Annotated in this window: 73 protein-coding genes (1 of these 73 cut by a window edge); 42 read left to right on the top strand and 31 right to left on the bottom strand. The window is 64.2% G+C overall.

What is annotated here, in order from left to right:
* The 7 genes from JAB8_RS23155 to JAB8_RS23185 form a co-directional block, all read left to right on the top strand.
* Positions 1 to 224, top strand: the final stretch of a protein-coding gene (locus JAB8_RS23155; protein ID WP_227741985.1) for a TolC family protein. It extends 1069 nt beyond the left edge of the window; only the last 224 of its 1293 coding nucleotides appear in the window; its start codon lies off the left edge, out of view; its stop codon occupies positions 222 to 224.
* Between the two features lie 105 nt (positions 225 to 329).
* A complete protein-coding gene (locus JAB8_RS23160; protein ID WP_070291587.1) occupies positions 330 to 1607 on the top strand; it encodes a lipoprotein-releasing ABC transporter permease subunit in 1278 nt (425 codons plus the stop codon).
* 102 nt (positions 1608 to 1709) lie between these two features.
* Entirely contained in the window at positions 1710 to 2975 is a 1266-nt protein-coding gene (locus tag JAB8_RS23165; protein ID WP_070291588.1) for a lipoprotein-releasing ABC transporter permease subunit, read from the top strand.
* 16 nt (positions 2976 to 2991) lie between these two features.
* Complete coding sequence (gene lolD, locus JAB8_RS23170; RefSeq protein WP_070220003.1) at positions 2992 to 3717, top strand: lipoprotein-releasing ABC transporter ATP-binding protein LolD; 726 nt, start codon at positions 2992 to 2994, stop codon at positions 3715 to 3717.
* 9 nt (positions 3718 to 3726) lie between these two features.
* Positions 3727 to 4524, top strand: coding sequence for a TatD family hydrolase (locus JAB8_RS23175; RefSeq protein ID WP_070291589.1), 798 nt, complete (start codon positions 3727 to 3729; stop codon positions 4522 to 4524).
* Positions 4525 to 4528: 4 nt separating this feature from the next.
* Complete coding sequence (locus JAB8_RS23180) at positions 4529 to 5767, top strand: PQQ-dependent sugar dehydrogenase (RefSeq protein ID WP_070291590.1); 1239 nt, start codon at positions 4529 to 4531, stop codon at positions 5765 to 5767.
* A gap of 242 nt (positions 5768 to 6009) precedes the next feature.
* The gene (locus tag JAB8_RS23185) at positions 6010 to 6483 is read left to right on the top strand and encodes a T6SS effector amidase Tae4 family protein (protein ID WP_070291591.1); all 474 of its coding nucleotides are present in this window, start codon (positions 6010 to 6012) and stop codon (positions 6481 to 6483) included.
* 3 nt (positions 6484 to 6486) lie between these two features.
* On the opposite strand, the gene JAB8_RS23190 is transcribed toward JAB8_RS23185, so the two are convergent.
* Entirely contained in the window at positions 6487 to 8472 is a 1986-nt protein-coding gene (locus JAB8_RS23190; RefSeq protein WP_070291592.1) for a helicase-related protein, read from the bottom strand.
* 447 nt (positions 8473 to 8919) lie between these two features.
* Here JAB8_RS23190 and JAB8_RS29255 point away from each other — a divergent pair, with 447 nt between their 5' ends.
* Positions 8920 to 9132 carry a hypothetical protein gene (locus JAB8_RS29255; RefSeq protein WP_139143154.1) on the top strand — a complete coding sequence of 71 codons (213 nt, stop codon included), beginning with the start codon at positions 8920 to 8922 and terminating at the stop codon, positions 9130 to 9132.
* 371 nt (positions 9133 to 9503) lie between these two features.
* On the opposite strand, the gene JAB8_RS29605 is transcribed toward JAB8_RS29255, so the two are convergent.
* Entirely contained in the window at positions 9504 to 9680 is a 177-nt protein-coding gene (locus tag JAB8_RS29605; protein WP_175445239.1) for a hypothetical protein, read from the bottom strand.
* Positions 9681 to 9820: 140 nt separating this feature from the next.
* On the opposite strand from JAB8_RS29605, the gene JAB8_RS23195 reads away from it, so the two are divergent.
* From JAB8_RS23195 to JAB8_RS23205, 3 genes are read left to right on the top strand one after another with little or no spacing between them, the layout of a single operon-like run.
* Positions 9821 to 12256, top strand: coding sequence for a DNA internalization-related competence protein ComEC/Rec2 (locus JAB8_RS23195; protein ID WP_070291593.1), 2436 nt, complete (start codon positions 9821 to 9823; stop codon positions 12254 to 12256).
* 39 nt (positions 12257 to 12295) lie between these two features.
* Positions 12296 to 13060 (top strand): hypothetical protein, encoded by a 765-nt coding sequence (locus tag JAB8_RS23200; protein ID WP_070291594.1) that lies wholly within the window; start codon positions 12296 to 12298, stop codon positions 13058 to 13060.
* Positions 13061 to 13119: 59 nt separating this feature from the next.
* Entirely contained in the window at positions 13120 to 13641 is a 522-nt protein-coding gene (locus JAB8_RS23205; protein ID WP_083287881.1) for an N-acetyltransferase, read from the top strand.
* Between the two features lie 3 nt (positions 13642 to 13644).
* Here JAB8_RS23205 and JAB8_RS23210 read toward each other — a convergent pair whose 3' ends face one another.
* Entirely contained in the window at positions 13645 to 14568 is a 924-nt protein-coding gene (locus JAB8_RS23210; protein WP_070291595.1) for a LysR family transcriptional regulator, read from the bottom strand.
* A gap of 151 nt (positions 14569 to 14719) precedes the next feature.
* Between JAB8_RS23210 and JAB8_RS23215 the strand changes: the two genes are divergently transcribed.
* The 4 genes from JAB8_RS23215 (at position 14720) to dcd (ending at position 17771) form a co-directional block, all read left to right on the top strand.
* Positions 14720 to 15481 (top strand): TSUP family transporter, encoded by a 762-nt coding sequence (locus tag JAB8_RS23215; RefSeq protein WP_034756294.1) that lies wholly within the window; start codon positions 14720 to 14722, stop codon positions 15479 to 15481.
* Between the two features lie 21 nt (positions 15482 to 15502).
* A complete protein-coding gene (locus tag JAB8_RS23220) occupies positions 15503 to 16210 on the top strand; it encodes an HAD family phosphatase (RefSeq protein WP_070291596.1) in 708 nt (235 codons plus the stop codon).
* 58 nt (positions 16211 to 16268) lie between these two features.
* The gene (locus JAB8_RS23225) at positions 16269 to 17069 is read left to right on the top strand and encodes an alpha/beta hydrolase (protein ID WP_070291597.1); all 801 of its coding nucleotides are present in this window, start codon (positions 16269 to 16271) and stop codon (positions 17067 to 17069) included.
* A gap of 132 nt (positions 17070 to 17201) precedes the next feature.
* Positions 17202 to 17771, top strand: coding sequence for a dCTP deaminase (dcd, locus tag JAB8_RS23230; RefSeq protein ID WP_034755486.1), 570 nt, complete (start codon positions 17202 to 17204; stop codon positions 17769 to 17771).
* A gap of 35 nt (positions 17772 to 17806) precedes the next feature.
* Here the strand turns inward: dcd and JAB8_RS23235 are convergent, their stop codons facing one another.
* Complete coding sequence (locus JAB8_RS23235; RefSeq protein ID WP_083287882.1) at positions 17807 to 19045, bottom strand: PrpF domain-containing protein; 1239 nt, start codon at positions 19043 to 19045, stop codon at positions 17807 to 17809.
* 168 nt (positions 19046 to 19213) lie between these two features.
* Here JAB8_RS23235 and JAB8_RS23240 point away from each other — a divergent pair, with 168 nt between their 5' ends.
* On the top strand, positions 19214 to 19564 hold the full coding sequence (locus JAB8_RS23240; RefSeq protein WP_070291598.1) for a FlxA-like family protein: 351 nt from the start codon (positions 19214 to 19216) through the stop codon (positions 19562 to 19564).
* Between the two features lie 32 nt (positions 19565 to 19596).
* Here the strand turns inward: JAB8_RS23240 and JAB8_RS23245 are convergent, their stop codons facing one another.
* Entirely contained in the window at positions 19597 to 21084 is a 1488-nt protein-coding gene (locus tag JAB8_RS23245; protein ID WP_070291599.1) for an ATP-binding protein, read from the bottom strand.
* A 2-nt stretch (positions 21085 to 21086) separates the two neighbouring features.
* A complete protein-coding gene (locus tag JAB8_RS23250; protein WP_070291600.1) occupies positions 21087 to 21776 on the bottom strand; it encodes a response regulator transcription factor in 690 nt (229 codons plus the stop codon).
* A gap of 193 nt (positions 21777 to 21969) precedes the next feature.
* On the opposite strand from JAB8_RS23250, the gene JAB8_RS23255 reads away from it, so the two are divergent.
* The 3 genes from JAB8_RS23255 to JAB8_RS23260 are packed head-to-tail and all read left to right on the top strand — an operon-like array spanning position 21970 to position 23474.
* Positions 21970 to 22473, top strand: a complete 504-nt coding sequence (locus tag JAB8_RS23255; protein ID WP_070291601.1) for a periplasmic heavy metal sensor — start codon at positions 21970 to 21972, stop codon at positions 22471 to 22473.
* 30 nt (positions 22474 to 22503) lie between these two features.
* Positions 22504 to 22674, top strand: a complete 171-nt coding sequence (locus tag JAB8_RS29610) for a hypothetical protein (RefSeq protein ID WP_162995707.1) — start codon at positions 22504 to 22506, stop codon at positions 22672 to 22674.
* Positions 22632 to 23474, top strand: a complete 843-nt coding sequence (locus JAB8_RS23260) for an intradiol ring-cleavage dioxygenase (RefSeq protein ID WP_070291602.1) — start codon at positions 22632 to 22634, stop codon at positions 23472 to 23474. The genes JAB8_RS29610 and JAB8_RS23260 overlap by 43 nt, the downstream gene beginning before the upstream one ends.
* Here JAB8_RS23260 and JAB8_RS23265 read toward each other — a convergent pair.
* The 3 genes from JAB8_RS23265 to JAB8_RS29260 form a co-directional block, all read right to left on the bottom strand.
* Positions 23471 to 24919, bottom strand: a complete 1449-nt coding sequence (locus JAB8_RS23265) for a DUF1501 domain-containing protein (protein WP_070291603.1) — start codon at positions 24917 to 24919, stop codon at positions 23471 to 23473. The two genes, JAB8_RS23260 and JAB8_RS23265, sit on opposite strands and share 4 nt — an antisense overlap.
* Positions 24920 to 24928: 9 nt before the next feature.
* Positions 24929 to 26704 (bottom strand): DUF1800 domain-containing protein, encoded by a 1776-nt coding sequence (locus JAB8_RS23270; RefSeq protein WP_070224460.1) that lies wholly within the window; start codon positions 26702 to 26704, stop codon positions 24929 to 24931.
* A 67-nt stretch (positions 26705 to 26771) separates the two neighbouring features.
* Positions 26772 to 27092: a hypothetical protein gene (locus JAB8_RS29260; protein ID WP_139143155.1), complete on the bottom strand. Its 321-nt coding sequence runs from the start codon at positions 27090 to 27092 to the stop codon at positions 26772 to 26774.
* A gap of 26 nt (positions 27093 to 27118) precedes the next feature.
* On the opposite strand from JAB8_RS29260, the gene JAB8_RS23275 reads away from it, so the two are divergent.
* The 8 genes from JAB8_RS23275 to JAB8_RS23310 all read left to right on the top strand — a co-directional run bounded on the left by JAB8_RS23275 (position 27119) and on the right by JAB8_RS23310 (position 35330).
* A complete protein-coding gene (locus JAB8_RS23275; RefSeq protein ID WP_070291604.1) occupies positions 27119 to 27685 on the top strand; it encodes a hypothetical protein in 567 nt (188 codons plus the stop codon).
* 63 nt (positions 27686 to 27748) lie between these two features.
* Positions 27749 to 28480, top strand: coding sequence for a hypothetical protein (locus tag JAB8_RS30020; protein ID WP_071654456.1), 732 nt, complete (start codon positions 27749 to 27751; stop codon positions 28478 to 28480).
* A 4-nt stretch (positions 28481 to 28484) separates the two neighbouring features.
* Positions 28485 to 29840 (top strand): hypothetical protein, encoded by a 1356-nt coding sequence (locus JAB8_RS29745; RefSeq protein WP_070291606.1) that lies wholly within the window; start codon positions 28485 to 28487, stop codon positions 29838 to 29840.
* Between the two features lie 10 nt (positions 29841 to 29850).
* Positions 29851 to 32001, top strand: a complete 2151-nt coding sequence (locus JAB8_RS23290) for a hypothetical protein (protein WP_070291607.1) — start codon at positions 29851 to 29853, stop codon at positions 31999 to 32001.
* A gap of 20 nt (positions 32002 to 32021) precedes the next feature.
* Positions 32022 to 33068 carry an aminotransferase class I/II-fold pyridoxal phosphate-dependent enzyme gene (locus JAB8_RS23295; protein WP_070224456.1) on the top strand — a complete coding sequence of 349 codons (1047 nt, stop codon included), beginning with the start codon at positions 32022 to 32024 and terminating at the stop codon, positions 33066 to 33068.
* Positions 33052 to 33882 (top strand): GIY-YIG nuclease family protein, encoded by an 831-nt coding sequence (locus JAB8_RS23300; protein ID WP_070224455.1) that lies wholly within the window; start codon positions 33052 to 33054, stop codon positions 33880 to 33882. Before JAB8_RS23295 ends, JAB8_RS23300 begins: the two co-directional genes overlap by 17 nt.
* A gap of 46 nt (positions 33883 to 33928) precedes the next feature.
* The gene (locus JAB8_RS23305) at positions 33929 to 34579 is read left to right on the top strand and encodes a hypothetical protein (protein ID WP_139143156.1); all 651 of its coding nucleotides are present in this window, start codon (positions 33929 to 33931) and stop codon (positions 34577 to 34579) included.
* A gap of 16 nt (positions 34580 to 34595) precedes the next feature.
* Complete coding sequence (locus JAB8_RS23310) at positions 34596 to 35330, top strand: amidohydrolase family protein (RefSeq protein WP_230506703.1); 735 nt, start codon at positions 34596 to 34598, stop codon at positions 35328 to 35330.
* Positions 35331 to 35336: 6 nt separating this feature from the next.
* Here the strand turns inward: JAB8_RS23310 and JAB8_RS23315 are convergent, their stop codons facing one another.
* The 4 genes from JAB8_RS23315 to JAB8_RS23330 form a co-directional block, all read right to left on the bottom strand.
* Positions 35337 to 36725, bottom strand: a complete 1389-nt coding sequence (locus tag JAB8_RS23315; protein ID WP_070291609.1) for a sigma 54-interacting transcriptional regulator — start codon at positions 36723 to 36725, stop codon at positions 35337 to 35339.
* A gap of 297 nt (positions 36726 to 37022) precedes the next feature.
* A complete protein-coding gene (locus JAB8_RS23320; RefSeq protein ID WP_070291610.1) occupies positions 37023 to 39275 on the bottom strand; it encodes an arginine/lysine/ornithine decarboxylase in 2253 nt (750 codons plus the stop codon).
* 238 nt (positions 39276 to 39513) lie between these two features.
* Positions 39514 to 39999 carry a dihydrofolate reductase gene (locus tag JAB8_RS23325; RefSeq protein ID WP_070291611.1) on the bottom strand — a complete coding sequence of 162 codons (486 nt, stop codon included), beginning with the start codon at positions 39997 to 39999 and terminating at the stop codon, positions 39514 to 39516.
* Between the two features lie 8 nt (positions 40000 to 40007).
* Entirely contained in the window at positions 40008 to 40793 is a 786-nt protein-coding gene (locus JAB8_RS23330) for an alpha/beta hydrolase (protein ID WP_070291612.1), read from the bottom strand.
* A gap of 204 nt (positions 40794 to 40997) precedes the next feature.
* Between JAB8_RS23330 and JAB8_RS23335 the strand changes: the two genes are divergently transcribed.
* The 4 genes from JAB8_RS23335 to JAB8_RS23350 all read left to right on the top strand — a co-directional run bounded on the left by JAB8_RS23335 (position 40998) and on the right by JAB8_RS23350 (position 46875).
* Positions 40998 to 41573: a TerD family protein gene (locus JAB8_RS23335; RefSeq protein WP_070291613.1), complete on the top strand. Its 576-nt coding sequence runs from the start codon at positions 40998 to 41000 to the stop codon at positions 41571 to 41573.
* 251 nt (positions 41574 to 41824) lie between these two features.
* Positions 41825 to 43075, top strand: coding sequence for a TerD family protein (locus tag JAB8_RS23340; RefSeq protein ID WP_070291614.1), 1251 nt, complete (start codon positions 41825 to 41827; stop codon positions 43073 to 43075).
* A gap of 9 nt (positions 43076 to 43084) precedes the next feature.
* Positions 43085 to 44428 (top strand): VWA domain-containing protein, encoded by a 1344-nt coding sequence (locus JAB8_RS23345; RefSeq protein WP_070291615.1) that lies wholly within the window; start codon positions 43085 to 43087, stop codon positions 44426 to 44428.
* A 185-nt stretch (positions 44429 to 44613) separates the two neighbouring features.
* Positions 44614 to 46875, top strand: a complete 2262-nt coding sequence (locus JAB8_RS23350; RefSeq protein ID WP_070291616.1) for an outer membrane beta-barrel family protein — start codon at positions 44614 to 44616, stop codon at positions 46873 to 46875.
* On the opposite strand, the gene JAB8_RS23355 is transcribed toward JAB8_RS23350, so the two are convergent.
* Positions 46872 to 47912, bottom strand: coding sequence for an SMI1/KNR4 family protein (locus tag JAB8_RS23355; RefSeq protein WP_070291617.1), 1041 nt, complete (start codon positions 47910 to 47912; stop codon positions 46872 to 46874). The genes JAB8_RS23350 and JAB8_RS23355 overlap by 4 nt on opposite strands.
* The gene (locus JAB8_RS23360; RefSeq protein ID WP_070291618.1) at positions 47912 to 48886 is read right to left on the bottom strand and encodes a thymidylate synthase; all 975 of its coding nucleotides are present in this window, start codon (positions 48884 to 48886) and stop codon (positions 47912 to 47914) included. Before JAB8_RS23360 ends, JAB8_RS23355 begins: the two co-directional genes overlap by 1 nt.
* Positions 48887 to 49091: 205 nt before the next feature.
* Between JAB8_RS23360 and JAB8_RS23365 the strand changes: the two genes are divergently transcribed.
* A complete protein-coding gene (locus tag JAB8_RS23365; protein ID WP_070291657.1) occupies positions 49092 to 51800 on the top strand; it encodes an EAL domain-containing protein in 2709 nt (902 codons plus the stop codon).
* Positions 51801 to 51998: 198 nt separating this feature from the next.
* A complete protein-coding gene (locus JAB8_RS23370) occupies positions 51999 to 53441 on the top strand; it encodes an OmpP1/FadL family transporter (RefSeq protein ID WP_070224443.1) in 1443 nt (480 codons plus the stop codon).
* Positions 53442 to 53657: 216 nt separating this feature from the next.
* Here JAB8_RS23370 and JAB8_RS23375 read toward each other — a convergent pair whose 3' ends face one another.
* The 9 genes from JAB8_RS23375 to wrbA all read right to left on the bottom strand — a co-directional run bounded on the left by JAB8_RS23375 (position 53658) and on the right by wrbA (position 63942).
* Complete coding sequence (locus JAB8_RS23375) at positions 53658 to 54758, bottom strand: beta-eliminating lyase-related protein (protein WP_070291619.1); 1101 nt, start codon at positions 54756 to 54758, stop codon at positions 53658 to 53660.
* A 10-nt stretch (positions 54759 to 54768) separates the two neighbouring features.
* Positions 54769 to 55443, bottom strand: coding sequence for a leucine efflux protein LeuE (gene leuE / locus JAB8_RS23380; protein ID WP_070291620.1), 675 nt, complete (start codon positions 55441 to 55443; stop codon positions 54769 to 54771).
* A gap of 2 nt (positions 55444 to 55445) precedes the next feature.
* Positions 55446 to 57326: an ABC transporter transmembrane domain-containing protein gene (locus tag JAB8_RS23385; protein WP_070291621.1), complete on the bottom strand. Its 1881-nt coding sequence runs from the start codon at positions 57324 to 57326 to the stop codon at positions 55446 to 55448.
* A gap of 78 nt (positions 57327 to 57404) precedes the next feature.
* A complete protein-coding gene (locus JAB8_RS23390; protein WP_070291622.1) occupies positions 57405 to 58481 on the bottom strand; it encodes a carotenoid 1,2-hydratase in 1077 nt (358 codons plus the stop codon).
* Positions 58481 to 61072, bottom strand: coding sequence for an FtsX-like permease family protein (locus JAB8_RS23395; protein WP_070291623.1), 2592 nt, complete (start codon positions 61070 to 61072; stop codon positions 58481 to 58483). The genes JAB8_RS23390 and JAB8_RS23395 overlap by 1 nt, the downstream gene beginning before the upstream one ends.
* The gene (locus JAB8_RS23400; RefSeq protein WP_083287885.1) at positions 61060 to 61488 is read right to left on the bottom strand and encodes a DUF4124 domain-containing protein; all 429 of its coding nucleotides are present in this window, start codon (positions 61486 to 61488) and stop codon (positions 61060 to 61062) included. The genes JAB8_RS23395 and JAB8_RS23400 overlap by 13 nt, the downstream gene beginning before the upstream one ends.
* Positions 61485 to 62927, bottom strand: a complete 1443-nt coding sequence (locus JAB8_RS23405; protein ID WP_070291624.1) for an FAD-binding oxidoreductase — start codon at positions 62925 to 62927, stop codon at positions 61485 to 61487. Before JAB8_RS23405 ends, JAB8_RS23400 begins: the two co-directional genes overlap by 4 nt.
* On the bottom strand, positions 62924 to 63334 hold the full coding sequence (locus JAB8_RS23410; protein ID WP_070224481.1) for a DUF2069 domain-containing protein: 411 nt from the start codon (positions 63332 to 63334) through the stop codon (positions 62924 to 62926). The genes JAB8_RS23405 and JAB8_RS23410 overlap by 4 nt, the downstream gene beginning before the upstream one ends.
* Positions 63334 to 63942 (bottom strand): NAD(P)H:quinone oxidoreductase, encoded by a 609-nt coding sequence (gene wrbA / locus JAB8_RS23415; RefSeq protein WP_070224480.1) that lies wholly within the window; start codon positions 63940 to 63942, stop codon positions 63334 to 63336. The genes JAB8_RS23410 and wrbA overlap by 1 nt, the downstream gene beginning before the upstream one ends.
* Before the next feature lie 67 nt (positions 63943 to 64009).
* Between wrbA and JAB8_RS23420 the strand changes: the two genes are divergently transcribed.
* The gene (locus tag JAB8_RS23420; protein ID WP_254679578.1) at positions 64010 to 65386 is read left to right on the top strand and encodes a YihY family inner membrane protein; all 1377 of its coding nucleotides are present in this window, start codon (positions 64010 to 64012) and stop codon (positions 65384 to 65386) included.
* Positions 65387 to 65505: 119 nt separating this feature from the next.
* Positions 65506 to 66903: an esterase-like activity of phytase family protein gene (locus JAB8_RS23425; RefSeq protein ID WP_070291625.1), complete on the top strand. Its 1398-nt coding sequence runs from the start codon at positions 65506 to 65508 to the stop codon at positions 66901 to 66903.
* 73 nt (positions 66904 to 66976) lie between these two features.
* On the opposite strand, the gene JAB8_RS23430 is transcribed toward JAB8_RS23425, so the two are convergent.
* From JAB8_RS23430 to JAB8_RS23445, 4 genes are read right to left on the bottom strand one after another with little or no spacing between them, the layout of a single operon-like run.
* The gene (locus tag JAB8_RS23430; RefSeq protein WP_070291626.1) at positions 66977 to 68968 is read right to left on the bottom strand and encodes a WG repeat-containing protein; all 1992 of its coding nucleotides are present in this window, start codon (positions 68966 to 68968) and stop codon (positions 66977 to 66979) included.
* A gap of 29 nt (positions 68969 to 68997) precedes the next feature.
* Positions 68998 to 70401: a PoNe immunity protein domain-containing protein gene (locus JAB8_RS23435; RefSeq protein WP_139143157.1), complete on the bottom strand. Its 1404-nt coding sequence runs from the start codon at positions 70399 to 70401 to the stop codon at positions 68998 to 69000.
* 24 nt (positions 70402 to 70425) lie between these two features.
* Positions 70426 to 71238 carry an alpha/beta hydrolase gene (locus JAB8_RS23440; RefSeq protein ID WP_070291628.1) on the bottom strand — a complete coding sequence of 271 codons (813 nt, stop codon included), beginning with the start codon at positions 71236 to 71238 and terminating at the stop codon, positions 70426 to 70428.
* A gap of 1 nt (position 71239) precedes the next feature.
* Complete coding sequence (locus JAB8_RS23445) at positions 71240 to 72550, bottom strand: O-acetylhomoserine aminocarboxypropyltransferase (protein ID WP_070291629.1); 1311 nt, start codon at positions 72548 to 72550, stop codon at positions 71240 to 71242.
* A gap of 375 nt (positions 72551 to 72925) precedes the next feature.
* Between JAB8_RS23445 and JAB8_RS23450 the strand changes: the two genes are divergently transcribed.
* Positions 72926 to 73468, top strand: coding sequence for a 2OG-Fe(II) oxygenase (locus JAB8_RS23450; RefSeq protein ID WP_254679579.1), 543 nt, complete (start codon positions 72926 to 72928; stop codon positions 73466 to 73468).
* 129 nt (positions 73469 to 73597) lie between these two features.
* The gene (locus tag JAB8_RS23455; protein WP_010398828.1) at positions 73598 to 74044 is read left to right on the top strand and encodes a CBS domain-containing protein; all 447 of its coding nucleotides are present in this window, start codon (positions 73598 to 73600) and stop codon (positions 74042 to 74044) included.
* Positions 74045 to 74113: 69 nt separating this feature from the next.
* Here the strand turns inward: JAB8_RS23455 and JAB8_RS23460 are convergent, their stop codons facing one another.
* Positions 74114 to 76375, bottom strand: coding sequence for an EAL domain-containing protein (locus JAB8_RS23460; RefSeq protein WP_070291631.1), 2262 nt, complete (start codon positions 76373 to 76375; stop codon positions 74114 to 74116).
* 560 nt (positions 76376 to 76935) lie between these two features.
* Between JAB8_RS23460 and aroC the strand changes: the two genes are divergently transcribed.
* Complete coding sequence (gene aroC, locus JAB8_RS23465; RefSeq protein WP_070224428.1) at positions 76936 to 78030, top strand: chorismate synthase; 1095 nt, start codon at positions 76936 to 76938, stop codon at positions 78028 to 78030.
* 207 nt (positions 78031 to 78237) lie between these two features.
* Here the strand turns inward: aroC and JAB8_RS23470 are convergent, their stop codons facing one another.
* Positions 78238 to 79734 (bottom strand): HDOD domain-containing protein, encoded by a 1497-nt coding sequence (locus tag JAB8_RS23470; RefSeq protein WP_070224427.1) that lies wholly within the window; start codon positions 79732 to 79734, stop codon positions 78238 to 78240.
* On the bottom strand, positions 79731 to 81470 hold the full coding sequence (locus JAB8_RS23475; protein WP_070224478.1) for an EAL domain-containing protein: 1740 nt from the start codon (positions 81468 to 81470) through the stop codon (positions 79731 to 79733). The genes JAB8_RS23470 and JAB8_RS23475 overlap by 4 nt, the downstream gene beginning before the upstream one ends.
* Positions 81471 to 81867: 397 nt before the next feature.
* On the opposite strand from JAB8_RS23475, the gene JAB8_RS23480 reads away from it, so the two are divergent.
* From JAB8_RS23480 to JAB8_RS23495, 4 genes are all read left to right on the top strand, one after another.
* A complete protein-coding gene (locus JAB8_RS23480) occupies positions 81868 to 83550 on the top strand; it encodes an isovaleryl-CoA dehydrogenase (RefSeq protein ID WP_070291632.1) in 1683 nt (560 codons plus the stop codon).
* 146 nt (positions 83551 to 83696) lie between these two features.
* A complete protein-coding gene (gene upp / locus JAB8_RS23485) occupies positions 83697 to 84347 on the top strand; it encodes a uracil phosphoribosyltransferase (RefSeq protein ID WP_046682928.1) in 651 nt (216 codons plus the stop codon).
* 21 nt (positions 84348 to 84368) lie between these two features.
* Complete coding sequence (locus tag JAB8_RS23490) at positions 84369 to 84731, top strand: Hpt domain-containing protein (protein ID WP_070291633.1); 363 nt, start codon at positions 84369 to 84371, stop codon at positions 84729 to 84731.
* A 298-nt stretch (positions 84732 to 85029) separates the two neighbouring features.
* Positions 85030 to 85233, top strand: a complete 204-nt coding sequence (locus JAB8_RS23495) for a cold-shock protein (RefSeq protein WP_010398811.1) — start codon at positions 85030 to 85032, stop codon at positions 85231 to 85233.
* The last annotated feature ends 392 nt before the right edge of the window (positions 85234 to 85625 follow it).

The raw sequence follows: 85625 nt of genomic DNA on the forward strand, positions 1-85625 counted from the left end.
ACGAGCAGGAAAAGAAGATGGCCTTCGTCGTGCGCGGCGGGACCATCCAGTACGAGGCGGGCCGGCGCAACCTGCAGCAGGTCATCCAGACGCGCGACAGCTATTTCACGATACAGCAGCGGCGCATCGACCAGCTGCACCGTCTGACCCTGGCGCAGATGCGGCAATATGCGCTGGCGGGGCAGCTGCTGCGGGTTTTCGGCCTGGCGCAGGAGGTAAAATAGCGCCGGCGTGCGCGGTTTCACACAGAGATGACGCAGAGATCATGCATGAAATGCCCATTGTGTGGCACACTGCGCGCTCGCATATCATCGTTGTCGCGGGAGCGCATGAGCATCATCAAACAATTTCCTTTTGAGTGGCAGGTCGGCGTGCGCTATACGCGCGCCGGGAAACGCAGTGGCCGCAACAGCTTCATTTCCTTCATCTCTCTCATTTCCGTGGCCGGCATCGGCCTGGGCGTGGCCGCCCTGATCGTCGTCCTCTCCGTCATGAACGGCTTCCAGAAGGAAGTCACCGACCGCCTGATGTCGGTGCTGGCCCATGTCGAGGTGTTCGACACGAGCGGTTCCATGCCCAACTGGCAGGCGCAGGAGCGCGCCGCCTACGCCAACCCGCAAGTGAAGGCCGTGTCGCCGTTCGTGGAAACCCAGGGCATGCTGCTCAATGACGAAACCATGCGCCCGTCCGTCGTGCGCGGCGTGCTGCCGCAGCAGGAAGCCACCGTATCGAGCGTGGCCGCCCAGATGAAGCAGGGCAGTTTCAAGGAATTGACGCCAGGCTCGTACAACATCGTGCTGGGCATCGACCTGGCCAAGGCGCTCGACGTGAAAGTGGGGCAGAACGTCACCCTGATGCTCGAGCGCGAGCCCAGGGCGGGCGATCCGGCCAACGGCATCGTCATGCCGCGCATGCGCGCGCTCAAGGTGGCCGGCATCTTCGAGGCGGGTCACAATGAACTTGACGGCAGCCTGGCGTTTGTGAACATGCAGGACGCGGAGCAGCTGCTGCAGCTCGACGGCCCGTCCGGCCTGCGTCTGCGGTTGCACGACATGAACAAGGCGCCCCAGGTGGCGCGCGAACTGAAGGCATCGATGCCGGGCCAGCTGTGGATGCGCGACTGGTCGCGCGCCAGTGCCAGCTGGTATGCGCTGGTGCAAAGCCAGAAGAACATGATGTTCATCATCCTCAGCATGATCATCGCCGTGGCTGCGTTCAACCTCGTTTCGACCCTGGTGATGTCGGTCACCGACAAGCAGGCCGATATCGCCATCCTGCGCACCCTGGGCGCCTCGCCGTTTTCCATCATGAAGATATTCATGATCCAGGGCGCGCTGGTGGGCTTGCTGGGGAGCGCCCTGGGCGTCATCGGCGGCGTCGTGCTGGCGCTGAACGTGGGCGTCATCGTGCCCTTCATCGAAGGCATCTTCGGCCTGCACTTCATCTCCAAGGAAATCTACCAGATCAGCGCCGTGCCGTCGGACGTGCATTGGCTGGACGTGGCGCAGATCGGCCTGATCGCCTTTAGCCTGGCGCTGGTGGCCACCATCTACCCGAGCTGGCGCGCGGCGCGTGTCAAGCCGGCAGAGGCCCTGCGCTACGAATAAGCGGCTTGTAAAACCGGGGTCAGACCCGCCGGGTCTGACCCCAGCCCTTCGTTGCACGGGCTAACGCGATGATATGTTGCATACATAAGAATTAACGAATTAATGAGCATGTTAAAAAATCTTCCCTTCGAATGGCTGGTCGGCCTGCGCTACACGCGGGCCGGCAAGCGCAGTGGCCGCAACAGTTTTATTTCCTTCATCTCGCTCATTTCCATGGCCGGCATCGGCCTGGGCGTGGCGGCGCTGATCGTCGTGCTGTCCGTGATGAACGGCTTCCAGAAGGAAGTGACGGACCGCATGCTGTCCGTGCTGGCCCACGTGGAAGTGTTCGACAACAGCGGCAGCATGCCGGACTGGCGCGCCGAGGCGGCGCAAGCCTTCAAGAATCCCGCCGTGAAGGGCGCCGCGCCGTTTGTGGAAACGCAAGGCATGCTGCTGCGCGACGATGCGCTGCGCCCCGCCATCGTGCGCGGCGTGCTGCCCGAGGAAGAGCCGAACGTCTCGGACGTGGCCGGCCAGACGCGCATGGGCAGCTTCAAGGCCCTGCAGCCGGGCACCTTCAATATCGTGCTGGGCATCGAGCTGGCGCGCGCCCTGCGCGTCAACCTCGGCGAAAAAGTCACCTTGATGCTGGCGCAGGGCCAGGTCACGCCGGCCGGCGTGCTGCCGCGCATGCGCAGCTTTACCGTCAGCGGCATCTTCCAGGCGGGCCACAATGAATTCGACGCCGGCCTGGCCTTCATCAATATCGAAGACGGCCAGCGCCTGCTGCGCCTCGACGGCCCGTCCGGCCTGCGTTTGCGCCTGGCCGACATGAACCAGGCGCCGCAAGTGGCGGCCGAATTGAAAAAATCCATGCCGGGCGACCTGTGGCTGCGCGACTGGTCCAAGCTGAACGCCAACTGGTTTGCCGCCGTGCAGACGGAAAAACGCATGATGTTCATCATCCTGACCCTGATCATCGCCGTGGCCGCCTTCAACCTCGTCTCGACGCTGGTGATGACGGTGACGGACAAGCAGGCCGATATCGCGATTTTGCGCACCCTGGGCGCCTCGCCCCGTTCCATCATGAAGATCTTCATGATCCAGGGCGCGCTGGTGGGCATCCTGGGCACGATCCTGGGCGTGGCCGGCGGCGTGCTGGTGGCGATGAACATCGACGTCATCGTGCCCTTCATCGAGCATTTGCTGGGCGTGCAGTTCCTCTCCAAGGACATTTACTTCATCAGCACCGTGCCGTCCGACCTGCGCTGGCCCGACGTCACCAAGATCGGCGTGCTGGCCGTGATCCTCGCCTTTTTGGCGACCCTGTACCCAAGCTGGTGGGCTGCCCGCGTCAAACCTGCGGAAGCCCTGCGCTATGAATAAACCACTGAATACGACCATGACCGATCTGAACAAACCTGCCTCCAACGGCACTTCCGCCGATTCCGCCGTCCTTAGCTGCCGTGGCCTGGGCAAGACTTTTACGCAGGGCAGCTACAAGGTGCAGGTGTTGGCCGGCATCGATATCGACGTGCACCGCGGCGAGCGCGTCGCCATCGTCGGCGCCTCCGGCTCGGGCAAATCGACCCTGCTGCACCTGCTGGGCGGGCTCGATACGCCCACCAGCGGCAAGGTGACCCTGCTGGGCAAGGATTTCGCCACCCTCAGCGAAAAGGCGCGCGGCGACTTGCGCAATGCTTCGCTGGGTTTCGTCTACCAGTTCCACCACCTGCTGCCCGAGTTTTCCGCGCTCGACAACGTCGCCATGCCGCTGATGATACGGCGCATGAAGCGCGCTCCGGCCACCGAACTGGCGCAGCAAATCCTCACGCGCGTCAACCTGGCCAAGCGCGTCACGCACACGCCCGGTGAATTGTCGGGCGGCGAGCGCCAGCGCGTGGCCCTGGCCCGCGCCCTCGTCACGCAGCCGGCCTGCGTGCTGGCCGATGAACCGACGGGTAACCTCGATCACGCCACGGCGGAACAGATTTTCGACCTGATGCTGGAACTGTCGCGCACCCTGGGCACGGCCTTCGTCATCGTCACGCACGATATCGAGCTGGCCAGGCGCTGCGACCGCGTGCTGCGCCTGACGGACGAAGGGCTGCAGCCGTACCAGTACTAAGGAGCCGCCATGTGGATCGACACGCACTGCCACCTCGACGCGCATGAATTCGGCAGCGAATCGCTGCAGGTGGCGGCGCGCGCGCAGCAGCAGGGCGTGGGCATGATCGTCGTTCCCGCCGTCGAACGGGCCAATTTCGCCATCGTGCGCGACCTGGCGGCAGCGGCGCCCAACGCCTGCTATGCGCTCGGTATCCACCCGATCTACGTGCCGCAGGCTACGGAAGACAATCTGATCGCCCTGCGCGAAACCGTGGCGCAGGCCATGCATGATCCGCGTTTTGTCGCCATCGGCGAGATCGGACTCGATTTCTTCCTTCCCATGCTGTGCGAACCGGCCATGCGCGTCAAGCAGGAGCACTTCCTGCGCGAGCAGCTGAAGATCGCCCGCGACTTCGATTTGCCCGTGCTGGCCCACGTGCGCCGCTCGCAGGACATCGTCCTCAAACATGCGCGCCAAATCCGCCCGAATGGCGGCATCGCCCATGCGTTCAATGGCAGCTTCCAGCAGGCGCAGGGCTATATCGATCTCGGTTTCAAGCTCGGTTTCGGCGGCGCCATGACGTTTACGCGCGCCTTGCAGATACGCCGCATGGCGAGCGAACTGCCTTTGGACGCCATCGTGCTGGAGACGGACGCGCCCGATATTTCGCCCAGCTGGATCCACCCGGGCCGCAACAGCCCCGAAGAATTGCCCCGCATCGGCGCCGTGCTGGCCGAATTGCGCGGCCTGGAACTTGCCGATGTGGCGGCGCAAACCAGCGCCAACGCGCGCGCCGTGCTGCCCCGATTACCCTTGATGGAATGAGACCATGAACAAGAAAATGCTTGCGAGCGCCCTGGCGGCCTGCCTTTCCGGCGCGTTTGCGCCCGCCATGGCGGCGGGCGGCGCCCAGTGCGACGGCATGCCGCGCCTCGACGTCACCACGCCGGCCGGTTTTTGCGTGGCCGTGCTGGCCGACGGCCTGAAATTTCCCCGTGGCGTGCTGCCGCTGACGAATGGCGACATCCTCGTCACGGACATGACGGGATGGGCGCCGAAACAGGGCAAATTGTGGCTGCTGCAGCCCAAGGCGGCCGGTGGCGGCTACGAACGCAAGCTGCTGCTCGACAAGCTTGATCGCCCGAACGGCATCGTGCAGGGACCGGACGGCTTGGTCTACGTGGGCGAGGTGGGACGCATCTTCCGTTTCGATCTGCGCGACCCGGCCCGCGCCACCACCGACGTGATCGGCGGCACGGCCAAGACGCCGCGCCTGCCGGGCCTCGGTTTGCACCTGCTGACGAACATGCGTTTCAGCCCCAAGGGCGACCTGTATGTGAACGTGGGATCGAGCACCGACCATTGCGAGAACGATGGCAAGGCGCCCGATCCGGCCAAGGCCTGTGCTTCGGCGGAAGGCCCGGAAGCGCTGGGCGCCATCCGCGAATACAAGATGGCCTGGCCGGCCGGCACGGTGACGAGCTGGCGCACGCATGCGCGCGGCTTGCGCAATTCGATGGCGCTGGCCTTCCATCCGGTCACGGGCGAACTGTGGCAGGCGGAAAACGCGCGCGACGCCATCCAGGCCGCCATGCCGCAGCTCAAAAGCGACGAAAACCTGCCGCATGAAGAGCTCAATCTGATCAAGGCGGACCAGCATTACGGCTGGCCGTACTGCTACGACGACAATGTCGCCAGTCCCGAATATCCGAAGACGGCTTGCGCCGCCCAATATGCGGCGCCGCAGCGCTTGCTGCCCGGCCACGCCGCGCCGCTGGGCATGACGTTTTACACGGCCAGCCGCTTCCCGGAGCTGTACAAGAACAGTCTGATCATCGGCTACCACGGCTACCGCAGCAACGGCCACCGCCTGGTGGCCCTGCTGCCCGACAAGGCCGGTGCGCCGCTGGGCAAGTCCGTTGAATTGATCAGCAACTGGGAGCGCAAGGGCAAGCAGGGCAGGGGCGCGCCCGTCGACGTCAAGCAGGGCCAGGATGGCGACATCTATATGGCCGATGACCATAATGGGCTGGTGCTCAAGCTGCACTACGAGGCGGGCAAACCGTAAGCGGCTTTCATCCGACGTCCTCGCTGGCGTTGCGGCGGGTGTCGGCTTACGGCCTTTGGCCTAAGCCGACCTACATGCTCAAGTAGGTCGGATTGGCGTGGCAATGCCGCGCGTAATCCGACGTCATTGTTGGCGTTACAGGTGTCGTCGGTTTACGCTTGATCTCGCTCAGTGCGGAGCCGCCGCATCCTCCTACAATCGGCCTGATGTTCCCTGTCGACCAGGGATGACGGGAGGCTGACGTGAAACCTGCATTCATCAAGCTGCGTGAAAATTACTCCAGCGTGGCGGCCGTCGACCAGGCGGCCCTGTTCCGCGAAATCGGCTGGGAAGACTTGATCGGCAAGGACAGCTTTGCCAACACCTGCGCCATCCGCGTCAGCCTGGCCCTGATCAAGGCCGGGGTCCAGGTCAAGGGCCGCATGGCGATACGCAAGGGGGCATTCAAGGGCGCGCTGATCGAACCGGGGCAGGCCAAGCTGTCGCACATGCTGGCCAGCCCCTCGATGTTTGGCGCGCCCGAAAAATTTACCAGGGATGACGCCATGGAAGGCATCGGCCAGCGCCAGGGCGTCGTCGCCTTCTTCCGCATTCCCGGCTACCTGGGCGGCGCGGGCGGGCATATCGACATCCTGCTGCCTTCCATCGGGGCGAAGGTCTGCGGCACCGAATGCTACTGGGATTGCGGCGAAGTCTGGTTCTGGCCCGTCAGTTGACGCTTATTTGAACTTCTTCGAGCGTCCGCGCGACGCCGCATTGTGCGCGCGCAGGATGGAGTCGACGCGCTCGGACGCATCGCGCGACAGGTTTTGCGCGACCGCGATATCGGGGAAGAATTCGGGCAGGCGGTAGCTGAGCCAGGCATACGCGGAATAGTAGCGGCAAGTGTCTTCCACCTGCTGCAGATTCTGCGTGCCGCCGCCGTACGCGTGCTGGCGCAAGGTGCTCGTTTTTCCCTGCGACAGATTCTTCGCCCAGTGCTCCCACGCCGTCTGCAGGGACGGCACCTTGCTGGAGATCGGCACCAGCGACAAGGTAAATTTGTCGGCCACGGACAGGGGCAGGGTGTCGAGCCAGACGGCGCGCTCCTTCTGGTCTTCCGTGATGCGCGGGAAGAAGAAGCCGTCCGGCACGTCGATATTGTGGATGAAGCGGCGCAGCAGTTTACTGAGCGACAGCTCTCCCGTCACCGACGAAATCCGGTGCAGATGTTCCAGCGAGGGCGCCACGGCAAAGCCGCTGGTGTTCAGCGGGTGCAGCTTTTCCTTCAGCAGCGCGCGCATCACTTCATGCGTCTCGTTGTCGTAGCCGGCCACCAGACCCTCTTCATGCACGCCATAGCGGCCCGCGCGTCCGGCGATCTGGCGCGCCAGCGCGGCCGAAATCTCTTCCTCTTCACGGCCATTGTATTTGACGCAGGTGGTCATGACGATGCGCGCGATCGGCATGTTCAGGCCCATCGCCAGCGCATCCGTGCCGACGACGATGTCGGCCGTGCCGTCGCGGAAGCGCTGCGCCTGCGCGCGCCGCACTTCGGGCGACAGGTTGCCGTAGACGGTGGCCACCGATAATCCCGTTTCCGTGATCATGTCGCGCCACATCAGCACTTCGCGGCGCGAAAAGGCGATGACGGCGTCGCCGCGGCGCAGGTTGCGTACCTTGCGCACGGCCGTCGGCTCCATCGACAGGGGCGCCATGCGTTTCAGGACGTGCACTTCCAGCGGGCAGTCCAGGCGTTCGGCCAGCGCCTCGATGGCGCGCCGCGCTTCCGGCGCCCCCACCAGGTAGACGGTGTGGGCCGGCGCGCCGCAGACGGCCGCCGTCCACGCGGCGCCCCGGTCCGGGTCGGCCAGCATCTGGATCTCATCGATGACGGCCACTTCGACGACGGTTTTCGTGTCCAGCATTTCCACCGTGCTGGCCACGTGCGTGGCGCCGTCGACGACCCTGCGCTCCTCGCCCGTGATCAGGCTCACGGCCAGCGGCTTGCCATGCGGCGCGGCTTCCTGCAGGCGTTCATAGTTTTCCAGGGCCAGCAGGCGCAATGGCGCCAGATAGATGCCGCTCTTTGCCTTGACCAGCGCTTCCATGGCGCGGTGCGTCTTGCCGGAGTTCGTGGGCCCCAGCAGGGCGATGAAGCGGCGCGGCAGGCGGCGCGCCATCTCGAACGAGGCGGGGTATTCGGCCAGGTTGATGCTCTGGCGCGTGCGCGCCGCGTGCTGTTCTTCCTGCTGGCGCTCGATGGCGTGGTTGAAGCGCTGGCGGATGCGGTCGAAGACCATGCCGGCCGGCTCGGACGTCTGCATGTCGGCCAGCGTGTGCAGGAACACCATCGGGTCCGCGTCCACGTCCTCGCTCAGGCCCGCGATATCGGCGACGAAATCGACCACGTGCTGGCGCAGTTCCTCGAAGACGGCCGCGCTGGCCCGCTCGCGCACCAGGGCCAGCTTGGTCTCGCGGTCCATCTTGCGCCACTTGGCCGGCCGCGCCAGCACGCCCTGTGCAGGCACGAGTGCATACGGCACCACCAGGTGGCCTGCCTTGACGACGCCGGAAAAGCGCACGAAGACGCGGCCTTCCATCTTGACCAGGCGGATATGCTCGGCCAGCTCCCCCAGTTCCGCGACCAGGGTGGCGTCGTTATTGTCTTCGCTGCTGTCGGAAAGGTCGGTGGAAGTATCGGGAGGAAGTGCGGAGGAAGTCATGTCGTGCCTGGGTGTTGAAGTAAGCGAGGCCGATTATACCGTGCGCAGGGTAAAGATTTTCCCCCGGCGCACGGTGCCGCTGCCGCACGAGCGCTGATCTGTAAAGCGATGATTCCCTGAGGCGGATAAGCCTGGCAACCATGGAGGGCGGCGCTGCCGCCTGCTTGCCAATCATCTTGCTTGAACGCGAAATGGGAATCCGATATCCGGTGCTTTGCGCTTATCGGTTTTTTCCTGCGACATTTTTATTTGGCTGGAATTTCCATGAATGTCTTTTTATTAATTTTGTTATATTTTTGAATTTAACATTAAAATTTTAATTGCCGTGGCGCCGATGGTAACAAAGAGTATGTTTTTATCGATAGCCAGGGTGATGATATTCGTATCGTGTCTGTATTTTTCATTGCGCAAGGAATTGGCCGATGGCGTGAAATGAATTGAATTGTCTTGACAATTAATAATGGCGAGCTGATCATGGGTTCAGATTTTGCAGGGATATTTTGGTATCTTTTCAAAATATCTGAAATTGACGGCGACGTACGGCATTATTCTGGATGCCTCTCTGGCTATCGGCTGGGGCGTGCCGTTGATATGCACGGCTTTGATTTGACGGCGCTCCAGGATTTGCTGGCGGCCGCAGGATTTTCCATTTCGCGCTGACGTACGACCAGCGCGCGATGACACCCGACATACCTGTGTATGTGGCCCTGCGCCAGAGGATGGCGCGCGCGGGGATTCATCAGCCATCCGACTTTGGGAGAACTCCATGAATAAAAAGCTCGCTGCATTTCTTTTTGCGTCAGGTCTCGGTTTGGCGGTAACGGCGACGCCAGCCTTTGCCAGCTGCTATAGCGCCTGCGCTGCCGAATGGCGGGCTTGCATCGCCGCCGGTACCGCTCAAGCCGAGTGCGGCGCCGAGCGGTCCGCCTGCCTACAATCCTGCAATTGACGGGAGGAATACTGCGCGCTGCGGCAGCCACTATCGTAGCCTGTTGCCGCTGACGCCAGCAAGCCATGGCGCCGATGGCAGTTCAGGCTGCCCGTGCGCGCACGGCGCGTAGCCCCCAGCCGGTGGCGATCAATCCGTCGCCGGCTTGCAGCGGCGCTGCGGCGTCCATGAATGCATGACCTTCGCCGCAGGCCAGGTCGAGCACCACCAAGGGGTTATTGCTGACCGACACGAGGTCGGTCAGTACGGCATAGGACAAGGTGTAGCTGGTGGATGCAGTGCATGAGCGTTCTTATCCAGTGCACCATTGCGCCAGATCAGACGGCAAGGCGTGGAAAGCGATCACAGTAGCTGAGCCCCTTTCGCTGCGAGCCGATTTTGCCTTGATTCTGCCTTCCCATGCGCATCCTGATACTCGGCTTTGCCGCTGGTGCCGCCTGGTTGCAGACGCAGGCAAGCTTGCCGCCGCACGCGGGCGCGCTGCTGTCGGTGATCGCTGGCGCGGCGCTGCTGATGGCGTGGCTGTTGTGCCGACACGCGCGCTGGCGTTCCGGTTGGCGTTCCGCTATTGCGCTCTCGGCCGGCGTGGGGCTGGGCTTTTATTGGGCCGCCTGGCTGGCCCAGTCCGCCATGGCGCCGCAGCTGGCGCTGGCCGACGAGGGACAGGACATCGTCGTGACGGGCACGGTGGCCAACTTGCCGTACCGCTTCGAGCAGGGTGTGCGCTTCAATTTTGCCGTGGAGAAGGCACTCAATGCAAAGGTGCCGCCCTTGATCGCCCTGTCCTGGTATGCGGGCTTTCGCGATGAGGTGACGAACGAGGTGGGCGACGTGCAGCCGGGCGAGCGCTGGCGGCTGACGGTACGCCTGCAGCGCCCGCACGGCAACGCGAATCCCATGGGTTTCGATTACGAGGCGTGGCTGCTGGAGCAGGGCGTGCGCGCCACCGGCTACGTGCGGCCGCAGCCGCGCGCGGACACGCCGAACGTGCGCCTGGCGGCCTTCGTGCCCGGTTTCGGCAACGTGGTAGAGGCCAGCCGCGCGGCCTTGCGTGCGCGCATCGCGCACAGTTTAGATGGCAAGCAATATGCGGGCGTGATCGTGGCGCTGGTGGTGGGCGATCAGCGCGCCATTCCCCAGTCGGACTGGCAGGTGTTCAACCGCACGGGCGTCAGTCATTTGATCTCGATTTCCGGCCTGCACATCACGATGATCGCGGGACTGCTCGCCCTCGGGGCGGGCGCGCTGTGGCGGCGCTCGTTTTTCACGGACCGGCAGCTGCCTTTGCTGCTGCCGACGCAAAAGGTGGCGGCGCTGGCTGGCGCGCTGGCGGCGTTCCTGTACGTGCTGCTGGCCGGCTTCGGCGTGCCCGCGCAGCGCACTTTATATATGTTGCTGGTGGTGGCGCTGGCCCTGTGGCTGGGGCGCATCACCAGCATCGTCCATATCCTGTGCCTGGCGCTGGGCGTGGTCGTGCTGCTCGACCCGTGGGCCTTGCTGTGGCCCGGTTTCTGGCTGTCGTTCGGCGCCGTTGCCACCATGCTGTACGCGACGGCGGGCCGCACGGCGGCGCCTTTGCCGGAAAACGCCAGCCGCTGGCGCCGCCTGCGCGCGGCCGTGGCGCTCGGTGCGCATACGCAATACGTGGTGACGGTGGGGCTGGTGCCGTTGACGATGCTGCTGTTTTCGCAAGTCTCGCTCGTGTCCCCCGTGGCGAATGCGCTGGCCATACCCGTCATCAGCCTGGTCGTCACGCCCTTGTCGCTGGCGGGCAGCCTGCTGCCGGCGCCTTTGTGCGACGGCTTGTTGCTGCTGGCGCATGCCATCGTGCAGATACTGGCGCAGGTGCTGGACTGGCTGGGCGCGCGCCGCTTCGCCGTCTGGACGGCACCCGCGCCCCCAATGTGGAGTTTTTGCTGGGCACTGTTCGGCACGGCCTGGTTGCTGGCGCCACGGGGATGGCCGCATCGCTGGGCCGGCATGCTGGGCTGGCTGCCACTGCTGACGGCCTTGCCGTCCAGCCCGCCACCTGGCCAGATGTGGATCACGGCCTTTGATGTGGGACAAGGCATGGCCGTGCTGGTGGAAACGCATGGACACCGCTTGTTGTACGACACGGGGCCCGCCTACAGCCTCGATTCCGACGGCGCCAGCCGTGTCATCGTGCCGTATCTGCGCGCACGGGGCATCGCTACGCTCGACGGCGTGATCATTTCCCACAGCGACCTCGATCACGCGGGCGGCGCTATCTCTCTGCTGGAGAACGTGCAAGTGGGCTGGCTGGCCTCGTCGCTGTTCGATGGCCATCCGGCCGTCGAGGCCCGGCGGCAAGCCGGGCGTCCGTATCTGCACTGCGTGGCGGGCCAGAGCTGGACCTGGGAAGGCGTGCACTTTGCCATGCTGCACCCGTTGCCCGCCAGCCACACGGACATCAGCTTGACGCCGAACGCCCGCAGTTGCACCGTGAAGATCACGGCAGGCAAGCATGCCATTTTGCTGGCCGGCGACATCGAGGCGGCGCAGGAAGCACAGTTGCTGGCGCGCTCGGCCGATGGCGACCTGGCCGCCGACGTGCTGCTGGCGCCGCACCACGGCAGCGGCACCTCGTCGACACCGGCCTTTCTGAACGCCGTCCATCCGGCCCTGGCGATTTTCCAGGTCGGGCACCGGAACCGCTACAAACATCCGAAGCCGCAAGTGTATGCGCGCTATGGCGACATGGGCATTGCCCGGCTGCGCACGGATGTGACGGGGGCGGTGGTGCTGGAATTTGGCGACGATATCGATGCGACGTTGTACCGGGCCAGCCGGCCACGGTACTGGCATGGGCGATAAGGCAGTGCGCCTCATCGGATGCCGGACAGGAGACCCATTATGTGCGATGAATGCAATCCCTTCGAGCGCTTGCTGGCGAAGGCCGACGCTGCTTACCGGCGCTTGCGTTCGATTCGGTGGGATCAGGGGTTACGTTATGTGGAGGGGATTTCGCCAGGGTTGGCGCTGGCGATACAGCATACGGGTATTGGTATCGCGAGCGGCTTGTTTACTGGCTTGATCCTGTTTGGATTGCAATTTACGAGTGATCAGCCTGTCAATGACATGGCCAAATCGCTACAGCGTAAATTCATTGTGCATTACCAGGATATTCCAGCGCCCTTGTTCAATCTTGTCCTTTTTCTGGTGGCATGCACCATGTTGTTGACTGCCGAGTGGGGGCATTTTTTCAGGCAGAAAGTGCTGGTGCCTGTCATACATGGCATCTCGCATACAGTGTCAATTAGCACCGGGATGTTATTGTCGCTCGTCTTTTCGGACGTGCTGACGACGAGTTTTCTGCCGAATATCGGACAATGGTTATTCAGCCTCCTTATTATTTCGATAGTGTGGCTACTCGCAGTGACGATGAACGCAGTTATTTATTTATGTCGCTACGGCGTGGTGGGGCTATGGCGAAAGAAGAGCTGCGCTGGCGAAGAGTGTCCTGCACCGCAAAAAAAGTACGAGGTCCTGCACTTTATTTTTCCGCTGGTGGGAATTTTTCTCATCTTTTACCTGTGGGGAGATGTCAAGCGCAGCGCCGTACAGGTGGCAGATGCCGCCAAGGCCAGCAAGGTGGCGGACTGTGCAGTTGCACACTAGCTGTTTTCATATTCGCTTCAGCAGCATCTCAACGGAAGAACCCAATCGAGGAGCGTTGATTGTTACATTTAAGCAGCCATTATCTGATCAGCCTGGCCCAGGCCGCCGACATCGACGCCATCACGACCTTGTTGCAAGCTAATTCCCCCTCGCGGGGCGGCAGCCTGACGGGCGAGTTTTCGCGCGACAAGGTGGCCAGCATGGCGGATGGCGAATCGCCCGTCATTGTGGCGCGGCGCGCAGCGGACGGGCCTGTCGTTGGCGTGTTGTTCAGCGATGCAGCTGCCACCGCGCAGGCGCCCGTGGTGCTGGCCATGCTGGCCGCGTATCGGGGAAGTGACAAGGCCTACGTGTATGGCCCCGTCTGCATCGCGGACTCGGAGCGGGGGCAGGGCTTGCTGGTGCTGCTGTACTCTGCCATGCGCGCGCGGCATGGGGGTGCGGAGGCGGTGCTGTTCATCCGGCGCGACAATATCGGCTCGCTGCGTGCGCATGAACGACTGGGCATGCGCGAGGTGGCCGCCTTTGTTTTCGATGGCGCGCAGTTCGCCGTGTATAGCGACGTCATCGCCGCGAAATAGATGCTAACTTGCCCGTTCATCGGGTATTTCCAGCCCTCGCTGCCGCACATATTCCAGAAACAGCCGGGCCCCCTTGGCCATCCTCGACGTGCCATACACGGCATGGATGCTCGGGTCCAGCTCCTTCGATGACGTCAGCCGGTATGCCGTGCAGACCCGGCGCAAGGTGCCGGCGGCGACAAACGGCTCGGCCAGCCAGCTGGCCAGGCGCACGATGCCGGCGCCTTCCAGGGCCGCCTGGAAGGTGGCGATGCCGGAAGTGAAGCGGAAGCGGGGCTGCACCTGGTAGCGCACGTTGCGCTCGGTGGAAACGAAATGCCAGTCGCGCAGGATGCGGGGAGCCGAGTGCATGATGATGTCGTGGCCGGCCAGCTCTTCCGGTTCCTCGGGCGCGCCCATGCGGGCGATATAGTCGGGCGAGGCGTACATGTAGCGGCGGTAGTTCCACAGGGGATAGCCGATCAGCTCGCTCGACTGGGGGAAGGCGCCGCGGATGGCGAAATCGAGCTTTTCCTGGATGGGGTCGATCGATTTGTCCGAGAAATGGATGTCCACGGACACGTTCGGATAGTCGCGCGAAAATTGCGCCACCACTTTCGGCAGGAAGCCCAGCGACAAAATTTCCGGCGCCGAGAGGCGCACCCAGCCTTGCGGCGAGTTGCTCAGCTCTGCCAGCTGCTCTTCCGCCTCGGCCTGCGTTTCCAGCAAGTGCTTGGCCGACGCGTAATAGGTCTCGCCGGCCGTCGTCAGGGTGAACTGCTTTTGCGTGCGCAGGATCAGCTCGGCGCCGATGGCGTCTTCGAGGAACTGGATGGCGCGCGTGACGGCCGACGGCGAGCGTCCCAGCATGCGCGCCGCATGGATGAAGCTGCGCTTTTCCACCACGGTGCAAAAGGCGCGGATCTCCCACATCAGTTTCATCGACATCGCGTGACTCCCGGCAAAAGAGGCCAGTAGACCGCACGGGGCGCATTCCGTCAAGCGTTACGCCTGATTGCGTTTTCCGCAATTTGAAGTTGCATCCGAAAAAGTGCCTGACGCCTATACTGCCGCTGTCGCCCATTCCATATTGCCTATCATGCTGACCATCTCGCTGCTGTGTTTATTTGCCTTCTTTGCCGGCCTGATCGATGCCGCCGTGGGCGGGGGCGGGCTGATACAGCTGCCGGCCCTGTTCAACCTGATGCCGAACATGGCGTCGACCTCCTTGCTGGGCACGAATAAGCTGGCGTCCGCCTGCGGCACCACGTTTGCCGCCCGCTCGTTTGTCGGCAAGGTCCACATCCCGTGGCTGCTGGTGCTGCCGGCCGTGGCCAGCGCCTTCGTCATGTCCTTCATCGGCGCGGCCGCCGTGTCCTACGTGCCGCAGCAAGTGGTGCGCCCCATGGTGCTGGTGTTGATCATCATCATGGCCATCTACACCTTCATCAAGAAGGATTTCGGCACGACGCGCGAAGCGCGCCCCATCGGCCCCCGTGAGCGCATCCTCGCCATCGTCATCGGTGGCGCCATCGGCTTTTATGACGGTCTGTTCGGGCCGGGCACGGGCAGTTTTTTGATTTTCCTGTTCATCCGCGTCTTCGGCTTCGATTTCATCCTCGCCTCGGCCTGCTCGAAACTGGTGAATATCGCCACCAACGTGGCCGCGCTGGCCTTCTTCATTCCCGCCGGCCACGTGGTCTACGCGGTGGCAGCGCCCATGGCCGTGTGCAATATCCTGGGCGCCCTGACGGGCACCTGGATCGCCGTGCGCCGCGGCGCCGCCTTCGTGCGCATCCTCTTCCTCGTGCTGCTGGTGCTGCTGATCGTGAAGTTGTCCTACGACATTTTCTTCAAGTAAGTTTTTGAACGACAACAAGCCATGAAAACCATCCGGGGCGTGCTGTGGGACAACGATGGCGTGCTGGTCGATACCGAACAGCTGTTTTACGAAAGCAACCGCGACTTGCTCTTGCCCTACGGCATAGACTTGACGCCGAAGCAATTTTTTGACTGGTTCCTGGACAATAACTACGGCGCCTGGCATCTGCTGCTGGGGCAGGGGCACAGCATTGAGCTGGTCGAGCGCCTGCGGGCCGAGCGCACCGAGCTGTTTGCGCAACGCCTGCGCCAGGCGGGGCAGCTGGCCATCCCCGGCATCGGGCAAGTGCTGGCGGCGCTGCGCCCGCATGTGGCCATGGGCGTCGTCACCAGCGCCTATGAGCAACATTTCCGCATCAGCCATGCGGCCACGGGCTTGCTCAGCCACTTCGACTTCGTGCTGACGCGCGAAATGTATGGCGAGAGCAAGCCGGCGCCCGACGGCTACCAGCTGGGCTTGCAGCGCCTTGGCCTGGCCGCCGCCGACTGCGTGGCCGTCGAAGACTCGCCGCGCGGCTTGCGCGCCGCCAGGGCGGCCGGGCTGGAGTGCATCGTCGTGCGCAATCCCATGAACTGTCACCATGCGTTTGACGATGCTTTTTGCGTGGTCGATTCCAACGCCGAGCTGGGCGACGTACTGGCCTCGTTCGTGCCCGGCATGGCGCCAGCGCGCCCGCTGCCAGCCCGCAAATTAGAGGTCTTCCTCTGATCCGTCTTGCCGGCATGCCATTACAATTGCCTATCGCATTCACCGGCACCGTCCCACGATGACCCTCCCGCAACTGCACTTTGCCCACGCCAACAGTTACCCTGCCGGCACCTACCGCAAGCTGTTCGGCTTGCTGGGCCAGCACTACACCGTACAGGCGCTTGACATGCATGCGCACGATCCGGATTACCCCGTCAGCACGGGCTGGCCCGAGCTGGTGCGCGAGTACATCGACGACCTGGAACGCCGCTACAGCGCGCCCGTGATCCTCGTCGGCCATTCGCTGGGCGGCATGCTCAGCGTGATGGTGGCCAAGCAGCGGCCCGAGCTGGTGCGTTGCGTGGTCTTGCTCGATTCGCCCGTGGTGGCGGGCTGGCGCGCCTTGCTGGTGCGCCTGGCGCGCAACACGGCGCTGGGCGAGCGTTTTTCCCCCTCGCGTTTTTCCGCCAGGCGGCGCAAGCTGTGGCCCGATGCGCAAGCCGCGTATGAACACTTCGCGGCCAAGGACATGTTCGCCATCTGGGCGCCGCAAGTCTTGCGCGATTACATCGACAGCGGCCTGGTTCCCCATCCGGACGGGGTGCAGCTGCGGTTTACGCGCGAAGTGGAAACGCAGGTCTACCGCAGCTTGCCGCACCATATCGGCGGCCTCGTCAAGGATGGTTTGCCCGTGCCCATCGGCTTTATCGGCGGCACGGAATCGGTGGAATGCCGCCAGGCGGGCTTGACGGCCACGCGCAAGCTGGTCGGCAAGTTTTTCCGCCAGGTGCCGGGCGGGCATCTGTTTCCCATGGAAAACCCGGAACTGACGGCGCAAGTGGTGCGCGAGATGATCACGGCATTGCTGGCGAAACAATAGCCTTCCGCCAAGGATTTTCAGGGGATGGGGGCCAACAGCGGCGGATTTTCGCGTAAAATCCTGCCATTCGGGCCGCGCCTGCACCTGGCGCGCCGCCCCAGCCATTCGATATTCTAGAAAGATACTGCTGCGATGACGATTAAAAGCGATAAATGGATACGCCGCATGGCGGAAACAACGGGCATGATCGAGCCGTTCGAACCGGGCCAGGTCAAGGAACGCGACGGCAACCGCATCGTTTCCTACGGCACCTCCAGCTATGGCTATGACATCCGTTGCGCCGACGAGTTCAAGTTGTTTACCAACATCAACACCACCATCGTCGATCCCAAGGATTTTGACGCGAATAACTTCGTCGATGTGTCGGGCAAGGGCTATTGCATCATCCCGCCGAATTCGTTCGCGCTGGCCCGTACCGTGGAATATTTCCGCATTCCCCGCAACGTCTTGACGATTTGCCTGGGCAAGAGCACGTATGCGCGCTGCGGCATCATCGTCAACGTCACCCCGTTCGAACCGGAATGGGAAGGCTATGTGACCCTGGAGTTTTCGAATACGACACCGTTGCCGGCGAAAATCTACGCCAACGAAGGCGTGGCGCAAGTGCTGTTCTTCGAATCCGACGAAGTGTGCGAAACCTCGTACAAGGACCGCGGCGGCAAATACCAGGGCCAGGTCGGCGTGACATTGCCGAAGACCTGATTGATTGCTGGAACGGGCAGGGCGCCAGTCCTGCTTTAAATCTGTTTCAGCAGCCACGCCTTCAGCGCGGTTGACGGCTGGTACAGGGGAACATGGCCGCGCAGCAAGATTTGCGCGCTGCGCCGGTAGGCCGCGCCGTCGATGGCGATGTTGCCCGTCACCCCGTCCTGGCGCGCCACGATGGTGGTGTCCAGGATGCCGGCCGGGTTGGCTAGGCCCAGTTCCATCTCTGTTTCCGCTTGCTTGACTGGCGGCACGCCGCGCGCCAGCGCATGCGCCACCGTGCCCGGTATCAGGCAAGCGGCCGCCAGGCAGCAGCCTCCCGAGACCGCCAGCGAGGCGTGGCCCGATTGCGGCGTAAAGTAACGCACCGCAATATTTCCCTCTCCCGCCGCCGGCCCCACGATGCAGAACTTGGGGATGGTTTCGCTGCGTTCCAATTCCGCCAACGTCATCAAGCCGCCATCGCGCTTGCGCAAGCCCATCAGCAGTCCCGCCGCGCTCCACACCTGGCGGATCGCCTGCATGAAAGCCGTATCCGCTTCCAGTTCCGCGATGGACTCATGCGCCGTCTTGCCGAACTGGCTCGCTGGCGCGATGACCATGGGCACGGCCACATCCACGCACGAGACCGCATAACCGTGCACCACATCCTGTGCATTGCCTGTTGGCAATAATTTTCCCGTCTTGGCGCCTGCCGGCTGCCGCAGGAACAGGTCCACGCGGGGGAAGTTGCCGGTCACGCCAGGAATGCTGGCGGCCGTAAAGCTGCCGTCGCGTTCGCGCGCCATGCGCGAGGTGGTGATGACGCCCGTGTTGGTGTTGCGGATATCGATATCGTGCGCGCCGATGGCCAGTGCCTCGATCACGCCGCTGTCCAGTCCCCACAGTTGCAGGGCGGACGACATATTGCCGCAGTTCACGCTCCAGTCGATATCGCCGTGTTCGCCAGCCAGCTGGGCCAGGGTGCTGACCAGGCGCGGCTGGCCCGCATGCTGTTCCACCTCGGCGAGGAAGACTTTATTGCTGGTGGGCGTGCCCCGACCCAGGCCCGTGATTTGCCGGTTGCCCGGCTGCCGGCCGGACTGGGGCACGCCCATCAGGTGGCGCAGCAATTCCTCGCGCAGCGTTTGCTCGGCCGGCACGCAGGCCCCGTGCAAGACCAGGCCCGTCGATGTGCCGCCACGCATGTGGTGGACGGGAAACTCGATCACGCCGCAGCGTTGGCGGGGCACGAGGTCGGGCAGGGCGGGCAGCAGGGGCGTCATCATCATGGATCGTGGTCAAGGCAGGAAGCGCCAGTGTGCCAGTTTTTCTTGCTGGTGTGCAATTGGATGGTGCGCGCGGCGTCTTTACATGGCTTTACCCGCCTTTACACTTGCCGCCCTGTATTGAGTACCTTGCGCGCCGATAATAAGGTGTTGAATAATCAGGGAGGCAATATGGTAGCGGCAATCGGTTCCGGCAGCGCAGGCGGTACAGTCGGCGCGGCCGGCAGCGCCAGTGCGGGCAGCAGTGCGCAGATCGCGGCGCTGCAAAAGCAGATCACGGCGGCGCAAAAACAGTTGACGGAGTCGCAGAAGGGCGAGCAGACGGACGCGTCGCAAAAGCTGCAGCAGCAGCTGGCGCAGCAAATTCAGGCCTTGCAGGCGCAAATCGCCCAGCTACAGGCGGCGGCCGCGCAGAAGGCGGCACAAGGCGAATCCCAAACGGCCAGCAGTGCCGAGACCGTGGCGAGTCCCGCCAGGTCAAGCGCGTCGACCCTGGGCAGCATCATCGATACGCAGGCGTAACAACACATCCACGCGCCAGGCTCGCCGACAGGTCAGCCTGGCGTTTTGACGGGTAGCAGCATTTCCACGCACAAGCCGCCACCGCTGCGCAAGCTGGCCCCGATGCGGCCGCCATGGGCGTTGATGACGTGCCGGGCGATAGCCAGGCCCAGGCCGTGTCCATCCGTGCTGTGCTGGGTATTACTGGCGCGGAAGAACGGTTCGAAAATGCGCGCCAGGTCCGCGCCAGCCACGCCGGGGCCCCGGTCCAGCACGGCGATGCGCAGCCAGTCGGACATGCGCGACAGTTCCACTTCCACCGTGCCGCCATCGGGGCTGTGCTTGACGGCGTTGCGCACCACGTTTTCCACGGCGCGCGCCAGCAATTCTGGCTGGCCCGTGACGCTGGCGTCGGGCATGGCCGCATCGCCCGCCAGTTCGACGTTCAACTGGCGTGCCCGGGCCTCATAGCGGGCGTCGTCCACGATGTCGTGCACGAGGTCGGCGATGCTGACGTCTTCGCTGTGCATGTGCCCGGCTCCCGTTTGCCCGGCGCCGGCTTCCAGCCGTGACAGCGTCAGCAGTTCACCGATCAGTTTATCCATGCGTTCGCTTTCGCGTTCGATGCGCTGCATCGAGGCGGCCATCTTTTCCGGCTGCTGGTGCGCCAGGCCGATGGCGGCCTGCAGGCGCGCCAGCGGCGAGCGCAACTCGTGCGAGACGTCATGCAGCAGACGTGTCTGGCTATCCATGAGGCTGCGCAAGCGGCCCGTCATGCGGTCGAAATCGCGGCCCAGGTCCGTCAATTCATCGCCGCGCTTGCCGCTGGCGTGAAAACGGGGCGCCAGATTGCCGTGCGAGGCGGCCTCGAACGCTTGCCGCAGGTCGCGGATGGGGCGCGCAAAATACCAGGCCAGCAGGAAAGAAAACAGCAGGCTGGCGGCGATGGCCGCCCCCAGGGGAATGAATGTGCGGTAGGGCGTGTCCATGCGCGGGGGCGGGCCGCGGCCGAATTCGCCGCGTGGCGGCGCAGTGCCTGCTTCGTGGGGCCGTGGACCGGCTCCCATGGCGCGCGGGCCGCTCATGGCGACGGCGTTGAGCGTGTCGCGCGCGGCGCCTGCCTCGGCATTGCGGAAGCGTTCGGACGAGGGCAGGAACAGCAGATAGCGCTGGCCGTCGCTGCCGGTGACCGTGCGCACGACGGGATGGGCCTGGCTTTGCTCCAGCATGGCGCGCGCCTTGGCCAGCATGGCGGGATGCACCGCGCGGCCCATCAGTTCGTGTCCGCGCGCATCGACGGCAAACACGCGCATGCGCTCGAGCTTGCTCAGGAATTGCCGCAAGGCCTGGCTGCCGCCCGCTTCCAGGGTGGCGCTGGCGGCCTCGATGATCATTTGCGCGGGCGGACTGGTGTCGATGTCGAGGGCCCGCTCCTGCTGGGCCGCCCGGTTTTTCAGCCAGAAGGTGCCGCCGATGCCGATGGTGGCCGTCACTTGCGCCAGCATGATGCACAGAAAAAACTTCCAGAACAGACGGCCCACGCTTACTCCTTGATCAGCTGGTAGCCGAGACGGTACACGGTCTGCAGGCAGGAGCGGCCATCGGCCAGGCTGCCCAGTTTGCGGCGCAGGCTGCTCAAGTGCACGTCGATATTGCGGTCGAAGCGGGCCATGGGACGGCCCAGACCCAGTTCCGATAATTGATTCTTGCTGACGGGCTTGCCCGCATGGCGCACCAGCACTTCCAGCAAGTTGAATTCCGTGCTCGTCAGCTCCAGGTGCGCGCCGGCCCAGGAAACGCGGCGCTGTTCCGGCCACATCGTCAGTTGCCCTACGGTGAGCGGCGCCAGACCCGAGCTGTCGTGCGGCGCCGCCTGCGCGCGGCGCAGGATGGCGCGGATGCGCGCCGTCAGCTCGCGCGGCGTGCACGGTTTCGTCACGTAATCGTCGGCGCCCAGCTCCAGGCCCACGATACGGTCCGTATCGTCGCCGCGCGCCGTCAGCATCAGGATGGGCAGGTTGCTGCCGGCGCGGATGCGGCGCAGGGTTTCTAGTCCATTCATGCGCGGCATCATGACGTCGAGGACGGCGATGGCGTACAGGCCCGTCAGCGCCTCGGCCGCGCCGCTTTCGCCGTCATGCACGGCGCGGGCATCGAAACCTTCCTGCGTCAGGTATTCCTGGAACATGCCGACCAGTTCCACGTCGTCATCGATTAACAAAACCTTGCTCATGCCTGTGCTTTTTTCGGGTGAATATCGCCCGATGATAGCAGTCAACAGGCGCGGCTCAGGGCCCTTTTACCCGCTTTTACATACGTCCGCTTACATTTGCGCAGCTTCCTTTACACGCTTTTACGCGGCCCTGACGTTGCTTTACACGCCAGACGCCGACAATCAGCGCTGATCTCCACGAAAGGAACGCCCGATGAAATACTTGAGTATCGCCGTATCCCTGTTGCTGTTGTGCGCCTGCAGCATGCCGCTCGTTGCCCTGGCCCAGCAGGAAGCTGCGCCGTCCGGCCCGCCGCCGCGCGCCATGCCGGGGCCGCCGTCCGGCTTCGGTCACGGCCCAGGCGGACCCGGCGCGCCAGGCTTGCCGCCGTTCCTGCATGGCATCGAGCTGAGCGAAGCGCAGCAGGATAAAATTTTTGCCGCCACCTACGCCCAGACGCCCTTGCTGCGGGAACAGGAAAAGATCGCCTTCAAGGCCCACGAGCAGCTGCGCGCACTGGCCGCCTCCAGCGCCTACGACGATGCGCAAGCCAGCGCGCTGGCGAACACGGCGGCGCAAGCCATGGCGAAGATCAGCTTGCAGCATGCGCGGCTGGAGCAGCAATTGCTGGCCGTGCTGACGGCGGCACAGCGCCAGCAGGCGCTGCAGCGGCACGACAGCCGCCAGGGTCCGCGCGACCTCCGGCGCTCCGAGTAAGCGGCAGGCGCGAGCGCAGGGAGAGCCAGCATGCGCATCCATGCCTTGCGTCCGGGCAGCAGCTTGCAAGCGCTCTCGCGCCATGCGACGCAGGCGCTGTACCTGTGCGCCAGCCTGAATCCCGCCTTGGCGGGCTTGCCCCACTTGATGGAATATCTATGGAACTACATGATCACGGTCTGGCATCCGACCTCGAAATGATGCGGCAACAGGCGGCCGAGCGGCGACAGGTGCTGCGCTGGCTGCTGGCCGGCGCCGCCACCTTGCCCCTGATGAGCTGCGGCGGCGGGTCGGACGCCAGCGGCGCGGCGGCAGGCAGCGCCGCCGCTGGGGTCACGACACCCAGCACGGGCGCATGCACAGTGATTCCCGAGGAAACGGGCGGGCCGTATCCTGCCGATGGCACGAACACCTATGGCGGCAGCATCATTAACGTGCTGAACCAGTCGGGTGTCGTGCGCAGCGATATCCGCGCCAGTTTTAATGGCGCCACGGGTGTGGCGGCGGGTGTGCCGCTCACCATCAAGCTGCAGTTGCTTGACGCCAGCGGCAGCTGCGCCAGCCTGGCCGGTTACGCCGTGTATGTATGGCATTGCGACCGCGACGGCCTGTATTCGCTGTATTCGAGCGGCGTGACGGCGCAAAATTACCTGCGCGGCGTGCAGGAAACGGACAGCGCCGGCAACCTCAGCTTCACGACGATCTTTCCCGGCTGCTATGCGGGGCGCATGCCGCACGTGCATGTCGAGGTCTATCCCAGCCTGGCCAAGGCAGCCTCTGCCTCGAACCGCATCAAGACCTCGCAGTTCACTTTTCCAATGGCAACGTTGAATGAGGCCTACACGGCCAGCGGCTACACGGCCAGCGTGCGCAACCTGGCGCAGATCAGCTATGCCAGCGACAATGTCTTCAGCGACGGCACCAGCCTGCAGATGGCCACGGTGACGGGCAATGCCACGGATGGCTACGTCGTCACGCTGGTGATCGCCGTCAATGGTTAAGTTGTCGTCATGAACCCCAGGTCGCGCCGGCTGAAGTTGCCGATGTTCGGGAACACCTCGGCCAGCTGGCTGTCGGCCACGCCGAACCACTTGGCCAGCGTGGCGCCGTACTGGTCGACGGAGGTGGTCGGCAGCAGGGCGCCGGAACCGACGTCCAGCTCATGGCCCAGGCCCGTGACGGGGAAGGTGCCGTAGATGTCGCGGCCCTTGACGGCGCCGCCCACGACAAAGTGGTGCGCGCCCCAGCCGTGATCCGTGCCATCGCCGTTGCTGCTGAAGGTGCGGCCGAAGTCCGACGCCGTAAAGGTCGTCACCTGGCGCCGCAGATCCGCGCCCTGCAGGGCCGCCAGGGTCGTGTCGAAGTAGGCGAGCGCATGGGCCAGCCGGGCCATCAGGTCGGCATGCAGCGCCTTTTGCCGGTCATGCGTGTCGAAGCCGCCCAGGGTCACATAAAATACTTGCCGTTTCACCCCCAGGGCGCCGCGTCCGCCGATGATGCGCGCCACCGTCTGCAATTGCACGGCCAGCGGATTGACGCCGGACGCGCCTGTGTTCGGATTGACGTAGGGCGGGGGATTCGGCACGCCCCCCGCGCCGGCCGCCAGCATGGCGCCGCTGAGGACGCTCTGGCTGGAGATGGCGCGCCCGATCGTGGCCACATGTTCCTGTTCCATCAGGTCGCTGCCGGCCGTCGTGATGATTTCACGCAATGCCGCCGGCCCCTGCGCCGTGCCGAACAGGCTGCCGCTGAGATCGATATTGCGAATCGGCACCGCACCGGCCTGGCCCACCTGGAACTGGCGCACCTGGCGTCCGCTCAGGAACAGCGCGTTCGATGCCGCGGATACGGCCGTGAACATGGCGTTGCTGTTGCCCGCGCCAAGCAAGTCGCCCAGACGTCCGCCCCAGCCCACGCTGGCGCCTTCCGGCAGGCCCGACTGCCAGGTCGATTGCTGGTCGTTATGCGAAAAAAGCTTGGACGGCAGGGCCACGCCGCCCGCCTTATATTGCGCCAGGGTAACTGGCTGGATCAGGGTGCCCACATTGGCGACGACGGCGGCGCGGCCGTCATCGAACAGGCTTTTCAGCGGAACGAGGGAGGGATGCAGGGCAAAGCTGCGTCCCGCTTGCACGGTGGCCGGCACGATGGGCAACACGCCACCGGCTGCACCGACGGCGGGCAGGTGGATCGAATCATTGCTGCCCGTGTTGCGCAGGCGCGTGTATTCATTCCAGGACGATGTGTCGGTTGCCAGCACCGTGTTGAAGGCGTCGTTGCCACCAGCCATGAACAGGCACACGAGCGCTTTGTAGTCATCGGCCGACTGGGCGGCAGCCTGGCCCATGGCTGCCAGGTTGAGGGCGAACGGCGCGGCCGTGCTGCCGGCCAGGCTCAGCATGGAGCCGAGGAAGCGGCGGCGGGAAAAAGGGGGGAGATGGGACATGCGGCTTCCTTATTTCTGGACCAGGTATTCAGGCGAGGCCATCGACAGGAAGATGGCCAGGCGTACGCGGTAGGTTCTTGCGAGGTTGACCTGTGCGGCATTGCTGCCGGTGGCGGCCGGAATCGGCACGCTATTGACGGTGGACAGGATGGTGCCGCGCAGCTTGGTCGACATGTTGCCGGCCAAGAGCAGCAGGTCGACGCGGTCGAGCAAGGCTGCAGGCTGGTCGGCCAGGGCCAGCTCGGCCGCATAGTCCGCCTTCACCGAGGCATTTTCTCCCACGCCGCCGCTGATGGCGTCCTGGATGAAGTTCAGATAGCCGGTGACGGACGGCTCTGCCGTGATCTGCATTTCCGGCGCCACCAGACTGGCGGCGGCCAGCGGCGAATTGGGCGGGACATAGCTGGGACGGAAATAATTGAAGACGGAGGGTGCATTCATGGGATTCTGGCCCAGGCCCGTGAGCGGATCGCTCAGGTAATAGATGCGGTATTGCGAAGCTGCATCCTTGGCGTTAAAGGCGCGCATCCAGTTGCCCAGGCGTACCAGCGGTTCGCGCAATTTCCCCGTACGCAAGGTTGTGCCGGCCGGGGCCAGCGCCTCCGGATCGAGCAGCACGGCACGCAGCACCGCCTGCATGTCGCCGCGCACGCCAGCGCCATTATTGGCAAACGCGGCCGCTACCCGGCCCACATAGGCGGGGCTGGGATTGCTGGTGACGAGCCGCTGGATCAGCTGGCGGCCGAAGAAGGGGCCTGTATTCGGGTGGTTGAACAGAGTGTCGAGGGCTTGCGCCAGGTCGGCTTCGCCGGTAGTGGCGCCCGAAATACTGACTCCCAAGAAACGTTTTTCTCCGGTGGAATGGAAGGCCGTGTAATTCTGCATCGGTTTCCAGTCGCGGTCCGGATCGGCCACGCTGCCAAAGAAACGGTTAGCGGCCTGGTCTGGTCCGGCCCAGCTCCAGCCTGTTAATACTTTCGCCAGGCCGCTCACATCGTCGCGCGAGTAGGTATCGATGGGCTTGCCGCCGGACAATTTCAAGCTGCCGTCAGCGTTCAGCTGATACAGGCCGATCGTAAATAACTGCATGATTTCGCGGGCAAAATTCTCATCCGGGGTACGCGTTGCCGATTCCTTCTGATTGCGCAGGTGCGACAGATACAGACCCATCATCGGATGCGTGGCGACGCCTTGCAGCAAGGTGCGGAAGTTGCCGAAAGCATGTTGTCCCAGCATGTCGTAATAGCTGGCAACACCGCGCACGTGCGGCCACACGGCTTCGTTTTGCGTGGAAATGACGAAAATTTCCGACAGGGCAAACGCCGTGCGTTGTCGCAACTGGTCGTCGCCGCCTACGGCCTGCTGCCAGAATGATTCATAAAAATTCTGAGGCAAGGCCTTGCTGGCCGTCGTGTCCGCTGGTGGAAATTTCGCATCGAGATATTTGCGATGCAAGCTTTGTGGTCTGGAAAACTGGTACTGGAACCAGGCGTTGCTGTCGCTGGCGGCCAGTGCATCGATGGCCGCGATATTCGGCCCGAACGTGGCCCGGCCCAGGAAGCGTGACGCCTGCTGGCGCGTAAATGTCGTCACCTTCGCGGCCGGTGGCGTGGTCAGTGGGGGCGGCGGGACGGTTTCCGCGGGAACTGCCGGCTCGCCCGGCTTCATGTCCGCAGGCGGCGCCACCGTGGCGGTCGGGCTGTCGCCGCCACCGCCACCACAGGCGTTCAGCAAACTCAGAAGTGTTACAGCAGCCAGCAAGCGGCGCAAAGTAGGATGGATCATTTAGTTTCTTTGTGGCAATCAAATTCTGACCTCGTTATTGTATTGCCTGCCTACTGAAAGTGCGTGCTCAAAAGAACATTTGCGTCTTGTCTATTTTTCGATTTAATGCATTTTTGACCGATGTTAAGTGATTTTTTATAGTATTTTGATGAACTTTATTTTTTACAAATGGAAAAATATTTTTACGCGAACGCCTGCTTGTGGTCGATAGGCGACGTAATAAATTCCCTCTAATTAAGCTTGTTCGAAAGCTCATGGACAGGGCGAAAACAGCTTCGCCGGAAACCATGGTTTTTATCGCATCGGCGAAAAGGCGTTCGCCGTCGCGTCCCGTTTTTCCCTCTGCACTTGGCTGGCATGGCCCTTGCGTCAGGGAGGCATGGACCACCCGCCCGCCTTTCACCGGAGCCTGTCATGACCAGCCGCCTGCTCGCCTATCGTCCCGAAATGGAATTGCCGGAAGCGCCGGGCGTACTGTCCCTGCAGCACGAAGATGAGCTGGCACTGGCGGCGCAGTTGCTGGAATTGCAGGCGCCGTCCCAGTTCGACGCGTTCCTGGCGCGCCAGTTGGGCGCCACCGCGGCGGGCCAGCAAGTGCGCGGCACGCCGCTGGAAGGGCCGCTGCGCCAGCTGCTGGGCAAGGTGGTGGCGCCCCTGCTGCCCCTGTATGGCGGTTCGCCACAGGCGCTCAAGCGGCGCGCTGCGGGCATCTTCGGCATGGAACTGGAGGGCTTGAGCCCGGAAGACAAGGAATTCGAACTGGCGCGCCAGGTCGTGCATCTGATCGATGCCGTCAATACGGCGCTGACGCAGGACGGCGGCACGGGTGCGCGCGCGCCCAGGGCGCGGGTGGAAACGGCCCTGTTGCAAGTGGCACGCAGCGTGGCGCCAGGCTTGCTCAGGCAGGCGGCGCAAGCGCCAGGACCGGACGGTGGCCGCTGGCGCCGCGAAGGCGGGCACATCGTCGTGCTCGATTGTTAGCCGGACGGCCAGTCTGTCCGGCGCTGTAGTGTCAACCGAGGTGCTAACTTTTAGGAGCTCATCATGCATGACTTAGATCGTACGACCCTGGAATACGGGCAGGAGATGTCCGGCTTTGAAGCGGAACAGTTCGAGTTTGGCCAGGGCGAATGGAGCGGCGAGGGTGGCGCGAGCGCCATGTTTTCCGAAGCCGAGGAAATGGAACTGGCCAATGAACTGCTGTCGGTCAGCAATGAAGCCGAACTGGAACAGTTCCTCGGCAATTTCCTGCGCAAGGCCGCCTCGGTGGCGGGCGGCATCATCAAGTCGCCCGTGGGCCAAGCCATCGGCGGCGTGCTCAAGGGCGTAGCGAAAAAGGCGATACCGCTGGCCGGTGGCGCCATCGGCGGCTATTTCGGCGGCCCGCTGGGCGCCAAGATCGGCAGCGGCCTGGCCTCGGCCGCCGGCAATGCGCTGGGGCTGGAAGCGGAGGCCTCGTCGAACGAAGACCGCGAATTCGAGGGTGCCAAGCAGTTCGTGCGCCTGGCCGCCGACACGGTCAACCGCGCCGCGCAGGCACGCGGTTCGGGCGACCCGCGCGCCATCGCCCAGGCGGCCGCCAGCGCGGCGGCGCGCCAGTTCGCGCCCGGCCTGCTGGGCCGCCCCGGCAGCCAGGTCGCCACACAGAACGGCAGCGGCGCCGCTGCGGGCGGGGCCATGGCCCAGGGCGGCGCGGCAAGGGGCTCGGCGGGCATGCGCCCCTCCAGCGGGCGCTGGGCGCGCCAGGGCCACAAGATCGTCCTGTACGGCGTCTGACATCATGGCCATCGGCGCTTATGCTGCCTGGATGCTGGCGCAGGAGGCGCGCTCGCTGCTGACGCGGCTGGCGCGGCTGGAACCGTTCGCGCTGATCGAGCCGACGGTGCTGGCGGCCGCCCTGATGCCCAGCGCCCAGTCGGCCATCGAAAGCCAGCTGGTGCAGGGCCGGCGTGAATTGCGGCGCATGGTCGCCCAGTTCCAGCACTGGCTGCGGCGCGAGCACGCCGATGGCGCCAGCATGGCCACTGCTGCCGAGGCGCAGCGCCGCTTCACCTTTCTGCGCCTGAAATTCAATGCCGCGCTGACCCAGTTCGACCTGTTCAACGAAGTCATCACGCAGCGCAGCGAGCACAAGACGGGCGTCTGGCTGGCCGGTCTCGACATCGTTGCCGCCGATGCGCTGGCGCTGCCCGGCAATGTGTACCAGGCGCCGCCCGTGATCTGCTACCTGGACCGGGGGCCGGGCGCCGCCATCCGCCGCGCACGCACGCGCCTGCCGGGCGGCGGCGACAATCCCGTCGCCATCATCCGCCTGCCGCGCGAACGCATGATCGGCAGCAGCATCGCTTCGTCGCTGGTGCACGAGGTGGGCCACCAGGGCGCGGCGCTGCTGGACCTGGTGGCGTCCTTGCGGCCCGTGCTGCAAGCCATGCAGCACGGCGGCAGCGGTCTGGTGCACGTGTGGCAGTTGTGGGAGCGGTGGATTTCCGAGATCGTGGCCGACTTCTGGTCGCTGGCGCGGGTCGGCGTGGCCGCCACCCTGGGCCTGATCGGCGTGGTCAGCCTGCCGCGCGTGTTTGTCTTCCGCCTCAATATCGACGATCCCCATCCGGTGCCATGGCTGCGGGTGCGCCTGAGCTGTGCCATGGGACGGGCCTTGTATCCGCATCCGCAATGGGACCGGCTGGAGCAGCTGTGGCTGTCGTACTACCCGCTGACCGGCCTGCCGCCGGCCCGGCAGCGGCTGCTGGAGCAGCTGCAGGCCAGCATGGCGGCCCTCGTGGGCTTGCTGGTGCAGCACCGGCCACCGGCCTTGCGCGGCGGCTCGCTGGTCGAAGCCATGGCCGTGCACACGCGCCAGCCCGCCATGCTGGCGCAGCTGTTTCGCAGCTGGACCCTGGCGCCGGCGCAGATGTACCAGGCCGCGCCGACCCTGGTGTTCGCCGTGCTGGGCCAGGCGCGCGCCAGCGGTACCTTGAGTCCGGAAGACGAAAGCGAGCTGCTGGGGCGTTTGCTGACCCACTGGGCCTTGCGCAGCACCCTGGACACGTCGGAGCTGTGCGCCGACGTCGTGCGGCATGGCCGCCAGTCCGGCAGGTTGCTGCCGCCCCTGGCATCCCGTTTGATTATCCATTGAGGAGAACGACATGAGCAGCAAGATGAGCAGCAAAAGCAGAGGGGCGGGCCAGGCGGGTCCGAAACACCACGGCGGCAGCATCGCGGTCACCGTACACGAGCAGGACAGCGGGGCCATGGTCGTCAATGCCGCCATCAGCCTGTACCGGGGAGCCGAGGCGGATTGCCACAACTTCAATGCCGCCACCTGGGTGCCTGATCCCGCCATGCTGGTGGGCGTGCGCTGGACGGATGGGCGTGGCGGCACCGTGTTTACCGACCTGATGACGGGCAGTTACGTGGGGGTGTATGGCAATTTCCCCGCCACGGCGCCCCAGTGCGTGACGGTGCAGGCCGGCTGCAGCGCCGTATTGTGCTTCACGCCCCAACTCAACCCGCAGGTGACGCTGGCGTTTGAAGCGGCCGACTGCCATCCCAGCGACTGTCAGTTCGGCAGGGTGGGCGACCGCGCCATCGCCACCGTCTCGTTTGACGGCGATCAGAGCGCCGACGGGCGCGACCAGGTGCAACTGCTGGCCGCCGCGCCGTGGGTGCCCATGCGCGGTACGCCGAACGCGTTTTCCACGCCAGTGCGGCGCGCCGGCATGCACCGCTTCATGGGACAGATGATGCTGTCGCAGCGTCCCGAACTGCGCAACGCCTTGCCCGTGCCGGAAGGGCTGAGCCCGCACGCCATGCTGGCGCTCGACGCGGAATACGAGACGGAAGAGCGCCAGCCGCAGCCCATCACGGGCAACGTGGGCGTGTCGCTGACGCGCACGGAAACGGAGCCGACGGAAGACTTGCCGCTGTGGACCCTGATACGCAACAGTACCGAGGCGATGTCGTTTACCAACTACCTGCATTTCATGGACAGCCTGTTTTGCGGCGACCTGGCCAGCGTACGGGGTTTCGAGCAGGAACGCTTCGTGAAAAAGGCCGACATGTTCCAGCAGCTCAAGCAGCGCCGCGCGCTGCCGTTTTCCGATGCCGATTCCTACCGCGTGCTGAAAGTGGCGACGGAAGCGTTCGTGATGGTCAATTGCGGCGTGCTGAATCAACCGCTGGCCTTCAATCCGGCCGAGGACAACGCCTATCTGGACCGGCGCGACATACCGCAAGGGCGCGACCTGGAAACCGTGCTGCGCAACGATTACCTGGAAAACATCGACGGCTTCCAGACCTTGCCCTACCTGGCCGTGATCCGCCGCAAGCTGCCCGACATCCCCATCAGCATCCCGCGCGGCCAGGAAGGCGAGGTCGACCTGTGCTTTGGCATCATCCAGGAAAAGCTGGCCAATCCCTGCCTGCTGGAACTGATCTGGTCGTACTGGCATGAAGAAGGCATGCTGGTGCAGACCATGAACGCCATCGCGCAGCGCTTCCAGAACCTGCGCGCGCCGGGCAACCATCTCGACCCCCTGTCGAACACGGAAATCGACATGCTGCGTCCGCTGAATAATTTACTGTGGGGATACACGCAGGATGAACAGCACCGGCTGACCGTGATGCGCCGCAATTACGAGTACGACCACCATTACGGCGTGCGGCTCGATGGCAAGGCGGTCCAGCATTTCCGGCCAGCCGACAGCCGCTCCAAATTCCTGGAGGCCTTCCACCACTTGCTGCGCCTGCTGACCTCGTTCTACAAGCAGGATGACGACACCACCGTGAAGGCGGATGCCTTCCCGGTGCTGAATGCACTCAAGGAGATCCACCTGATCCTGTCTCAGGGCGCGCACAACCAGTTCGGCGACTTGCCGTCGACGGCGCGCATCGAGATGCTGATGCAGCAATGGATGCTGGCGCGGCCAGAATTCCGCGAATTTTTGCCCACGCGCGTGATGGTCGCGTATCCGGAACCGTGGATGGACAGGGTCGACGCCATGAAGAAACTGCAGGGCTGGACGGACACGAGCGTCATGCATTTCCGTAACCTGGCCATTTTTGGCGAGCAATTGCTGCTCTCCGTGCGCTACGGCAACTGGAGCGATATCTATGAACCGACCCAGGCCTTCAACTGGGCGCGCTTCTGGCGGCCGCAAGTGCAAGGCTATATCCACGGCTACCGCGCCGCCACCGGGGTCGATCTGTCCGTCGACAGCAGCGACCCGGTGGTCGAATCGACGATGCCTTCGGTGTTGCTGCGCCAGCGCCTGAGCCAGCAGCTGCGCAGCGTCTAGGGCGGGAGCGGGGCGCGTGCATGCTCGACTTTACCAGTGCCCTGTACCTGGGCATGCGCCATCCGGCGGCCTCGCTGGCGCCGTGGAGCAGCCTGACCCTGGGCCAGCCGGCCGCGCTGCGGGAGCCGCCGGGCGCGCAAGCGCTGGCCGCGGCCCTGGCTGCGCTGCAAGGCTGCGAGGCGGCCTGCGTGCTGCCGTCGACCTTGCACCTGTTCTGGGACCTGTTCGGCATGCTGGCTGCCGAGCGGCTGGTGATCCTCATCGATGGCGGCAGCTATGCCATCGCGCGCTGGGGCGCCGAGCGGGCGCAGGCGCTGGGCTTGCCGCTGCGCTTGTTTCCCAGCGGCGATATGGCGGCGCTGCGGCGCCTGGCGGCGGCCTGGGGCAGGCAGGGGCGGCGTCCACTGATCCTGGCCGACGGCTATGTGCCGGGCAGCGACCAGGTCTTGCCGCTGGCCGCTTATGCGGCCCTGGCGCGCCAGGGCGGCGGCTATCTGCTGCTGGACGATACACAGGTGCTGGGCGTGGCGGGCGCGCAAGGCGGCGGCTCGGCGCGGCTGCACGGCTTGCAGGGCGCTTGCGACGAGGCGGGCGGCCATTTGATCGTCGGCGCCTCGCTGGCCAAGGGCTTTGGCGTGCCGCTGGCCGTGCTGGCAGGCAGCGGCGGCCTGTTGCAGCGCTTTGCGGCGCACAGCCAGACGCGCGTGCATGCCAGTCCGCCGTCGGCCGCCGTGCTGGCGGCCGCGCGGCGTGCCATGGCGCTCAATGCGCGCCACGGCGACGCGCTGCGCGCGAGGCTGGCGGACAGGGTGGCGCAATGGAGGACGGGGATGGCGGCGTCTGGCATCGCTTGCCGGGGCGGCAGCTTTCCCGTGCAGCGCCTGCCCGGACGCGCCCACTTGCAGCCAGCCTTGCGCGCGGCGGGCGTGCTGGCGCTGGCGCAAGCGGGGGAAGGTCCCGGGGCGCTGACTTTTCTGCTGCGGGCCGATCAGACGCCCGGGCAACTGGAGCAGGCGATGAATTTGCTTGAACATCACACGAGGAGGCGATATGAACGACGCGTTTGAAATGCTGCCCTTTGCGGGGCAAGCGGGAGCGGCAGGTGAGTACGAGTGGGAGCAGGAGCAGGAGTGGGCGCAGGAGGGGGAATCCGAGTCCGAGTGGGAGGGCGAGCGCTGGCGGCCCGGCAGCGGGCGCTATGGCGGCGGCGTGCGCGCGCGGCCCCCACTGCGCGGCCCGCGCCGCCCCATGCCGCCGCGCTACCAGGCGAATCCGGCGCGTCGGCCCCCACGCCCCGCGCCGCCGCCCTTGCCCTACCTGCCGCCGCGCTACCGGGGCTGGGGCGGCTATCCGGCCATCTATCCCACGCTTTATCCGGCGCCCTATCCCGTGGCGGAACCCGCGTTTGGAGACCAGCAGGAGCCGGAACCTGACCAGGACCAAGGGCAGGACCAGGGGCAGGACGACGGCCAGCAGCAGGGCGAAATCCCGCCGACCCTGGCCGGCACCATGGGCCGGGTGCCGGAAGCGGCCGCCCTCAATTACCTGGCGCTGGGGACGCTGGCCAATGCCTTGCGCGATCCGAATGGCCGGGGGCCGGGCCTGTATGTGATCGAATTCGATGCGGGCGGGCGCCGCCGCGCCTACAGCGGCCAGACGGACGACCTGCACCGGCGCCTGCTGCAGCACCGGCTGTGCGGCCAGATGATGGGCGTGGACCTGAGCGGGCACCAGGTGTATGTGGCGCCCCTGTCCTCGGCGGCGCAGCGGCGCCGCATCGAGCAGCGCATCCACGACGACATGTTCGCCAACCAGCGCGGCGTGCTGACCAACCAGCGGCGCGAACTGGAACTGGCCGTGCTCGGTGAAATGTGGAGCTGAATGTGGACCCGGAAGCCACGCCTTGATCATTGCGAAGGAGAGCATCATGCACCAACTCGAATGCGCATGCGCGCAATGCCGGCAGCGGGCCGGCGCCGCGTTTGAAGTGCTGGAATTCGGCCCGGACTGGCCCGGCAAGGGGGCGGCGCCGGCCGTCTTGAGCGAAGAGGAGGAATTGCAGCTGGCCATGGAATTGCTGGAAGTGGCCAGCGAGGAGGAACTGGAGCAGTTTCTCGGCAAGGTCTTCAAGAGCGTATGGAAGGGCGTCAAGAAAGTGGGTTCCACTATCGCCAATGTGGCCAAGCCCCTGGGCGGCGCCTTGAAGGCCGTGGCCAAGACGGCTTTGCCCTTCGTCGGCGGCGCTCTCGGTTCGATGATACCGATACCGGGCGTGGGCACGGCGCTCGGTTCCGCCCTGGGGCGCGCGGCCAGCGATGCGCTGGAGCTGGAAATGGAAGCCGAGGCGCCGGCCGAGCGCGAACTGGAGATGGCGCGCCGCTTCGTGCGCATCGCGGGGCAGGCGGCCCGTCTGGCGGCCGACGGCGATGGCAGTGCGCGCGCCGTCGAGAGTGCGCTGACGCGGGCCTTGCATCAGCAATTGCCGCATTTCCGCTCGCCTGCGCCGCAGCAGGAAGAGGAAAGCGGGCGCTGGCGCCGACGCGGCAACCGCATCGTCGTCATGGGCGACTGGAACTGAGCGCAGGGAGGCGGGCATGGCGCTGGTCATCGATAGTCACTGCCATGCGGGGCCAGGCGACGGCTTGAGCGGGCCGTGGGACAGCGATGCGCCGCTGCACGCCTACCTGCGCCGCGCCCGGGCGGCCGGCATCGCCCGCAGCGTGCTGTTCGCCGCCTTCCACTCCGATTATGCGATTGCCAACCACGGCGTGGCGCGCCTGGCCGCTTCCGATCCGCAGCGTTTTTATGGCTTTGCCTTCGTGCATGCGCGGCGCGACCGGGGCCGCATCATGGACCTGGTGCGCACGGCCGTCGAACGCTATGGTTTTGTCGGCATCAAGGCGCACCGCTTTGACGCGCGTATCAGCGGCGAAGTGTGCGACGCGGCCCGTTTCTTCGGTCTGCCCGTGCTGTACGACCCGGCCGGCGAGGTGGCCGTGGCCGAACTGCTGGCGCAGCAGTATCCCGACGTCAACTTCATCCTGCCCCACCTGGGCAGTTTCGGCGACGACTGGGCGGCCCAGCTGGCGCTGATCGACCATCTGGTACGCCACCGCAACATCCATACGGACAGCTCGGGCGTGCGCCGCTTTGATTTGCTGGAACAGGCCGTGCGCCGTGCCGGGCCGCACAAGGTCTTGTTCGGCTCGGATGGCCCCTGGTTGCATCCGGGGCTGGAATTGCACAAGATTCACTTGCTGGGCTTGCCGCCGCTGGATGCGGCGCTGATCACGGGCGGCAATTTTTTGCGGCTGGCGGGGCTGGCGTGAGACAGATCACAGGGCGGCTGGCGTGGCCAGCGGTGTCGCGGCAGTAGCGGCTTGCGCCGTGCAGGCGGCCGCCTTGCGGCGTATCTGCAGGGCGCGGTCCGTCACACCCAGGCGGGCGGCGGCGCGCTGGTTGTTGCCGTGTTCCTCGGCCAGCACCAGGCGGATGGCCACGTCGGCGGCGCAGCGTGTGATGTGCGACAGCTTGCAGCCTTGGGCCAGGGCCCGCCGCACGGCCGCCTCGAAATGCTGGTCGGGCCAGGCCGGCGCCAGCAGCCGTTCCTCGGGCGGCAGGGCGCCGATGGTGATGGGGCCGGGGCCGCAATGGCGGTGCCAGATGCGCGTGACGGTCTGGCGCAGTTCGCGCACATTGCCCGGATAATCGCGCAGCAGCAGATATTCGCGCACGGCGGCGTCCAGCGGCGGCGGCTCTTGTTGGGCCAGTTCAGCGAGAAAATGCCGGGCCAGCGGCAGGATGTCGTCCTGGCGCTCGCGCAGGGGCGGCGTCTGGCAACGCCAGCCGGCGATGCGGTAATACAGGTCGGCGCGAAAGGCGCCGCGCGCCACTTCGTCTTCCAGTTCGCGGTTGGTGGCGCAGACGAGGCGAAACTGGGTTGGCTGCCAAGTATTGCCGCCCACGCGCTTGTATTTGCGTTCCTGGATGGCGCGCAGCAGCTGCGCCTGCAGCGGCAGCGGCAGTTCGCCTACTTCATCGAGGAAGAGCACGCCGCCGTCCGCCAGGGCAAAAGCGCCGTCGCGCGCGGCCGCCGCGCCCGTAAAGGCGCCCCGTTCATGGCCGAACAGTTCGCTGCCCGCCAGTTCCGGCGACAGGGTGGTGCAGTCGAGGACGATGAAGCCGCCGCTGCAGTTGCCGAGGCGGTGGACCAGTTGCGCCAGTAAATCCTTGCCCGTGCCCGTTTCACCCATGATCAGCATCGACGCCTGGCTGAAGGCGGCCATTTCCACCACCTGGTGCAGCAGGGCGCTCCAGGCGGCGCTGTCGCCCACCAGCTGCCGGCGCACGGCGCTGGAGGCCAGCAGCTGCGCCACGGCTTGCCAGCGTTGCAGGCGCGCCAGCACCGGGCCCGCATCGACGCTGCCCGCCGGCCACAGCAGCACGTCGAGCACGCCGGCGGCCATCAGCGCGCGCTGTTGCGCGCAGCTGGGTGGCTGGCCGCAGGCGGCAATGGCCAGCACGCGGGCATGGCAGCACAGTGCCGGCAGTGCTTGCAGCAGCTTGGCATCGGCCTCGGCAAACAACACGATGCCCGCTGCATCTTCCTCACCTTCGTGCCGCCGGGCTATAGTTACCTGAGCCTGCTTCAAGGCCGTCATCAGCAAGGCGCCACTGCCAGCCGCCGCCTGCTGCACGATTTCCAGCCACACCTTGAGCATCATATGCCAGCCATCACAGGGCACGAGTCGCCCATCTTAGAAGCCCGATACCCCAGCCGTTTGATCTGGCACAAGCGTGCGCGGAAGGCGCACAATGAAAAACGCCGCCTGACTCACATCAGGCGGCGCTATTGAATGACGTACAACAAACGTCAGAATTAACCGTTTTTAACGAACGTCACGACGGTTCATCCAATCGTAGCGAGCGGAAGCGAATTGTGGCCGAGAAGCGCAACCGTACTGAAGTACGGTGAGCATCGCAGGCCGCAAGTCGCGACGCGCAGCAGATTGGATGAACTGTTACTGACGGACGCAATCGACGAAGTAACCGCGCTTGCCATCGACCTCGCGTTTCACCAGACCATGCACATCCGTCTCGAAGCCCGGGAAGCGCTCGTTGAAGTCGCGCGCGAAGCGCAGGTAGTCGACGATGGTCTTGTTGAAGCGCTCGCCCGGGATCAAGAGCGGGATGCCTGGTGGATACGGCGTCAGCAGGATGGACGTGATGCGGCCTTCCAGTTCGTCGATGGCCACGCGCTCGATTTCGCGGTGCGCCATCTTGGCGAACGCGTCCGACGGCTTCATGGCGGGGATCATGTCCGACAGATACATTTCCGTCGTCAGGCGCGCCACGTCGTACGCCTTGTAGAAATCGTGGATTTGCTGGCACAGGTCGCGCAAGCCCATTTTTTCGTAGCGCGGGTTGGCCGCCGCGAATTCCGGCAGGATGCGCCACATCGGCTGGTTCTTGTCGTAGTCGTCCTTGAATTGCTGCAAGGCCGTCAGCAGGGTATTCCAACGGCCCTTGGTGATGCCGATGGTAAACATGATGAAGAACGAGTACAGGCCGCATTTTTCAATGATGACGCCGTGCTCGGCCAGGTATTTGGTGACGATGGACGCGGGAATGCCCGTGTCGCCGAACTGGCCGTCCAGCGACAGGCCCGGGTTGACGATGGTCGCCTTGATCGGGTCGAGCATATTGAAGCCGGGAGCGAGGTCGCCGAAGCCGTGCCAGTCATCCTCGGCGCGTATCATCCAGTCTTCCTGCTGGCCCATGCCTTCGTCGTTGAAGGTGGACGGACCCCACACCTGGAACCACCAGTCCTGGCCCCATTCCTGGTCGATCTTCTTCATGGCGCGGCGGAAATCGAGCGCTTCCATGATCGACTCTTCCACCAGGGCCGTGCCGCCCGGCGCTTCCATCATGGCCGCGGCCACGTCGCACGAGGCGATGATGGAATACTGGGGCGAGGTCGAGGTGTGCATCAGGTAAGCCTCGTTGAAGGCATCCTGGTCCAGCTTGACCATGTCCGATTCGCGCACGAGGATTTGCGAGGCCTGCGACAGGCCGGCCAGCAATTTGTGCGTGGACTGGGTCGAGAAGATCATCGATTCCTTGGCGCGCGGACGGTCCTTGCCGATGGCGTGCATATTCTTGTAGAAATCGTGGAAGGTGGCGTGCGGCAGCCATGCTTCATCGAAGTGCAGGGTGTCGATCTTGCCGTCCAGCATTTCGCGCAGGGTTTCCACATTGTAGATCACGCCATCGTAGGTCGATTGCGTGATGGTGAGAATGCGCGGCTTCTTGTTCTTCGCTTCGCGCGCGAACGGGTTCGCCTCGATCTTGCGGGCAATGCTTTCCGGCGTGAATTCATGCAGCGGGATGGGGCCGATGATGCCCAGATGATTGCGCGTCGGCATCAGGAACACGGGAATGGCACCGCACATGATGATCGAATGCAAGATTGATTTGTGGCAATTGCGGTCGACGACGACGATGTCGCCCGGTGCCACGGTCGAGTGCCACACCATCTTGTTCGAGGTCGAGGTACCGTTGGTGACAAAATAGCAATGATCGGCATTGAAGATGCGCGCCGCATTGCGCTCGGACGCGGCGACAGGGCCCGTATGGTCGAGCAGCTGGCCCAGTTCCTCGACGGCGTTGCAGACGTCGGCGCGCAGCATGTTTTCACCGAAGAACTGGTGGAACATCTGGCCGATCGGCGACTTCAGGAAGGCCACGCCGCCCGAGTGGCCGGGGCAGTGCCACGAGTAGGAACCGTCGTTGGCGTAGTGCACCAGCGCGCGGAAGAACGGCGGCGACAGGCCGTCCAGGTAGGATTTCGCTTCGCGGATGATGTGGCGCGCGACGAATTCCGGCGTATCTTCGAACATGTGGATGAAACCATGCAGTTCGCGCAGGATATCGTTGGGGATGTGGCGCGAAGTGCGCGTCTCGCCGTACAGATAGATCGGGATGTCGGCGTTCTTGTAGCGGATTTCCTCGACGAAGGCGCGCAGGGACTTGAGCGCGTGGTCCGTTTCCTCGATGGAACCGCCGCCGAATTCTTCATCGTCGATCGACAGCACGAAGGCTGACGCGCGCGATTGTTGCTGGGCAAATTGCGACAAATCGCCGTAGCTGGTCACGCCCAGCACTTCCATGCCTTCTTTTTCCATTGCGGCGGCAAGGGCGCGAATACCCAGGCCGGACGTATTTTCAGAACGGAAATCCTCGTCAATGATGACGATGGGGAAACGAAATTTCATGCATGTCTCCAAAAAAGCAAGCCGCCCCTGACAGATGTGAAGGGGCGGACTAGGGCGCGACGGTCAGGCGGTGGTACAACCCGGCAGCCGCAGAAAAAAAATAAGAACGGGATTCTCGCAGAAATGCGGCGTCTGCGGGAAAAAAATATCGCATCAAAGCGTCACAAGCGTACGCTAGCGTGACGCATGGGTGTGACAGGGGTATTACAGCAACATGCTGGCGATCGACATCACCTTATCAGGCTTTGCGTTCCAGCGTGACAAAGGTGTAAGGCAGGCCGGATTTCTCCGAAACATGGGCCTCGCGCGCTGTTTCTTGCCATACGGCATGGTCCACTGCGGGGAAAAACGCGTCGCAATCAAAGGTCTGGCCGATTTCCGTGATGATCAAGCGCTGCGCCAGGGCCAGCGACTGCCGGTAAATCTCGGCGCCGCCGATGACGTAGCCTTCGGCGCCGTCCAGCAGGGCGATGGCCGCTTCCACCGACGAGACCGCTTCCACGCCCTCATGGCGCCAGTCGGCATTGCGCGTGATGACGATGTTGCGGCGGTTTGGCAGCGGCCGGCCGATGGAATCGAAGGTCTTGCGGCCCATGAGGATGGGGTGGCCCGTCGTCAGGCGCTTGAAATGCGCGAGGTCTTCCGGCAGTTTCCACGGCAAGGTGTTGTTGATGCCGATGCCGCCTTGCTGGTCGGTGGCGACGATGATGGTCAAATGGCTCATTGCTTCTGTCAAAGTGGTGGGGGCGGGGCCCGATGCCCGTCATTATCGTTGAAATTGCCGGCAGCCTCCAGATGCGCACGCATGGCTTGCGCCAGCTCGCTTGGTGCTTCCAGCGGAATCATGTGGCCGGTGTTGTCTTTTAGTAAGTGCAAGGTGGCTTGCGGCAGGCGGGCCGCCATGGCGCGCAAATCGTCGGGATGGACGAGCTTGTCGTCTGCGGCGCCCACGATCAGCACGGGGAAATCGAGTTCCGGCAGGCATGCCATCAGGTCGGGGCGGTCTATCGTGGTGATGAATTGCGCCAGCAGCACGTCCTTGCCCAGGTCCAGGCCCATTTGCCGGATCAGGCCCGTGATGGCGGCATCGTCCAGGTGCGACGGGTGCAGCAGTTCACGCAGGCGCTGGCGCGTGATGCCCGCATAGGCATTGCGCTCGAGCATGGCGACGATGCGCTGGCGCGCTTCGATTTCCGCCGGCAGCAAACCTTTGGCGGAATTGGCGATCAAAGTCAAGGATTGCACGCGTTGCGGGTGCGTCAGCGCGTGTTCGAGCGCCAGGTAGGCGCCCAGCGAAAAGCCCACCAGGTGGGCTTGCGGCGCACTGTGGCTGGCGATCAGCTCCTGCATTTGTGGGCGCGTGCGTGCCTGGTGCAGGGGCACGTGCCGTAGATCGAAGGCGTCGCCCAGGGCAGGCGCCAGGCGTGACCACAAGCGTTCATCGCACAGGGTGCCGGGGATGCAGTCGAGTTGTATCTTGGTATTGTTCAAGGACAAACCTGGGTTCAAGTCGCTCATGAGGGTGAAAATTTTTGTCGAGCGGCATTATCCGTTATTTTGCGTATTAGGACAGCCGTACGGCATTTTCCGCATGGCATTATTTTCAATAGTGCGCCGCTGACAAGCAGGAACTTTATGGTAGGCTCATGGCTCATCAAGCCGGGGTACCGGCGACGTGACCTGAAACACCGAATGCAACCCACACATTAAAGAGGAAACACCATGGCGATCAGTTTGCAAAAAGGCGGCAATGTCAACTTGAGCAAGGAAGCTCCTGGCTTGAAGAAAATCGTGATTGGCCTGGGCTGGGACCCGCGCGCCACCGATGGCGCCGCTTTCGACCTGGACGGCAGCGCCTTCCTGCTGAAAACGGATGGCAAGGCCCGTTCCGACGCTGATTTCATTTTTTATAACAATCTGAAGTCGGCTGACGGCTCCATCGTCCACGCGGGCGACAACACCACGGGCGGCGGTGACGGCGACGACGAGAAAATCGCCGTCGACCTGGCCAACGTGCCGGCCGACATCGACAAGATCGCCGTGGCCGTCACCATCCACGATGCGGAAAACCGCAAGCAGAACTTCGGCATGGTGGGCAAGGCTTACATCCGTTGCCTGAACGGCGACAACGGCACGGAAATCGCCCGCTACGACTTGTCGGAAGACGGCTCGACGGAAGCGGCCATGATCTTCGGCGAAATCTACCGCGCCGGCAGCGAATGGAAATTCAAGGCCATCGGCCAGGGTTTCAAAGGCGGCCTGGGCCCCTTGGCACGTTCTTTCGGCATCAACGCCTAATAACACCTGTCAAAACCTACTGCGCGTCGCGATTTGCGGCCTCCGATGCTCACTGTGCTAAAGCACAGCTCCGCGTCTCGGCCACAACTCGTTGCCGCTCGCTACGGTTTTGTCAGGCGTTGCAATGTAAAAAAGCGGCCCATGGCGGCGTTGCGTCGCCATGCACGTTCCGTACTATTCGTACTGTCTTCGGACGACGCGCCTTGCCCTGAGCCGTTGTCCGAAGCTCCCACACCTGAATACATCATCCCATGGAAAACCTGATCAAGGGGCAGCGCCTGGCGCTGTCCGGCCTCGTCACGGGCAACGTCGTGCAGCTGGGGCTCGCCAGCGCTGGCGTGGCGCTGGATTTTGCCTGTTTCGGCCTCGATGCCGCCGGCAAATTGTCCGACGACCGCTACATGACTTTCTTTAACCAGCCGCGCACGCCGTGCGGCGGCGTGGAAACCTCGGCGCCGTCCGGCGATGCGGCCGGCTTCAGCTACCAGCTGGACCGTTTGCCTGCATCCATCGACCGCCTCGTCGTCACTGCTGCCATCGATGGCGCGGCCACCATGGCGCAGCTGGGCAGCAGCTACCTGCGCCTGCTGGACGGCGGGCGCGAACTGGCCCGCTTCGCCTTTGCCGGGCCTGATTTTGCACAGGAAAAAGCCGTCATGCTGGGCGAGTTCTACCGCAAGGACGGCGGCTGGCGCTTCATGGCCGTGGGCCAGGGTTTTAACGGCGGCCTGGACGCGCTGGTCGCCCATTTCGGCGGCGAAGTGGCCGAGGCCGCGCCAGAGCCTGCGGCGGCGAAGATTTCCTTGTCGAAAATTTCGCTGACCAAGGCGGGGCAGACGCACAAGGTCTCGCTGGAAAAGGGCGCGGGCGCGCCGAACAAACTGACCGTCAAGGCCACCTGGGTCGACAACGGCGATGGCGACGACGATAACGACGACCTCGATTTGCGGGTCGGCATCCTCTTGCCGAACGGCCAGATGCGCTTCATCCAGGCGCCGGACACGGCCGGGAACTTCGACCGCATGCCTTTCGTGCGCCACCTGGGCGACGTGGCCGGTGCGGCGGGCAAGGAACCGGCCACGGAAACGGTGGAAGTCAATCCTGCGCTGGCGCAGCATTACGGCGGCACGGTGGGCCTCGTCTTCAGCGTGTACTCGGCGGTGGCCAACGGCGCCGTGTCGGTCGCCTCCATGCGGCCGAAGATGGTCATGCAGTATGGCCAGCAGATCGTCGAGTGCGACTTCGATTTCCGCCTGTCCAAGGCTGCCGACGACGATTCCGTCTACACCTATGTGATCGGCATGGCGCGCGTCACGCCCGACAGCATCATCCTCGAGCCGTCCGGCAAGACGTCGGAGCCCGGCAGCGAAGCGACGCCGTGGCTGAGCTGGCAGGGCGAGAATCTGCAGCTGGCCTTCAACGGTCCCGTCGTCTTCAAGGGCGAGGACAAGGAAGATGAAGATGATTGCAATGCGGACAATCCACGCCGCTATATCGCCTAGGAGACACTGATGGAAACCTTGTCCAAGGGTCAGCGTCTGCCGCTGGCCAATCTCGTTCCCGATGGCGTCTTGCAGGTCGGCGTTGCCGCGCATGGCCTGGCGCTGGACGTGGCCTGTTTCGGCCTCGATGCGGCCGGCAAACTGTCCGACGAGCGCTACATGACTTTTTTCAACCAGCCGCGCACGCCGTGCGGCGGCGTGGAAGCGCGCGCCGGCAGCGGCGGCGACATGGCCGAGTTTGCCTTGCAGCTGGCGCGCTTGCCGGCCGGAATCAACCGCCTCGTCGTGACGGCTTCCATCGATGGCGGCGGCGTGATGTCGCAACTGCAATCGGGCCACGTGCGTTTGCAGGCGGGCGGGCGCGAGCTGGCCCGCTTCGCGTTCGCGGGCAGTGATTTTGCGCAAGAAAAAGCCGTCATGCTGGCAGAAATTTACCGCAAGGATGGCGGCTGGCGCTGCATGGCCGTGGGCCAGGGCTTCAATGGGGGCCTCGATGCGCTGGTGCGCCACTTCGGCGGCGAAGTCGACCAGGCCACTCCTGCCACCCCTGCCGCGCCTGCGCAGGCTTCGGCCGTCATGCAGGCAAAGATCAATCTGGAAAAGCGCGTCGAACGCGAGGCACCGCAACTGGTGAGCCTGGTCAAGCAGGCGGGCGTGTCCTTGCAAAAAGTGGGTCTGTCGGAGCACCGCGCCAAGGTCTGTCTGTGCCTCGATATTTCCGGCTCCATGGGACGGCTGTACAAAGAGGGGCTGGTGCAGCGCTTTGCCGAGCGCATCCTGGCGCTGGGCTGCAAGTTCGACGACGATGGCGAGATCGACGTTTTCCTGTTCGGCAAGAACGTCCACCATCCGGCACCGATGGCCTTGAGTAACTGCAATACCTACGTAGGCCAGGCCATACAGCGTCATCCGCTCGAAGGCGACACGCGCTATGGCGCCGCCATGCAGGCGATCCGCGCGTTTTATTTCCCAGACAAGGCCGGCGGCGAGCGCACGCGGCCCATCGCGGCCGAGCTGCCCGTGTACGTGATGTTCGTCACCGATGGCGGCACCAGCGACCAGGCGACAACGGAGAAACAGTTGCGCTGGGCCAGTAACGAGCCCATCTTCTGGCAATTCATGGGCATCGGCAAGGGACGCAAGTCGAAAAGCAAGTTCCTCGCCGCCTTTGCCGATTCCGATTTCCCGTTTCTGGAAAAGCTCGACGAACTGCAGGGCCGCCTGGTCGACAACGCCAATTACTTTTCCGTCAGCTCGCCCGACGAGCACAGCGACGCAGAACTGTATGATTTATTGATGACGGAATATCCGGGCTGGCTGAAACTGGCGCGCGGCAATGGCTTGCTGAGGTAACGTAAAGATAGCGCAAAGGTCATCGGATGAGGCTGTACAGCCACAAGTGCAAGAGATTTGTAAATTGAAGTAAATAACAATGGTTCGCATTTGCTTTGCTCCTTGCAATCGTGGCATGCTTGGCATGTGCTCTCACGCTGCGGCGTAGTGCCTCATCCGTAGCGTCTCGATTATCTTTTAGCCAAATGCATAAACTTCTTTTCCATTGCCTGGCGGGCGGCAGCCTGCTCGTCTCCGGCGCCGCTGTCCAGGCGCAAACCGTCACCGGCGACAATGCCGTCAAGCCGGCGCCGGCCGCCGGGTCTCCGCCGTCCGTCAGCGTGACGGCCGAACGTCCCACGGGCCGCATCGACCGGCAAGTCTACGACGTCAAGTCCGACGTCGGCAGCACCAATGGCACGGCGGCCGATGCCTTGAACAATGTGCCGTCGGTGGCCGTCGATCCCGATGGGGCCGTCTCTCTGCGCGGCAGCAGCAATGTGCAGATCTTGATCGATGGCAAGCCGTCGGCCATGCTGCAGGGCGATTCGCGCGGCGCCACCCTGAACGCCATGGCCGCCGACGATATCGAATCCGTGGAAGTGATCAACAATCCCGGCGCCCAGTTCGGCAACGAGGCCGGTGGCGGCCCGATCCTGAACCTGGTGATGCGGCGCAACCGCAAGCCGGGCGGTTTTACCACCGTCAACGCGAATGCGGGCATTGCCGGACGCTACAACAGCTCCGTCTCCGGCACCTATAACGAGGGGCCGTGGGGCTACCAGGGCGGCATCAATGTGCGCCATGACGGCCGCAATTCCGTGGCCGAGGTCAGCCGCGAGCGCCTGGAGCGTGGCACGGGCGCGTTCGCCCCCAGCAGTCAGCAGTCCACCAGCAATGGCTTGAACGACTCGCTGGGCTTGCATGGCACCGTCAATTACAACCTGAACGCCAACGACACCCTTGCCGCCAGCGTGTCGTATAACGGGCGCAGCAACGACCAGCGCTCGCTCGACCGCTACCTCAATGGCGACAGCACGGGCAGCACCATCGGCGACTATGTGCGCAGTACCGTGCGCAACGGCGACAGCCGCAACTACAGCTGGGGCGCGCGCTACGACCACAAGGGCGAGTTGCCGGGGGAAACTCTCAAGATCGATTTGCGCGTGTCGTCGTCGACCAACGAGAGCGACAGCGATTACGCCAATACCTATGCGGTGGCGCCCGTGAATGCCTTCGACAGCCGCGCGCGCCAGCACAGCGAGACGGGCAACCGCATCGTCGACTTCAGCGGCGACTACGAGCGTCCGCTGGCGGGCGGCACGGCCAAGCTCGGCTACAAGGTGGCCGACAACAAGAGCAGCTTCGACACCCTGTACACGGACATCAACCCGGCCAGTCTGCTTGCCACCGTCAACCCCATGCGCAGCAACCGTTTCGAGCTCGACGAACGCACCATTGCGCTGTACGGCTCCTACCAGATGCGCCTGAGCGAGCGCTGGGGTGCGCTGGCCGGCTTGCGCGCCGAATACACGGACTTGAACGTGCGCCAGATCACCAGCGGCGTCGAGGCCGGCAACAATTACATCAACTACATTCCCAGCCTGTTCGCCACGTATAAGGTCAGCGACGAGAGCAACCTGCGCTTCAGCTATGCGCACCGCCTGCGCCGCCCGAGCGCGGGCGACCTGAACCCGTACGTGATCTACCGCGATGAGTTCAATGTGTCGGCCGGCAACCCGAAGCTGAAACCCACGCAGACGGATTCGTTCGAGATCGGCTATGAAACCAAATTGTTTGGTCTGGAAAGCAGCTTGCGTGCCTACCACCGGCGCGACACGGATGCCATCGTCGATTACCGCTATTTCATCAGTGACAATGTGCTGCTGACAACGCGGGAAAACGGCGAGGGCAGCCATTCGAGCGGCCTGGAGTTCAGCGTCAGCGGCAAGCTCACGCCATCGTTGACCCTGAACACGAGCGGCAACCTGGCGCGCAGCCAGCAGACGAGTTCCGACGACCTGGGCAACCGCAGCACGCGCACGGCGAATGCCCTGAGCGGCCGCGCGCGCCTCAATTACCAGATCAACCCGGCCAACCAGCTGCAGCTGGCCCTGCAAATGCAGGGCAAGATGCTGTCGGGACAGGGCTACCGTTCGCCGAACAACACCTTGAACGTGAGCTGGCGCCACACGGTGACGCCGCAGCTGAGCCTGGTCATGAATGTGACCGATGTGTTCAGCAGCAACAAGATGGAAACCGTCATCAACAGCGCTTCCTTGCGCGAGACGAGCACGCGGCGCTTCGATGGACGCATGATTTACGTGGGGCTGTCGTACCGCCTGGGCGGCGCCACGTCGGCGGCGAAAGAGGGCGAACGGGAACCTCGCTTCGGTCCGCCGGGCGGACGGGGGCCGGGCGGCCCAGGCGGTCCCGGCCCTGGCGGACCGGGAGGCGAAGCAGGCTAGGCCGCCGCCGCGATCTCGTTCAGGAAGTCGATGAAACTGTCCGCATGGCGCTCGAAGCGCCATGCGCCCATGCCGTGTTCTGCCGTGTACACGGGCGCATCGCCGCCGGCAATGGCGCCCAGGTCCAGGCAATACGGATCGGCGCCCGCGTCGGCGATCACCAGGTATTGTTCCGGCCAGCCGGCGATGGCGGCGCCGCTGACGGCATCCCAGGCGTAACCGTACTGGGCCTTGACCAGCTCGGCCGCGCCGTACAGGCTCAAGCCCTGGAAATACTGTGGGCTGTCGATCAACACCCGCAGCGGCGAATGGCAAGCGAGGAAGCGCCGGTACTGCTCCGGCAAGGTCCAGCGCTGCGCGATGCCGGCCATGTCGGCGGCGCTGGCGATGCTCAGCCAGTTCGAAGGCTGCGCCAGATCCTGCTCCTTCTTGCGCCGGGCCGCCAGCTTTTTCTCCAGCCTGGCGGCAGCCTTTTCCAGCGGCGTGCGCGGTTCATCGAGCGCCCCGTGGGTGACGGGCGCCGCATGGCCTGCGCCATCCGGGTAGCCATCGCGCTGCCAGGCCTGCACAGCCACCAGTCGCAGCTGCTCTTCCTTCCAATGGCCGGGATCGTACGGCAAACCGGCATCGAAAGGCTGGCGGCTGAAGACGGCCAGGCTTTTCACGGCCTTGGCGCGCACGCTCAGCTTGGCATTTTCCGCAGTGGCCAAGGCCACGAGCGGAGCATACGCCTCCTTGCCCATGCTTTTGAGCATGCCATCCACGCCCCAGTAGGCGAGGCCGTCCATATCAAGGCTCCAGCTGAAAAAATCGCCGTATTCTCCCGGTTCGGCCAGGGCGACGATATCCGTCATCAGGAAGGCGCGCCAGTGCAGCAACTGGCCTTCCCTGGCGTAGGCGGTCAGGATAGCGAGCACGGCTTGCCGCTCGTCGGCCGCATGCTTTTTCAGCAACCGGTCTTTCAGCTTGGAAAACTTAACGCCGTCCGTTTCGTCAAACAGCTTGCGGTGCAGGGCTGCCAGCGGTGCGACCGCCATCAGACGGCCATCGCCGCCTTGATCGGCGCATGGTGTTCATAACCTTCCAGCGAGAAATCCGACGGTTCGATCTTTTCCAGCCATTCCGGTTCGTATTTGCCCGTCTTCGCGTAATCGGGCACGCGGTCGGAAATGACAAACTTGGGCGCCGGGAACGGCGTGCGCTTCAATTGTTCTTCCACCATGTCGAGGTGGTTTTCATAGATGTGCGCGTCGCCGATGAAGTAGGTGAACCAGCGCGGCGTGTAGCCCGTCAGGCGCGCCACCAGGTGCAGCAGGGCCGCGCCTTCGGCGATGTTGAACGGCGTGCCCAGGCCGATATCGTTGCTGCGCACATATAAACACAGCGAAATTTCGCGCGTGCTGGCGTTCGGGATGAACTGGTACAGCAAGTGGCAGGCGGGCAGGGCGACGGCATCGAGCACGGCCGGGTTCCAGCCGTGGAACAGGATGCGCCGGCTGCCTGGATTGGTCATGATGGTGTCCAGGCATTCGCGCAACTGGTCGACGGCCTTGTACAGCAGCACTTTTTGCACGCCGTCCTCGACGATGGGGGCGACCAGGGTAAAACCGTTCGCTTGCGCGTCGGCGATTTGCGCGGGCTGGTCGGCGTCGAGCAGCTTGTACGCGGGCCATTGACGCCATTGCACGCCGTACACGGGACCGAGGTCATCCTCGCCTTCGCGGTAGGGGTTGGCCAGCCATTGCGCATTTTCATTGGCGTTCTGGTCCCACACCTTGCAGCCCAGCGCGCGGAACTCGGCCGCGTTGCGCGAGGCGCGCAGGAAGGCGCACAATTCGCCGATCACGGATTTGAAAGCCAGTTTCTTGGTCGTGACGGCAGGGAAGTTGCCGTTGGCCAAGTCGAAACGCATCATGGCGCCCGGCACGCTCAGGGTGCGGATGCCCGTGCGGTTGTCTTGCCAGCTGCCCGTTTCGAGCACGGTCTTGATCAAATCTTGATATTGCTGCATGTATTTCTCCAACGGTAAGGATGGTGATTGTAACGCAGGCGCGACAGGCGGTCTGCGGGCCGCATACATAATTACGCGGCCGGCTTACCTGTAAACATGACTCTGTGGTAATTTGTGTGTCCTTGAAGAAATACACAGAAACGGCAGACGCTGCACCATGTTCTTGCGACAATTTGTAAATAATAATAACGGCGCCGTAGTGGAGATGAGCAGGGCCGATTTTTTCAAGGCCAATCTGCGCCTGATCCTGGCTTGGCCCTTGCTGGGGCTGGTCCTGTGCGCGGTGCTGTGGACGGCCACCTTGCTGCAGCTGGAGGCGGAAAAAAAGGTGGCGCAGCAGCAGGCGCTCGACAGCGTTTCCTCGTTGTCGAAAGCCTACAGCCAGTATCTGCTGCGCACCCTGGAGCAGATGGACCAGCTGACCTTGCAGCTCAAGTATGAATGGGAAAATTCGCGCGGCCAGTTGCGTCTCGACCAATTGAAGACGCAGGGCATGTATGCCTTGCCGCAATTTGCCATCGTCGCCATTCTCGACCGCAAGGGCCATCCCGTGACGGCCACGGCGCCGCTGCAGCGCCTGCGCGTCAACGAGCGCAGCGATTTCCTGCTGCGCCACTGGCGCAGCAATTCCAGCGCCCTGCGCATCGCGCTGGGAAAGGCCAATGCCGCCAGCGAAGCGGCGGCACCCCCGGGCGTCGACGAAAGCCTCGTGCATTTCACGCGCCGGCTGGAAGACGTGGATGGCAATTTCGACGGCGTGCTGCTGATCTCCATCCACTCCAGCTATTTTTCCGAATTCTACAACAGTGTCAATTTCGGCAAGTTCGGCATGTCCGCCATGGTGGGGGAAGAGGGCGAGCTGTTCAGCACGCGTCTCGGTGCGCGCGTGTTGCCGGCCCAGAGCGCACAGGGCACGCCATTCCTCGACACCAGTTTCCTGGAAACGGAGAGCGGCGCCCTGCATTCGGGCGGCAGGATCGCTTTTTCCGACAAACAAAGCCGTTATGTGGGCTGGCAGGCGTTGAAAGCCTATCCGTTTACGGCCGTGGTCGGCCTGTCGGACGGCGAAATGCTGCACCCCTACGAGGAAACGCGCACCATCTATATCGGCATCGCGCTGGCCGTCACCGTGCTGCTGCTGGCCTTTGCCGCCGTCGCCACGGTGCTGTCGCTGCGCCTGGCGTGGCGCCACCACCAGTCCGAAGGCGTGCGCAATGCTTACCGCATGGCCACAGAAGGCACGAGCGACGGCTTTTATATCATCGCCGCCCTGCGCGGCGCCGATGGCAGCATCCTCGATTTCGAGATGGTCGACTGCAACGAGCCAGGCGCCGGCTACTTCGGCGTGCGGCGCGAACAATTGCTGGGCATGCGCCTGCAGTCGCGCGCCCATGAGCCGTATTTCCGCGACCTGATCCACAATTACCGGGCCGCCATGGAGTCCGGCTTCTCCGAGGAAGAGATCGAGCTGCCGGAAGGCAATCCCTTCAAGCTGCGCTGGATACGCCGGCGCCTGGTGCGCAGCGGCGACCGCCTGGCCGTCACCCTGCAAGACATCAGCACGGCCAAGGAGCACGAGCGCGACTTGCGCCGCCTGGCCAACGAGGACGGCTTGACGGGCTTGCCCAACCGATACTGGCTGCAGCAATTCCTGCCCGGCGCCCTGGGCCGCGCCGCCATCGCGCGGCGCATGCTGGCGCTGCTGTTCATCGACCTGGACGGCTTCAAGGATATCAACGATACGCAGGGCCACGCCGAGGGAGATAAAGTGCTGCGCGCCGCCTCGCTGCGCCTGAAGGCCGTGCTGCGGCCGGGCGACCACGTCGTGCGCCTGGGCGGCGACGAATTCGTTGTCGTGCTCGACCCGGTGGAGGACGACAGCCGCGCCGAGCAGGTGGCGCAGCGCATCGCCATCGCCTTTGACGAACCGTTTTACCTGGGCAGCGAACGCCACAAGATGGGCGCCTCGATCGGCATCAGCCTGTATCCGCGCGATGGCGCCGAGACGGAAGTGCTGCTGAAGAACGCCGACATCGCCATGTACGCCGTGAAAGTGGCGGGCAAGGGCCATCACCGCTTCTTCCAGCCGGAATTGTTCGAAACCATCCGCAGCCGCCGCGAACTGGAGCAAAGCCTGGTGGCGGCGCTGGAGCAGGACCAGTTCCTCGTCGTCTACCAGCCGCGCGTCGACGCCATGAGCGGGCAGCTGTGCAGCATGGAGGCGCTGGTGCGATGGCACCATCCGCAGCATGGCATGGTGCCGCCGCTGGAATTCATCCCCGTGGCCGAGAGCAGCGGCCTGATTTCGCAGCTGGGCGAAGTCGTCATCGAAAAGGTGTGCCTGCAGATGGCGCGCTGGCAAGCCAGCGGACTGGAACTGGTGCCCGTATCGATCAACGTGTCGGCGCGCCAGTTCGGCCGTGGCGACGTGCACCAGGTGCTGGCGTCCGCGCTGACGCGCCACCGCATCGACGCGCGCCTGATCGAGGTGGAGATCACGGAATCGGCCATGATGGATGAGCAGAACCGCGCCGTGGAGCAGCTGTCGGCCATCCGCGCGCTGGGCGTGCGCCTGCTGGTCGACGATTTCGGTACCGGCTATTCCTCGCTGTCGCAGCTGCAGAAGTTCGCCATGGATGGCTTGAAGATCGACCGCGCCTTCACCATGGAGCTGGGCCGCTCGGAGCAGGGCGAGGTCTTCGTGCGCGCCATCCTGTCGATGGCCCATGCGCTGGGCATGAGCGTGGTGGCCGAAGGCGTGGAGACGCGCGAGCAGCTCGACATCCTGCGCGCGCTGCAATGCAATGAAGTGCAGGGCTATTTCATCTCGCGTCCCGTGCCGGCCGAACAGATGCTGGCGCTGATGCATCAGCGCTTCCTGATACCGCTTCCAGCCCCGGCGCCGGCGCTGTAGAACTTCGTGATTGACATGGAAAACAACGCCGTTTCATAAAAAGAGCGAACGTTCGCTTTTTTCTAAAAAATATTATATGCTTCGCTCATGCCGTCAGTGAATTGGAGTTCACGGCGGCAAGAACAGTGCAGGACGGGTGAGGTTGAGCTACCCGGGACAATGTGACGAAGACACTTCATATAATAAAGAGAGACTAACTTGAAACATAAATATCTGCCCCTCCTCATCGCCGTCGCATGCGCCGGCTTCGCTTCCACCGCCCAGGCATCGGGCTACCGTTTCGGCTCGCAAAGCGTTTCCGCCCAGGGCACGGCCGACGCCAGCGGCGCCGAAGCGGCCGACGCGTCGACCATTTTCTATAACCCGGCCGGCATGGCGCGCCTGGAAGGCACGCAATTCGTGGGCGGCGGCACCCTGGTGGTACCGCATTCGACCTACACGGATTCGGGCTCCAAGCCTTTCTTCCCCGGCAACCGCACGCCTTACGCGGCAACCAAGGACTATGCGCCGGATGCCGTGTTCGCGCCAGCGCTGTATGCCAGCAAGAAAATCAATGAGCAGTGGACCGTCGGCGCTGGCCTGTTCGTGCCGTATGGCGCCAAGCTCGACTACGGCAACGACTGGTATGGCCGCTACGCGATCACCAATATCAAGCTCGAAGCCATCGCCCTGAATCCTTCCGTGTCGTTCAAGCTGGACCAGCACCACTCGTTCGGTTTCGGCGTGACGGCCGAATACATGAAGGCGGAACTGGGCCAGGGCGTGGACGTGCCGGGTTCGGTTGCCTTCCTGGGCAAGTTTGCCCCTAGCGCATCGCAGGCCTTCCTGGCCAATATCGCCAAGACGCAGGGTCTGGCTGCGGCGCAAGCTGCGGGCGCCGCGCTGCAGGGCCCGATCAAGGATGGCCATGCCTCGATGGATGGCCATGACTGGGGCTTCGGCTTCAACCTGGGCTACCTGTACCAGCTGAACGAAGGCACGCGTTTCGGTATCGCCTACCGCTCGTCGATTTCGCACAAGCTCAAGGGCAGCACCATCTGGGACTTCTCGCAAGTGACGAGCAATCCGGCCGTGAACGCTTTCATCGCCAAGGCGTCGAATAAGGTCAATTCGGAAGCGCTGGTGGAATTGCGCACGCCGGAAACCCTGTCGGTCAACGCCTTCCATCAGATGGATGATAAATGGGCCTTGATGGGCGACGTCACCTGGACCCGCACTTCGCGCCTGCAGAACCTGGATATCCAGTTCCCGCCGACGGCCGAAGGCGCCGAGCGCATTCGCCAGAACTGGAAAGACACCTACCGCGTCTCGCTGGGCACCAACTACAAGTACAGCGAAAGCCTGATGTTGCGCGCCGGTATCGCCCACGACCAGGCGCCGGTCCGCAGCGCCGAATTGCGCCACCCGGCCTTGCCGGACAGCGACCGCATGCAGTATTCGATCGGCGCGAACTGGAAGCTGAACGCCAATTCCTCGATCGACCTGGCTTACAGCTATATCGACTTCAAGGATGCTGACGTCAACTACACAAACGACTGCTCGCCGGTCAAGACGGGTTGCACCGGCAACGGTGAAACCACCAAGGGCCTGTTCAAGACCCGCATGCAGTTGATCGGTCTCGCTTACAACTACAAGTTCTAAGCAGGTAGTGGCGGCCGACCCGGCCGCCATGAAAGGAAAAAAGCGCCTTCGGGCGCTTTTTTTTGGGGGGCAGACCCCAGCGGTGGTGCGCTGTTGGGCGCGGTAGGGTGTAGGTCGGATTAGCGTGGCGAAGCCGCGCGTAATCCGACGGTATTGTTGGCGATGGCTGTGGTGTTGTCGGGTTACGCGCTATGCGCTAACCCGACCTACCCCGACCTACGCCGATGGTGCCTTGTTACGCATGGCCTGATCCAGCAGGGTCAATGCCAGCCGCACGCTGTCGTCCGGCAGTTCCAGCAAGTTATCCCCCACATACCACTCCACCACGCTGTGCCCGGGCAGGGCCGCGTGGCTGGCGCGGCCGAAAAGCCAGATGCCGTGGTCTTCGGCCACCTGGTTGCGGATGGCGATGGCCCGCTCGCGCGATACGGGCAGGTGCAGGTGCAGCATGTTGGCCTGCGGCTGGGCGGGATTGACGGCGATCGATGGAAAATCGCGCAGCAGCGCGTACAGCCACTGCGTGCGCGCAAAATAGCGGGGCATGGCGGCGAGGCGCGCGTCGAACTGCATGGCGGCGGCCACCACGTAGGGCGTGCGGTGCACGATGTTGCCGCCCTGGCGGTGGAACCACGCGCGCGCACGCTCGACAAACGGGCGGCTGCCGGCCAGCATGGCGCCGCCGAGGCCGCCGATGCCCTTGTACAGCGACACGTAGACGGAATCAAAACCGTCGCAGATGGCGGGCAGGGGCTGGTCGAAGCCCGCTTGCGCTTCCCACAGGCGCGCGCCATCCATGTGCAGGTGGATGTTGCGGTCGTTGCAGTGCAGCTTGATCTGGCGCAAGTCTTCCCACGACGGACACTGGCCGCCGATCTCGCGCATCGGCAGTTCGACCTGCGCGGCGCCCAGCGCATCGGGCACGGCGCGCAGGTCGTCCACCGTCCACGGGCGGTGCGGGTCGCCCAGCATCAAGCCCTTGAAGTGATCGAGCAATTCATGGTTGCCCCGCTCGTGGCGCAGGATGTGCGAGGTCGGGTGCAGCGCGACGAGGCGCGAGCCCCGGTCCTGGCAGGCCAGGCGCAGGGCCGTGACTTGCGTCATGGTGCCTGTGATGCAGAATACGGCCGCCTCGAAGCCGAGCAGGCCGGCGATCTTGTTCTCGAACTGTTCGATCAGCGCGCCTTCGCCATAGGTATCGTGTGCAACATCGTTGGCATCGCACCAGGCGGCCATGGCGGCGAAGGTGGCCGCTGGCGTGGGCTGGCGGTGGCCCGGCAGGATGGTATGGCAGCGCTGGCGCAGTTCAAGCTCGTTCACGGTGTTTTCCTTACAGGGTGGCCGTGGCCAGTTTCGCGCCAAAGCCGATGAACATGGCGCCCACGCCGCCGCCCATGCCGGCCGACAGGCGGCGACGGCGGCGGAAGGTCTCGGCCAGCCGCGCGCCGACAAAGATGATGGCCGTCAGGTAGGTAAAGCTGATCACCTGGCAGATCAGGCCCAGGCCGATGAAGGACAGCACGGGCTTTGCAAAGGCCGGGTCGACGAACTGGATGAAAAACGAGATGAAGAACAAAATCGCTTTCGGGTTCATCAGGCTGATGATCAGGGCCTTGCGGAACGGGTCGCTTTCCTTGACGGGGGCCGGCACGGCTGCCGCTTCGCCTTCAGCGGGCGCGGGGGCGCGCAGCTTGCGCCAGCAGCCTATCAGCATCTGCAGGCCGATCCAGCCCAGGTAGGCCGCGCCGATGTATTTCACCACATAGAACAGGGCCGGGCTGGCTTTCAGCAGCGAAGCGACGCCGCAGGCCGACAGCACCATCAGAATCAGGTCGCCGGCGAAGATGCCGAAGGCGCCCTGGTAGGCGGGCCGCACGCCGCGCTGGGCGGCGACCGACAGCACGTACATGGAATTGGGGCCGGGCAGGATGACGATGAAGATGGTCCCCAGTAAAAAGGTCCAGAAATCGGTGATGCCCAGGTTGGCGTGGAAAAGTGCGTTCATGATTATTCCGCTGGATTGAGCTGTACGTGATGAAATTGCAGTGCGGCGAGATTCGCGTAGATGCCGCCAAGGGCGACCAGCGACGCATGCGTGCCCGTCTCGACGATCCTGCCGTCTTCCATGACGATGATGCGGTCGGCCCGCTGCACGGTGGCCAGGCGGTGCGCGATGATGACGGTGGTGCGGCCCACCATGGCCGCCTCCAGCGCCTTTTGCACCAGGCGTTCCGATTCCGCGTCGAGCGCGCTGGTCGCTTCGTCGAGCAGCAGCAGCGGCGGGTTTTTCAGCAGGGCGCGGGCGATGGCGATGCGCTGGCGCTGGCCGCCGGACAGGCGCACGCCCCGTTCGCCGAGGAAGGATTTGTAGCCGTTCGGCAGGCGTTCGATGAATTCGTGGGCGGCCGCCATCTTCGCGGCGGCGATGACGTCGTCGTCGCTGGCGCCGGCGCGGCCATAGCGGATGTTTTCCATGGCGTCGGCCGAGAAGATCACCGTATCCTGCGGCACGATGCCGATGGCGTCGCGCAGGGTGTGCAGATCGAGCTGCTTGATGTCGACGCCGTCGAGGCGGATGCTGCCGCTTTGCGGGTCATAGAAGCGCAGGAACAGCTGGAACAGCGTGGTCTTGCCGGCGCCCGACGGGCCAACGACGGCCACCGTTTCGCCGGCGCGGATGTCGAGGCTGACGTGGTTCAGGGCGTGCGTATCGGGACGCGACGGATACGAGAACATGACGTCGTCCAGCGACAGCGAAGCGCCGTTCGCGGCGCGCGCCGGCAGCGGCAGCGGCGTGGCAGGCGACTCGATTTCCGATTTGACGGCCATCAGTTCCAGCAGGCGCTCGGTGGCACCGGCGGCGCGCTGCGCTTCGCCCATGACTTCGGACAGGGCGCCGATGGCGCCGGCCACGATGGAAGCGTACAGGATGAACTGGCCCAGGTCGCCGCCCGTCATCGCGCCTTCCAGCACGGCGCGCGCGCCCAGCCACAGGACGAACACGATGGTGCCGAAGACCAGCAAAATTGCGATCATGGTCAAGAGGGCGCGGGCGCGGATGCGGCGCATGGCCGTCATGAAGGCGCCTTCGACGGAGTCGCCAAAGCGTTTCGATTCGATTTTCTCGTGCGTAAACGCCTGCACGGTGGGCATGGCGTTGAGGATTTCGCCGGCCATGGCCGACGCGTCGGCGATGCGGTCCTGCGAATCGCGCGACAGCTTGCGCACCTTGCGGCCAAACACGATGATGGGCACGACGACGAGAATCAAGAGGCCGATGATGATGCCGGCCAGCTTGGCGCTGGTGACGAACAGCATCACCAGGCCGCCCAGGAACAGCAGCACATTGCGCAGCGCCATCGAGATGCTGGTGCCGACGACGGCCTGGATCAAGGTCGTGTCGGTGGTGATGCGCGACAGGACTTCGCCCGTCTGCGTGGTCTCAAAGAATTCCGGGCTTTGCGTGACGACGTGGCGGTACACGGCGCTGCGGATGTCGGCCGTGACGCGCTCGCCCAGCCACGACACCGTGTAAAAGCGCGCCGCCGTGGCCAGCGCCAGGATGGACGCCACGCCGAACAGGGCGAGGAAGACCAGGTCGACGTGCTGGATGCTTTTCGAGCCGGCCGCGCCGCCGAAACCGAGGTCGATCATCTGCTTGAAGGCGGCTGGAATGGCCAGGGTCGAGGCGGCGGCCACCACCAGCGCGATACCGGCCAGGAAGAACTGCTTGCGGTACGGCGTCAGAAAGGGCATCAAGCCCTTGAAGGCGGCCAGGCTGCCTTTTTTCAGTTCGCGGCTGCTGCCGGTGTCGGGAGTCGGTGCGGTACTTGCGGCGGTTGCGGCGGTTGCTTTGCTGGTGCTGCCTGTTTCTGTGCTGGTTGTCATTGTTTTTCGCTTTGATTTACTTTTTTGCTTGTCCGGGGTCAGACCCGATGGGTCTGACCCCGGCATTTTATGCATTGCTTACAACTTCATCGGCTGGACATAGCCCGTCATTTCCAGGTAGGCGCGGCCGACCGGCTGGCCGTCGCGCTCCACCGTCACGGCGCCTTCCCAGTACACGGCCCCCGTCGAGCGGCGCGAATCGAGCTCCTGGTCGGCCTGCAAGGGCTTGATCTGCCAGCGCGTGGCACCCGTGCGGATCTCGGTGGCGACCGGGTATTCTGCCTGCGTGCGGGGCGAGCGCCACAGCTGCGTGGGCGTGAAATCGACGTCGCCGGGCGCGTACTGCATCATCTTACCGGACGCGTCGCGCCATGTCGCGTGCGCCCATAGTTTAGCACCTGTCTTGCTGCGGATCTGGAAGGCCATCAGGGCGCCGCCGTCAGCGAGGTTGGCGCCTATCCAGTTCCAGCCGCTGGCGTCCGCATCGAGCACCTGGCTCGACCACTCGTGATCGAGCCAGGTGGCGCCTGTCACCGCTTCCGGCTTGCCGCCCGCGCGGGCGATCGTGCCCGTGGTATGCAGCTGCGGCTCGCTGTAGTAATAACTCGATTGCGCGGGCCGCGCGCCCTTGCGCGAGTAGCCGCCAACGCCTTGCAGCAGCACGGGCTGGGTAGGGGCCAGGGTCAGCTGCAAGCTGAAGTCGCGCGCGGCCAGGCTGACCTTGTAGCTGCCGTCGTTCTGGCGCTGCATGCGCCAGTCGTCGAGCTTGATGTCCGTGTCGCCCACCCTGGCGTAGGCCAGGCCGAAGCCTTCGCGCGCGCTTTTCTCGTCGTGCAGCAGCTTGCCCACTTTCGGGTCGGACAGGGCCGCATGGCCGATGATCAGCTGTTTCGGCGCGAAGGCGCTGGGGTTGTCCGCGTCGGCGGCCGTGGCGCTGCGAAAGAAGGTCACCTGGTAGCCCAGCTGCTCGCCGCCGCTGGTTTTTACCCATCCGGTGGCGTACCACCATTCCGTTTTATACGCGGGGTGGGCGCCGAAATCGTGCGGCATGCGCAGGGTCTGGCCGGCCGGCAGCGGCGTGACGGGGGCGAACGCGGGCGGCGCGGCGATGGCGGCGGCGCTGCAAAACAACAATAAACAAGTCAAACGGCGCATTACCAGTCCTCCCTGACGGCGCGGATGGGGCCAGCGGACAGCGCCTGGCGCCCCGCGATGAGGGCGGTGAGGGCGGCGGCCGTCAGCAGGGCGCCGGCCACGGTGGCGATCAGGGGCCACGGCAGGTGCAGCTGCATGGTCCAGTGGAACGATTGCGGATTGACGATGAAGACCAGCACAAAGCTGATCAACAGGCCCAACACAAAACCGGTGGCGATGCCCAGTGCCGTCAGCGCGCCGCCCTCGAGCGCCAGGATGGACAGAATCTGGCCGCGCGTCACGCCCACGTGGCGCAGCATGCCGAATTCGCGCGCGCGCGCCAGGGTCTGGGCCGAGAACGTGGCGGCCACGCCGAACAGGCCGATGACGATGGCGATGGCTTCCAATAAATACGTGACGGCGAAGCTGCGGTCAAATATCTGCAGGCTCAGGGCGCGGATGGCCGACGGGTTCGACACTTCGAGGCTGGCGCCGAAAGGCAGGGCTTTCAGGCGCTGCTGCAACTGCTCGCCCGTGGTGTTTTTGGCCAGCCACAGGGCCGCGTCGCTGACGTCCATATCGCCCGTCAGGGCGCGGTAGTCATCGAGCGGCATCTGGATGGCGCCGGACGAGCGCGCATAGTCGCGCCAGATGCCGGCGACGAAGAACTTGTGCAGGCCGCCCGCCAGCGGCAGCGCGATCTGCCGGCCAGGCTTGACGTTGTACAGGTCGGCCGCCGCTTCGGACAGCCACACGGGCCGGCTGCCTGCCGGCACGGGCAGGGTGTCGCCCACCAGTACCATGCTCTTGCCAGGGTCCCGCAAGTTGATGGGGCGCGCCAGCAGCATGACATTCGGGCGGTCCGGCGCCAGCGACAGCGAGCGCAGGCGTTGGAAATCCACCCTGGCCACGCCGGGCAGGGCGGTGATGCTCGCCTGTTCGCGCGGGTTCAGGCCCGCCGTGCCGCCGCTGGCCGCCGGGCGCGTGTACACGTTGGCCGGCAGGATCTGCAGCAGCCAGTCATCGACGGAAACGCGGAAACTCGACACCATGATCGCCATCGCCACCATCAGGCTAAAGCTCGACAGCACGCCACCGAGCGCGATGCCGGCCTGGCCCGAGGCGTTCGCCAGGCGGGCCACGGTCAGGCTGCGCACGGGCGCATGCTTGCTCGTTTCCGTGCGCAGCCATGCGGCTTGCAGGGCGCGGAAGACGACGGCCGCCAGCTGCGGCATCAGGGCGATGGCGCCGATCAGCAGCAGGGCGATGGACAGGTAGCCGAACAGGGGCAGTTCGAACACGGGCGGCAGCAAGGTCAGGGCGCCGGCCAGCAGCAGACACGCCAGCGCTGGCCAGGTCTTGGCCAGGCGCGTCGTCACGACTTCCTCGCTGCCCGATTTCAAGGCGATGGCGGGGGCCGCGCGCGCCGCTTCCAGCGCGGGCGCCGCGCAGCCCAGCAAGGCCACACCGAGGCCGAGGGCAAAATACACGAAGGCGGCGACGGGCGTGAATTGCACCTGCGGCTGCACGCCCGCGAAATAGCCGGCACCCAGGTCGCCGCCGAAAAAGCGCAGGGCCACGGCGGCCATGGCATAGCCGCCGGCGATGCCCAGCGCGGCGCCGACGATACCGAGGCTGGCGCCTTCCAGCAGCACCTGGCGCAGCAAGGTTCCCCGCTCCATGCCCAGTACGCGCAGCAGCGCGAACTGGCCGCGGCGGCGGATGACGGACAGGGCTTGCGTGGAAAACACGAGGAACGCCCCGGTAAACAGGGCGACCAGGGCCAGCACCGTCAGGTTGACGCGGTAGGCGCGGCTCAGGTTATTGTTGCGGCTATTCTGGTTTTCATCATTTGGCTGGCCTACCTGGAAACGCCCCGGGTACTGCGTTTCCAGCGCGCTGCTCAGCGCGGCCTGGAAGGCGTCGCGGTTGACGCCCTGGCGCAGTTTCAGGTCGATGCGCGACAGCTTGCCCAGCTTGTTGAAGCGCCATTGCGCCGCACCGATATCCATCACGGCGATGCGCTGGCCGGCGCGCGCGCGCTGCAGCGAACCGGCCACGCGCAGGGACACCGTGCCCGTGCCCGATTGCAGCGCGACCTGGCCGCCTTCGGCGACGTCGAGCCAGCGCAAGGCGGCAGGCGATAAAAAGAGGGCGTCGTCGGCCAGGGTGTCGAAAGGCTGGCCTTCGGCCGGCGCGCCGATCAGGTCGGGCGAGATGAAGCCGGCGCGGAACACGTCGAGCGCCAGGATGTGCAGCGGGCCGCCGTCCTTCTTGCCACTCACGCCGGCTTGCAGTTCCAGTACGGGCGAGGCAACGGCCACGCCGTCGCGCTGCGCCAGCCACGGGTAGACGGCTTCGTCGAACAGCGCTTCGCGCCCGGCCACCTGCACGTCGGCCTGACCGGACAGGCTTTTGACGGCCGTGGAAAATTCATTGAAGGCGGCCGCGTTGATCAAATGGATGGCAAAGCCCAGCGACACGCCGATGGCGATGGCGAGGATGGCGACGAAGGCACGCACGGGATGCGCGCGCCATTCGCCCAGCAGCAGCCAGCGCGACAACAGGCGCATACCTGCGGGATTGGCTGCCGGCGCACTCAATTCAGACATTCAACGGCCAGGCGCTCGCCGGCGCGCCGCGCTTTCAGTTGCGCCGCATTGCGGGTTTTATCACCCGCGCCGACGGCGTCCTGCGCCGCCCATTTTTGTTCCAGCCGTAGCTGGGCGCAATGCTTCTCGTGCATTTCCTTCTGTTTGGCGGCCCGTTCGCGCGCCTGGTCTTCCAGGTTTTCGCGCTTCTTGCGCGCCGCTTCCATCTGGCTGGCTACCCGTTCCTGACGTGTGGCCGCGCCCTTGTCGACGGCGGGCGGAGGCGAGGGAACTTCCAGGATCTGCAGCTGCCCGCCCGTGCAGGGCGTGGCGCTATAGCTGGTCTGGCCATCCTGCACGCATTTGTAGACGTCCTGCGCGCTGGCGGAACCGGCCAGCAAGGCCATGGCGCAGAGCAGGAGGGACGATGGCTTCACAGTATCTTCCCCGGATTCATGATGTTCTGCGGGTCCAGCGCCTGCTTCACTGCGCGCATCAGCTGCAGTTCCAGCGGCGACTTGTAGTGCGCCAGATCCGCCTTTTTCAGTGCGCCGATGCCGTGTTCGGCCGATATCGAGCCGCCAAAGCCGTGGACCTGGTCGTGCACGATGCGGTTGATGGCATCCTGGTTGGCCAGGAAATCCCGGTCCGTCATGCCGGCTGGCGGCGCCACGTTGTAATGCAGGTTGCCGTCGCCCAGGTGGCCGAAGCACACGAGCTGGCAGCCGGGGAAGGCTGACGCAAGGGCCGCATCCGTGACGGCGATGAAGTCGGCGATGCGGGAAATGGGCAGCGAGATATCGTGTTTGATGTTCTTGCCCGCCTGCGCCTGCGCCAGCGGAATATGTTCGCGCAGCTGCCACAGGCCTTCGGACTGCGCCACGGAACTGGCGACGACGGCGTCTTCGATCAACTCGTCTTCCAGGGCCGCGCCGATGCTCGCTTCGAGCAATTCCACGGCGTGCGCCTCGGACTGGCAGCTGGACAGTTCCAGCAACACGTATTGCCCATGCGACTGCCCATGCGCGTCAGCGAAAGGCCGCGGCAGCTGCGGGAACTGCTCCGCCACCAGTTGCAGACAGTACTGCGACATCAGTTCAAAACCCGTCAGGCTGGCGCCGCAATGGTCCTGCATCAGGCTTAACAAGCGCAGGGCGTGGGCGGGCGAGGGCATGGCGGCCAGCGCCGTGATGCAGGCCTTCGGCTGCGGGTACAGTTTCATGACCGCGCCCGTGATCACGCCCAGGGTGCCTTCGGCGCCGATGTACAGGTCGCGCAAATCGTAGCCGGTATTGTCCTTGCGCAGGCCGCGCAAGCCGCTCCAGATCTCGCCCTGCGGCGTGACTACTTCCAGGCCCAGGCACAGCTCGCGCGTGTTCCCGTAGCGCAGTACTGCCGTGCCGCCCGCGTTCGTCGCCAGATTCCCCCCGATGGTGCAGCTGCCTTCGGCCGCCAGCGACAGGGGGAACAGACAGCCGGCGGCACTGGCCGCTTCCTGGATGGTTTGCAGGATGCAGCCGGCATCGACCGTGATCGTGCGGTTGACGGGGTCGAGCGCGCGGATGCTGTTCAGGCGCGCCAGCGACAGCACGACGGCCGTGCCGGCGGCATCGGGAATGCTGCCCAGCACCAGGCCCGTATTGCCGCCCTGCGGCACGACGGGCACCTGCCATTGCGCGCAGGCGCGCAGGATTGCGGCCACCTGCTCCACGGTGGCGGGGCGCAGCACGGCCAGGGCCTTGCCCGTAAAACGGTCGCGCCAGTCGGTGAGGAAGGGCGCCGTGTCGGCATCGCGGGTGAGAACGTAGCTGTCGCCCAGCAGGTCGCGGCAGGCGGCGAGGAAGTCGGCTTGGTCATGCACTGGCTGTTCGATCATTTTTTGATGCTCACTTTATTCACTTTTTCCAGCAGTTCCTTGGCCATGCGCTTGGCCGCCTTTTTATACGGGCGCAGATACAGCACGGCGCAGACAAAATAGACGCAGACGATGGCCGCCTCGCCCCAGGCCATCAGGGCCGAGGTGGGGTTCGTGTCGCTGTAGCCGCGTACCACGCCTTCCGTAAAGTACAGCAGGATCACCATCGACGACCATTGCAGGGTGTAGACGTCGCGCTTGATGACGCCGTACAGGGGAATGAGCAGGGGAGCCGCCTTCAGCACGACCCAGGAGCCGCCCGGCTGCAGCGGCGCGACGACGGTTTCCCACAGCAGACACCAGACGATCAGGGTGACGAGGCTGGCGATGGCGCCCCAGTGAAAATACTTGTGCAGTGTGCCGTGCATCATGCGCCTGCCAGTTTCGCGGCGTTTTCCGCCAGGCGCCGGCCCAGGGCGACGGCCAGGCGTTTTTCATCGTCGCTCAAGGCCTTGTCGCCGTCTATGCCCGACCAGTGCGTGGCGCCATACGGCGAGCCGCCCGTGGACGTCGTCATCAGTTCCGGATGCGTGTAGGGCAAGCCCATGACCAGCATGCCGTGGTGGAAGAGGGGAATCATCATCGACAGCAGGGTCGATTCCTGGCCGCCGTGCAGACTGCCCGTGGACGTGAACACGCAGGCGGGCTTGCCGGACAGGCTGCCGGCCAGCCAGTCGCTGGCCGTGCCATCCCAGAAGTACTTCATGGCGGCGGCCATGTTGCCGAAGCGCGTGGGCGAGCCCAGGGCCAGGCCCGCGCATTCCTGCAAGTCGTCCAGTTCCACGTAGGGCGCGCCGTCCAGCGGCACCTCGGGCGCCGTCGCTTCCGTTACGGTGGAGACGGCGGGCACGGTGCGCAGGCGCGCATCGCAGCCAGGCACGCTTTCCACTCCCTGGGCTATCAGCTCGGCCAACTGGCGCGTGGCGCCATGGCGTGAATAAAACAATACGAGAATAATCAGATTGGTTGGCTTCATCATTGGTATTATAGGGCGCTTTACAGCCTGATACGACTGCTGTCATGGCGCCGTTCTGATTTTGCACATGTTTTCAAAATATATATTCCCGTTCTTCCAATACCTGTGGCGCACCCTGAGTATGGGGCTGGACGTCGTGCGCGGCCTGACGTGGTCAGAAGCGCGCGACCTGCTGCAGTTCGCGCGCCGCCGCGTGCGCGAGGAAAGCCTGCCGCAAGTGGCCGGCAGCCTGACGTTCGCCACCGTGTTCGCGCTCGTGCCCCTGCTCACGCTGGCCCTGGCCATCTTCACCACTTTCCCCCTGTTTAATACCTTCCGCCACGCGCTGGAAGACTATTTCGTGCAAAGCGTGATGCCTAAGGGGATTTCGAACACCATCCTCGACTACCTGACGACGTTCGCATCGAAGGCGACGCGATTGTCGGCCATCGGCGCGGGCGCCCTGATCGTCACCTCGGTGGGCATGATGGGCTTGATCGAGCGCGTCTTCAACCGCATCTGGCGCGTGCGCCAGGAGCGCCGCTGGACCAAGCGTTTGCTCGTCTACTGGGCCATCGTGACTCTCGGGCCGCTGCTGGTGGGCGTGTCGCTGACGGTGACGTCGCGCCTCTTCATGGCCACCAGCGGCGTGGTGGGCGCCGTGCCGTTCATCGGCGCCGTGTTTTACACGCTGGTGTCGATCGGCCTGACCATGCTGGCGTTTACCTTGCTGTACATCGCCGTGCCGAACCGCGACGTGGACTGGCGCGACGCGGCCTGGGGCGGCTTGCTGGCGGCGCTGGCGTTCGAGGTGGCCAAGCGCGGCTTCGGCGAATTCATCCAGGAATTCCCCACCTATTCGCGCATTTATGGCGCACTGGCCGCCTTGCCGCTGTTCCTCGTGTGGATATACCTGAGCTGGATGATCACCCTGGTGGGCGCCTTGCTGGTGGCCGCCTTGCCCGTCGTGAAATACGAGCGATGGTGGTACGAGGCGGCACCGGGCAGCGAATTCGTCGACGCCGTCGCCATCCTGAAAGTGCTGCACCAGGCGTGCCACTGCGCCGATTCGGCCCTCGTGGGCGCGGCCGAGATCCGCCGCAGCACGCGCCTGGGCTTCGAAGAGATGGAAACCCTGCTTGACAAGATGGTGCAGCAGGGCTGGGTGGGACGAGTCAACGTGGATGGCGCCGTGCGGGTACAGTGGGGCAAGCGCGTGGCCGACAGTTCCGACCACTGGGTCTTGCTGGGCAACGTCAACCGCATCAGCCTGGCCGACGTCTACCGCCTGTTCGTCTTCGGCGGCATGCGCGTGAACTCCGGCTATCCGGCCGGTTCCACCAACGAGCGCGACATCAAGGCGGCGGAAGAGGCAGCCGCGCTGGCGGCGCAGGTGGAAAACGCCGTGGAGCAGGGACTGGGCCTGAGCCTGGCGCAGCATTTCGGGGAAGTGCGCTGCAATTGACGGGCCCGGCGGTGCGCTTCCTGCCGGCATCCGCCGCGCGCGCTAGGTACGCATGTCATAAACTGGTCACCGAAGGCCGGTAAGCTTTCCTCTCCATTCATCTTGTAGAGGAAGCAAATATGCGTTGTCATTTGAGCGGTTTGAATTTGTGCCGCGGCTTGGCCATCGTGATGGTGAGCGGCATGCTGGCCGCCTGCGGCGGCAGTTCCTCTGCGGCTCCCGACGCGGTGCCCAAGGAGGGGGAAGGGCTGCCGCACCAGCTGGTCGGCTGGGCAGCGTTGCCTGACACGGCGCGCTGGCCGGCGCCGGTTTCCGGACAGTTCACGGCCGCGGCGCTTGGCGTCAGCCCGCCGTTTGCCAATGGCGTGCCGATTCCGGGCTTCTCCGCTCTGCTGAGGAATGACGACGGCAGCTGGACTGCCATGGCCGACAATGGCTACGGCGCCAAGGGCAATTCGGCCGATTTCGTGCTCGGCCTGTATAACGCCAGCATCAACTTCCGCACGGACGCAGACGCCAGCAAGACGCCGGGCAGCATCAAGATCAACAGTTTCCTCGCCTTCAACGACGCCAGGGGTTTCTTAAACGACGGCAAGGGCATCGACCTGAAAATCACGGCCGACTATGTCAACTACCCAAGCAACACCTCCGGCGGGCTGGTCTTTTCCGACAGCGGTATCGCCGTCGATGCGCGCATTCGCGCGGGCCGCCTGCTGACCGGTTTTGACTTCGACATTGAATCGCTCGCGCGCGCCGCCGATGGCACCTGGTTCGTGGGCGAGGAGTTCGGCCCGTATATCCTGCACTTCGACAAAAACGGCACGCTCATGGGCGATCCCGTTCCCCATCCCTTCCTGCGCAGCCCGGCCAATCCGGAAGTGCTGGGCAAGGGCGCCAGCATCACCCTGTCAGGCAGCCGCGGTTTCGAAAGCCTGGCCTATAACGCCGACCGCAGCCTGCTCTACGCGGTGCCGGAAGCGGCGCCAAGCGACCCGTCGCTGCGGCCCGTTGCCGCGGATGAACGCTACCTGAACATCTTCGAGTTCGACCCCGCCGCCATGCGCTATACGGGCAAGAACCTCGTGTACCGCAAGGATGGCGCGGCCAAGGATAATGGCGTCGTGATCGGCGACATGACCAATGTCGGCGGCAGCAAGTTCGTGCTCATCGAGCGCGATGGCTTCTGGGGCGCCAAGGCCGTGATCAAGCGCCTGTACCTGGTCGACCTGAAGGAGAAAGATGCTGATGGCGCCCTCAAGAAAACGCTGCTGGTGGACTTGCTGAATATCTCCGACCCCAAAGGCATCGGCGGGCAGGCGAGCAATATGCCTGTGGGTAAGTTCAGCATGCCTTTCGACTCGGTGGAGAGCGTTGAAGTCCTCGATGCCCACACGCTAGTCGTGGCAATTGACACGAACTACCCCGGTGAAGACGGCCGCAAGCCAGGCAAGCCGGACGATACCGAAGTCATTACCCTGCGTTTTGACAAGGCGCTGTTCGATCGTTCCGTCAAGTAAAGATGCACCCGGCCAGCAACGGCGCTCCATGTTGCCGGCCGGGTGCGATATCAGCAGACGGGCCGGCAAGCCGTCACAGCAGCACGGGCCGCAGGGCCGCCTGCAGCGCCACCTTGCTGAACGCGGCCGCATCCTGCGCGCGCACCACGCCCAGATAATACGTGTCTTCGCCGTCGTGCAGGTTCACCAGGCGCAGCTGATGCGGCGCCAGGTGGGTGGCGATGGCGGCCAGGCCTTCGGCCATCGCGTCGCCATCCTCGCGCTGCGCCCACGAAAAATCGCGCAGCGCGGGCAGGTCGATGTGCCGGGCGATGCGTGGCACTTCATCGACCGATTTCCAGTCCAGGGTGGTGCCGTGGCCCAGCGCATCGGCGGCCGTGGACCAGAGCAGGAAGAAACACGCCGCTTCGGGCGTCTCGCCTTCGTATTCCTCTTCCGGGTCGTCATCCGCCAGTTCTTCCAGGGTGATGTCCACGCAGCGTGCGGCCAGTGCCGCATCGCCCAGCAAGAGCAGCGTGGCCAGCGCGCGCAACTGCTCGCGGTCGGCCTTGACCAGGATCTGCGCCGGCGTGAAGCTGCGGCGCTTGGCGGGCTTTTTCTTGCCCAGGCCGATGGACTCGCTCAATTGCGCCGTGATGGCCGCCTTGAAGTTCTCCACGGTGTCGAACTGCTCCAGCAGCTGGCCCGTGAAATCCATGCTCCAGGCCATGCCATCGTTGACCACATATAAAAAGTCGCTTTGCACGGCCACGCCGCGCAGATGGTGGGCGGGCGGATACCGCGGCGTAAAAGCCTGTTTTCCGTCCAGGGTCAGCATGCACGCCAGGCCTTGCGCATCGATGGCGAAAATCAGATTCTTGTGCAGCTTGGGCGGCGACGACGTGGTGGTGCTATCGATTGCTTCGTACTGGCATGGCGCCAGCAGCTCGCCCTGGCTATTGACCAGGCCAAACAGGAAGCGCCCGGCGATGCGCTGGCTGACGATGGCGATTTTTTTCTTCGTGCCGAAATCCTGCACGGAGCTGTAGGAGGCCGGCACCACCACCTTGCCCGTGGTGTCGACCACGCCGTGCACATTGCGCTCGTCGTCATCGCCCGTCTGGCGTTCGATGTCGATCAAGCCATCGTCGCGCTGGCAGATGTTGTCCACCCCGTCCATCAGCAGCGCGCCGTCGGGCAGGCGCAGCAGGCTGCTGGCGCCGTCCGGCGCGATTCTCTGTACCAGATGGGGGCTGATGACGTACAGGGCGCCGGGGGATGGCGGCAGCACCACCGTGCCGTTGAGGTCCAGCACGCCGTGTGCATCGGAGGCGTCCGCCGTGGCAAAGGTGATCCAGCCATCGTCCGCGTAGTAAACGCCCAGGTCGACATAGCGCTGCGACAGCGGCACGATCCAGCGGCCATAGGGCGTGACCAGGCCGGTGACGTCCGGTTCAGCGGCGGCGCTGACTGCATAGCACAGCGCGTCCTCTTCCCATCCCGCCACTTCCAGGCCTTGCAGGAACGGTACATCTTCCGCATCGAGCTCCTCGACATCGGCCAGTTGCGCGCTGGCGGACGCCGACCAGTAGCCGGTGGCGGGCGATGCGGAACCAGCGGCCAGCAGCGGCGCCAGCGCGTCGCGGTCGCCGCGCAGCAGGGCAGAGTGCAGGGCATGCGCCTCGGCGCGCAGGGCCTCGAGCGCGGCCGCGTATTCCGGCGTGCCGATATCGTGCGCGATCAGCTGCACGCAATCGAGGATCAGCCACGCCTGGCCGCTGGCCAGCAGGCTGCTGATGGCGCTGCGCGCGACGATGGCGGCCGCGTCGCGCGGCCGGTCCATCAGCGTTGATAATGCTTGCCAGCTGGCCTGCGCCTGCGCCATCGGCGCGGCCAGCACGCAGGGGCAGTCTTCGCCATCGCCGTAGATGGGCCAGGCGACGGCTTGCGTGCCGGCGCCGATGAGCAGCTTGAACAGCACGGGTACGTCCAGCCGCCATTCAGCCAGGCCCGTGATCGTCTCGGTGTCGAAACCGGCCTGGCCGGGCAAGAAGGCGGTGCTGAACAGGGCTGCGGTATTGATCATTGATATTTATCTAAAAGTAAACGGGGCATTCAGGGCGTGGGCGGCATCACCCAGTGGGCCAGCGCGCTGCGCTCCAGGCCAAGGTGTTTGGCCACGGCGGCCGCCTCGAAGGCCCACAGGCCGTAGTAGCCGCCCAGGCCGTGCGCGCGCAAATGGCCATTGAACCAGTCTTCGTGCACCAGCGCGCCATGCCAGCTGGCCAGGTAGTGCCGCAGGTGTTCCAGCTGTTGCGCGGGATCGTCCGCGTCCAGGCACTCGAAAAGGGCCGAATAGGGCTCGGCGAAATACCATTCGTCGACGGCGGGTCGCGTCGGGTCGATGGTCGCCAGCAGCGCTTCGTACACGCCGTCTTCGCCGTCGAAGGCCGTCTGCAGGGCGGCCAGGCGGGCGGCCAGGTCGTGGCGGCCGAACAGCAGGGCGGCGCCCAGCAATTGCAGGGTACGCGCGTAATCCGTCAATTGTTCGAAATCAAAGGCGGGCAGGGCATCGTCATCGTAGGCGGCGGCCAGGGCCGCGCGCGCCGTTTCGCAGGCGGCAATGGCCGCTTCCAGCGCCGTTTCCACTGCCGGCAAGGGCAGGCCTGCCGTGTAGCGCAGCGAGAATGCCTGGTAAGCCGTGCTGGCGGCGGCGCATGCCCAGTAGGCGCTATCGCCGCCATCGATTTCCGCCTGCCCCTGCGCGCGTTCGTAGGCGGCCAGCAGGGTGTCAAGATAGGCCAGGTTGCGCGCAAAATCGAACGGGGTGCCGGAAGGCAGGGGCGGCGCCTGACGCGGCACGTGGGGCCAGGGCGCGGACGAAGGCGGGCAAGCGGCCGCGCAATCGCGCTGGATGGCCCAGTCGGCGAAGATCTGTTGCAGATATGTCGCCGTCTCGTCGTCGTGGGCGATAGCGCCGACGCCCACCATGGTCGTGCCCAGCAGGGTGTAGCCGGGGAAGCGGCTGCTTTCGTAGGCGATGGTGGTCACGCTCTGGATGGCCTTGCCGTCGCTCAGGTCGCGCACGCGGAAGTACACGTCGTCCCAGCCCGCCAGCGGAGGCGCTGGCGTTTCATTCGGCAGGATGGCCCAGCTGCCGTCGGCCTGCTCTTCATAGGCCTCGAGCAACTCGTCGAGGCTGCCGGGGCGGTCGATGCGGTTGTTGGCGTCGTATTGCAGGCCCAGTTCCGCCGCGAAGGCTGCCGCGTGGCGGCCCTCGAAGACCAGGTACAGGGCGCTCGTGGTGCCGACCAGCAGGTCCGTGTGCTGGCCCGCGACGACCAGCGCTTGCGGCAGCCGGCACCATTGGTAGTACGGAATGCCGGCCATCGGGCCGCCTTCTTCCGCTTGCGGGTTATTGAAACGCAGCTGCTCCAGCCATTTATAGCGTTCGTGCCGCTCCGCTTCCGTGCCGCTGCCGCGGCCAGTCAATTCATCGTGCAGGGTATTCAACAACATGTGCATCTATCCTAAAAAAAGCGTTCATGCCGCTGCCGTTTGGGCAAACGCAAACAGCGCATCGAGCACGGCGTCGGGCTGCTCGGCCATCAATTCGTGCCCGCTGTCGACCTGCACCACCTTGCCATGCGCGATGGCAGACGTCAGCAAGCGGGTCGATTTGGGCGGCGTCATCATGTCGCGCGCGCCGACAATGAATAAAGTGGGGCAGTGTACCGAAGCGGCGGCGATTTCGCCGTTCGCGTAGGCATTGCAGGCATAAAAATCCGTGTGAAACACGTGATCGGGGTTGAGGGCGGCGATGCGCTGTTTCAAGCGCCGCGCGCCGCCCATGGCGTAGAAGCCGGGGCCCGGGAACGACGGCTTTTGCGCGATCGACGAGTGCGACCAGATATTGACCATGTCGATGGCCGCCTGTTCATCGTTGAGCGACGTTTCCAGCAGCGCCGGCGAGACTTTCATCGGGTAGGTGGAGCCGAGCATGGCCAGGTGGCTGACGCGATCCGGCGCCAGGAATGCCGCTTCCAGCGCGATCAATGATCCCATGCTGTGGCCGATCAGCATGGCCCTGGGTGCGCCGGCGGCGTCCAGCACGGCGAGGATCCAGCGCGCCAGTTCCTCGACCTTGGTTTTCGCCGCGCCGCCGCTGCGGCCGTGGCCCGGCAAGTCGACGGCCAGCACGTTCCAGCCGTGGTGCGCAAAATAACGCGTCTGCAGGGCCCACACGGAATGGTCGTTTTGCGCGCCGTGGATGAAGACGGCCGTGGGCTGGTGCGGCTTGAATGGTTTGCCGCCCGTGTAGCAGTAGGCCGTGGTGTTGTCGATGGTGAGCTGCATGTCAGGCGCCTTTCTGCGACAGTTTCAGGCCACGGGCCAGGTCTTCGATCAAATCGTCGGCGTCTTCCAGGCCCACCGACAGGCGCATGGTGCCCTGCGTGATGCCCGCCTGCGCCAGTTGATCGTCGGGCACGCGGAAGTGCGTGGTGGAGGCGGGGTGGATGACAAGCGACTTGGCGTCGCCCACGTTGGCCAGGTGCGAAAAGATCTTCAGGCTGTCGACAAAGCACTGGCCCGCCGCGCGGTCGCCGCGCAGGCGGAAGGTGAAGACGCCGCCCGCGCCCTTCGGCAGCAGGGTTTTCGCCAGCTCGTAATCGGGATGCGACGGCAGTTCCGGGTAGGACACGGATTCCACGGCCGGATTGGCCAGCAGGAAATCGATGACCTTGCGCGTGTTGGCCACGTGGCGGTCCATGCGCAAGCCCAGGGTTTCGATGCCCTGCAGGATGGCGAAGGCGTTGTGCGGGCTCATGACGGCGCCGAAGTCGCGCAAGCCTTCGCGCCGCGCGCGCAGGGCGAACGGCGCCACCGTCGATTCCTCGGCGAAGACCATGCCGTGAAAGCCGTCATATGGTTCGCACAATTCGGCGAAACGGCCTGTCTTGTCGTACGCCGCCTGCCAGTCGAAGGTGCCGCCGTCGACCAGCAAGCCGCCGATGGCCGTACCGTGCCCGCATAAAAACTTGGTGGCCGAGTGGAACACCAGGTCGGCGCCATGCTCGAAGGGGCGCAGCAAATACGGCGTGGTGAACGTCGAATCGAGCATCAGCGGCAAGTGCTGCTCGTGGGCCAGGGCGGCAATGGTCGGGATATCGAGCACGTCGAGGCCGGGATTGCCCAGGGTTTCCGCGAACAGCACTTTGGTATTCGGGCGGATGGCGGCGCGCCAGGCATCCACGTCGCACGGGTCGACGAAGGTCGTCTCGATGCCGAAGCGTTTTAATGTGTAGGCGAGCAGGTTGTGCGAGCCGCCGTACAGGGCGCGCGAGGCCACGATGTGCGAGCCGGCGCCGGCGATGGTACATAAACCCAGGTGCATGGCGGCCTGGCCGCTGGCCGTGGCGATGCCGGCCACGCCCCCTTCGAGGGCGGCGATGCGCTCTTCCAGCACGGCGTTGGTGGGATTCGAAATGCGAGAATAGACGTGGCCGGCCCGCTCCATATTGAACAGCGAGGCCGCATGGTCCGAACTCTTGAAGGCAAACGAGGACGTGAAATGGATGGGCGTGGCGCGCGCGCCCGTGGCCGGGTCGGGCGCGGCGCCCGCATGCAGGGATAAGGTATCGAAACCGGGGTATTTCGGGCCGCTCATGGTGTCTCCGCCAAGTTTTATAGTGGCAAGATCGTAACCTGATTTGCAGCTGAGCAAAAGGGCTCCTGTGCAGGGCGCATGGGGCCGTGCTGGCGGACGGTCAGGCTCAGCTCGCGTGTAACCTGAAGTGTAAAAAAAGTGACCGGCGCGGTGCGGCGGTGGTACGATATCGTATCAGCGATATTCGGGCTGTCTTAGCTGTGCGCGTGCGCCGCGCCGCAGGGAAGCAGTTGCAAGCGAACGAAATCCTGGGCTTCAGGCGCACTCTCATGCATGTCCACCAGGAAAGATTTTATGCCCGCAATATCGTTCGACGGCTCCCTTGCCGTACCCGGACCCTCTATCGTCGACGGCCTCTGCCAGGCAGGCTGGCTCATGCAAGAGCATTTCATCTCCCCTGAACTGAGCCGCCAGCTGGCCGCCGAATGCGTGCAATCCATGCTCAGCGGCAAGATGAAGGGGGCCGGCGTGGGCAGCGGCCATGCGCCGCTGCTGCAGCCGGACATCCGGGGCGACCATATCGAATGGCTGGAAACGGGCAGGTCAAGCGCGTGCGACCGCTACCTGGCACACATGGAAGCGCTGCGCCTCGTGCTCAACCGTGAGCTGTTCCTGGGGCTGGAAGAGTATGAAAGCCATTTCGCCCTGTATGCGCCGGGCGCCTTTTACCGGGCCCATCTGGACCGTTTCCGCGACGACGACAAGCGCACCGTGTCCGTCGTGCTGTACCTGAACGACGACTGGCTGCCCGAGCATGGCGGCGCGCTGCGTTTGCACCCGCAGGATGGCGCTCAGGTGGATATCTTGCCGCAGGCGGGCCGCATGGCCATGTTCATGTCGGGCGAGATGCTGCACGAAGTGTTGCCGACGGCGCGCGAGCGCCTCTCGATTGCCGGGTGGTTCCGCCGCCGGGGCTGATGAAAAGTTGCGCGCAATCCCCCTCGATTTGATTGCGCGCAAGGCTGGATTTTTCCGCAGGCATAGGCTACAGTCGCAGTAAGGGCTTAGAATAACTAAAATACCAATCACGCGGACAGGACGGCCAATATGAAAGTATCTGAAATTCTCCAAGTCAAGGGCAATATCCTCTACACGGTCACGCCTGACCAGCCCCTGCTTGACGCGGCCAATACCATGGCTGAAAAAGACATCGGTTCGCTGGTGGTCATGGAATTTGGCGACCTGGTCGGCATGCTGACCTTCCGTGAAGTGTTGAACGCCTTGCATGAAAACGCGGGCCAGATCGGCGGCGGCACCGTGCGCAAGCACATGGATGACCACCCGATCACCGTGACCCCGGATACGGAAGTCAACGAAGTGCGCCGCATCATGCTGGAAAAGCACGCGCGCTACCTGCCCGTCATGAATGCCAAGACCTTGCTGGGCGTCATCTCCTTCTACGACGTGGCGCGCGCCGTGCTCGAAGCGCAAAGCTTTGAAAACCAGATGCTGAAAGCGTACATTCGCGACTGGCCGGCCGAAACCACCGACTAAGCTTCACTCATGCAGTAAAAACAACGCCGGCGATTGCCGGCGTTTTGCATTCGCGATCCAAGGTGCAACCTATGCCGCGCCCTGCAGCGCTTCGTTGTTCAGCCAGGTGCCCAGAGCCGTAGCCGTCATGGGGCGGGCGAACAGAAAGCCTTGCGCCATCGGGCAGCCCAGCGCCTGCAAGATTTGCGCTTGCCGCTCGTCTTCCACGCCTTCGGCGATCACGGCCAGGCCCAGGTTGCGGCCCAGCTGGATGACCATTTCGGCGATGCTGCTGCCGCGCGCCGATCCTGTGATCTCGGTGACGAAGGCGCGGTCGATCTTCAGGCGGTCGACCTGCAGGCGCTGCAAATAGGACAGCGAGGAAAAGCCCGTGCCGAAGTCGTCAATGGCGATGCTCACGCCCGTCTGCTTGATCTGCCACAGCATCTTGATCAATAAGTCCGGCTCTTCCATGGCCATCGATTCCGTGATTTCCAGCTCGATGAATTCGGGCGGCGCCTGCGTTTCTTCCAGCGCCGCGCGCAGCATTTCCAGGAACAGCGGGTGGCGGAACTGCACTTGCGACACGTTGACGGACATGACGAAGTTGCGGTGGCCCTGCTCGCGCAGCAGCACCAGTTCGCGGCACGCCGTGCGCAGCACCCATTCGCCCAGGTCGATGATGATGCCCGAATACTCGGCGATCGGGATGAAGCGGTCGGGCGAGATGAACTTGCCGTCCGGCGTCTGCCAGCGCAGCAGCGCTTCGGCGCCCACGGGCCGGCGCGTGGTCAGGTCGATTTGCGGCTGGTACACGACAAACAGCTGGTCCTGGCTGAAAGCCGTGCGCAGCGCGTGCATCATGCGCACCCGTTCGCGGATTTCGATGCCCATGCTGCGCGAGAAATAGAAGTGCCCGGCGCGCTGCTGGCTTTTGGCCCGTTTCAGCGCGATGTCGGCATCCTTCAGTGCATCGGCGCCTGTGCCCGCATGTTCGCCCAGGCGCACCAGGCCCAGGGTGGCTGACAGCTGCACGTCCTGGCCATCGATGCAGAACGGCGGCTGGAACAGGGCCAGGATATTGCCTGGGTTGACTTGGGACGAGTCGCCCAGCACGCAAAAGATATCGCCGCCCAGGCGCGCCACCGTCAGCTGCGGCCCCAGCTGGGTTTGCAAGCGGCCCGCCACGGCGATCAGCAGCGTATCGCCGAACTGGTGTCCCAGCGCGTCGTTGGTTTCGGCAAAGTGGTCGAGGTCGACCAGCGACAACGTGGCGTCGTCGCGCGCGGGGCCGGCCAGGGTGGCGTCGAGAATTTCCACCAGGCGCGTGCGGTTCGGCAGCTTCGACAACTGGTCGTAGAAGGCGGCGTTGTGCAGGTGCGATACCAGCTCGACGTTGTCCAGGCCCACGGCGACGTTGCTGCAGAATACTTCCAGCAGGCTTTCATCGATGGCGGAAAGGGGGCGTGGCAGCATGAGGTAGGCGGCCGCGTCGCGGCCGGCCTTGCCCGCGAAGTACAGCGTGGCGTAGTCGTGCGCGTAGACATTGCGCCGCTGCGCCAGCGTGTGCTCGATGGCGGCCATCACGCGCGGGTTTTGCAGGCCGCACAGGGCGCTGTGCGGCAGGCTGGAAAAGCTGCCCGTGCAGGCCGAAACGAGCAGCTCCTTGCTGCCATTGTCCTGCAAGTCCTGCACGCACAGCACGCCGTCGGCCCGGGTGCCCAGCAGGTCGGCGATCTGCGCCAGCACGCCGGCCGAGAAATTCTGTACGCCATGCAGCGCCATCAGCTGCGTGCTGGCGTGGACGATACGGTCCAGGCCGCGCCGGCTGCTGTTGATTGAACGGATCTGCTCGTACGAGCGGATGGCCGCCGTCACCGTGGTAAACAGCTTGATGCGCGTCAGTTCGGACTTGGTCTTGTAGTCGTTGATGTCGAAATCGCGGATGGCGTCGATTTCCGGCGCATAGCCGGGCTGGCCGGTGCGCAGGATGATGCGCACGTCCGTCATTTTCAGCGTTTCGCGGATGTAGCGCACCAGGTGCAGGCCCGCGTCATCCTGTTCCATGACCACGTCGAGCAGGATGACGGCGATGTCGTCTTCATGCTTGAGCAGTTCGCGCGCCTGGCCGGCCGAATACGCATGCACGAATTCCAGCGGGCGGTGCTGCATTTCCAGATTGCCCAGGGCGAATGTGGTGGTGGAGTGGACGTCTTCATCGTCGTCGATGATCATCACCCGCCAGACGCTGCGCTGTGCGACGGCCAGCGACGCCGCTGGTTGCTCATCGAGGAATACCAGGTCGTCGTGATCGTCCTTGTTGGCGTCAAGGGGGATGATCGGTGCGGGCATGTATAGCTTCTCCAGGATGACTCAATACGGAACGTGAGCACATCAGAAATGTCCATGGCGTTGTTGTACTGCCTCGCCGTACTCGCGTACTGTCTTCGGCAGTACGCCTAGCCCTGGGCATTTCTGATGCACTCTGGAACAACGAAAAACAGCACTCAACTATCGTTGCGTTGCCTCGCCGTACTTGCGTACTGTCTTCGGCAACGACGCCTGGCCCTGGGCATTTTGTGACGTGCTCTCGGCGCAGCCTAAATCTGGGTTGGCGTTCAGTATTGTGTGCCGCGCTCTGATCCAAGTATATAGCTATTTAATAAGCAAAATGTTTTTTTAAGTCTATTCTGTAGGGCAATATTTCTTGCATTGCATGATTGCGACGCTTATTTGGTATTTTTTATGCGAAAAAATAACGCGGGATTTTAAAATGGCGGTTTGGGGCGGGGCGAAAGGCGCGGCGGGAGGGTGGGTGGCGGGTAAATATCGAGCAGTGGCCTGGCATTAGCGGCATGGCATGCCCCGCAGGCTGGTAGAATTGAGTTTTCCAGTCCTCACCACTTCCTACTATGTCCGGCAATTCTTTTGGCAAGCTGTTTACTGTTACCACTTTCGGCGAATCGCACGGTCCGGCCATCGGCTGCGTGATCGATGGCTGTCCGCCGGGCCTGATCCTGTCGGAAGCCGATATCCAGCCCGAGCTGGACCGCCGCAAGCCGGGCACTTCGCGCCACGTGACGCAGCGCCAGGAATCGGATACCGTGGAAATCCTCTCCGGCGTGTACCAGGGCGTGACGACGGGTACGCCCATCGCGCTGCTGATCCGCAATGAAGACCAGCGCAGCAAGGACTACGGCAATATCGCGGAAAGCTTCCGCCCCGGCCACGCCGACTACACCTACTGGCATAAATACGGCGTGCGCGATCCGCGCGGGGGCGGGCGCTCGTCGGCGCGCCTGACGGCACCTGTCGTGGGCGCGGCGGCGATTGCCAAGAAATGGCTGCTGCAGCAGTACGGCACCACGTTCAAGGGCTGCATGAGCCAGCTGGGCGATATTCCCGTGCCGTTCCAGTCGTGGGAGCACGTGCATGCGAACCCGTTCTTTGCCGCCAGCGGCGACGCGGACCTGATCGCGCGCATGGAGGCGGCGATGGACCAGTTGCGGCGCGACGGCGATTCCATCGGCGCGCGCATCGACGTGATCGCGCAAAACGTGCCGGTCGGCCTGGGCCAGCCCATCTACGACAAGCTCGACGCCGACATCGCCTATGCCATGATGGGCATCAATGCCGTCAAGGGCGTGGAAATCGGCGCCGGCTTCGATTCGGTGGCGCAAAAGGGTTCCGAGCACGGCGACGAACTGACGCCGGAAGGCTTTATCGGCAATAACGCCGGCGGCGTACTGGGCGGTATCTCGACGGGACAGGACATCAGTGTGTCGATCGCCATCAAGCCGACGTCGTCGATCCGCACGCCGCGCCGCTCGATCGATAAAGAGGGCAATCCCGTGATGGTGGAAACGTTCGGCCGCCACGACCCCTGCGTGGGCATCCGCGCCACGCCGATCGCCGAAGCCATGCTGGCGCTGGTGCTGATCGACCACGCCCTGATGCACCGCGCGCAGTGCGGCGATGTCAGCGTGAATACGCCGAAGCTGAAGTAAATTGAATGTTGTCGGATGACGGGCCTGCGGCCCTGATCCGACCTACGACCTGGATGGTCGTTTTCTCGTTTAACAACGACGCTTGCGACACCTGACAAAACCGTAGCGAGCGGAAGGGAGAGGTGGCTGAGAAGCGCAACCGTACTCTGGTACGGTGAGCATCGCAGGCCGCCTATACCGACGCGCAGTAGGTTTGGTCAGGTGTTCTCATGCCACCTTGTTCGCCACCAATTCCAATTGATGGCGCATCTCCACCGACTGCACCAATAACGCCCGGATATCGTTGATCAGGTTGAATTCCGTCTGATTCAATTGGATCGGCGGGAAGCTGTCGTCCCAGTCGCCATATAAAAATCCCGTGGGGTGGCCGTTGGCCGACAGCGGCAGCACGACGAAGCTGCGCGCTTCCGACAGGGTCGTCTTCCACCATTGCGGCAGTTTGGCGGCGAATTTCGGGTCGCGCGCGTTGTCGATGAAGATCACGCGGTCGCTATTGAGGGCCGCATGGAAGACGTTCGGCTCATACGCGTCGCCAAACACCATCAAATCCTGCAGGTCCGCCATGCCTTCGCCCAAGCTGATGCGCGCCGAATACAAATGGTCCCTGTGGTTGCGCACGAACGCCACCGAGCGCGAGAAATCGAAGCCCTGGTGCAGCGTTTCGAGCGCCATCGAGACCATCTGTCCCGGGCTGGCGCTGCCGATGGCGCCGCGCAGGTCGGCCAGGCCGCCGATCAACACGCGATTGCCTTCGGCGCGCATGCGCGTCGAGGCCAGCTGGCGCGCGCGCCGTTCGGCCGGTTTCGACAGCGGTGCGATCGACAGGTCGGCCGCCGCCATCGCCTTGGCCTTGTCCACCGCCACCACCAGATCGGTCGCCGTGATGCCCAGGGTGCCCGCATAATCGTCGATCAGCGCATGCACCTGCGCCGCGCCGGCCGCATCGTCATGCCACAGCGAGTCGGCGCAGCGCGCCGCCATCGTCGACAGGCCCGCCATCCAGTCGGCGCCGCTGACGGGGGAGTTGTCCGGCGACGGGTCCATGGGACGCATGCCGTTGATCAGGTGCTGCGGCAAGCCCCAGTGGGCGGCCGTGGCATAGCCCACTTCGGGCAGCGACAGGCCGAGGATTTCGCGCGCGGCGGCAGCTTCGTTGCCGGGACCCGCATGCGCCTGCATGCGCGCCCAGAAATCCGTCATGTAGAACGTCACCATCATGCGCCCCAGGGTGTGCAGCATGGAGCAGACGACGGCTTGCTCCGCCTGCAGGCTGCCGGCGCTGGTGGCCACCTGCTGCGCCACCATCCCGGCCAGCACGGCTTTTTCCATTTCCACGTGGGCGCTGACGGAATCGGGCGACGCCTGCGACAGCTCCTCGATCAGCTTCAGGCCCAGCGCCAGGTGGCCGATGGCGTCGATGCCGAGCACCAGCACGGCCTTCGAGACCGTGTTGACGCGCTGGCCGAAGGCCGAATACATGCCGCTGTTGGCCAGCCTGAGCACCTTGTGCGTGAGGACAGGGTCGGACAGCACCGTTTGCGTGATGTCGAATTCGTGGTCATCCTCGCCGCGCATGGCGCCCAGGATGGCGCTGATGGCTTTCGCGAAGCCGGGCATGTCGCCTTGCTGTCGCGTGCGCGCCCACAGCAGGTCCAGGGTGTTTTTGCCGAGCTGTGTCGGTACCGTGAAATGACCTGGATTCATTGCACCCCTCCGCGCGGTTCATTGGCAGACGGCGCAGGCACCAGCGCCGCATAGGTTTTGTCGCTCAAGGCCGATAGCGCGGCATGGGCCGGCATCGGCTTGCCCGTCAGGTAGCCTTGCACGTACTGGCAGCCGCGCGACTCGATGAAGTGCATCTGCTCCTCGGTTTCCACGCCCTCGGCCACGACGGACAAATTCAAATGCTTGGCCAGGTCGAGAATGGTGTTGCAGATGGCCGCATCCTTGCTCGATTCGGGCAAGTCCTTGATGAAGGTGCGGTCGATCTTCAGCACGGAAATGGGGAAGCGCTTCAGATACGCGAGCGAGGAGTAGCCGGTGCCGAAATCGTCGATGGCGATGCGCGCGCGGCGCTCCGTCATCTTGACGAGGATGGTTTCCGCATGCACGGGGTCGATCATCAGCGTGCCTTCCGTGATTTCCAGCACCAGGTGTTCGCCGGAGAGTCCCGAAAACGCGATGGCTTCATCGAGCACGTCGAGGAATTTATCGTTGCGGAACTGGCGCGGGCTGATGTTGACGGAGATGTACAACGGCCGTTTGGCCACTTCCTGGAACTGCTTGAGCTGCACGCAGGCCGCCTTCAGCGCCCAGGCGCCGAGCAGGTTGATCAGGCCATTGGCTTCCGCAATCGGGATGAAGCGCACGGGCGGCACCAGGCCCAGTGTCGGATGCTTCCAGCGCATCAGGGTTTCGAAGCCCTGGATCTGCCGCGTGTGCGCGTCGACGATGGGCTGGTAAAACAGCAGGAATTCGCCTTCGCGCACGGCGTGGAACATGGCCGCTTCCAACGAAATATCGTGTTCCGACGGGCCGTTCAGGCGCGGGCTGTAGACCAGGCAGCGGGCCTTGCCCGTTTCCTTGGCGCGCGACATGGCCGCATCGGCCAGCGCCACCAGGCGCACTTCATCCTCCGCGTGCAGCGGATAGATCGATACGCCGACGGAGGCGCCCACGTAGATCGTGTGGCCATCGACTTCGAACGGCGCCTGCAGGGTGGCCAGCAGGCGGCCCGTCACCAGCTTGATCTGGGCGTCGGTGGCGCTGCCAGGCAGCACGGCGACGAATTCGTCGCCGCCCACGCGCGCCAGGGTGTCGCTGTCGCGCAGGGTCTTGCGCAGGCGCGCGGCGGCCAGGCGCAGTACCGCGTCGCCGACGGGGTGGCCCAGGCCATCGTTGACCTTTTTAAAACCATCGAGGCCGATGGTGGCGACGGAAAAGCCCTGGCCCGAACGGGCGGCCTGGGCGATCACCATGCGGATGCGGTCCGACAGCAGCAGGCGGTTCGGCAGACCCGTGAGCGCATCGTGCGTTGCCATGTGGCGCAGCCGTTCTTCCGTGTTGTGCTGGGCCGACGTGTCGCGCCCGACCACCAGCAATTCGGCCACGCCGGCCGCGTTCATATAAGACGACAGGCGCAGCTCGAACCAGATTTCCTGGTCCGGCGCTTGCAGGCGCACTTCCAGGCGGCCCGGCTCTTCCAGCGCGTCTTCCAGCGCCGCCTGCAGCGCCGCGCGCGACGCTTCGGTGGCCAGCGGCAGCAGCAAATGGCCGGACAGGCCCGAGGGCGCGCCGAACAGGGTGGCCGCGCGCTTGCTGGCGAACAGGATCAGGCCGTCCGTATCGAGCCGGAACACGACGTCGCCTGCCTCTTCCATGAGGTTGTCCAACTCGTGGCGGGCCTCGCGGTGGGCGGCGGATGGGGTACTGGAAAACATCGTGCTGGCTTTTACCTTTTTATTATCAGTGCCGGCGCTCGCTGCAGGGCAGGGCGCCAACGGAAACAGTGCATCGTGCGTGACGCGCGCCATAGGGGCCGGAAGGGCGGCTATCGGAACGCGATCCACACGAAATGTATCATTGAAAAGCATTCGATTACATGAAATAAAGCAACATTGCTTCAGGTTTTGTAAATATTCCTGCCTTCCATGAAAAAAATCATGCCGCGCGACACACATGGGTATTTTCATTCCACGTGGAAACATTTATCTGCGCTTGCTTCCCCTGGCGCGCTTGCCCCGCCTTGCGCTTTGCGCTAGTCTGGCTGGCAGACGGTGTTGACGGCGCGCCCGCGGCAGGCAAGGGCGCCATGATAACAAATCGCGGGAGACCCCCATGAATGCTTTTGATACGCATGAAGTTTTCAACCAAGCCACGCCGTTTGAAAACGTCAACCTGTTCGCCTGCGACCCGGCGCTGATCGAAGCGCTGCTGCGTGAAGGCGGCGGCGCGTCGCTGCAGGAGCTCGACGCGCTGGGCGACAAGCTGGGCCGGGCCGAGACGTACGCGCTGGCGCGTCTGGCCAATATCCACACGCCCGAACTGCAGCAGTTCGACCGGTCCGGCCGGCGCATCGACGGAGTGCTGTTCCATCCGGCCTGGCATGAACTGATGGCCATCCTCGTGGGCGCCGGCGCGCACGCGTCGCCCTGGGCCTCGCCCGGCCCCGGCGCCCAGGTGGCGCGCGCGGCCGCCTATCTATTAGTGGGGCAAGTGGAAAACGGCACGCAGTGTCCCGTGACGATGACGTATGCCTCGGTGCCGGCCCTGCGCCAGGCGCAGGATCTGCCGCAGATCGCGCAGCGCTGGCTGCCGAAAATCCTGTCGCGCGAATACGATCCCCGCTCCTTGCCCGTGGAACAAAAACGGGGCGCCCTGGTCGGCATGGGCATGACGGAAAAACAGGGCGGCTCGGACGTGCGCAGCAATACCACGCGCGCCGTGCCCGTGCCGCCGGACGAGGCGCAAGCGCTGTTCGGTGCAGAGGCAGGGGGCGCCTGGCGCATCGTCGGCCACAAATGGTTTTTTTCGGCGCCCCAGTGCGACGCGCATCTGATCCTGGCGCAGGCGGACGAGGGTGGACTGTCGTGTTTCTTTTTGCCCCGCTACCTGCCCGACGGCAGCCGCAACGCCATCCGCGTGCAGCGCCTGAAAGATAAACTGGGCAACCGCTCGAACGCCTCGTCGGAGGTGGAGTTCACCAATGCCTATGGCTGGCTCGTGGGGCAGCCGGGGCGCGGCATTCCCACCATCCTGGAGATGGCCAGCCATACGCGCCTCGATTGCGTGCTGGGCAGCACCGGCATCATGCGCGCCGCCTTGACGCAGGCGTTGCACCATGCGCGCCAACGGGCCGTGTTCGGCAAGCCGCTGGCCGAGCAGCCGCTGATGCAAAACGTGCTGGCCGACCTCGCGCTCGAGTCGGAAGCGGCCACTGCGTTTGCGTTGCGCCTGGCCCGCTGTTTCGATGAAAAGGACGATGCAGGGCAGGCGATGCTGGCGCGCGTGCTCACGCCGGCCGGCAAGTACTGGATCTGCAAACGGGGGCCCGGCTTCGGCGCGGAAGCCATGGAAGTGCTGGGCGGCACGGGCTACGTGGAAGAGGCACCGCTGGCGCGCCTGTACCGCGAACTGCCCGTCAACTCGATCTGGGAAGGCTCGGGCAACGTCATGTGCCTCGATGTCTTGCGCGCCTTCGGCAAGTCGCCTGCCGCGCGCGACGCCCTGGCGGCCGAGCTGGCGCTGGCCGGCGATGATGACGCTTCCTTTGTTGCCTGCCGCGCGCGCCTGCTGGCCGACCTGGACGGGCCGCAGACGGATGAATTTGGCGCGCGGCAATTGTCCGAGCGCATCGTGCTGGCCGTGCAGGCGGCCTTGCTGCTGCGCCATGCGCCACCGTTCGTTGCGCAAGCCTTCCTGCAGTCGAGGCTGGTGCAGGCGCCGGGCGGGGCGTATGGCCGCTTGCCGGCGGGCACCGATTGCGCGGCCATCCTGGCGCGCGCGCTGCGCGAGTATTGATTTCAATAAATCCGAATATTTCGAAAATTCCGGCCACAGGCGGGCTGCGGACTGGGATAATGCTGCAATCCATGATTTTATCGACACACAGCGCGCTTGCGGTGCATGCTTGCCGCCGCGCCAGAGAGTAGAGAAAGAAAAACAATATGAAACAAGATCCACGCTTCCCGAATTTGTTCATTACCGATCACCCGTTGATCCAGCACAAACTGAGCCACATGCGCGAGCACGACACGTCGACGCGCACCTTTCGCGAATTGCTCAAGGAAATCACTTTGCTGATGGGCTATGAAATCACGCGCGATCTGCCGCTGACCACGCGCGAAATCAAGACCCCGCTGGTGACCATCGATGCGCCCGTCATCGCCGGCAAGAAACTGGCCATCGTGCCCATCCTGCGCGCAGGCATCGGCATGAGCGATGGCTTGCTGAACCTGGTGCCGTCGGCGCGCGTGGGCCATATCGGCGTGTACCGCGACCCGGCCACGCACATGCCCGTGGAATACCTGGTGCGCCTGCCGGACCTGAACGAGCGTACTTTCATCCTGTGCGACCCGATGGTGGCGACCGGTAATTCTGCCGTGTATGCCGTCGATGTGCTGAAAAAACGGGGCGTGACGGACGAGCAGATCATCTTCCTGGCCCTGGTGGCCGCACCGGAAGGCGTGACCGTGTTCCAGAACGCGCACCCGAACGTCAAGATGTTCTGCGCCGCGCTCGACTCGCACCTGGATGACCATGCCTACATCGTGCCGGGCCTGGGCGACGCCGGCGACCGTATCTTCGGCACCAAGTAAGTCATTCAGGCGAGTATTGCGATGGCAACCTTGATCGATCCGGATTTCCGCACGCGTTTGCGTGCGTTGAACGAAAAGTATGCGGCCAGCGTGCCGGCCCTGATGCAGGCGATTGCGCAGGCAAGCGGCCGCTGCGACAGCGAAGGCGCCCGTCTGGAACCGTTGACGGAGCTGCACCGCGCGCTGCACGCGGTGGCCGGCTCGGCCGCCACCTTCGGCTTTGCCGCGCTGGGCCAGGAATGCCGGCGCATCGAACAGCTGGTGCGCGCCATGCTCAATACCCCAGCGCAAGCGGTGGCGGAATGGCCCGCCTTGCGGGCGCAAGTGACGGCGCTACTGGACTGGGCCGGACGTGATGCGGCCGCCACCCATTTCACCGCGTGAGAGACAGCACTACAGAGATGTGGTTGCAATGATTCATTTGATGCAACGCAAAGCACCCGCGTCGAAGATTAGGATATAGTGTCTCCATGCCGCTGGTAAAGGGCGCCGCAAGACGGGGATTTGGCTATTAAAGTAGTGTTCGCAAGTTTATTTTGCGAAAGAATGGTTTTTCTCAGTTTTGTTGGTATAATTGGGCATCGTTGGATTCGAGGTAGTAGTGCAGTTTGTCTGTCATTTCTTTCTTGCTTCAAACGATATAACGGGCGCAAGCCCAACTTAACTGAAATAGGAAATTGTAATGGCAACTGGCATCGTAAAATGGTTCAATGATTCGAAGGGTTTCGGCTTTATTACCCCTGACGAAGGCGGCGAAGATCTGTTCGCTCACTTCTCGGCTATCCAGTCGAACGGCTTCAAGTCCCTGCAAGAGAACCAACGCGTTTCTTTTGAAGTGACTGCTGGCCCTAAAGGCAAGCAAGCTTCGAACATTCAGCCAATCTAATACGCTGGATCAAACGAAATAAAGAAATCCTCGGTCTCCGAGGATTTTTTTTCGCCTGAATTTCCGTGAGGTATGGGTTTTGCGCGGGCTGCGCGCTCTTTTGGCGTGCTTGCGTCGCCGTGTAGGTCGGCTTAGCGCTTGCGCGTAAGCCGACAATGGCGGTGCTGGGGGGGGGCATGGGCTGGCGGTGTCGGCTTACGCTGCGCTAAGCCGACCTACGCCGACCTACGCCGACCTACGCTGACCGATGCTGGCCTGCGTCTGGTACGTCGCAGTGCGCAATCAAGCCATTGCGAACCCCAGTGATTTTTGGCCGGCATGCCTCGCCGGGCAGGCGGGTAGCTGGTAGGTCGGCTTAGCGCTTGCGCGTAAGCCGACAATGGCGGTGCTGG

Source organism: Janthinobacterium sp. HH106, from assembly GCF_001758725.1.
Classification (GTDB): Bacteria; Pseudomonadota; Gammaproteobacteria; order Burkholderiales; family Burkholderiaceae_D; genus Janthinobacterium.

Bases quoted from the DNA above. Each gene is read 5' to 3' on its own strand.
- JAB8_RS23160 (WP_070291587.1), top strand. From the start codon at position 330: ATGAGCATCATCAAACAATTTCCTTTTGAGTGGCAGGTCGGCGTGCGC.
- JAB8_RS23165 (WP_070291588.1), top strand. From the start codon at position 1,710: ATGAGCATGTTAAAAAATCTTCCCTTCGAATGGCTGGTCGGCCTGCGC.
- lolD (WP_070220003.1), top strand. From the start codon at position 2,992: ATGACCGATCTGAACAAACCTGCCTCCAACGGCACTTCCGCCGATTCC.
- JAB8_RS23175 (WP_070291589.1), top strand. From the start codon at position 3,727: ATGTGGATCGACACGCACTGCCACCTCGACGCGCATGAATTCGGCAGC.
- JAB8_RS23180 (WP_070291590.1), top strand. From the start codon at position 4,529: ATGAACAAGAAAATGCTTGCGAGCGCCCTGGCGGCCTGCCTTTCCGGC.
- JAB8_RS23190 (WP_070291592.1), bottom strand. From the start codon at position 8,472: ATGACTTCCTCCGCACTTCCTCCCGATACTTCCACCGACCTTTCCGAC.
- JAB8_RS23195 (WP_070291593.1), top strand. From the start codon at position 9,821: ATGCGCATCCTGATACTCGGCTTTGCCGCTGGTGCCGCCTGGTTGCAG.
- JAB8_RS23200 (WP_070291594.1), top strand. From the start codon at position 12,296: ATGTGCGATGAATGCAATCCCTTCGAGCGCTTGCTGGCGAAGGCCGAC.
- JAB8_RS23210 (WP_070291595.1), bottom strand. From the start codon at position 14,568: ATGTCGATGAAACTGATGTGGGAGATCCGCGCCTTTTGCACCGTGGTG.
- JAB8_RS23215 (WP_034756294.1), top strand. From the start codon at position 14,720: ATGCTGACCATCTCGCTGCTGTGTTTATTTGCCTTCTTTGCCGGCCTG.
- JAB8_RS23220 (WP_070291596.1), top strand. From the start codon at position 15,503: ATGAAAACCATCCGGGGCGTGCTGTGGGACAACGATGGCGTGCTGGTC.
- JAB8_RS23225 (WP_070291597.1), top strand. From the start codon at position 16,269: ATGACCCTCCCGCAACTGCACTTTGCCCACGCCAACAGTTACCCTGCC.
- dcd (WP_034755486.1), top strand. From the start codon at position 17,202: ATGACGATTAAAAGCGATAAATGGATACGCCGCATGGCGGAAACAACG.
- JAB8_RS23235 (WP_083287882.1), bottom strand. From the start codon at position 19,045: ATGATGATGACGCCCCTGCTGCCCGCCCTGCCCGACCTCGTGCCCCGC.
- JAB8_RS23240 (WP_070291598.1), top strand. From the start codon at position 19,214: ATGGTAGCGGCAATCGGTTCCGGCAGCGCAGGCGGTACAGTCGGCGCG.
- JAB8_RS23250 (WP_070291600.1), bottom strand. From the start codon at position 21,776: ATGAGCAAGGTTTTGTTAATCGATGACGACGTGGAACTGGTCGGCATG.
- JAB8_RS23255 (WP_070291601.1), top strand. From the start codon at position 21,970: ATGAAATACTTGAGTATCGCCGTATCCCTGTTGCTGTTGTGCGCCTGC.
- JAB8_RS29610 (WP_162995707.1), top strand. From the start codon at position 22,504: ATGCGCATCCATGCCTTGCGTCCGGGCAGCAGCTTGCAAGCGCTCTCG.
- JAB8_RS23260 (WP_070291602.1), top strand. From the start codon at position 22,632: ATGGAACTACATGATCACGGTCTGGCATCCGACCTCGAAATGATGCGG.
- JAB8_RS23265 (WP_070291603.1), bottom strand. From the start codon at position 24,919: ATGTCCCATCTCCCCCCTTTTTCCCGCCGCCGCTTCCTCGGCTCCATG.
- JAB8_RS23270 (WP_070224460.1), bottom strand. From the start codon at position 26,704: ATGATCCATCCTACTTTGCGCCGCTTGCTGGCTGCTGTAACACTTCTG.
- JAB8_RS23275 (WP_070291604.1), top strand. From the start codon at position 27,119: ATGACCAGCCGCCTGCTCGCCTATCGTCCCGAAATGGAATTGCCGGAA.
- JAB8_RS30020 (WP_071654456.1), top strand. From the start codon at position 27,749: ATGCATGACTTAGATCGTACGACCCTGGAATACGGGCAGGAGATGTCC.
- JAB8_RS29745 (WP_070291606.1), top strand. From the start codon at position 28,485: ATGGCCATCGGCGCTTATGCTGCCTGGATGCTGGCGCAGGAGGCGCGC.
- JAB8_RS23290 (WP_070291607.1), top strand. From the start codon at position 29,851: ATGAGCAGCAAGATGAGCAGCAAAAGCAGAGGGGCGGGCCAGGCGGGT.
- JAB8_RS23295 (WP_070224456.1), top strand. From the start codon at position 32,022: ATGCTCGACTTTACCAGTGCCCTGTACCTGGGCATGCGCCATCCGGCG.
- JAB8_RS23300 (WP_070224455.1), top strand. From the start codon at position 33,052: ATGAACGACGCGTTTGAAATGCTGCCCTTTGCGGGGCAAGCGGGAGCG.
- JAB8_RS23305 (WP_139143156.1), top strand. From the start codon at position 33,929: ATGCACCAACTCGAATGCGCATGCGCGCAATGCCGGCAGCGGGCCGGC.
- JAB8_RS23310 (WP_230506703.1), top strand. From the start codon at position 34,596: ATGGCGCTGGTCATCGATAGTCACTGCCATGCGGGGCCAGGCGACGGC.
- JAB8_RS23315 (WP_070291609.1), bottom strand. From the start codon at position 36,725: ATGATGCTCAAGGTGTGGCTGGAAATCGTGCAGCAGGCGGCGGCTGGC.
- JAB8_RS23320 (WP_070291610.1), bottom strand. From the start codon at position 39,275: ATGAAATTTCGTTTCCCCATCGTCATCATTGACGAGGATTTCCGTTCT.
- JAB8_RS23325 (WP_070291611.1), bottom strand. From the start codon at position 39,999: ATGAGCCATTTGACCATCATCGTCGCCACCGACCAGCAAGGCGGCATC.
- JAB8_RS23330 (WP_070291612.1), bottom strand. From the start codon at position 40,793: ATGAGCGACTTGAACCCAGGTTTGTCCTTGAACAATACCAAGATACAA.
- JAB8_RS23335 (WP_070291613.1), top strand. From the start codon at position 40,998: ATGGCGATCAGTTTGCAAAAAGGCGGCAATGTCAACTTGAGCAAGGAA.
- JAB8_RS23340 (WP_070291614.1), top strand. From the start codon at position 41,825: ATGGAAAACCTGATCAAGGGGCAGCGCCTGGCGCTGTCCGGCCTCGTC.
- JAB8_RS23345 (WP_070291615.1), top strand. From the start codon at position 43,085: ATGGAAACCTTGTCCAAGGGTCAGCGTCTGCCGCTGGCCAATCTCGTT.
- JAB8_RS23350 (WP_070291616.1), top strand. From the start codon at position 44,614: ATGCATAAACTTCTTTTCCATTGCCTGGCGGGCGGCAGCCTGCTCGTC.
- JAB8_RS23355 (WP_070291617.1), bottom strand. From the start codon at position 47,912: ATGGCGGTCGCACCGCTGGCAGCCCTGCACCGCAAGCTGTTTGACGAA.
- JAB8_RS23360 (WP_070291618.1), bottom strand. From the start codon at position 48,886: ATGCAGCAATATCAAGATTTGATCAAGACCGTGCTCGAAACGGGCAGC.
- JAB8_RS23365 (WP_070291657.1), top strand. From the start codon at position 49,092: ATGAGCAGGGCCGATTTTTTCAAGGCCAATCTGCGCCTGATCCTGGCT.
- leuE (WP_070291620.1), bottom strand. From the start codon at position 55,443: ATGAACGCACTTTTCCACGCCAACCTGGGCATCACCGATTTCTGGACC.
- JAB8_RS23385 (WP_070291621.1), bottom strand. From the start codon at position 57,326: ATGACAACCAGCACAGAAACAGGCAGCACCAGCAAAGCAACCGCCGCA.
- JAB8_RS23390 (WP_070291622.1), bottom strand. From the start codon at position 58,481: ATGCGCCGTTTGACTTGTTTATTGTTGTTTTGCAGCGCCGCCGCCATC.
- JAB8_RS23395 (WP_070291623.1), bottom strand. From the start codon at position 61,072: ATGTCTGAATTGAGTGCGCCGGCAGCCAATCCCGCAGGTATGCGCCTG.
- JAB8_RS23405 (WP_070291624.1), bottom strand. From the start codon at position 62,927: ATGATCGAACAGCCAGTGCATGACCAAGCCGACTTCCTCGCCGCCTGC.
- JAB8_RS23410 (WP_070224481.1), bottom strand. From the start codon at position 63,334: ATGCACGGCACACTGCACAAGTATTTTCACTGGGGCGCCATCGCCAGC.
- wrbA (WP_070224480.1), bottom strand. From the start codon at position 63,942: ATGAAGCCAACCAATCTGATTATTCTCGTATTGTTTTATTCACGCCAT.
- JAB8_RS23420 (WP_254679578.1), top strand. From the start codon at position 64,010: ATGTTTTCAAAATATATATTCCCGTTCTTCCAATACCTGTGGCGCACC.
- JAB8_RS23425 (WP_070291625.1), top strand. From the start codon at position 65,506: ATGCGTTGTCATTTGAGCGGTTTGAATTTGTGCCGCGGCTTGGCCATC.
- JAB8_RS23430 (WP_070291626.1), bottom strand. From the start codon at position 68,968: ATGATCAATACCGCAGCCCTGTTCAGCACCGCCTTCTTGCCCGGCCAG.
- JAB8_RS23435 (WP_139143157.1), bottom strand. From the start codon at position 70,401: ATGTTGTTGAATACCCTGCACGATGAATTGACTGGCCGCGGCAGCGGC.
- JAB8_RS23440 (WP_070291628.1), bottom strand. From the start codon at position 71,238: ATGCAGCTCACCATCGACAACACCACGGCCTACTGCTACACGGGCGGC.
- JAB8_RS23445 (WP_070291629.1), bottom strand. From the start codon at position 72,550: ATGAGCGGCCCGAAATACCCCGGTTTCGATACCTTATCCCTGCATGCG.
- JAB8_RS23450 (WP_254679579.1), top strand. From the start codon at position 72,926: ATGCAAGAGCATTTCATCTCCCCTGAACTGAGCCGCCAGCTGGCCGCC.
- JAB8_RS23455 (WP_010398828.1), top strand. From the start codon at position 73,598: ATGAAAGTATCTGAAATTCTCCAAGTCAAGGGCAATATCCTCTACACG.
- JAB8_RS23460 (WP_070291631.1), bottom strand. From the start codon at position 76,375: ATGCCCGCACCGATCATCCCCCTTGACGCCAACAAGGACGATCACGAC.
- aroC (WP_070224428.1), top strand. From the start codon at position 76,936: ATGTCCGGCAATTCTTTTGGCAAGCTGTTTACTGTTACCACTTTCGGC.
- JAB8_RS23470 (WP_070224427.1), bottom strand. From the start codon at position 79,734: ATGAATCCAGGTCATTTCACGGTACCGACACAGCTCGGCAAAAACACC.
- JAB8_RS23475 (WP_070224478.1), bottom strand. From the start codon at position 81,470: ATGTTTTCCAGTACCCCATCCGCCGCCCACCGCGAGGCCCGCCACGAG.
- JAB8_RS23480 (WP_070291632.1), top strand. From the start codon at position 81,868: ATGAATGCTTTTGATACGCATGAAGTTTTCAACCAAGCCACGCCGTTT.
- upp (WP_046682928.1), top strand. From the start codon at position 83,697: ATGAAACAAGATCCACGCTTCCCGAATTTGTTCATTACCGATCACCCG.
- JAB8_RS23490 (WP_070291633.1), top strand. From the start codon at position 84,369: ATGGCAACCTTGATCGATCCGGATTTCCGCACGCGTTTGCGTGCGTTG.
- JAB8_RS23495 (WP_010398811.1), top strand. From the start codon at position 85,030: ATGGCAACTGGCATCGTAAAATGGTTCAATGATTCGAAGGGTTTCGGC.